Annotated in this window: 94 protein-coding genes and 1 pseudogene (2 of these 95 only partly in view); 44 read left to right on the plus strand and 51 right to left on the minus strand. The window is 71.5% G+C overall.

Translation table 11 applies throughout. The features are described 5' to 3' along the window. The 3 genes in view from AC0KTA_RS08460 to AC0KTA_RS08470 are tightly spaced (at most 60 nt apart) and all read right to left on the minus strand, a layout consistent with a single transcriptional unit that may run on beyond the window. On the minus strand, window positions 1-368 hold the beginning of the coding sequence (locus AC0KTA_RS08460; RefSeq protein WP_481054500.1) for an alpha/beta fold hydrolase. The gene continues 469 nt to the left of window position 1, outside the view; 368 of the gene's 837 nt are visible here — the first part of the coding sequence; it begins with the start codon at window positions 366-368; its stop codon lies beyond the left edge, outside the window. Between the two features lie 60 nt (window positions 369-428). After that, entirely contained in the window at window positions 429-827 is a 399-nt protein-coding gene (locus AC0KTA_RS08465; RefSeq protein WP_481054501.1) for a RidA family protein, read from the minus strand. After that, complete coding sequence (locus AC0KTA_RS08470; protein WP_481054502.1) at window positions 824-1,990, minus strand: acyl-CoA dehydrogenase family protein; 1,167 nt, start codon at window positions 1,988-1,990, stop codon at window positions 824-826. The genes AC0KTA_RS08465 and AC0KTA_RS08470 overlap by 4 nt, the downstream gene beginning before the upstream one ends. A gap of 126 nt (window positions 1,991-2,116) precedes the next feature. On the opposite strand from AC0KTA_RS08470, the gene AC0KTA_RS08475 reads away from it, so the two are divergent. The 6 genes from AC0KTA_RS08475 (at window position 2,117) to AC0KTA_RS08500 (ending at window position 16,498) form a co-directional block, all read left to right on the plus strand. Then, window positions 2,117-3,766 (plus strand): AMP-binding protein, encoded by a 1,650-nt coding sequence (locus tag AC0KTA_RS08475; protein ID WP_481054503.1) that lies wholly within the window; start codon window positions 2,117-2,119, stop codon window positions 3,764-3,766. Window positions 3,767-3,775: 9 nt separating this feature from the next. Further along, window positions 3,776-4,618, plus strand: a complete 843-nt coding sequence (locus AC0KTA_RS08480) for a PaaX family transcriptional regulator (RefSeq protein ID WP_481054504.1) — start codon at window positions 3,776-3,778, stop codon at window positions 4,616-4,618. A 176-nt stretch (window positions 4,619-4,794) separates the two neighbouring features. Next, window positions 4,795-9,093: a LamG-like jellyroll fold domain-containing protein gene (locus AC0KTA_RS08485; protein ID WP_481056356.1), complete on the plus strand. Its 4,299-nt coding sequence runs from the start codon at window positions 4,795-4,797 to the stop codon at window positions 9,091-9,093. 146 nt (window positions 9,094-9,239) lie between these two features. Next, window positions 9,240-15,725: an HYD1 signature containing ADP-ribosyltransferase family protein gene (locus AC0KTA_RS08490; RefSeq protein ID WP_481054505.1), complete on the plus strand. Its 6,486-nt coding sequence runs from the start codon at window positions 9,240-9,242 to the stop codon at window positions 15,723-15,725. A 2-nt stretch (window positions 15,726-15,727) separates the two neighbouring features. Continuing rightward, window positions 15,728-16,018, plus strand: a complete 291-nt coding sequence (locus tag AC0KTA_RS08495) for a DUF6881 domain-containing protein (RefSeq protein ID WP_481054506.1) — start codon at window positions 15,728-15,730, stop codon at window positions 16,016-16,018. Window positions 16,019-16,360: 342 nt separating this feature from the next. After that, window positions 16,361-16,498 carry a hypothetical protein gene (locus tag AC0KTA_RS08500; protein ID WP_481054507.1) on the plus strand — a complete coding sequence of 46 codons (138 nt, stop codon included), beginning with the start codon at window positions 16,361-16,363 and terminating at the stop codon, window positions 16,496-16,498. Window positions 16,499-16,688: 190 nt separating this feature from the next. On the opposite strand, the gene AC0KTA_RS08505 is transcribed toward AC0KTA_RS08500, so the two are convergent. After that, window positions 16,689-19,040, minus strand: coding sequence for a bifunctional salicylyl-CoA 5-hydroxylase/oxidoreductase (locus AC0KTA_RS08505; protein WP_481054508.1), 2,352 nt, complete (start codon window positions 19,038-19,040; stop codon window positions 16,689-16,691). Window positions 19,041-19,042: 2 nt separating this feature from the next. Next, on the minus strand, window positions 19,043-19,870 hold the full coding sequence (locus AC0KTA_RS08510; protein ID WP_481054509.1) for an enoyl-CoA hydratase family protein: 828 nt from the start codon (window positions 19,868-19,870) through the stop codon (window positions 19,043-19,045). Between the two features lie 388 nt (window positions 19,871-20,258). On the opposite strand from AC0KTA_RS08510, the gene AC0KTA_RS08515 reads away from it, so the two are divergent. Next, window positions 20,259-20,684, plus strand: a complete 426-nt coding sequence (locus AC0KTA_RS08515; RefSeq protein WP_481054510.1) for an ATP-binding protein — start codon at window positions 20,259-20,261, stop codon at window positions 20,682-20,684. 12 nt (window positions 20,685-20,696) lie between these two features. Here AC0KTA_RS08515 and argF read toward each other — a convergent pair whose 3' ends face one another. From argF to AC0KTA_RS08540, 5 genes are all read right to left on the minus strand, one after another. Beyond that, the gene (gene argF / locus AC0KTA_RS08520; RefSeq protein ID WP_481054511.1) at window positions 20,697-21,704 is read right to left on the minus strand and encodes an ornithine carbamoyltransferase; all 1,008 of its coding nucleotides are present in this window, start codon (window positions 21,702-21,704) and stop codon (window positions 20,697-20,699) included. A gap of 108 nt (window positions 21,705-21,812) precedes the next feature. Then, a complete protein-coding gene (locus tag AC0KTA_RS08525; protein ID WP_481054512.1) occupies window positions 21,813-23,039 on the minus strand; it encodes an arginine deiminase in 1,227 nt (408 codons plus the stop codon). A 124-nt stretch (window positions 23,040-23,163) separates the two neighbouring features. Further along, complete coding sequence (locus tag AC0KTA_RS08530; protein ID WP_481054513.1) at window positions 23,164-25,734, minus strand: polynucleotide kinase-phosphatase; 2,571 nt, start codon at window positions 25,732-25,734, stop codon at window positions 23,164-23,166. After that, window positions 25,731-27,215 (minus strand): 3' terminal RNA ribose 2'-O-methyltransferase Hen1, encoded by a 1,485-nt coding sequence (locus AC0KTA_RS08535; RefSeq protein ID WP_481054514.1) that lies wholly within the window; start codon window positions 27,213-27,215, stop codon window positions 25,731-25,733. The genes AC0KTA_RS08530 and AC0KTA_RS08535 overlap by 4 nt, the downstream gene beginning before the upstream one ends. 249 nt (window positions 27,216-27,464) lie before the next feature. Next, window positions 27,465-28,385 carry a GlxA family transcriptional regulator gene (locus AC0KTA_RS08540; protein ID WP_481054515.1) on the minus strand — a complete coding sequence of 307 codons (921 nt, stop codon included), beginning with the start codon at window positions 28,383-28,385 and terminating at the stop codon, window positions 27,465-27,467. Between the two features lie 88 nt (window positions 28,386-28,473). Here AC0KTA_RS08540 and AC0KTA_RS08545 point away from each other — a divergent pair, with 88 nt between their 5' ends. Beyond that, window positions 28,474-28,920 (plus strand): Rid family hydrolase, encoded by a 447-nt coding sequence (locus AC0KTA_RS08545; RefSeq protein ID WP_481054516.1) that lies wholly within the window; start codon window positions 28,474-28,476, stop codon window positions 28,918-28,920. 144 nt (window positions 28,921-29,064) lie between these two features. Then, window positions 29,065-29,367, plus strand: a complete 303-nt coding sequence (locus tag AC0KTA_RS08550; protein ID WP_481054517.1) for a hypothetical protein — start codon at window positions 29,065-29,067, stop codon at window positions 29,365-29,367. Window positions 29,368-29,480: 113 nt separating this feature from the next. Here the strand turns inward: AC0KTA_RS08550 and AC0KTA_RS08555 are convergent, their stop codons facing one another. Next, a complete protein-coding gene (locus AC0KTA_RS08555) occupies window positions 29,481-30,404 on the minus strand; it encodes an LLM class F420-dependent oxidoreductase (RefSeq protein WP_481054518.1) in 924 nt (307 codons plus the stop codon). Window positions 30,405-30,669: 265 nt separating this feature from the next. On the opposite strand from AC0KTA_RS08555, the gene AC0KTA_RS08560 reads away from it, so the two are divergent. Next, window positions 30,670-30,915, plus strand: coding sequence for a hypothetical protein (locus AC0KTA_RS08560; protein WP_481056744.1), 246 nt, complete (start codon window positions 30,670-30,672; stop codon window positions 30,913-30,915). Between the two features lie 256 nt (window positions 30,916-31,171). Here AC0KTA_RS08560 and AC0KTA_RS08565 read toward each other — a convergent pair whose 3' ends face one another. From AC0KTA_RS08565 to AC0KTA_RS08580, 4 genes are all read right to left on the minus strand, one after another. Continuing rightward, a complete protein-coding gene (locus AC0KTA_RS08565; RefSeq protein WP_481054519.1) occupies window positions 31,172-31,678 on the minus strand; it encodes a DUF6099 family protein in 507 nt (168 codons plus the stop codon). 280 nt (window positions 31,679-31,958) lie between these two features. Beyond that, a complete protein-coding gene (locus AC0KTA_RS08570; protein WP_481054520.1) occupies window positions 31,959-32,282 on the minus strand; it encodes a nucleotide pyrophosphohydrolase in 324 nt (107 codons plus the stop codon). A gap of 47 nt (window positions 32,283-32,329) precedes the next feature. After that, window positions 32,330-33,529 carry an AAA family ATPase gene (locus tag AC0KTA_RS08575; protein ID WP_481054521.1) on the minus strand — a complete coding sequence of 400 codons (1,200 nt, stop codon included), beginning with the start codon at window positions 33,527-33,529 and terminating at the stop codon, window positions 32,330-32,332. A 173-nt stretch (window positions 33,530-33,702) separates the two neighbouring features. Next, window positions 33,703-34,086 (minus strand): cell division protein SepF, encoded by a 384-nt coding sequence (locus AC0KTA_RS08580; RefSeq protein WP_016639357.1) that lies wholly within the window; start codon window positions 34,084-34,086, stop codon window positions 33,703-33,705. A gap of 196 nt (window positions 34,087-34,282) precedes the next feature. Here AC0KTA_RS08580 and AC0KTA_RS08585 point away from each other — a divergent pair, with 196 nt between their 5' ends. The 6 genes from AC0KTA_RS08585 (at window position 34,283) to AC0KTA_RS08610 (ending at window position 39,948) form a co-directional block, all read left to right on the plus strand. After that, on the plus strand, window positions 34,283-34,543 hold the full coding sequence (locus AC0KTA_RS08585) for a hypothetical protein (RefSeq protein WP_481054522.1): 261 nt from the start codon (window positions 34,283-34,285) through the stop codon (window positions 34,541-34,543). Next, window positions 34,543-36,861, plus strand: a complete 2,319-nt coding sequence (locus tag AC0KTA_RS08590) for a heavy metal translocating P-type ATPase (RefSeq protein WP_481054523.1) — start codon at window positions 34,543-34,545, stop codon at window positions 36,859-36,861. Before AC0KTA_RS08585 ends, AC0KTA_RS08590 begins: the two co-directional genes overlap by 1 nt. A gap of 46 nt (window positions 36,862-36,907) precedes the next feature. Continuing rightward, window positions 36,908-37,405, plus strand: a complete 498-nt coding sequence (locus AC0KTA_RS08595) for a copper chaperone PCu(A)C (protein ID WP_481054524.1) — start codon at window positions 36,908-36,910, stop codon at window positions 37,403-37,405. Window positions 37,406-37,566: 161 nt separating this feature from the next. Then, entirely contained in the window at window positions 37,567-38,205 is a 639-nt protein-coding gene (locus tag AC0KTA_RS08600; protein ID WP_481054525.1) for an ATP-binding cassette domain-containing protein, read from the plus strand. A 91-nt stretch (window positions 38,206-38,296) separates the two neighbouring features. Beyond that, a complete protein-coding gene (locus AC0KTA_RS08605; RefSeq protein ID WP_481054526.1) occupies window positions 38,297-39,169 on the plus strand; it encodes a metal ABC transporter permease in 873 nt (290 codons plus the stop codon). After that, the gene (locus AC0KTA_RS08610) at window positions 39,124-39,948 is read left to right on the plus strand and encodes a metal ABC transporter solute-binding protein, Zn/Mn family (protein ID WP_481054527.1); all 825 of its coding nucleotides are present in this window, start codon (window positions 39,124-39,126) and stop codon (window positions 39,946-39,948) included. Before AC0KTA_RS08605 ends, AC0KTA_RS08610 begins: the two co-directional genes overlap by 46 nt. 77 nt (window positions 39,949-40,025) lie before the next feature. Here the strand turns inward: AC0KTA_RS08610 and AC0KTA_RS08615 are convergent, their stop codons facing one another. After that, window positions 40,026-41,804, minus strand: coding sequence for a class I adenylate-forming enzyme family protein (locus AC0KTA_RS08615; RefSeq protein WP_481054528.1), 1,779 nt, complete (start codon window positions 41,802-41,804; stop codon window positions 40,026-40,028). Window positions 41,805-42,181: 377 nt separating this feature from the next. Further along, complete coding sequence (locus AC0KTA_RS08620) at window positions 42,182-44,044, minus strand: CoA transferase (protein ID WP_481054529.1); 1,863 nt, start codon at window positions 44,042-44,044, stop codon at window positions 42,182-42,184. 149 nt (window positions 44,045-44,193) lie between these two features. Between AC0KTA_RS08620 and AC0KTA_RS08625 the strand changes: the two genes are divergently transcribed. Continuing rightward, window positions 44,194-45,435, plus strand: a complete 1,242-nt coding sequence (locus AC0KTA_RS08625) for an acyl-CoA dehydrogenase family protein (protein ID WP_481054530.1) — start codon at window positions 44,194-44,196, stop codon at window positions 45,433-45,435. Window positions 45,436-45,439: 4 nt separating this feature from the next. On the opposite strand, the gene AC0KTA_RS08630 is transcribed toward AC0KTA_RS08625, so the two are convergent. Further along, entirely contained in the window at window positions 45,440-47,002 is a 1,563-nt protein-coding gene (locus AC0KTA_RS08630) for a hypothetical protein (RefSeq protein ID WP_481054531.1), read from the minus strand. Continuing rightward, window positions 46,999-48,135 carry an MFS transporter gene (locus AC0KTA_RS08635; RefSeq protein ID WP_481056357.1) on the minus strand — a complete coding sequence of 379 codons (1,137 nt, stop codon included), beginning with the start codon at window positions 48,133-48,135 and terminating at the stop codon, window positions 46,999-47,001. Before AC0KTA_RS08635 ends, AC0KTA_RS08630 begins: the two co-directional genes overlap by 4 nt. 466 nt (window positions 48,136-48,601) lie before the next feature. Between AC0KTA_RS08635 and AC0KTA_RS08640 the strand changes: the two genes are divergently transcribed. Together AC0KTA_RS08640 and AC0KTA_RS08645 are read left to right on the plus strand one after the other, a co-directional pair. Then, window positions 48,602-49,432, plus strand: a complete 831-nt coding sequence (locus AC0KTA_RS08640) for a hypothetical protein (RefSeq protein WP_481054532.1) — start codon at window positions 48,602-48,604, stop codon at window positions 49,430-49,432. Window positions 49,433-49,688: 256 nt separating this feature from the next. Next, window positions 49,689-50,345, plus strand: a complete 657-nt coding sequence (locus AC0KTA_RS08645) for a sigma-70 family RNA polymerase sigma factor (protein WP_481054533.1) — start codon at window positions 49,689-49,691, stop codon at window positions 50,343-50,345. 94 nt (window positions 50,346-50,439) lie between these two features. On the opposite strand, the gene AC0KTA_RS08650 is transcribed toward AC0KTA_RS08645, so the two are convergent. Continuing rightward, window positions 50,440-50,883 carry a MerR family transcriptional regulator gene (locus tag AC0KTA_RS08650; RefSeq protein ID WP_481054534.1) on the minus strand — a complete coding sequence of 148 codons (444 nt, stop codon included), beginning with the start codon at window positions 50,881-50,883 and terminating at the stop codon, window positions 50,440-50,442. 64 nt (window positions 50,884-50,947) lie between these two features. Here AC0KTA_RS08650 and AC0KTA_RS08655 point away from each other — a divergent pair, with 64 nt between their 5' ends. The 9 genes from AC0KTA_RS08655 (at window position 50,948) to AC0KTA_RS08695 (ending at window position 60,975) form a co-directional block, all read left to right on the plus strand. Then, the gene (locus AC0KTA_RS08655; RefSeq protein WP_481054535.1) at window positions 50,948-52,246 is read left to right on the plus strand and encodes an MFS transporter; all 1,299 of its coding nucleotides are present in this window, start codon (window positions 50,948-50,950) and stop codon (window positions 52,244-52,246) included. 178 nt (window positions 52,247-52,424) lie between these two features. Next, window positions 52,425-53,321: a JmjC domain-containing protein gene (locus AC0KTA_RS08660; RefSeq protein ID WP_481054536.1), complete on the plus strand. Its 897-nt coding sequence runs from the start codon at window positions 52,425-52,427 to the stop codon at window positions 53,319-53,321. Further along, the gene (locus AC0KTA_RS08665) at window positions 53,311-53,421 is read left to right on the plus strand and encodes a YM-216391 family RiPP peptide (protein WP_481054537.1); all 111 of its coding nucleotides are present in this window, start codon (window positions 53,311-53,313) and stop codon (window positions 53,419-53,421) included. Before AC0KTA_RS08660 ends, AC0KTA_RS08665 begins: the two co-directional genes overlap by 11 nt. A gap of 91 nt (window positions 53,422-53,512) precedes the next feature. Beyond that, a complete protein-coding gene (locus AC0KTA_RS08670) occupies window positions 53,513-54,961 on the plus strand; it encodes a YcaO-like family protein (RefSeq protein ID WP_481054538.1) in 1,449 nt (482 codons plus the stop codon). 46 nt (window positions 54,962-55,007) lie between these two features. Further along, entirely contained in the window at window positions 55,008-56,513 is a 1,506-nt protein-coding gene (locus tag AC0KTA_RS08675) for a cytochrome P450 (RefSeq protein ID WP_481054539.1), read from the plus strand. Continuing rightward, window positions 56,510-57,295, plus strand: a complete 786-nt coding sequence (locus tag AC0KTA_RS08680) for a DUF5944 family protein (protein WP_481054540.1) — start codon at window positions 56,510-56,512, stop codon at window positions 57,293-57,295. Before AC0KTA_RS08675 ends, AC0KTA_RS08680 begins: the two co-directional genes overlap by 4 nt. Further along, window positions 57,292-58,305 carry a hypothetical protein gene (locus tag AC0KTA_RS08685; protein ID WP_481054541.1) on the plus strand — a complete coding sequence of 338 codons (1,014 nt, stop codon included), beginning with the start codon at window positions 57,292-57,294 and terminating at the stop codon, window positions 58,303-58,305. The genes AC0KTA_RS08680 and AC0KTA_RS08685 overlap by 4 nt, the downstream gene beginning before the upstream one ends. A 7-nt stretch (window positions 58,306-58,312) precedes the next feature. Continuing rightward, window positions 58,313-59,503, plus strand: coding sequence for a hypothetical protein (locus AC0KTA_RS08690; RefSeq protein WP_481054542.1), 1,191 nt, complete (start codon window positions 58,313-58,315; stop codon window positions 59,501-59,503). Further along, complete coding sequence (locus tag AC0KTA_RS08695) at window positions 59,500-60,975, plus strand: SagB family peptide dehydrogenase (protein WP_481054543.1); 1,476 nt, start codon at window positions 59,500-59,502, stop codon at window positions 60,973-60,975. Before AC0KTA_RS08690 ends, AC0KTA_RS08695 begins: the two co-directional genes overlap by 4 nt. Here the strand turns inward: AC0KTA_RS08695 and AC0KTA_RS08700 are convergent. From AC0KTA_RS08700 to AC0KTA_RS08720, 5 genes are all read right to left on the minus strand, one after another. Further along, complete coding sequence (locus tag AC0KTA_RS08700) at window positions 60,966-61,334, minus strand: helix-turn-helix domain-containing protein (RefSeq protein WP_481056358.1); 369 nt, start codon at window positions 61,332-61,334, stop codon at window positions 60,966-60,968. The genes AC0KTA_RS08695 and AC0KTA_RS08700 overlap by 10 nt on opposite strands. 712 nt (window positions 61,335-62,046) lie before the next feature. Beyond that, on the minus strand, window positions 62,047-64,818 hold the full coding sequence (locus AC0KTA_RS08705) for a pPIWI_RE module domain-containing protein (protein ID WP_481054544.1): 2,772 nt from the start codon (window positions 64,816-64,818) through the stop codon (window positions 62,047-62,049). 32 nt (window positions 64,819-64,850) lie between these two features. Then, window positions 64,851-68,363, minus strand: coding sequence for a pPIWI_RE_Z domain-containing protein (locus AC0KTA_RS08710; RefSeq protein ID WP_481054545.1), 3,513 nt, complete (start codon window positions 68,361-68,363; stop codon window positions 64,851-64,853). After that, window positions 68,356-69,501 carry a pPIWI_RE_Y domain-containing protein gene (locus AC0KTA_RS08715; protein ID WP_481054546.1) on the minus strand — a complete coding sequence of 382 codons (1,146 nt, stop codon included), beginning with the start codon at window positions 69,499-69,501 and terminating at the stop codon, window positions 68,356-68,358. The genes AC0KTA_RS08710 and AC0KTA_RS08715 overlap by 8 nt, the downstream gene beginning before the upstream one ends. Continuing rightward, window positions 69,498-71,066, minus strand: coding sequence for a PD-(D/E)XK nuclease family protein (locus AC0KTA_RS08720; protein ID WP_481054547.1), 1,569 nt, complete (start codon window positions 71,064-71,066; stop codon window positions 69,498-69,500). Before AC0KTA_RS08720 ends, AC0KTA_RS08715 begins: the two co-directional genes overlap by 4 nt. Before the next feature lie 39 nt (window positions 71,067-71,105). On the opposite strand from AC0KTA_RS08720, the gene AC0KTA_RS08725 reads away from it, so the two are divergent. After that, window positions 71,106-72,008 carry a serine/threonine protein kinase gene (locus AC0KTA_RS08725; RefSeq protein ID WP_481054548.1) on the plus strand — a complete coding sequence of 301 codons (903 nt, stop codon included), beginning with the start codon at window positions 71,106-71,108 and terminating at the stop codon, window positions 72,006-72,008. 30 nt (window positions 72,009-72,038) lie between these two features. Here the strand turns inward: AC0KTA_RS08725 and AC0KTA_RS08730 are convergent, their stop codons facing one another. Next, window positions 72,039-74,789 carry an AfsR/SARP family transcriptional regulator gene (locus tag AC0KTA_RS08730; protein WP_481054549.1) on the minus strand — a complete coding sequence of 917 codons (2,751 nt, stop codon included), beginning with the start codon at window positions 74,787-74,789 and terminating at the stop codon, window positions 72,039-72,041. 245 nt (window positions 74,790-75,034) lie between these two features. Between AC0KTA_RS08730 and AC0KTA_RS08735 the strand changes: the two genes are divergently transcribed. The 3 genes from AC0KTA_RS08735 (at window position 75,035) to AC0KTA_RS08745 (ending at window position 76,518) form a co-directional block, all read left to right on the plus strand. Then, window positions 75,035-75,193 (plus strand): hypothetical protein, encoded by a 159-nt coding sequence (locus AC0KTA_RS08735; protein ID WP_481054550.1) that lies wholly within the window; start codon window positions 75,035-75,037, stop codon window positions 75,191-75,193. Between the two features lie 321 nt (window positions 75,194-75,514). Then, window positions 75,515-76,246, plus strand: coding sequence for a hypothetical protein (locus AC0KTA_RS08740; RefSeq protein WP_481054551.1), 732 nt, complete (start codon window positions 75,515-75,517; stop codon window positions 76,244-76,246). Beyond that, window positions 76,243-76,518, plus strand: coding sequence for a helix-turn-helix domain-containing protein (locus AC0KTA_RS08745; RefSeq protein ID WP_481054552.1), 276 nt, complete (start codon window positions 76,243-76,245; stop codon window positions 76,516-76,518). The genes AC0KTA_RS08740 and AC0KTA_RS08745 overlap by 4 nt, the downstream gene beginning before the upstream one ends. Before the next feature lie 500 nt (window positions 76,519-77,018). Here the strand turns inward: AC0KTA_RS08745 and AC0KTA_RS08750 are convergent, their stop codons facing one another. The 3 genes from AC0KTA_RS08750 to AC0KTA_RS08760 form a co-directional block, all read right to left on the minus strand. Beyond that, on the minus strand, window positions 77,019-78,350 hold the full coding sequence (locus AC0KTA_RS08750; RefSeq protein WP_481054553.1) for a class I SAM-dependent RNA methyltransferase: 1,332 nt from the start codon (window positions 78,348-78,350) through the stop codon (window positions 77,019-77,021). A 157-nt stretch (window positions 78,351-78,507) separates the two neighbouring features. Then, window positions 78,508-80,556 carry an APC family permease gene (locus tag AC0KTA_RS08755; RefSeq protein ID WP_481054554.1) on the minus strand — a complete coding sequence of 683 codons (2,049 nt, stop codon included), beginning with the start codon at window positions 80,554-80,556 and terminating at the stop codon, window positions 78,508-78,510. A 271-nt stretch (window positions 80,557-80,827) separates the two neighbouring features. Further along, window positions 80,828-83,095: an MMPL family transporter gene (locus AC0KTA_RS08760; protein WP_481054555.1), complete on the minus strand. Its 2,268-nt coding sequence runs from the start codon at window positions 83,093-83,095 to the stop codon at window positions 80,828-80,830. 225 nt (window positions 83,096-83,320) lie between these two features. Between AC0KTA_RS08760 and AC0KTA_RS08765 the strand changes: the two genes are divergently transcribed. The 5 genes from AC0KTA_RS08765 (at window position 83,321) to AC0KTA_RS08785 (ending at window position 86,201) form a co-directional block, all read left to right on the plus strand. Beyond that, window positions 83,321-83,677, plus strand: a complete 357-nt coding sequence (locus AC0KTA_RS08765) for an ArsR/SmtB family transcription factor (RefSeq protein WP_481054556.1) — start codon at window positions 83,321-83,323, stop codon at window positions 83,675-83,677. Continuing rightward, a complete protein-coding gene (locus AC0KTA_RS08770) occupies window positions 83,674-83,913 on the plus strand; it encodes a hypothetical protein (RefSeq protein WP_481054557.1) in 240 nt (79 codons plus the stop codon). The genes AC0KTA_RS08765 and AC0KTA_RS08770 overlap by 4 nt, the downstream gene beginning before the upstream one ends. A gap of 138 nt (window positions 83,914-84,051) precedes the next feature. Next, window positions 84,052-84,720, plus strand: a complete 669-nt coding sequence (locus AC0KTA_RS08775) for a potassium channel family protein (RefSeq protein ID WP_481054558.1) — start codon at window positions 84,052-84,054, stop codon at window positions 84,718-84,720. Next, entirely contained in the window at window positions 84,720-85,382 is a 663-nt protein-coding gene (locus tag AC0KTA_RS08780; protein WP_016645786.1) for a potassium channel family protein, read from the plus strand. The genes AC0KTA_RS08775 and AC0KTA_RS08780 overlap by 1 nt, the downstream gene beginning before the upstream one ends. 603 nt (window positions 85,383-85,985) lie before the next feature. Next, window positions 85,986-86,201, plus strand: a complete 216-nt coding sequence (locus AC0KTA_RS08785) for a hypothetical protein (RefSeq protein ID WP_481054559.1) — start codon at window positions 85,986-85,988, stop codon at window positions 86,199-86,201. Window positions 86,202-86,339: 138 nt separating this feature from the next. On the opposite strand, the pseudogene AC0KTA_RS08790 reads toward AC0KTA_RS08785, so the two are convergent. Continuing rightward, window positions 86,340-86,678, minus strand: a pseudogene (locus tag AC0KTA_RS08790) (phage minor capsid protein); the annotation flags it as partial. A gap of 414 nt (window positions 86,679-87,092) precedes the next feature. Here AC0KTA_RS08790 and AC0KTA_RS08795 point away from each other — a divergent pair. After that, the gene (locus tag AC0KTA_RS08795) at window positions 87,093-87,323 is read left to right on the plus strand and encodes a hypothetical protein (protein WP_481054560.1); all 231 of its coding nucleotides are present in this window, start codon (window positions 87,093-87,095) and stop codon (window positions 87,321-87,323) included. A 329-nt stretch (window positions 87,324-87,652) separates the two neighbouring features. On the opposite strand, the gene AC0KTA_RS08800 is transcribed toward AC0KTA_RS08795, so the two are convergent. The 11 genes from AC0KTA_RS08800 to AC0KTA_RS08850 form a co-directional block, all read right to left on the minus strand. Beyond that, window positions 87,653-88,390: a DUF3159 domain-containing protein gene (locus tag AC0KTA_RS08800; RefSeq protein WP_481054561.1), complete on the minus strand. Its 738-nt coding sequence runs from the start codon at window positions 88,388-88,390 to the stop codon at window positions 87,653-87,655. 3 nt (window positions 88,391-88,393) lie between these two features. Then, window positions 88,394-88,792: an OB-fold nucleic acid binding domain-containing protein gene (locus AC0KTA_RS08805; RefSeq protein ID WP_481054562.1), complete on the minus strand. Its 399-nt coding sequence runs from the start codon at window positions 88,790-88,792 to the stop codon at window positions 88,394-88,396. 104 nt (window positions 88,793-88,896) lie between these two features. After that, window positions 88,897-89,580 (minus strand): response regulator, encoded by a 684-nt coding sequence (locus tag AC0KTA_RS08810; RefSeq protein WP_164319589.1) that lies wholly within the window; start codon window positions 89,578-89,580, stop codon window positions 88,897-88,899. A gap of 74 nt (window positions 89,581-89,654) precedes the next feature. After that, window positions 89,655-92,201, minus strand: a complete 2,547-nt coding sequence (locus AC0KTA_RS08815) for an ATP-binding protein (RefSeq protein WP_481054563.1) — start codon at window positions 92,199-92,201, stop codon at window positions 89,655-89,657. A 316-nt stretch (window positions 92,202-92,517) separates the two neighbouring features. Further along, window positions 92,518-93,237, minus strand: a complete 720-nt coding sequence (locus AC0KTA_RS08820) for a potassium-transporting ATPase subunit C (RefSeq protein ID WP_481054564.1) — start codon at window positions 93,235-93,237, stop codon at window positions 92,518-92,520. Window positions 93,238-93,243: 6 nt separating this feature from the next. After that, window positions 93,244-95,388 (minus strand): potassium-transporting ATPase subunit KdpB, encoded by a 2,145-nt coding sequence (gene kdpB / locus AC0KTA_RS08825; protein ID WP_481054565.1) that lies wholly within the window; start codon window positions 95,386-95,388, stop codon window positions 93,244-93,246. Next, window positions 95,385-97,049 carry a potassium-transporting ATPase subunit KdpA gene (gene kdpA / locus AC0KTA_RS08830; protein ID WP_481054566.1) on the minus strand — a complete coding sequence of 555 codons (1,665 nt, stop codon included), beginning with the start codon at window positions 97,047-97,049 and terminating at the stop codon, window positions 95,385-95,387. Before kdpA ends, kdpB begins: the two co-directional genes overlap by 4 nt. Window positions 97,050-97,057: 8 nt before the next feature. After that, window positions 97,058-97,147 carry a K(+)-transporting ATPase subunit F gene (gene kdpF / locus AC0KTA_RS08835; protein WP_033264828.1) on the minus strand — a complete coding sequence of 30 codons (90 nt, stop codon included), beginning with the start codon at window positions 97,145-97,147 and terminating at the stop codon, window positions 97,058-97,060. Window positions 97,148-97,497: 350 nt separating this feature from the next. Beyond that, a complete protein-coding gene (locus AC0KTA_RS08840; protein WP_481054567.1) occupies window positions 97,498-98,265 on the minus strand; it encodes a DUF3710 domain-containing protein in 768 nt (255 codons plus the stop codon). Between the two features lies 1 nt (window position 98,266). Continuing rightward, the gene (gene dut, locus AC0KTA_RS08845) at window positions 98,267-98,797 is read right to left on the minus strand and encodes a dUTP diphosphatase (protein WP_481054568.1); all 531 of its coding nucleotides are present in this window, start codon (window positions 98,795-98,797) and stop codon (window positions 98,267-98,269) included. Further along, a complete protein-coding gene (locus AC0KTA_RS08850; protein WP_481054569.1) occupies window positions 98,794-99,378 on the minus strand; it encodes a PaaI family thioesterase in 585 nt (194 codons plus the stop codon). The genes dut and AC0KTA_RS08850 overlap by 4 nt, the downstream gene beginning before the upstream one ends. 58 nt (window positions 99,379-99,436) lie before the next feature. On the opposite strand from AC0KTA_RS08850, the gene AC0KTA_RS08855 reads away from it, so the two are divergent. Beyond that, on the plus strand, window positions 99,437-99,883 hold the full coding sequence (locus AC0KTA_RS08855) for a DUF3093 domain-containing protein (protein ID WP_481054570.1): 447 nt from the start codon (window positions 99,437-99,439) through the stop codon (window positions 99,881-99,883). Between the two features lie 186 nt (window positions 99,884-100,069). Here AC0KTA_RS08855 and AC0KTA_RS08860 read toward each other — a convergent pair whose 3' ends face one another. The 4 genes from AC0KTA_RS08860 to AC0KTA_RS08875 all read right to left on the minus strand — a co-directional run bounded on the left by AC0KTA_RS08860 (window position 100,070) and on the right by AC0KTA_RS08875 (window position 103,745). Further along, window positions 100,070-101,098 carry a hypothetical protein gene (locus AC0KTA_RS08860; RefSeq protein WP_481054571.1) on the minus strand — a complete coding sequence of 343 codons (1,029 nt, stop codon included), beginning with the start codon at window positions 101,096-101,098 and terminating at the stop codon, window positions 100,070-100,072. Window positions 101,099-101,110: 12 nt separating this feature from the next. Then, entirely contained in the window at window positions 101,111-101,407 is a 297-nt protein-coding gene (locus tag AC0KTA_RS08865; protein ID WP_003951337.1) for a DUF4193 domain-containing protein, read from the minus strand. Between the two features lie 393 nt (window positions 101,408-101,800). Further along, the gene (locus tag AC0KTA_RS08870; RefSeq protein WP_481054572.1) at window positions 101,801-103,087 is read right to left on the minus strand and encodes a sensor histidine kinase; all 1,287 of its coding nucleotides are present in this window, start codon (window positions 103,085-103,087) and stop codon (window positions 101,801-101,803) included. A 4-nt stretch (window positions 103,088-103,091) separates the two neighbouring features. Then, complete coding sequence (locus AC0KTA_RS08875) at window positions 103,092-103,745, minus strand: response regulator transcription factor (RefSeq protein ID WP_016639100.1); 654 nt, start codon at window positions 103,743-103,745, stop codon at window positions 103,092-103,094. Window positions 103,746-104,060: 315 nt separating this feature from the next. Between AC0KTA_RS08875 and AC0KTA_RS08880 the strand changes: the two genes are divergently transcribed. Continuing rightward, the gene (locus AC0KTA_RS08880) at window positions 104,061-104,234 is read left to right on the plus strand and encodes a hypothetical protein (RefSeq protein ID WP_481054573.1); all 174 of its coding nucleotides are present in this window, start codon (window positions 104,061-104,063) and stop codon (window positions 104,232-104,234) included. Between the two features lie 220 nt (window positions 104,235-104,454). On the opposite strand, the gene AC0KTA_RS08885 is transcribed toward AC0KTA_RS08880, so the two are convergent. Both AC0KTA_RS08885 and AC0KTA_RS08890 read right to left on the minus strand, forming a co-directional pair. Further along, window positions 104,455-105,270 (minus strand): inositol monophosphatase family protein, encoded by an 816-nt coding sequence (locus AC0KTA_RS08885; RefSeq protein WP_481054574.1) that lies wholly within the window; start codon window positions 105,268-105,270, stop codon window positions 104,455-104,457. Between the two features lie 31 nt (window positions 105,271-105,301). Further along, window positions 105,302-106,429, minus strand: coding sequence for a ferrochelatase (locus AC0KTA_RS08890; RefSeq protein ID WP_481054575.1), 1,128 nt, complete (start codon window positions 106,427-106,429; stop codon window positions 105,302-105,304). Window positions 106,430-106,644: 215 nt separating this feature from the next. On the opposite strand from AC0KTA_RS08890, the gene AC0KTA_RS08895 reads away from it, so the two are divergent. Continuing rightward, window positions 106,645-107,931, plus strand: a complete 1,287-nt coding sequence (locus AC0KTA_RS08895; protein ID WP_481054576.1) for an MFS transporter — start codon at window positions 106,645-106,647, stop codon at window positions 107,929-107,931. Further along, window positions 107,843-109,210, plus strand: coding sequence for a D-arabinono-1,4-lactone oxidase (locus tag AC0KTA_RS08900; RefSeq protein WP_481054577.1), 1,368 nt, complete (start codon window positions 107,843-107,845; stop codon window positions 109,208-109,210). The genes AC0KTA_RS08895 and AC0KTA_RS08900 overlap by 89 nt, the downstream gene beginning before the upstream one ends. A 72-nt stretch (window positions 109,211-109,282) precedes the next feature. Here AC0KTA_RS08900 and AC0KTA_RS08905 read toward each other — a convergent pair whose 3' ends face one another. Next, window positions 109,283-110,536 (minus strand): hypothetical protein, encoded by a 1,254-nt coding sequence (locus AC0KTA_RS08905; protein ID WP_481054578.1) that lies wholly within the window; start codon window positions 110,534-110,536, stop codon window positions 109,283-109,285. A gap of 498 nt (window positions 110,537-111,034) precedes the next feature. Between AC0KTA_RS08905 and sepH the strand changes: the two genes are divergently transcribed. Further along, on the plus strand, window positions 111,035-112,096 hold the full coding sequence (sepH, locus tag AC0KTA_RS08910) for a septation protein SepH (RefSeq protein ID WP_481054579.1): 1,062 nt from the start codon (window positions 111,035-111,037) through the stop codon (window positions 112,094-112,096). 206 nt (window positions 112,097-112,302) lie between these two features. On the opposite strand, the gene AC0KTA_RS08915 is transcribed toward sepH, so the two are convergent. Then, complete coding sequence (locus AC0KTA_RS08915) at window positions 112,303-113,157, minus strand: sulfurtransferase (protein WP_481054580.1); 855 nt, start codon at window positions 113,155-113,157, stop codon at window positions 112,303-112,305. A gap of 430 nt (window positions 113,158-113,587) precedes the next feature. Between AC0KTA_RS08915 and AC0KTA_RS08920 the strand changes: the two genes are divergently transcribed. Further along, window positions 113,588-114,400, plus strand: coding sequence for a VOC family protein (locus AC0KTA_RS08920; RefSeq protein ID WP_481054581.1), 813 nt, complete (start codon window positions 113,588-113,590; stop codon window positions 114,398-114,400). Window positions 114,401-114,462: 62 nt separating this feature from the next. Here the strand turns inward: AC0KTA_RS08920 and AC0KTA_RS08925 are convergent, their stop codons facing one another. Then, the gene (locus AC0KTA_RS08925) at window positions 114,463-115,122 is read right to left on the minus strand and encodes a thymidine kinase (protein WP_481054582.1); all 660 of its coding nucleotides are present in this window, start codon (window positions 115,120-115,122) and stop codon (window positions 114,463-114,465) included. A gap of 134 nt (window positions 115,123-115,256) precedes the next feature. Continuing rightward, on the minus strand, window positions 115,257-115,343 hold the end of the coding sequence (locus AC0KTA_RS08930) for an alkaline phosphatase family protein (protein ID WP_481054583.1). Its footprint extends 1,155 nt past the window's final position; only the last 87 of its 1,242 coding nucleotides appear in the window; its start codon lies beyond the right edge, outside the window; it ends in the stop codon at window positions 115,257-115,259.

Consider the following 115,343-nt stretch of genomic DNA (forward strand, 5'->3'; position numbering starts at 1 on the left):
AAGGCCTCGCAGCCCGCGATCACAAGCCGCCCCACGCGCTCGGGCCGCTCGGCGACGAGCTGCTGCAGGCGCCCGCCGTCGTTCTCCACGAACACCGCGTCGTCCCCCAGCTTCAGGACGTCCGCGAACTCCCCGATGAGCAGGGCCATCGTGCGCGGCGTGAGCACGGCGCCGGGCCGCAGCGGGACGCGGTGGCTGCCGTACGGGAGGGTGGGCACCAGGCAGCGGAAGCCGGCGCCGAGTTGGTCCACCACGTGCCGCCAGACCGTGCCGTCCTGCGCGGGCCCGTGCACGAACACCACGGGCACGCCGTCCCCTCCGGTGTCCTCGTACGCGACGGGTCCCACGCTGAGTTCGGTCTGCGGCATGAAGTTCGCTCCCGGATCGGCCTGCTGTCGGCTTGCGCTGACAGCGATGCTATGCCGCCGTCAGTCGAGGACCGCAACCCCGTCCAGCTCCACCAGGCACTCCTCGTCCCAGAGCCGCACGGCGCCGATCACCGCCATCGCGGGGTAGTCGCGGCCCGCCAACTCCTTCCAGATGCGGCCGAGTTCGCGGGCGTGGGCGCGGTAGTCGGCGACGTCGGTGGCGTAGACGGTGACGCGGGCGAGGTCCGCGGGAGTGCCGCCCGCGGCGCGCAGGGCCGCGAGGAGGTTGGTCAGCGCCTTCTCGAACTGCTCCGGCAGGGTGGCGCCGGTGACCTTGCCTTCGGTGTCCAGGGCGGTCTGGCCCGCGAGGAAGACGAGGCGGCTGCCGGTGGCGACGACGGCGTGGCTGAAGCCGGTGGGCGGGGAGAGGTCGGCGGGGTTCAGGCGGTCGAGGCTCATGCGGACTCCTTGGCGTACAACTCCTTGGCGATGACCGCCCGTTGGACCTCGCTCGCGCCTTCGTAGATGCGCGGCGCCCGCACCTCGCGGTACAGGTGCTCCAGGAGGTGGCCCCGCTGGAGCGCGCGGGCGCCGTGCAGTTGGACGGCGGTGTCGACGACGAACTGGGCGGTCTCCGTGGCGAACAGCTTCGCCATCGCGGCCCGCCCCGCGATGTCCGGCTCGCCCCGGTCGTACGCCGCGGCCGCCGCGTACACCAGCAGGCGCGCCGCCTCCGTGCGCGTCGCCATCTCGGCCACCTGGTGGGACACCGCCTGAAGGTCCTTCAGCTTGCCGCCGAACGCGTCCCGGTCCGCGGTGTGCGCGAGGGTGGCGTCCAGGGCCGCCTGGGCCATGCCGACGGCGAAGGCGCCGACGCTCGGGCGGAACCGGTTCAGGGTCGTCATGGCGACGCGGAAGCCGTGGTCCACGTCGCCGAGCACATCGGCGTCGGACACCCGCACCCCGTCGAAGGCGAGCGTGCCGATCGGGTGCGGGGACAGCATCGCGAGCGGGGCGCCGGTCAGGCCCGGGCGGTCGGCGGGGACCAGGAAGGCGGTCACGCCGCGGGCGCCCGCGTCCGGGGACGTACGGGCGAACACCGTGTAGAAGTCGGCCTCCGGCGCGTTCGAGATCCAGGACTTCTCGCCCGTCAGGCGCCAGCCGGCGGAACCGTCGGGCTCGGCGCGCAGGGCGAGGGCGGCCGCGTCCGATCCCGCGCCCGGCTCGGAGAGGGCGAAGGCGGCGATCGCCCGGCCCGCGCGCGTGGGCGGCAGCCAGTGCTCGCGCTGCTCCAGGGTGCCGTACGCGTGCACGGGGTGCGCGCCGAGCCCTTGCAGGGCGAGCGCGGTCTCGGCCTCCGTGCAGACGCGGGCGAGGGACTCGCGCATCAGGCACAGGTCGAGGGCGCCGGAGGTGAACAGGCCCTCCAGGAGGCCGAGTTCGCCGAGGGCCTCGGTGAGCGGGCGGTTGACGCGCCCCTCCTGGCCCTGCGCGTCGCGATCGACACCGTTCGCGTGGGCATGGGCGTGGGCGTCGACAAGTGGTCGCAGCCGCTCGGCGGCCAGCTCCCGCAGCCGGGCACACCGGGCGGTTTGTTCCGGATTGAGCGAGAATGCGGTCATCCCGGGCTTCTCCTCTCGCGCGCGGCCCCGGCAGGTTTATCGCGCACCGTTGACTGTCGTCACCATCACGATACGCTCGTCTGGCTGGCTCATCACTACGCCCGACCGGCAAGGGGGCGAAGCACCATGGAGCTCACAGGTCACGTCGACACCTTCGCGCGCGACCACCTTCCGCCCCGCGAGCAGTGGCCCGCGCTGGTGCGTGACCGGCCCGAGCTGCACTATCCGGACCGCCTCAACTGCGGCACCGAACTGCTCGACAGGTCGGCGGAGCGGTACGGCGCGGACCGCCCGGCGTTCCGCGCGGGTGACGGCACCGTCTGGACGTACGGCCGGCTCCAGAACCATGTCGACAGGATCGCGCACGTCCTGACCGACGAGCTCGGCGTGGTGCCCGGCAACCGCGTGCTGCTGCGCGGCGCCACCTCGCCGTGGCTCGCGGCCTGCTGGCTCGCGGTGATGAAGGCGGGCGCGGTCGCGGTGACCGTCCTGGCCCAGCAGCGCACCCAGGAGCTGGCCACGATCTGCGAGATCGCGCAGGTGTCGCACGCGCTGTGCGACGCCCGCGCGGTCGACGACCTGATCAAGGCCGGGGTGCCGGGCCTGCGCGTGACGACGTACGGCGGCGAGGGCCCCGACGACCTGCTGGCCCGCGTGACGGCCCGCCCTCCAGACGCGTACGAAGCCGTGGACACGGCCGCCGACGACGTCGCGCTGATCGCCTTCACCTCGGGCACGACGGGGCGTCCGAAGGGCTGCATGCACTTCCACCGGGACGTGCTCGCCATCGCCGACACCTTCGCCCGCCATGTCCTCAAGGCCCGCCCGGACGACGTGTTCGCGGGCAGTCCCCCGCTGGGCTTCACGTTCGGCCTGGGCGGCCTGGTGATCTTCCCGCTGCGCGTCGGGGCGTCGTCCGTGCTCCTCGAACAGGCGGGCCCGAAGCAGCTGCTCCCCGCGATCGCCGAGCACGGCGTGAGCGTGCTGTTCACGGCGCCGACGGCGTACCGGGCGATGCTGGACGCACTGGCGGACCCACCGGCAGCGCCCGCGCCGCCCTCTCCCTCGTACGACATCTCCACCCTCCGCCGCTGCGTCTCCGCGGGCGAGAACCTGCCCGCCGCGACCTGGCAGGCCTGGCACGAGCGCACGGGACTGCGCATCATCAACGGCATCGGCGCGACGGAACTCCTGCACATCTTCATCTCCGCCGCCGACGACGCGATCCGCCCCGGCACCACCGGGGTGCCCGTGCCCGGGTGGCACGCGCGCGTGGTCGACGACTCGGGCGCGCCCGTGCCGGACGGCGAGCCCGGGCTGCTCGCGGTGCGCGGCCCGGTCGGCTGCCGCTACCTCGCCGACCCCCGACAGCGGGAGTACGTCCGGCACGGCTGGAACGTCACGGGCGACACCTACATCCGCGACGCCGACGGCTACTTCCGGTACGTCGCCCGCGCGGACGACATGATCATTTCCGCCGGGTTCAACATCGCGGGCCCGGAGGTCGAGGAGGCACTGCTGCGCCATCCGGACGTGGTGGAGACGGCGGTCGTGGGCCGCCCGGACGAGCAGCGCGGGCAGGTCGTCGTGGCGTACGTGGTGCTGCGCGCGGGCGCGGCGGCGGACGCCGAGCGACTGCGCGCGTTCGTCAAGGCGGAGCTGGTGCCCTACAAGTGTCCGCGCGAGGTGGTGTTCCTGGAGGCGCTGCCCAGGACGGCAACCGGGAAGCTCCAGCGGTTCCGGCTGCGGGAGCCGGGTCCCGCGCCCGGGGCCTAGAGTGATCACGTGTCCGAGCAGCACACTCCAAGGTCCCTGATCGTCACGTTCTACGGCGCGTACGGACGGGCGACGCCCGGTCCTGTCGCCGTCGCCGAACTGGTCCGGCTCCTCGCGCCGGTGGGCGTCGACGCGCCGTCCGTGCGGTCGTCGGTGTCGCGGCTGAAGCGGCGCGGCCTGCTGCTGCCCGCGCGCACGGCGACGGGGGCCGCCGGGTACGCCCTCTCCCCCGACGCCCGCCAGCTCCTGGAGGACGGCGACCGGCGCATCTACGGGCCGTGGGCCGACCGCCGCGAGGCCGCGGGCGAGGGCGCGGGCGGCGCCGCGGGTGAGGCCGGCTGGGTACTCGCCGTCTTCTCCGTGCCGGAGGCCGAGCGCAGCAAGCGCCACGTGCTGCGCTCACGGCTCGCGGGCCTCGGCTTCGGCACGGCGGCCCCCGGCGTGTGGATCGCCCCCGCCCACCTCTACGAGGAGACCCGGCACACGCTCGCCCGACTGCACCTCACCACCTACGTCGACCTGTTCCGCGGCGAACACCTCGGCTTCACCCCGACGGCCGAGGCGGTGTCCCGCTGGTGGGACCTCTCCTCCCTCGCCAAGCAGCACGAGACGTTCCTCGACCGCCACGAGCCGGTCCTTCGGTCCTGGCAGTCCCGCCACGACACCCCACCCGAAGAGGCCTACCGCGACTACCTCCTGGCCCTGGACTCCTGGCGCCGCCTCCCCTACGCCGACCCCGGCCTGCCGCCGGCGCTGCTGCCGGAGGGGTGGCCCGGGGGGCGGGCGGCGGAGGTGTTCCGGGGGTTGGACGAACGGCTCAGGGAGGCGGGGGCCGAGTTCGTGACCGCTTGACCGTTATGAAGCCGTTTCACCCCCAGGGCAACCGTGATGAGCACAACAGCGACTGGGGGAGATTTGGCACTGAAGATCCAAATTGCCTGGTCGATCTTGCCGTTGTGGCTCCATAGAGTCCCGCTTTGGTTCTTTCTCTAAGGGAATCTTCATCTTTACGGCAGGTGGGGCGGGGTATGCGGATACGCGCGCGTTCGCGCGGTTTCATGGGAACGCTGGCGGCGTTGACGAGCACGGCGGTTCTGGTGGGTGTCGCACCCCCCGCAGAGGCGGGGGTGAACCCTCCGGGCACTGCGGCGAGAACGGCTGCGGAACACGGCACGACCGTGGGCGAAGCGAGCACGGACACCGCTCTGCAGGAGGCCCGCCGCACCGGCAAGCCGGTTGAAGTGACGTCGCGACGTGGCGAGTCGAGCGACGTCTATGCCACCCCGGACGGCAATCTGGAGGCTCGAGAGTACCTGCGTCCGGTACGTGCCCGGCTGGGCAAGGAATGGAAGCCGATCGACACCGAGCTGGTGAAGTCCGCCGACGGCAACGTGTCGGCGAAGGTGACGACGGTGGGGCTCGAGTTCTCCGGCGGCGGCAGCGAGACCCCGCTGGTGCGGATGACGAAGGCCGGCCGGGAGCTGGCGTTGTCCTGGCCCGGCAAACCGCCGTCACCGACGCTGGAAGGCGCCACCGCCACGTACTCCGAGGTGCTTCCGGATGTGGACCTGCGGATGGGGGCGCAGGAGGACGGCTTCACCCAGCTGCTTGTCGTCAAGTCTGCCGATGCCGCGGCCAGTTCGGAGCTCAAGCGGCTGCGGCTGAAGCTGGCGGCCGACGGCATGGACGTGAAGGAGACCGCTGAAGGCGGTGTCAAGGCGACCGATCACGGTGCCGAGGGAGCGGTGTTCGCGGCGCCGGCACCGATGATGTGGGACTCCAGCACCGGGTCCGGCGACAGCGCCGAAAACCCCCGAGGCGCGTCGTCACCGCGTACCCGAACAGCACCACTGGTCCGGCAGGAAACCGGCGGTGAGGAGCCCGCACCCGCCGAGTCCGGCAAGCTCGCACCCGTCGGCGTGGAAGTCCCCGATGGGGGCGAGGAGCTGGTACTGACCCCTGACGAAGAGATACTCAAGGGCAAGGACACGCAGTACCCGGTCTTCATCGACCCGCAGTGGTACTCGCCGCGGGCGTCCGCCTGGACGATGGCCTCGAAGTACTGGGCGGCGTCTCCGCAGTGGAAGTTCAACGGTGAGAAGACCGCAGGCCTGGGCTACTGCAACTGGTACTACTGCAAGCCGCACGACACCAAGCGGCTCTTCTACCGCATCCCCGTGTCGAAGTTCGCCGGCAAGTCGATCCTGTCGGCCGAGTTCGTGGTGAAGAACACCTGGTCGGCATCCTGCGCCGACCGGTCCGTGGAGTTGTGGCAGACCAAGGACATCTCCTCGTCGACGACATGGAACTCGCAGAACGCCTCCGGGTTCTGGAAGAAGAAGCTGGCGTCCAAGTCGTTCGCTCATGGCTTCGAGGGCTGTGCGGCCAAGGATGCCGAGTTCTCGGTCAAGTCGGCCGTTCAGTCCGCTGCCGGCAGCAAGGCGTCGACGATGACGTTCGGCCTGCGGGCCGGGAGTGAGTCGGATGCGTACGGCTGGAAGCGCTTCTCGGACAAGGCGTTCCTGCGGGTGAAGTACAACCGTCCGCCGACGCAGGTGAAGATGTCCCAGCTGACGATGGAGTACGGCGGGGTCTGCAAGAAACCGAGCGCCGAGGCGCGGGTGCGCACGCTGGGCAAGATCTACGCGTCCAACGTCACCGACCCCGACAGGGACAGCGTGTCGGTGCAGTTCCAAGCCAAGTGGGACGCGGGTGACGGCAAGGGGACGATCGCCCGCTGGAAGCCCGCGCGGACCTCGGCGAAGAAATCCGGCTCGGACTTCTCCCTCAGCCTGCCCAAGTCGATCCCGGCGAACAAGACCGTGCACTGGTATGTGCGGTCCTACGACGGCGCGCAGTACTCGCCGTGGTCGTATGCCGGGGACCCCACCGGCTGCTATTTCGTGTACGACACCAAGGCTCCCAAGGCTCCGGCGATCTCCTCGGGTGAGTATCCGGCTTCCGACCCCGAGAATCCGGATGACCCCTGGTTCGACGGGGTGGGCAAGTACGGTTCGTTCGCGCTGAAGGCCGCCGACAAGGACGTCACGTCCTACCGGTACGGCATCAATGGCGACCCCAGCTCCAAGAACAAGGTGTTCACGTCAGGCGGCGGCGCGAGGAGCGTGGATGTGCTGCCCGCCAAGCCGGGCCTGAACTTCGTCACCGCGCAGGCCTTCGACTCGGCGGGCAACGGCAGCGAGATTCGTACGTACCAGTACCGGGTCCGGGCCGGTCAACCCGAGTGCGCTACCTGGCAGTTGGACGAGCCGAAGGGGGAGAGGGAAGCCAAGGGGTCGACGCCGTCACGCACCGCGCGCCTGCACGGCGGTGTCACGTCGGGCGCATCGGGTGTGCGCGGATCAGCGCTGTCGTTCAACGGCACCGACGCCTATGCGTCGAGCGACCTTCCGGTGGTGGACACCAGCCGCGGATTCGCTGTCTCGGCCTGGGCAAAGCTCTCGAAGATGCCCGATGGCGCGGCGGTGATCGCGACGCAGCCGGGCAACCACAGCCCCGGCTTCGAGCTGTACTACACCAAGACGTACGACCGGTGGGCCTTCAACCAGTACAAGTCCGACACCAAGGACGCTGGCATCGCCCGGGTCATGGCGGACAAGCCCGGCGGCGTGAGCACGGACAAGTGGACACACCTGGTGGGCTCCTACGACTCCGTGCGTGACGTCCTGGAGCTGTACGTCAACGGCAAACGCGTCGGCCAGACGACGTACGCCGATCCGTGGGAGGCCCGTCGGGGGCTCCAGTTGGGGGCAGGCTCCTACAACGGTGCACCCGCGTCCTTCTTCCCGGGCGCGATCGACGAAGTGCAGTTCTTCGACAAGCCGCTCGCCCAGGACGAGGTCGACAAGCTGCGCGCACACGAGAGCGCGGGTGACCCGGGCCGTCCCGCGGTCGCGGTCTTCGACCTGGACGAGCCCGCCGACGCGAAGGAGATCGCCGGGCACGGCGGCGTCCTGCCCGCGATCTACCAGGGCGGCGTCGCCACCGGTGCGCGCGGCGTGGCCGGCAAGGCGGCCAGGTTCAACGGCAGCGACGGCTACGCCAGGATCGGCAAGAGCAGCGGCCCACACGTGAACACCTCCCGCAGCTTCACCGTCTCGGCCTGGGCCAAGCTCAGCAAGAAGCCGGGTGGCGCGGCGATCATTACTGCCCAGGCCGGCAAGAAGGCTCCCGGATTCGAGCTGTACTACTCCTCCGCCTACAACCGGTGGGCGGTCAACCAGTACTCCGCCGATGCCGCCGACGCCAAACCCATCCGCGCCACGCAACCCGAAGGGGACACCGCGCACGTCGGTGAATGGGCGCACCTGGTGGGCGTGCACGACACGGTCGCCAACACCCTGACTCTGTACGTCAACGGAGCCGAAGCCGGCACGACCAAGCTGGCCGGGGCGTTCTATGCCGACCAGTCCATGTACATCGGCGCCGGTTCCTACGACGGCCAGGTCAAGAACCACTTCCCCGGAACCATCGATGATGTGCGCCTGCTGGACCGGCCGGTCTCGGCCGACGAAGTCCGGCAGATGTTCAAGCAGCGTCCGCTGGTGAAGGGGCGCTGGAACTTCGAGAGTGTCACCGGTACGAGTCCGGCCACCACCCCGGACTCCTCCGACGAAGAGCGGCCGATGAACCTCTACGGCGGCGCCAAGGCGGGCGAGAGCATGGTCGACGCAGGTGGGCTGGAGCTGAACGGCACCAGCGGGTACGCGTCCACGAGCGGTGTGCCGGTGGATACCGGCGCCAGCTACACCGTGACCGCCTGGGCCAAGGCCGCCGCGCTGCCGAAGCGGGAGATCGCGCTGGTCAGCGCGGAAGGCAGTCGGCAGAGCGCGTTCACCGTGAGCTTCGTTCCCGACCCGAAGGACCCCGAGGGCCTGGGGCGTTGGGAGCTGGCGGTGCCGGACAAGGACGGCACCGACGCCTCGGTTGAGAGCGTCGCCAACACCGAGTTCATCGATGCGCGGGAGTGGAATCACCTGGCGGTCGTCTACGACGGATTCGCCAAGCAGGCCCGCCTGTACGTGAACGGGGCGCTGCAGGAGGTCGCCTGCGGCGATGCCGACGGCGACGGTGAGTCCGACGAATCCGGCTGCCAGGACCTCATCTCCTGGTCGGAGGACACGCTGGCCTTCAAGGCGACCAAGTCGCTGCAGGTGGGGCGCGCGAAGAACGACGGCACGTGGGGTGCGTACTTCCCCGGCGCCGTCGACGACGTGTGGACCTTCCAGGGGGCCCTGTCCGACGGCCAGATCGAATGGCTCGCCGGGCAGTGGTTCGACGTGCCGACCGACGTCCCCGCGGACTGACCGCACATCCGGGTGGGCCCTGGCGTGCCGGGGTCCACCCGATCTCCGCTCTTCATTTCAATTCAGCAGGCCACGCGGCAGTTCATGCTGCGCGGTGCAGTCCGTCATGCCGCCGAACGGCGGCCTAGCAGAGATCTGAAGCACACATGAATGGCATAGCAAGACCGCCCCGCGGCCTCGCGCTGCGGCGGAGGGTCGCCCTGGCCGTGTCCACCGTGATGGTGGGCACGCTGCTCCAGGCGGTGCTGGCACCAGAGGCGAGCGCCAATGGGCGGGGCCGGCCTGGGCTTCCGTCGGCGGAGAAGCCGATCGAGGGGCGCGACGGTGCGAAACTCCGGCCGCGCAAAATGTCCCAGGGGCCGAAGACTCCCACGCAACGGCCCAAGACGCAGTGGCCGAAGGCCGGATCGGCCGTGGTCACCGTCCCCGAAACGAAGCGCGAGGCCGCCGCGAGCCCGGTCAGGGCAATGGGGCTGCCGCTTGCCCTCGGAGCGCCGAAGGCGGCCCCGACCCGAGGCAAGGCCCGCACGACGAAGGCGTCTCCGACGCCGGCGGCGGGCGCGGTCGAGGCGCGGGTGCTGAGTCGCAGAGCCGCCGAGCAAGCAGGCGTCAAGGGCCCGCTGTTCACCCTGGAATCGGGAGACGAGCAGCGCGACAAGCCCGGGACGGTCCAGGCCAAGCTCGACTACTCCAGCTTCGCCCAGGCCTTCGGCGGCGGGTATGCCTCTCGCCTCACCCTCGTCGAACTCCCTGCCTGCGCCCTGGACACTCCTGCCAAGCAACGCTGCCGGACGGCACAGCCCGTGAAAACGGTCAATGACACCGAAAAGCAGACGCTGACGGCGGCCTCGGTGAAGGTCCGGGCGTCGGGTCCTACGGTCCTTGCCGCCGTGGCCGAGGACAAGAGCGAGAACAGCGACTACAAGGCGACTTCGCTGTCCCCATCAGCCACGTGGGACACCAACCTCAACACCGGCGACTTCAACTGGTCGTACGACATGCCGGTGCCCGAAGTGCCGGGCGGCCTGAAGCCCGAGGTGGGTCTTTCGTACTCCTCCAGCGGCATCGACGGCCAGACGGGCAGCACGAACAACCAGTCGTCCTGGGTCGGCGACGGCTTCGACCTGTGGTCCGGATTCATCGAGCGCCGATACAAGTCATGTGCCGACGACGGCGAGAAGAACGCCGACGGGAACAAGCCCGGCGACCAGTGCTGGGACTACGACAACGCGTTCCTCACATTCAACGGCAAGGGCGGTGAACTCGTCTCGACTGGCAAGAACGACGAGTTCAAGCTCAAGCAGGACGACGGCACCAGGATCGCGCGACTGGCCTCCACCAATCGCGGCAACGGCGACGACAACGGCGAGTACTGGCGCCTGACCGACCCCGAGGGCGTGCGCTACTACTTCGGCTATCACCGCCTGCCCGGGTGGAAGGCCGGCAAGCCGACCACCAACTCCACCTGGACCGTTCCGGTGTTCGGCAACAACAGCGGCGAGCCCTGTCACAAGGACTCCTTCGCCGAATCCTGGTGCCGGCAGGCCTGGCGCTGGAATCTCGACTACGTCGTCGACCCCCGCGGCAACGCGATGGCGTACTACTACGACCAGGAGAAGAACTCCTACGGCCGCAACCTCAAGGCCGAGGACGACACCTCCTACACGCGCGGCGGCTCGCTCGACCGGATCGAGTACGGCCTGAAGTCCTCCTCCATGTACGGCGGCAAGCCGCTGGCGAAGGTCGGCTTCACCACCGCCGAGCGCTGCATCGCGGACGGCAAGACGGACTGCAAGGACATCGAGAAGGACGCCTTCTACTGGTACGACACCCCGTGGGACCTGAACTGCAAGGCAGGCAGCAAGTGTGACAAGGGCCGCCTCGCCCCCTCCTTCTGGACGCGCAAGCGCCTGACCGGCGTCACCACCCAGATCCTTGACGGCGACACCTACAGCAAGGTCGACTCCTTCAAGCTCGCGCACCGCTGGGGCAAGGCGGACGTCGACTACCAGCTCCTGCTGGATTCCGTGGAGCGCACCGGCCACACCGCCGAGCCGGCCGTGACGCTGCCGAAGACCACCTTCGCCTACACCCAGCTGGAAAACCGCCTGGACAAGGTCGGCGACGGCTACGCGCCGTTCATCAAATCCCGGCTGTCCACGATCGCCGACGAGTCCGGCGGACAGGTCGACGTCAACTACTCGGCCCCGGTGTGCAAGTGGGACGCGCTTCCCACCCCGCAGACGAACACCACCCGCTGCTTCCCCCAGTACATCGGCGGGGACTCCGAGGACGACCCCGAGAAGCAGTGGTTCAACAAGTACGTCGTCACCTCCACGACCACCACGGACCGCACCGGTGGTGCGCCCGACGCAGTCACCCGGTACGACTACCTGGGCGATGCCGCCTGGCACTTCGACGATGACGACGGCCTGACGAAGAAGAAGTTCAAGACCTGGTCGCAGTGGCGGGGCTACGGCCACGTGCGCGTCAAGACCGGTGGCCAGGGCGGCGACGCGGCCCTGAAGACGCAGGCAGACACGTACTTCCTGCGCGGCATGGACGGCGACCGCAGGGATCCGTCCGGCGGCACCAAGTCCGTCAGCGTCCCCCTCGGCGACGGTGAGGGCGAGGCGATCACCGACCACGAGTCCGCGGCCGGCTTCCCGTACAAGACCGTCACCTACTCCGGTCCGGGCGGCAAGGTGCTGTCCAAGACGGTCGAGCGCCCCTGGCACCGCCAGACCGCGAAGAAGGTCCGCGACTGGGGCACGGTGACCGCCAACTTCACCGGCACCGCGCACACCAAGACCTGGACGTCACTGGACGACGGCGCGGGCAAGGGCTGGCGCACCACCTCCGCCTCGACGGAGTACGACACCGTCGCGGGACGCCCGGTTCAGGTCGACGACCGCGGTGACAGCAGCACGGCGTCCGACAACCAGTGCACCCGCACCACGTATGCCACCAACACCGACAAGAACCTCCTCACGCTGCCCGCGCGCCAAGAGACGGTGACGGGCCGGTGCACCGACACACCCGACCGCGCCAAGGCCGTGATCTCGGACGTGCGCACCGCCTACGACGGCGGCGCCTACGGGGAGGCTCCCACCAAGGGCGACGCGACCGCGACGGCCACGCTGAAGAAGCACGACGGCACCAAGGCCACCTACCTGGAGTCCGGCGCCACCTTCGACGGCTACGGCCGTCAGCTCACGGCCACCGACCTGACGGCCGACGTCACGGTCACCGGCAGCAGCGACCCGGTGCGCACCCTGCGCAAGGACGGCCGTACGACCACCACGGCCTACACACCGGCCACCGGCTTCCCCACCAAGGTCACAGAAACGTCGCCGCCGACGAAGGCCGCCGACCTCAACTCGGCGATGACCACCGTCACGGAACTGGAGCCGCTGCGCGGCCAGCCGAAGGCGAAGGTCGACACCAACGACAAGCGCACCGACTTCGCGTACGACGCGCTCGGCCGCTCGCACAAGGTGTGGCTGCCGGACCGCAGGACCACTCAGGTGCCCAGCTTCGAGTTCACCTACTTCGTGGATGAGCGCAAGCCGGTCGCGGTACGCACTCAGACGCTGAACAACAACGGCGGCCAGATCCCCTCGTTCACGCTCTACGACGGCTTCCTGCGTGAGCGGCAGACCCAGGCGGTCGGCCCCGACGGCGGCCGCCTGCTCACGGACGTCTTCTACGACGAACGCGGGCTCGCGGCCAAGACCTTCGCTCCCTACTACACCGAGGGGGCGCCCAACCGCAGCCTCTTCAAACCGGACAACGCCCTGAGCGTGGAGTCCCAGACGCGCACCGCCTACGACGGTCTTGGCCGCCCGGTCGAGGAATCACAGATCGCCGGAAACGGTGACGGCGGCAAGGTCCTGGCCACCACCAAGACCCGCTATGGCGGCGACCGCACCACGGTCATCCCGCCCGAGGGCGGCACCGCCACAACCACGCTGACCGACGCCCGTCAGCGCACCAGCGAGCTGCGCCAGCACCACAGCCGCAGCGCCGACGCGCCCTACGACACCACGAAGTACACGTACACCCCGCGCGGCGAGCTGGCCCACGTCACCGACCCGGCCGGCAACACCTGGGCTTACGAGTACGACCAGATGGGCCGCCAGACCAAGACGAGCGACCCCGACAAGGGGATCACCCGTACCTCGTACGACGACCGCGGGAAGCCGACCACCACCGAGGACGCCCGCGGCACGGTGCTGGCCAACGTGTACGACAACCTGGGCCGCCGCACCGAGCTCCGGGAGAAGAGCCCCACCGGGGACCTGCGCGCGAAGTGGATCTACGACACCGTCGCGGGCGCCAAGGGCCGGCTGGCCGAGTCCACCCGCTATGTGGACGGCGCCGCGTACACCAGCAAGGTCACCATGTTCGACCGGCTCTACCGGCCCATGAAGACCGCCCTGGTGATCCCGGAGAAGGAAGGCGCCCTGGCCGGCACATACCAGAGCGGCACCCGGTACCTGCCCTCCGGGCTGGTCGGCGGCGTGAGCTACTCGGCGGCGGGCTCCCTGCCCGGCGGCGGCTATTCGACCTCCTACGACAAGGAAACGCTGCGCCCCCAGTCTGTCCTGGGCGACGGTTTCAAGGCCGACACCAGCTACTCGCTGACGGGCAAGCCGCTCCAGTACACGCTGGGTGGCACCGACGGAAAGAAGACCTGGGCCACCAACACCTACGAGTGGGGCACCCAGCGCCTGGCCACCTCCCGCGTCGACCGCGAGGACCAGCCCGGCGTCGACCAGCACGACACCTACCGCTACGACCAGGCCGGCAACGTCCTGTCCGTCTCGGACGTCTCCCGCACCGGAACCGACACCCAGTGCTTCAACTACGACTACCTCCGCCGCCTCACCGAGGCCTGGACGCAGGGCGACAAGACCTGCGCCGGCACCCCGGCGGGTGACAAGGTCGGCGGCCCGGCCCCGTACTGGCACTCCTACACCTACGACAAGGTGGGCAACCGCCTCGACGAAACCCTCCACGACACCAGCGGTGCCGTCGGCGACAAGGCCATGGACACCAAGCGCAGCTACGAATACCCCAAGCCCGGCACCGCGCAGCCGCACACGCTGACTTCCGTCACCTCGCAACTGCCCGGCGGGACCACGACCAAGGACTCCTACGCCTACGACGCGACCGGAAACACCACCAGCCGGACGCTGCGCGGCACCACCCAGTCGCTGGAGTGGGACGCGGAAGGCCACCTGGCCAAGGTCACCGAGCCCGTCGAGGGAACGAAGAACAGGAAGGACGCGAAGAAGACCAAGGTCACCGAGTACCTCTACGACACCGAGGGCAACCGCCTCATAGCACGCACCCCCACGGAGACCACCCTCTACCTCGGTCACACCGAAGTCACCCTGCCCAAGGGCGCCACCAAGGCCAAGGCCACCCGCTACACGCCACTCGGCGGCGGCCACGAGGCCGTCGCCGAAGACGACGGCTCCGTCTCCTTCATCACCGCCGACCACCAGGGCACCGGCCGGCTCTCGGTCGCCGCAGCCGACCTGAAGCTCGCCCAGCGACGCACCCTGCCCTTCGGCGGGCCCCGCAGCGAGACTCCCAAGTCCTGGCCCGGCACCAAGACCTTCGTCGGCGGCACCGACGACACGGCCTCCACCGGCCTGACCCATCTCGGCGCCCGCGAGTACGACCCGGCGACAGGCCGCTTCATCTCCGTCGACCCGATCATGGACCTGACGGACCCACAACAGATAAACGGCTACGCCTACGGCAACAACAGTCCGGTCACCTTCAGCGACCCCACAGGTCTCAAAGCCTTCATGTGCAAGCGTGGTAAATCTTGCAATGGAGAGGCGTCCTTCAAGGAGTCGCACGCATCACCCAATTTCGCCACGGGGCAAACTTGGGCGCAGAAGTACCCGTGGGAATCCAAGCACTACGACTCCTACGACGAGACGGTCCGCCTCAAGTCCCCCGAGTCCAGCAGGTGTGACGGCGCTTGCGCCAAGGCGCTCGAGCAGCCGCAGCCTCTCGACGCAGTGTGCGGATCCACGACTGGTGGACGCAGTTGCACAGGCCCCGCACGTACCTTCAGGTTCACCTATCCAGATGGACCTCTCGTCGATGCAGTCAAGGCAGACTGGAGCGGAGCCTGGAGGAAGCTCAAGGGCAGTGATGCAGAACCCTGTCCGCCACGCGAGATGACGTGCCGAATACGGACTGGCACAGTCGAGGCAGGTGGCCTTGGTGGCATCGGGAAGGGGGTCCTCGCCAAAGAGGGTGCGGAAGCTTCCCTTCCAAAGACTCTGATTCATTACACCGATGAAGCAGGCATGAATGGCATCGTAGGGAGCAAGCAGTTGAATGCTTCAACTAAGGCGGCGAGCCCGAAGGATGCGCGCTACGGTGATGGGCAGTACCTGTCTGACATCGCTCCTGGCACCAAGACATGCGCACAGTTGTCGCGGTGCTTCCTCGGGCATCCATTCTCCGGACGACGATTCACTAATTACGTCGAAATCGACACCAGAGGCTTGAACCCCATCAAGGGGCGGGACAACGTCTACGTCATCCCCAACCAGGGGTCACTGGACCTGAACGGCCGAATAGTCAGCCACGGAAAGAACTGAGCATGCGATACCTCAAGGTGCTGTGGCACCACGACCTGCCTGATGAACCGATTGAGCTGTACAGCGAGATCGATGATGCGGGCTACGAAATCCGCAAGGTGGAGGTCTATCGAGATGGGCGTCGCGACTTCGCGGATCGCGAAGTATCTTCGGGTACGACCATGCTCGGCGAGGACGCACTTCCGGACCTGGAGGAGATTTCCGGTCAGGAGGAATTTTCCCCGTCGCTCATCGAAAGCGCAGAGTTTGAAAACGTGTGGCATCAAGCCGCAGGAGATCGCAGCACTCCCTGATCGCACGTCGTAGCGAGAGTGAGTAACGGCTTCGGAGACGGCGCCGGCGGCGAAGCCGATGTTGGCGATGCCGTACTGGCAGCTCCCGGATCCGAGTCCACCGCCGCGCAGTTGGGCCAGGCGTCGTCCCGAACCCGAAAGGGATATAAAAGACTGGATTCCCGACCAATGGCCCGAAGTAGGAGGGTAGGGAGATGGTCTTCTCCGTTTCATTCCATCCCACTGCACCCTCCGGCGCCACGAGTCCTGCCCCAGTGAGCCAAGAAGGGGACGATGTTTACGACACCCTGGTCACGGAGGCGTGCAGCGCCCTATCTGGTACCGGGGGGGAACAGCTTCCACATGAGTGGCTTCGGCAGCGATGAGTGGCCGCTCGATGTTGCCTATGACTTGTCCGCCTTCATGGAGCAACTTCCGTCGCTTCTGACGGGCGTGCGCGAGCGTCGCAAGATTGAAGGCGATCAACTCCGAGCTGTCTGAGGCCGCACCATTCGCGCGTTGGCTGGAGGGTGAGGCGTAGCCTCGCTGTCCGAGACCACAACTGCTGTGCCGCATGGAAGCAGCCGAATTGAAGCCCCGTCAGATGCGTTCTGGCGGGGCTTCAGCGCTGCCGGGAGAGAGCCACCGTGTGGCCTGGCGGCGTGGCTCGCACGATGTGTCGCGCTCCCTCTCAGGTCAACGACAGCCGCGGCTTCGCCGCGTCCGTGCGTCCCGTCTGCGGGCGCCGGCTCCCCGCCCGGTACTGGAGGGGCCACTCCACCCCCGGCCCCGCATACCCCTGCTCGGCCGCCGCGTGCAGCGTCCAGTGGGGGTCGTAGAGGTGGGGGCGGGCCAGGGCGCAGAGGTCGGTGCGGCCCGCCAGCAGCAGCGAATTGACGTCGTCCCACGACGAGATGGCGCCCACGGCTATGACGGGGACGCCGGTCTCGTTGCGGATGCGGTCGGCGAAGGGGGTCTGGTAGGAGCGGCCGTAGGCGGGGCGTTCGTCGGGGACCACCTGGCCGGTGGAGACGTCGATGGCGTCGGCGCCGTGGGCGGCGAACGCCTGGGCCACGGCGACGGCGTCCTCGGCGGTGGTCCCGCCCTCGGCCCAGTCGGTGGCGGAGATGCGGACGGTCATGGGGCGGGTGGCGGGCCACACCTCCCGTACGGCGTCGAAGACTTCGAGGGGGAAGCGGAGCCGGGCGGCGGGCGGGCCGCCGTACGCGTCGGTGCGGTGGTTGGTGAGCGGGGAGAGGAAGCTGGAGAGCAAGTAGCCGTGTGCGCAGTGCAGTTCGAGGAGGTCGAAGCCGCAGCGGGCGGCACGCCGGGCGGCGGCGACGAACTCCTCGCGGACGGCGGCGAGTCCGGCGGCGTCCAAGGCGTGCGGGGTCTGGCTCGCGGGGGCGTACGGGAGCGGGGACGGGGAGACGAGGGGCCAGTTGCCGGAGGGCAGGGGCTCGTCGATGCCGTCCCACATGAGTTTGGTGGAGCCCTTGCGGCCGGAGTGGCCGAGCTGGACGCCGAGCGCCGTGCCGGGGGCCTGGGTGTGGGCGAAGTCGACGACGCGGGTCCAGGCGTCGGCCTGCTCGTCGGTGTAGAGCCCGGCGCAGCCCGGCGTGATGCGGCCGCGTTCGCTCACGCACACCATCTCGGTCATGATGAGGCCCGCCCCGCCGAGCGCCCGCGCGCCCAGGTGGACGAGGTGGAAGTCGCCGGGCACGCCGTCCACGGCGGAGTACATGTCCATGGGGGACACGACGACACGGTTGCGCAGCTCGAGGTCGCCCAGGCGGAACGGCGTGAACATCGGCGGCGTACCGGGCGGGCAGCCGAAGTCCCGCTCCACGGCCTCCGTGAAGTGGGCGTCGCGCAGCCGCAGGTTGTCGTGCGTGACGCGGCGGCTGCGGGTGAGCAGGTTGAACGCGAACTGCCGGGGCGGCTGGTCGAGGTACATCGGCAGTTCCTCGAACCACTGCAGGCTGGCCCGCGCGGCGCGCTGCGTGGACTCCACGACGGGGCGCCGCTCGGTCTCGTACGCGGCGAGGGCGGCGGGGATGTCCGGCTGCTCCTGGAGGTTCGCGGCGAGCGCGAGGGCGTCCTCGACGGCGAGCTTGGTGCCGGAGCCGATGGAGAAGTGCGCGGTGTGGGCGGCGTCGCCGAGCAGGACGGTATTGCCGTCTGACCAGTGCTCGTTGACGACCGTGCGGAAGGTGAGCCACGAGGAGTTGTTGCCGTGCAGGGGGCGGCCGCCGAGCGTGTCCGCGAAGAGCTTGGCGCAGCGCTCGACGGACTCGGGGATCTCGGCGTCCGCGAACCCGGCCGCCCGCCACACCTCTTCGCGCATCTCGACGATGACGGTGGACGCGCCGGGGTCGGCCCCAGGCCCCGTCGCCGTCGCCGCCCGGTACGGGTAGCCGTGCAGCTGCATCACGCCGTGCTCGGTCTCGGCGATCTCGAAGCGGAAGGCGTCGAAGGCGAAGTCGGCGGCGAGCCAGATGTAGCGGCAGCGGTGGGTGGTGAGGGTGGGGCGGAAGATGTCGGCGCGCGCCTCGCGGGTGAGGCTGTGCACGCCGTCCGCGGCGATCACCAGGTCGTACGCGGCGGCCAGTTCGGCGGCGGGCGGCGCCTCCGTACGGAAGCGGAGGTCGACGCTGAGGCCGCGGCACCGCTCGTGCAGCACCGCGAGCAGGCGTTTGCGGCTCAGGGCGGCGAAGCCGTGGCCGCCGGAGGTGTGCCGGGTGCCGCGGTGCACGATGTCGATGTCGTCCCAGCGGACGAACTCCGCCTGCAGCGCCGCGTACACGGCGGGGTCGGCGTGCTCGATGCCGCCGAGGGTCTCGTCGGAGAGGACCACGCCGAAGCCGAAGGTGTCGTCGGGGGCGTTGCGCTCCCAGACGGTGACCTCACGGCCCGGGTCGAGCCGCTTCAGCAGCGCCGCGGCGTACAGCCCGCCGGGGCCGCCGCCGACGACGGCGATCCGGTGCGCCCCGCCCGGCCGCTCGACGCCCGCCTGTCCGGCCCCCGACTGTGTCCCCCGCATCGTCACCGCCCCCGCCACTTCGGCGGGCGCTTGGCGGTGAACGCGGCGTGGAACTCCGCGTAGTCCTCGCCGTTCATCAGCAGCGCCTGCGTCGCCGCGTCCATCTCGACGGCCGCCGCGAGCGGCATGTCCAGCTCGGCGGTGAGCAGCGCCTTCGTCTGGGCGTACGCGAGGGCCGGGCCCTGGGCCAGGCGGCGGGCCAGGGCCTCGGCGGCCTCGGGGGCCTTGCCCTCGTCCGTGAGCTCGCTGAGCAGGCCGATCCGCTCGGCCTCGGGCGCGCGCACCGGCTCGCCCAGCATCAGCAGCCGCGTGGCGTGGCCGAGCCCGACGACGCGCGGCAGCAGATACGCCGCGCCCATGTCACCGCCCGAGAGCCCCACCTTCGTGAACAGGAACGCGAACCGCGCCGACGGGTCCGCGACCCGGAAGTCCGCCGCCAGGGCGAGCACCGCGCCCGCGCCCGCGGCCACGCCGTGCAACGCGGCCACCACCGGGAACGGACACTCGCGCAGGGCCCGCACCACCTGGCCGGTCATGCGGTTGAAGTCGAGGAGCTGCGCCGTGTCCATGGCGAGCGTCGCGCCGATGATCTCGTCCACATCGCCGCCGGAGCAGAAGCCGCGCCCCTCGCCGCCGAGCACGAGCGCCCGCACAGACCGCTCCCGGGACAGCTCGGCGAGCAGGTCGCGCAGGTCGGCGTAGGCGCCGAAGGTGAGCGCGTTCAGTTTCTCTGGGCGGGCCAGCGTGACGGTGGCGACGCCGTCGTCGACGCTGAGGCGCAGGTGCCGCCACTCGGGGGTGCGGGCGGTGGAGCCGGTGAAGGGACTCATGACGTGCGGCCTCCTCGGGCGGGGGCGGCGGGGCCTCGCGGGCCTCGTGGGGCACAGACCGTGCGGCGGGGCGGAGAGGCGCCGGCTTCCGTCGGCGTCCGTCGCTTTCCGTCAGCGTCCGTCGCTTCCGTCGGCTCGGCCCGGCTCCTCGCTCCTCCTCGAAATTATCACTCATCCATGACCGTCGTCACGAGTACGCGATACGCCTACGTCACGGGGGCCACCCGGCCGTACACTCCAGTGGCATACGTCCCGGAATTTCCCAGCATGGGTCGCCAAACCGCCCGACGGACGGCTCTGTCGGCACTCCGCTTAGGATTCGTACGGTTGAAAGCAGGACCGCACAGGGACCACCTGCTCGCCGAACGGACCCACCTTGCCGCCGACCTTGCCCGAACCTCACTCTCCCGCCTCGTGGCGCATCGCGCTGCCGCACACCGTGGCAGCCGTGCCCATCGCGCGCGCCCTGGTCCGCACGGCGCTCACCGACATCGGCTCCACCGCGGACACCGACACCGCGGAGCTGCTCACGGCCGAGCTGGTGGCCAACGCCGTCGAGCACACGGCGGGGCACGACCCGATAGAGCTGGTCATAGAGCTGCTGCCGACGCTCTGCCAGGTCGAGGTGCGCGACTCGAGCCCCGTCCCGCCGTTCGACCTGACCGCCCCGGCGGCGGACGACGAGCCCGACCCCTGGCAGGAGCACGGGCGCGGCCTGCTCCTCATCCGCACGCTCAGCTCGGCCTGCGGCCACCGCCCCACCGACACCGGCAAGGCGGTCTGGTTCACGCTCTCGGCGCCGGCCGAGCGCTGAGAGCCCCGCGGCTCAGGCGAGTGTCGCCACGAGGACGGCCTTGATCGTGTGCATCCGGTTCTCCGCCTCGTCGAAGACGACGGAGTGCGCCGACTCGAAGACCTCGTCGGTGACCTCCAGCGAGGTCAGCCCGTGGCGCTCGCACACCTCGCGGCCGACCTCCGTGCCCAGGTCGTGGAAGGCCGGCAGGCAGTGCAGGAACTTGATGTCGGCGTTGCCGGTGGCGCGCAGGACGTCCATCGTCACCGCGTACGGAGCGAGGGCCGTGACGCGCTCGTCCCAGACCTCGGCGGGCTCCCCCATCGACACCCAGACGTCGGTGGCGACGAAGTCGGCGCCCGCGACGCCCTCGGCGACGTCCTCGGTGAGGGTGATCCGCGCCCCGCTCGTCTCGGCGAGCGCCCGCGCGCGGGCCACGACCGCCTCGGCGGGCCAATACGCGCGGGGCGCCACGATGCGCACGTCCATGCCGAGCAGCGCGCCCGTGACCAGGTAGGAGTTGCCCATGTTGAGGCGGGCGTCGCCGAGGTAGGCGAACGCGATCCGCTCCAGCGGCTTGGCGCAGTGCTCGGTCATCGTGAGGACGTCGGCGAGCATCTGCGTGGGGTGCCAGTCGTCGGTCAGGCCGTTGTACACGGGCACGCCCGCGTGGGCGGCCAGTGTCTCGACGGTCTCCTGCGCGTCCCCGCGGAACTGGATCGCGTCGAACATCCGGCCGAGGACGCGGGCGGTGTCCCGTGCCGATTCCTTCTTGCCGATGTGCGAGCCCGAGGGGTCGATGTACGTCGTGGTGGCGCCCTGGTCGGCGGCGGCGACCTCGAAGGCGCAGCGGGTGCGGGTCGACGCCTTCTCGAAGATCAGCGCGATGTTCCTGCCGGTCAGGCGGCGGGTCTCGGTCCCGGCCCGCTTGTCCGCCTTCAGGTCCGCGGCCAGGGCGAGCAGACCGCGGAACTCGTCGGCGGTGAAGTCCAGCTCCTTGAGGAAGTGGCGGCCGGTGAGGTCGGTCGTGAGTGTCGCCATGGGGCGCTCCTGGGGGTAATGCGTCAAGGCGGGGCAGGGAACCCTTGAAAGTCTATACGACCTCTCACATTTATATGCAGGCCCCCCGTGCCCTCGTCCCCGGACCCTCTAAGCGATCAGATCCCGCTCCACGGGACAGCTCATGCACCGCGGGCCGCCCCGGCCCCGGCCCAGCTCGCTGCCGGGGATCTCTATCACCTCGATGCCCTGCTTGCGCAGATAGGTGTTGGTGGTCGCGTTCCGCTCGTACGCCACGACCACGCCCGGCTCGACCGCGAGCACGTTGCAGCCGTCGTCCCACTGCTCGCGCTCGGCGGCGTGCACGTCCTGGGTGGCCGTGAGGACCCGGATGCCGCCGAGGCCGAGGGCCGCGGCGATGGCGCGGTGCATGTGCTCCGGCGGGTGGTCGGTGACCTTCAACTCGCGCTCGTCGACGCCCGGTTCGATGGTGTACGAGCGGAGCATGCCGAGGCCGGCGTACTGCGTGAACGTATCGCCGTCGACCATCGTCATGACCGTGTCCAGGTGCATGAAGGCGCGGCGCTTGGGCATGTCGAGCGCCACGATCGAGGTCGCAGAACCGGCGGCGAACAGCTTGTGCGCGAGCATCTCGACGGCCTGCGGAGTGGTGCGCTCGCTCATGCCGATCAGCACCGCGCCGTTGCCGATGACCAGGACGTCGCCGCCCTCGATGGTGGAGGGGTAGTCGGTCTGGCCCTGCGACCAGAGGTGGAAGCCCTGGCCGTGGAAGAGCGGGTGGTGCTGGTAGATCGCCTCGAAGTGGACGGTCTCGCGCTGCCGGGCCGGCCAGCGCATCGCGTTGATGGACACGCCGTCGTAGATCCAGGCGGACGTGTCGCGCGTGAAGAGGTGGTTGGGCAGCGGGCCGAGCAGGAAGTCGTCCATGTCCATGCAGTGGAAGCGCACGGACGTCGGCTCCGGATGCCGGTCCAGATACTCCCGCTTCGTCATGCCGCCGATCAGCGCGTCGGCGAGCTCCGCCGACGGCAGCGGATCGAAGGAGGCACGCAGGTGGTCGGTGGCGAGCGGGCCGTACTCCTTCTCGTCGAAGACGCGGTCCAGGACGAGCAGCCGGGCCGCCGGCACGTCCAGCGCCTCGGCGAGCAGATCACCGAAGAGGTGGACCGTCACCCCGCGGTCGCGCAGCACGTCGGCGAAGCCGTCGTGCTCCTGTCTTGCCCGCCGCACCCAGAGGACGTCGTCGAAGAGCAACGCGTCCTTGTTGGTGGGCGTGAGCCGCTTCAGCTCCAGATCGGGGCGGTGCAGGATGACGCGGCGCAGCCGCCCGGCCTCGGAGTCGACATTGAATCCCATGTCTCCATCCTCACCCCACGGGGGCCGCGTCACGCGCCCAACGATGCGTTTTGAGCGCCCCGCCAGGCGGTTCCGGGCGTCCCGCCAGGCAGGACAGGGACGCCCGGAACACGCCGTACGCGCCTCAAAGACGCGGATCCACCGGTTCCGACTCCAGCGCGAGCACCGCGAACACCGCCTCGTGGACCCGCCACAGCGGCTCGCCGTCCGCGAGCCGGTCGAGCGCCTCCAGGCCGAGCGCGTACTCACGGATGGCGAGCGAGCGCTTGTGGCCGAGGAAGCGGCCGCGCAGCTTGTCCAGGTTCTCCGGGCGGGTGTACTCCGGGCCGTAGATGATCCGCAGGTACTCGCGGCCGCGGCACTTGATGCCGGGCTGCACCAGGCGCCCCTTGCCGTCGCGCACCAGGGCCTCGACCGGCTTGACGACCATGCCCTCGCCGCCGCGGCCGGTCATCTCCAGCCACCAGTCGACGCCCGCGCGCACCGACTCCTCGTCGCCGGTGTCGACGTACAGGCGTCGCGTGGTGCGCAGCAGGCCGGTGGTGTCGTGTTCCACCATGCGGTCGATCAGGGCCAGTTGCCGGTCGTGCGGCAGCGCGGCGAGGCTTCTGCCCTGGACGGCGAGGAGCTGGAACGGCGCGAGGTGCACACCGTCCAGGCCGTCCGTCGGCCAGCAGTAGCGGCGGTAGGCGTCGGTGAACGCGGCGGCGTCGGCGGCGCGTTCGCGCTGCTTGCCGAGCAGGCCGTCGACGTCGATGCCGCGGGCGGCGGCCGCCTCCAGGGCGTTCAGGGCGCCCGGGAAGACCGCGCCGGACGCGGCGCCCACGGCGGCGTACTGCGTGCGCAGCAGCCCCGACGCCTTCAGGGACCAGGGCAGCAGCTCGGCGTCGAGCAGCAGCCAGTCGGTGGCCAGCTCCTCCCACAGCCCGGCCGCGTCGGCGGCGTCCCGCACCCGGCCGAGCACCTGCTCGGTGCGGCCGTGGTCGTCGAGAAAGGGGCGGCCGGTACGGGTGTAGAGCGCGCCCGTCGGCCCGTTCACGCCGAACCGCTCGCGCGCCACGTCCGCGTTCCGGCACACCAGGGCCACCGCACGCGACCCCATGTGCTTCTCCTCGCACACGACGCGTGCGACGCCGTCGGCCGCGTACTGCTCGAAGGCCTCCAGCGGGTGCTCCAAGTAGCCCTCGCGCCGCGAGGTGGCGGTGGGCGCCATCGTCGGCGGCAGGTACGGCAGCAGGCGCGGGTCGCCCGCGAAGCGGCTCATCACTTCGAGCGCGGCGGCCGCGTTCTCCTCGCGGACCGTCACGCGCCCGGCGTGCCGGGTCTCCACCACGCGGCGGCCGTGCACGTCACCGAGGTCGAGCGGCCGGCCGTCGTGCCCGCCGGGCGCCTCCGTGCGCAGCGGCTTCGCCGCTTCGTACCAGACGCGCTCCGCCGGTACGTCGACGAGCTCGCGCTCCGGCCAGCGCAGCGCGGTGAGCTTCCCGCCGAAGACCGCGCCGGTGTCCAGGCAGATGGTGTTGTTCAGCCAGGTCGCCGTCGGGACCGGGGTGTGGCCGTAGACCACGGCGGCCTTGCCGCGGTAGTCCTCCGCCCACGGGTAGCGCACGGGCAGGCCGAACTCGTCGGTCTCGCCGGTGGTGTCGCCGTACAGCGCGTGCGAGCGCACCCGGCCCGAGGTGCGGCCGTGGTACTTCTCGGGCAGGCCCGCGTGGCACACGACGAGCCGGCCGCCGTCGAGGACGTAGTGGCTGACGAGCCCGTCCACGAACTCCCGCACCCGCTCCCGGAAGTCCGGGTCCCGGGCGTCCTCCGCCTCGAACTGCGCGACGGTCTCGGCCAGGCCGTGGGTGAGCTGGACGCCGCGGCCCTTGAGGTGGCGGCCGAGCTTGTTCTCGTGGTTGCCCGGTACGCACAGGGCGGTGCCGTCGGCGACCATGCTCATGACGCGGCGGAGCACGCCGGGGCTGTCCGGGCCGCGGTCGACGAGGTCGCCGACGAACACGGCGGTGCGGCCCTCGGGGTGCGCGCCGTCGACGTATCCGAGCTTGCCGAGCAGGGTCTCCAGCTCGCTGGCGCAGCCGTGGATGTCGCCGATGATGTCGAAGGGGCCGGTGAGGTGGGTGAGGTCGTTGAAGCGCTTCTCGGTGACGACGCGCGCGCTCTCGATCTCCTCGACGCCCCGCAGGACGTGCACCTTGCGGAACCCTTCGCGCTCCAGGTGCTTGAGCGAGCGCCGCAGTTCGCGCTGGTGGCGCTGGATGACGCGGCGCGGCATCCCGGCCCGGTCGGCGCGCGCGGCGTTCCGCTCGGCGCAGACCTCCTCGGGCACGTCGAGGACGATGGCGATGGGCAGCACGTCGTGCCGCCGCGCCAGCTCGATGAGCTGCTTGCGGCTGTCGGACTGCACGCTGGTCGCGTCGACGACGGTGCGGCGGCCCGCGGCGAGGCGCTTGCCCGCGATGTAGTGCAGCACGTCGAAGGCGTCGCGGCTCGCGCCCTGGTCGTTCTCGTCGTCGGCGACGAGGCCGCGGCAGAAGTCGCTGGACAGCACTTCGGTGGGCTTGAAGTGGCGCCGCGCGAAAGTGGACTTGCCCGCTCCGGAGGCGCCGACGAGGACGACGAGGGAGAGGTCTGTGACGGCGAGGGAGCGGCCGGTGGTGGTGCTGCCGGTGCCGGTGGTGTTGTCGGTCATGCGGCCTTCGCCTCCTTGGTGCTCCGGTCGGTCTGGGTCTGGGTGAACACCGCCATCTGTGTCGGCGGCCCCACCTCGGGGTCGTCGGGTCCCACGGGCACGAACTCGACGCTGTACCCGTGCTGCCGGGCGACCCCGTCGGCCCAGGCCCGGAACTCCGCGCGGTTCCACTCGAAGCGGTGGTCGCCGTGCCGGACGTGTCCGGCCGGGAGCGATTCCCAGCGGACGTTGTACTCGACGTTCGGCGTGGTCACGAGCACGGTGCGGGGGCGCGCCGAGCCGAACACCGCGTACTCGAGCGCGGGCAGCCGCTCCGGGTCGACGTGCTCGACGACCTCGCTGAGCACCGCGGCGTCGTACCCTTTGAGCCGCTTGTCGGTGTACGCGAGCGAGCCCTGGAAGAGCGACACGCGCTCCGCCTGGCGCTCGCCCATGCGCTCCAGCTTCAGCCGGCGCGCGGCGACGGTGAGCGCGCGCATCGACACGTCGACACCCACGATCTCCGTGTACCGCGTGTCCTTGAGCAGCGCCTGCACCAACTGGCCCTGGCCGCAGCCCAGATCGAGCACGCGGGCGGCACCCGCCGCGCCGAGGGCGGCGAGGATCGCCTCGCGGCGCTGCACGGCGAGCGAGACCGGCTTGCTGTCCTGCTCCTCCTCGGGACCGTCGTCGGCCACGGCGTTGTCGATGTCCTCGACCGCCGTGTCGTCGGCGTCCGCGAGCCGTACCAGTTCGAGCCGCTCCATGGCCTCGCGCGTCAGCGACCAGCGCCGCGCCAGATAGCGGCTGGTGATCAGCTTCTGCTCGGGGTGGTCCGCGAGCCAGCCCGCACCGGCCCGCAGCAGCTTGTCGACCTCGTCGGCCGAGACCCAGTAGTGCTTGGCGTCGTCGAGCACCGGAAGCAGCACATACAGGTGCCGCAGCGCCTCGCCGAGGGTCAGCCTGCCGTCCGGTACGTCGAGTACGAGGCGTACGTACCGCGAGTCGCCCCACTCCGGGAAGCGCTCGTCGAGCGGCACCGGCTCGGCCGTGACCGTCCAGCCCAGCGGCTCGAACAGCGCCCGCACCAGGTCGGGGCCGCCGCGGGCGGGCAGCGCGGGCACCTCGACGCGCAGCGGCAGCGGCTGCCCCGCGCGCTCGGGCAGGGCCTTGCAGACGCCGCGCAGCGCGCTGGAGAACACCCCGCTCAGGGCGACGGCGAGCAGCGAGGACGCGGCGTACGGCCGGTCGTTCACGTACTGCGCGAGGGCCGCGTCCGGGGCGCCGCCGCGGCCCTTGCCCCGCCGCACCAGCGCCACGGGGTCCACTTCGAGCAGCAGCGCGGCCGTGCAGCGCGCGTCGGTCGCCTCCGGGTAGAAGACGTGCGCCTGCCCGTAGGACGTGGAGAACGCCTGCGCCTTGCCGGGATGCTTGTGCAGCAGGAACCCGAGGTCGGTCGCGGGGCGCTCTGGGGTGCCGGTGGTGGTGATCGTCAGGAACACTGGGTATGCCTCGAAACGCAATCTGGGCTGCGGATACTTCCAGGGCGGTCCATCGCGGTGCACAGCGCGTGCACAGGCGCCGGAGGTGGCGGACCGCGCCGAGGGCGGAGCACGCACCAGCCTTGGCGGCTCCCGGCCCTTTCTCAACCCCCGTATCTGTCGCGTGCGCCGCGGCGCGGCCCTCTCGCCGCGCAACGCCTTCTCCCCCGGCGCACCTGCACAAACGTACAGCGAACGGGCCGGAAGGGCTCAAGATTTTCCGCCCGGCCCGGGCGCCGGGCGGAAGGACGTGCGGTAGGCGGTGGGGGTCACGCCCACCTCTCTGCGGAAGAGCGTCCGGAAATTCGCGGCCGTGCCGAACCCCGTCTCTCCCGCGATTCTCTCGACGGACCAGTCGGAGGTCTCGAGGAGCCGGCGCGCGCGAAGAATCCGCTGCGCGGCGACCCACCGCATGGGCGGCATTCCCGTCTCCCGCGCGAAGCGCCGGTTGAAGGTTCTGCGGGACAGCAGGCTGTGGTCCGCCATCCGCTGCACGGTGATCGACGACCCGAGGTTGTCGATCACCCATTCCCGCGTGGCCCGCAGGCTGTCGCGAGCGGGCGCGGGCACCTCCACGTACTGCGGCTCGTTCGCACCGCGGGCGGAATGGAAGACGACGTCCTTCGCCACACGGTCCGCGACGGTGGTCCCGAAATCGGTCTGGACGACATGGAGACACGCGTCGATTCCCGCGCCGCCGCCCGCAGACGTGAGAATGGCTCCGTCTTCGACGAACAGTCGATTCTCGACGACGTCGACTTCGGGATACATGTCCCGGAGTCGATCGGTGTGGCGCCAATGCGCCGTGGCCGCCTTCCCTTTCATCAATCCGGCGTCCGCGAGCGCGAAGACGCCCGTGCAGATGGCGACGAAACGGGTTCCCCGGTCCGCGGCGCGGCGCAGCGCCTTGAGATATTCCTCCGGAACGGGAAGATGCGGATCCTCGTAACCCGGAACCACGACGATATCGGCGCTCTCGACGTCGGCCGGGCCGAGATCGTGTTTCCCCCACACCACGACGCGATATCCGGGATGCCGGCCGAACACATGCTCCGCGATGCTGATGTCCAGCGCATACGCACCCGGCACCGCAAGGATCGCCACCACCGTCTCGCCGCCCTTGGATCCCACTGGCGCCCCCTCGCTCTGGCACGATCCTTGCCGCACGTGGCACGGCCGCATCTGGTCCGCCTCCGTCCTGGCCCCCTACCGTCGTTGCATGAGCAACGCACAGCAGAAGGCGGAAATCCGCACAGAAAGCTTCGGAGTCCCGTGGGAATCAGGTTACGGGTACGTTCAAGCCGTCAAGCACGGCAATTCCATCCATCTCTCCGGCCAGGTGGCACACGACGGCACCGAAATCGTCGCCCCCGCTCCGGTCGATGAGGCCGGACTGGTCACCGATTTCGGCAACACGGGCGAGCAGTTGCGGCAGTGCTATGCCAACGCGGCGGAACTGCTCCGGCGTTTCGGTGCTTCTCTGGACGACGTCGTCGAAGAGGTCATCTACGCCGTCGATGTCGACGCGGCCGACGCCGCGGCGGGACCGGTGCGCAAGGAGGCCTACGGCCGGCCGGACCCACAGGTGGCAAGCACCATGATCGGCACTCCTCGACTGGCCTTCCGCGAACTGCTGGTCGAGGTCCGGCTCACCGCCCGGGGCTGACGCCGCCGTCCCTCGCATCTGATGCCTGCCCCCCCCGGGCCCGGCTCGGCCCAACCCGTCCCTGCCCTAGAATGATCATGAACACGCCTCGCCGTGTTCGCGACCGTATCGTTCGCCCGACAGGGCATCCCGGGGGAGAGTTCCTTGAAGCTCACCATGTTGCGCCGTGCCGCAACCACATCCGTCGCCGCCGCATTCCTCGTCGGCGGCCTCGCCACCGCCACCCCTGCGTCCGCCGCCGGCAACTACAGCTGCGGCAACTGGAAGCAGAAGGTCAACTGGTGGAGCGCGACCTGCACCGTGAAGAGCGGTCAGGCCCGTGCCGTCACCGACTGCAGCAACGGCAAGACCATCTACGGCGCGTGGGTGGGCCGCGGCACGTGGCGGTTCGGGGGCGAGTGCGGCAAGTACTTCATCGTCGCCCAGGACACCCAGGGCCGCGGCTAGCGGCACCGCGTGCGAGGGCCCGCCGATGCGTCGGCGGGCCCTCGCGCCGTGCGGTCACGGAAGTGCCGTGCCGCTACGAAGGCGTCCGTGCCGCCGCTGAAGCGCCCGTGTCGCTACGGAAGTTGCGACTGCACCTGTGCCGAGATCAGTTCCAGGTGGTCCAGGTCGGCCAGGTCCAGGCACTGGAGGTAGACGCGGCTCGCGCCGATCTCCGCGTACCGGCCGATCTTGTCGACGACCTCGGCGGGGGAACCCGCGAGGCCGTTGGCCTTCAGCTCGTCCACCTCACGGCCGATGGCCGCCGCGCGGCGGGCCACCTCGGCGTCGTCCTTGCCGACGCAGGCCACCAGCGCGCTGGAGTACACCAGGTCGTCGGGCTTGCGGCCGGCCTGCTCGGCGGCGGCCCGCACCCGGCCGAACTGCCGCTCGCTGTCCTCCACCGACGCGAACGGGATGTTGAACTCGTCCGCGAACTGCGCCGCCAGGCGCGGTGTCCGCGTCGCGCCGTGGCCGCCGATCAGCACCGGCACCTTGGCCTGCGCCGGCTTGGGCAGCGCGGGCGAGTCGGTGAGCTGGTAGTACGCGCCGTCGTAGGAGAACGTGCGGCCCGGCTCCGTCGCCCACAGGCCGGTGACGATCGCGAGCTGCTCCTCCAGGCGCGCGAACTTCTCCTTCGGGAACGGGATGCCGTACGCCTTGTGCTCCTCCTCGAACCAGCCCGCGCCCAGGCCCAGTTCGACCCGGCCGCCCGACATCTGGTCGACCTGCGCCACCTGGATGGCGAGCACGCCCGGCAGCCGGAACGTGCCGGCCGTCATCAGCGTGCCGAGCCGGATCCGCTTCGTCTCCCGGGCGAGGCCCGCCAGCGTGATCCAGGCGTCCGTGGGTCCCGGCAGGCCGTCGACCGATCCCATGCGCAGATAGTGGTCGGAACGGAAGAAGGCGTCGAAGCCCAGGTCCTCGGTGGCCTTGGCGACCGTGAGCAGCGTGTCGTAAGTGGCCCCCTGCTGGGGCTCGGTGAAGATGCGTAGATCCATGCCTCCATCCTGCACGCTCGAACGCGCGTCAACCTTCCCGGTCCCGCCGGTCCGCCGTCGCCCCGGTCGGGTGAAATCCGTCAACCCGGCGGCCGGGGCGGGCCCGCCCCAGTGACTGTGCCGCTCGGGTGATCGTTGGCTCGGCGGAGCCGGACCGCCCGGCACCCGCGCCGGCGGCCGCTGCCGGGGCGTCCCTTGCACCAACTGCCTTGCCCGGCCGGGGCGCGTCCCCCGGTCCGGCGGGGCGCGGGCCGAGGAGGCCGTCATGTCCCAGGAAGCCGTGCCCGAGCAGGCGCACGACCCGTTCGCGTCGGATCAGCACCGCGACGAGGTCGTGCCCGAGCAGGCTCGCGCGCACGCACCGGCCGAGCAGCCGGGCCCGCCCAAGGGTCTGCTGCAGCAGATGGAGGAGCTGATGGCCGCGCTCAACGCGGATCTGACCCAACTGGACGCCGACCTCCAGCAGTCCACCGCCCGCCCGCCCACAAGCGAAGAGCCGGACCGCGCCTGACGGCACGAACCCGGCGCGTCACCGGGCCGCCGCCCCCGCCGCCGAGGCCCGCCCCCGGCGCCGGGGGCGCCGCCCGACACGACGCCCCCGCCCCGGCCGTCGAGGCCCGCCCGGCGGCCGGGGGAGCCATCTGACGCCGCACCCCGGCGCCCCGTCGGCCTGGGGCTGTGCCCACCCGTGCCGCCCCTGGCGGCCCAGCTGCCCACAGCGGGAGCACGGTTGCACACTCAACGCCCCCCGGCAGTCCCCGGCCCCCTCAGCAAGAGGGCGACCTCCCCTCCGCAACACAGTCCCCCCTCCCCCCGTCCAAGGCGCCCCTGCCAGAACGTGCCGCCAGTCTGCGGAGCATTTCCAGGACGCGGTCTCTGGACTCGTCGGCGGCGTCGATGGCCTCCATGCACTGCCAGTACATCCCCTCGCCGTCGGCGCCCATGGCCACCGTGACCAGGGCTATGCCCACTTCGCCCAGGAGGGCGCCGAGGCCGAGCAGGGTGTCGTGGGCGTCGCCTATCTCGGTGAGGGCCGCCGCGCGTATCTCCTCCGTCGCGGACTGCGGGGGGCTCAGGACGGCGCAGCCCCGGCCGCTCAGCTCGCTCAGGCCCAGCGCCTCGCCCCGTAACTCCGGTGGGCCCGTGACCGCGAGACGGCTGCCGATCGCCTGCGCCAGCGCCTGGGACTGCCACACCTCCGCCACGATGGCCGCGGGCTCCTGACTCCGCGCCAGGGCGCACCTGCTCGCCTCGATGAGCCGCATCGCATCCATGCGCCGTCCCCATTCATCCCGCACCCACACACGGCACGTTCACCCGAACTCCCTTGTCCACTACCCACAGTGAGCGCCTTCAGGACGAAAAGCCAGAGGAAGCCTGAAATCTGTGGACAAAAATTCGCCAGTGGACAATGCATCCACTCCGGAGAGTGACGACGAGGTGTCTTTGGGGGGCTTTCGGCATGTCCAACGGGCGGTTACGCCCGCGGACTTACGGGGCGGGTGGGCCGTGCGCCGGTTCCGCGCCGCCCGAGCCGGGCCGACGCGGCGCGCACTACGGCGCCGGAAAGCGGTGCTCGTTCCTGTCGATCTTCGCCGCGAGGGCCTCGAGCGGGTCGATGCCGAGCACTTCGCAGAACTGCAGCAGATAGGCGAGGACATCGGCGACCTCGTCCGTGACGCGGTGCGCGGAGTCCGCGTCGTCCATCACCCGCGCCGACTCCTCCGGCGTCAGCCACTGGAAGATCTCCACGAGTTCGGAGGCCTCCACGCTGAGCGCGGCGGCGAGGTTCTTGGGCGTGTGGAAGGGCTCCCAGTGCCGCGCGGCCGCGAACTCGGCCAGCCTGCGCTGCAGTCCCGCTACGTCATGATCTGTCACGGCCCCAGTCAACTACATCCCGTCAGCGGCACACCGGCCACATCCCATCAGCGGCACACCGGCGCCTCCCGCGTACCACCCGGCCTGCCCAGGTCCACCACCGTCACGCCGTCCGCCGTCGCGGCCCACGTCGCGTCGGCCACGGCGCCGATCAGGCGCAGGTGCCCGCGCGCGCACATGCGTGCCGCGAGATCCGCGAGCGCCCGCTTCTGGCGGTGGTCGAGGCAGCGGTCGAAGCCGTCGGCGAGGACCGTGAGGCTCTGGTAGGCCTCCGGGACCTCCGCCACCGGGTCGACTTCAAGGACCCGCGGCCCGGTGAGCAGCACCAGGGCGAGCGCGAGATAGCGCAGCTCGCCGTCGCCGAGGCGGCCGACGCTGGTGCGCACCCCGTCGCCGCGGTCGAGCAGTGCGCGCACGGCGCCGTCCCGCGTCTCCTCGGCGAGCACGTCGGCGACCGGCCCGGAGCAGCCGGCGCGCAGCGCGGTCACGAGCTGGGAGTGGCGGTTGCCGCACTCGGCGCGGGTGCGCCACAGCACCTCGGCGAGGTTGTCGCAGCCGCCGAGGAGGCGGCCCGCGCCGACCAGGCCGGGTGGCACCGGCTCGCGCATGCGCCCGGGCCGCGGGTCGCAGGCGAACACCGACCGCAGGGCGACGACGACCTGTTCGGCGGCGGCGAGCACCAGGCGCTGCCCGTCGGTCTTGCCCGCGACGCGCAGCGGAAGCAGCGCCGTGCCGAGCCGGTCGTCGGGCAGCGGCGCGCGGGTCACGGGCGCGGCGCCCGCGGTGTGCCAGGAGGCCTGCACGGCGCGCCGCCCGGGGTCGCGAAGCGCGGTCTCCAGCAGGGTGAGACCGTCGCGCGTCAACCGCTCGCCCGCGATGCGCAGTTCCGGCTCGGCCTGTACGGCGACGTCGAGCCGGACGGGCCCGGCGGGGCCGTCGACCGTGCAGCCGATGCGGAAGCCGCGGCGCGCCTGCCCGTCGGCCCGCGCGCGCTCGGGCACGCAGCGGGTCGGCTGCGGGAACACGTCGATCAGCTCGGCTCCCGCGCCGAGCAGCGCCAGCGCCTCGTACGCCCGCAGCGCGCTCGTCTTGCCGCTGCCGCTCGGGCCCGCGAAGAGGGTGAGCGGGCCGAGCGGGAAGGCGGCACCACGATGCCCCGCGAAGGCGGAAAGGCGCAGTTCGGTGACGCGCGGCTTGGCCCGGGACAGCGGATTCTGCGCGAGCGTCCGGCGGGAGTGCACAGTCATGACCGGAAGCTATGGGTCAGTGGATCAGCCGAACCGTTTTGCCCCGGCGACCTTCGCACGATCGGGGGACGGCGGATCAATGCGCGGCGCGGGGCGGGGAGTTGGGATACGACCCGTCCGACGGGCCGGGCCGGTCTCTCAGGGCACGCATGCCCCAGGGCACGACGGAGGCACTAGATGCCCGTCGCCGCCTCCACCAGGCCCTGGACCTCCGTGTCCGGCGGCGAGAGCAGGAAGACGTTCTTCTCCACGCGGTGCATCCCGCAGCCGAGGCCGAAGACCACGCCGCTGCTGAAGTCCAGGACCCGCTTGGCGACTTCGGTCTCGGCGCCGGACAGGTCGAGCAGGACCGGGGTCTGCGACATCAGGTTCTCGGCGACCTCGCGGGCGTCCGCGAAGATGTTCACGCGCGTCACGACGAACCGCCGCCGCGCCTCCGTCTCGGCGTCGGGCAGCGCGCGGTGCCCGGGCCAGGACGGCCATTCGTTGCGGCCGCGCAGCGGCACGACCTGGGCGAGCCCTTCCCACTGTTCGTCGGTGGCTTCGTGGCTGGTCACAGAGCAACCCCGTCCTGGCTCGTCCTCAACTTCTGCACCGGGCAATTCTTGCGCAACTCACCCGATCGGCCCAACCACGACACGGCCGGATGGGATGTCTCACACCCGCCGGGAACTCCCCGGCCGCCGCGCGCGACCACCTGACCGGTGCCGGGTGTCCGCTGCCCGCGCCGCCGGATCAGTCACGGGAGCGTCGATGCCAGACGAGCGTTCATCCCTTTCGGGTACGCCGAGTTCTTCGCGTACGCAGAGAAGTACGGGCGGGGCGTGGCGGCCGCCGCCCGCGCTGCTCGGTTTCCTCGTGCTCCTCGTCGTCGTCTTCGCCGTCGCCTACCAAGTCGGCTCGTCCGTGGGGCCCGTGGCGCCGGGGATGCGGTCCTCGACTCCGGACTCGGACTCGGGCACGGGTGGCGGCTCGGGGGGCGGTTCGCACGGAGGCCACGGGGGTCACGGCTAGTGGGCGACCAATCCACCGACCTGATCGTCGGCGGCATGACCTGCGCGGCCTGTGTGAACCGGGTCGAGAAGAAACTGGGCAGGCTGGACGGCGTCACCGCGACGGTGAACCTCGCCACCGGGCGGGCCCGGGTGCGCCACCCTGTGGGCACCGCGGCGGACGAGCTCGTCGCCGTCGTCGTACGAGCCGGATACACCGCCGAACTGCCCCCGCCGCCGGATCCAGAACCCGCGGCAGAAGCAGAGCCCGCAGCGGAAACGGCGGGCGGCGACGAGAGCGCCCGCGCCGAGCGTCGGCGGCTGCTGGTCACCGCGCTGCTCTCGCTGCCCGTGCTCGTCCTGTCGATGGTGCCCGCCTGGCAGTTCCGCAACTGGCAGTGGCTCTGCTTCGTGCTGACGGCGCCGGTGGCGGTGTGGGGCGCGTGGCCCTTCCACCGGCGGGCGCTCGCCGGGCTGCGGCACGCCGCCGCGACCATGGACACGCTGGTGTCGCTCGGGGTGGCCGCCTCCTTCTCCTGGTCGGCGTACGCGCTGTTCCTCGGCGGGGCGGGCGAGCCCGGGATGCGGATGCCGTTCGAGGTGCTGCCGTCGGCGGGCGGCGGCGCGCACCACGTGTATCTGGAAGCGGCGGTCGGCGTGCCGCTGTCCGTGCTCGCGGGGCGCTTCCTGGAGTCGCGGGCGCGGCACGGCACCGGTGCGGCGCTGCGGTCGCTCGCCTCCCTCGCCGTCAAGGATGTCGCGGTACGGGACGCGGGCGGCGGCGAGCGGCGGGTGCCGGCGGGGCAGTTGCGGGTGGGGCAGGAGTTCATGGTGCGGCCCGGGGAGCGGGTGGCGACCGACGGTGTGGTGGTGTCCGGGAACTCCGCGCTCGATCTGTCGCTGGTGACCGGCGAGAGCGAGCCCGTGGAGGCGGGCCCCGGCCAGGAGGTCGTCGGCGGTTCCGTCAACGCGAGCGGGCTCCTTGTGGTGCGTGCGACGGCGGTCGGCGCCGACACCCAACTCGCCCGCATCACAAGGATGGTGACGGATGCCCAGGCGGGGAAGGCGCGCGCCCAGCGGCTCGCGGACGCCGCGGCCGGTGTGTTCGTCCCCGTGGTCCTGACGCTCGCCGTCACCGTCCTCGGGTTCTGGCTGGGCGCCGGGGCCGACCCTGAGGGCGCGGTAACGGCGGCCGTGGCGGTCCTGGTCGTCGCCTGCCCGTGCGCCCTCGGGCTCGCCACGCCCACCGCGCTGCTCGCCGCCACCGGCCGCGGCGCCCAGCTCGGCGTACTCGTCGGCGGACCGCGCGCCCTGGAGACGCTGCGGCACGTCGACACGGTCGTCCTCGACAAGACCGGCACGCTGACGACGGGCCACATGACCGTCACCGAAGTGACCGCCGCACCAGGCGGACTCGGCCGCGAGGCGGCGCTGCGGCTCGCCGGGGCGGTGGAGCGGGGCTCGGAGCATCCGCTGGGACGCGCCATCTCCTCGTACGCCCAAAAGGAGCTCCCGGAGAAGGGGTTGCCGCGGGTCACGGAGTTCCGCGCGACGCCGGGGCAGGGGGTGCGGGGTGTGGTCGAGGGGCGCGAGGTGGAGGTGTGCTCGCCGGGCGCGGAGCCGCCCGCGCTGCCCGACGCGCTCGCCCGCGCGCTCGCCGACGCCGAGGCGGCCGCGCGGACCGTCGTCCTCGTGCGGGTCGACGGCGCCGTCGAGGCGGTCGTGGCCGTGGGGGACGTGCTGCGGGCCGGGAGCTATCGCGCCGTCGACCGGCTGCGGCGGCTCGGCGTGGAGCCGGTCCTCGCCACCGGGGACCGGCCCGCGGTCGCCCGCGCGGTGGCCGCCGAGCTGGGGATCGGCGAGGTGTACGCGGGCTGCACCCCCGAGGACAAGGCCGAGTTGGTCGGGCGGCTGCGGGGCGAGGGGCGCCGGGTCGCGGTGCTCGGCGACGGCGTGAACGACGCGGCGGCGCTCGCCCGCGCCGACCTGGGCATCGCCATGGGCTGCGGCAGCGACGCGGCGATCGGGGCGGCTGACGTGACGCTGGTCGCCGGGGACATCGGCGCGGCCGCCGTCGCCGTACGCCTCGCCCGCCGCACCCTGGCCACCATCCGCGCCAACCTGGTCTGGGCGTTCGGCTACAACGCCCTCGCCGTGCCGCTCGCCGCCGTCGGCCGCCTCGGCCCGATGACGGCGGCGGTCGCGATGTCCTTGAGTTCGCTGCTGGTGGTCGGGAACAGCCTGCGGCTGCGTACGTGGGAGCCCGTGCCGCGGAGTGCGGCGCGGGGTCGGGGTGCGGCGCGGGCTCGCGGTGCGCGAGGGGGGTCCTTCGGTGCGTAGTCGTGAGGTGAACGAGGTAGGTGGCGGGACCACTCTGCACGCGCGCGTGCGTGGCGCCGCTCTGCACGCGCGCGTGCGTGCCGCTTTGCCCGGTGTGCTGGCGCCCGTCCTCGCCTGCGCGCTGGCGCTGTGCGGGCTTTCGGCCTGGGTCGCCGCGGGGGCCGCGGGCGGGCCCGCGCGGATAGCCGTCGGGGACGGGCGGGTGTTCCTCGCGTACGGCGGCAAGGCGGAGACCGCGGCGTTCTTCCGCATCACCAACAGCGGGGAGTCCGGCGACGAGTTGCTGTCCGTCGGCTCGCCCGCCGCCGACGACGTCATGCTCAGCCGGACCGTGGAGCGGCCCGGGAACGTCGAGTCGATGCGGATGGTGGACTCGGCGGCCGTGCCCGCACGGTCCGTGGTGCGGATGACGCCCGAGGGCCTGGACGTGATGCTGCGGCCCACACGGCCGCTGCGGCTCGGCGACGAGGTGCCCTTCGTGCTGCGCTTCCGGCACGCCGGTGAGGTGGCGGTGCGGGCGGAGGTGGTCAGGCCGGGGAGCTGAGCCGCGTCCGCGTGGCGCGGGGATGGGATCCGTCGCGTGCGTACGGATACGTCGCGTGCGTACGGATCCGTTGTCCGCGTACGGGAACTTCCCGCGCCGTCCGTCCGACTACTGCCGCACAAGGCAGAGGCCGGGAGGCCGGGAAGGGGCGCGGGCTGCGGATGGGTGGTCTGGACGTACACATGCGGGGCGTGACCTGCGGGCACGGGCGCGTGGTCGCCGTCGACGGGGTGGACCTGGAGGTCGCCGCGGGCGAACGTGTGGCGCTGACCGGCACGAACGGTTCCGGCAAGTCCACGCTGCTGCGGGCCGTCCTCGGGCTGCACCGGCACACGGTGGGCACCATCCTCGTCGGCGGCCGCGGCACCGCGTCCGCGGCGGACCGGGCCTGGCGGCGGCGCGCCTGCGCGTGGGTGCCGCAGAAGCCGGCGGCCGGCCGGTTCCCGCTGCTCGCGGGCGAGTTGCTGGACTCCGGGGGCGCGCCCGGGCAGGCGGCGGAGGCGGCCCGCGCGCTGGGCGTGGGCGCGCTGCGGCACCAGCCGCTGGACACGCTGTCCGGGGGCCAGTTGCAGCGGATGTACCTGGCCCGTGCCATCGGCTGCGTGGCCGCCGGGGCCGGGGTGCTGCTCGCCGACGAACCCACTGCCGCGCTCGACTTCGCGGGGCAGGAGGAGGCTGCCGCGGCGCTCATGGCTCTGCCGGTCACGTTGGTGGTCGTCACCCATGACCGTGCCCTTGCCGAACGCTGCGACCGCGTGCTGGACATGGCTGCGGGGCGGCTGCGGGAGGTGGCGCGGTGAGGCCCTGCCGGGGCCTCCTGGCTCCCGCGAGAATTCAGCCCCTCCGGCGTTTGAGGAGCGGGGTCCGGGGCGGAGCCCCGGGGGTGCGGCGATGACCCTTCTCGCCACCGCCGACCTCGGCCTCATGCTCCAGCTCGTCCCCGTGCAGCGCGCCGGGTTCGCGCTGCTGCTCGCGGCCGTGGGCCTGCCGATCGTCGGGGTCGTGATCGTGGGGCTCGACATCATGCCGGTGCGGTTCGCGATGATGCATGTCGCGCTGCTCGGCATCGCGGTGGGCCTGCTCACCGGCCTGGACCCGATGCTGTGCGCCCTGGTGGCGTGCGCGCTCGCGGGGGCCGGGGTCGCGCCGCTGGCCGGGACACCGGCCGGGCTCTCCGGGGCGATGGGGCTCCTGATGAGCATGGCCATCGCGGCGGCCCTGCTCGTGCTCTCCGTCTCCGGGGTCAACGCTTCCGGCGCGTTCGCGCTGTTGTGGGGGTCGATCCTGTCCGTCGGAAGCGCGGACCTCGTCGTGGTCGGGGTGCTCGCCGCCGTCGTCCCGGCGCTGTTCTGGTGGCGGCGCCGCGACCTCGCGCTGCTCCTGTACGACCGTGAACTCGCCGAGTGCTCGGGCGTACGCGTCGGCCCGCTCACGGTCGTCCTGCTCGTCCTGGTCGCCGTCGCCGTGGCCGGCGCGATCAAGCTGACCGGGGCGCTGCTCGTGGACGCGCTCACCCTGCTGCCCGCGCTCGCCGCGCGCCGCATCGGCAAGCGGCTCACCACCATCGCGCTGTGGGCCGTGGCCATCGGCGTCGCCGTCAACGTCACGGGCTTCCTCATCGCCCTCTGGCTGGACTGGCCGCCCGGCCCGGTCCTCGTCCTGACCGCGGGGGCCGTCGTCCTCGCCGTCCATCTCATCCCCGAACGGAGCGTCACCTCATGTCCACCTCCCGCATCCGCCGCCGCGCCCCCCTCGTCGCGCTGAGCGCCGCGCTCGCCCTGACGGCCGCCGGCTGCGGTGACGACGCCGCTTCCGGCGGTTCCGGCAACGGCTCCGGCAATGGCTCCGGCGGCAAGAAGGGCGGGCCCGTCGTCGTCGCGACCACCACGTGGGAGGGCGCGTTCGCCAAGGCCGCGGGCGCCGAGGACGTCACCGTCCTGGTCCCGCCGTCCACGCACCACGCCCCCGACTACGACCCCAAGCCGTCCGACCTCGCGGCCGTCGCGAAGGCCGACTTCGTGCTGTACGCGCCGTTCGAGCCGTACGCCGACAAGATCAAGGACGCGGCGGGCTCCGACGCCGAACTGGTGAAGGTGAACCTCGACAACGACGCCGGGAAGGTGCGCGGCGAAGTGGCCCGGCTGGGTGGCCTGTTCGGCACCAAGGCCGCGGCCGCGCGCTGGACCAAGACCTTCGACCGCGAGTACGCCCGGCTCGCCAAGGACCTCAAGGCGTCCTGGCCCGGCGGCAAAAGCCCGGCCGTCGTCAGCCAGGTGTTCACCACGTGGTCGGCGCGCATGGCCGGAGCGCGGACCGTCGGAACGTACGGACCGGAGGCCGTGACCGCCTCCCAGCTCGCCGGGCTTTCCGCGAAGAAGCCCGCGTTCGTCCTGGACAACGCGCACATGTCCACCGGGAAGGTGCTGCCCGACTCCGGCGCCGAGCAGGTGGAGATCGTCAACTATCCGGGGAAGGACCTGGAACTGCTGCCGGTGTACCGGGAGGCGGCGGCGCAGTTGAAGAAGGCGATGAAGGGGGCCTGAGGCCGCAGGGGGCTGAAGGCTTCCCCGGGCCCCGACGCAGGCCCAAGCAGGCCCACGTCGGCCCGGGGAGGCTTCGGTCAGGCGCGTGCCGCCCGCTCCCGCAGGCCCGCGCGGTCCGGCTTGCCCGCCGGGGTCAGCGGCAACTCCGCGACGAGCAGCAGCCGTTCGGGGTGCTTGGCGCGGTCGAGGCCGCGTGCGGTGAGGTGCCGGGCCAGGTCGTCCAGGGTGGGCGCGGCGGAGTCGGCCGCGCGGGAGGCCGGCACGACGCAGGCCGCGAGCCGCTCCCCCATCACGGGGTCCGGTACGCCGACGCACACCACGTCGCGTACCAGCGGATGGGCGTTCAGCTCCCGTTCGACCTCCGCGGGGCTGATGTTGGCGCCGCCGCGGATCACCACGTCCTTGAGGCGGCCGACGACGTGCAGGACGCCGTCCTCGTCGAGGCGCCCCAGATCGCCGGTGCGGACCCAGCCGTCGGGGGTGCGGTAGCGGGCGTCCAGTTCGGGGGCGCCGACGTAGCAGAGCGGGGTCATCGGACCGCGCGCGACGATCTCGCCGACGGTGCCGTCCGGCACGGGCGCGTGGGTGGTGGGGTCGGCCACGCGGATGTCCGCGACGCGGGGGTCGGGGCGGCCCGCGACGATGCCGTGGCTGTCGGCGCCCTCCGGGTCCGGCCGATTGGCAAGGCCCGTATGGCAGTTGACGCCGTCCGCCGAACCGTAGAGGTTCACGACGGGGCAGCCGAAGGCGTGGCGCGCCTCGGCGGCGGTGGTGGCGTCGAGGGGCGAGCCGCCGAGGACGAGAGCGGCCGGCGCGGGCAGCTTCCCCGCGCCTCCCCGGTCCAGTCCCCGGCCCGGTCCCCCGTCCTGTTCCTGCTCCTGTTCCTGTTCCTGTTCCTGCTCCAGGCGGTCGAGGATCATCCGGGCCATGGTGGGGACGCCGAGGACGTGGGTGGGTTCGTGCTCCCGGATCGCGGCGATCGCGGCCTCAGGCGTGAAGTGGTCGAGGAGGACGAGGGTGCCGCCGTGCCGGGCGAGGGTGACGGCCGTGCCGTTGGACCCGAAGGCGGACGCGAGCGGCACGAGGAAGAGGCAGCGCGGCGGGGTCGCCGGGTCCGGCATGAGCGAGGCGAAGAAGTTGCCGCGGCCGCCGGCCAGGGCGTTGTGGGAGTACGCGACCATCTTCGGCTCGGCCTCGGAGCCGGAGGACACGAGGATGCGGGCGGGGCCGTCGGGGTCGGGGCGCGCGGCGACGAACTCCGAGGGGTCGCTGCGGCGCAGCAACTCCCCGAAGGGGACGGCGCCTTCGGGGGCGGGCCCTGGGCCCACGGCTATGACGTGCCGGAGGGACGGCGTCGTCGCGGCGGGTCCGGTCGCGGTCGACGACGCCGTTGCCGCCACCGAGTTCGCTGAGGCCACCGACGCCGCCGTGAGCGTCGCCGCGGGGCGGGCGCCGCGGTGTTCCGTGGCGGCGATGACGGCCACGGCTTCCGCGCGGCGCAGCAGGCTCGTGGCCTCGGCGGCGCCCCGGCCCACGGGGAAGGGCAGGGCGACCGCGCCGATCGCGGCGAGCGCGAGGTCGGCGATCACGGCGTTCCGGCTGTTGGGCAGTTGTACGCCGACGACGTCGCCGGCCCCGATGCCGAGCTGTCTGAGCCCGACGGCCAGACATCGGACCTTGCGGTCGAGGGCCGTGTAGCAGAGCGCGCCCTTGGCGTCGATGACGGCGGTGCGGTGCAGATCGCTGATCTGCCGCGCCCGGAACAGGCTGTAGAGGTCGAGATCGGGACAGGTCCCGTCGACCGCCCAGGAGCGGCGGAGGGAGGTGGGGAGCAGGTCGTTCAGGGGGAGGGGCATGAGGGCTCCTGAAGGTGATGGGGGTGAGAGGGGGGCGAGGGGCCGAAGACGAGCCCGGAGGGCTGCCGAATCCCGGGCGCCGCGGCGTGCGGTGCGGGCGCCGGAGGATGGGCTCGGGCGGGTGCCCGGAAACCGAGAGGCCGGGAGACCGGAGTTCCGGAGACCGGGGTTCCGGAGGCCGGGACCGGTGGCCCGAGGCCCGGAACCCGAAGGCCCGGAACCCGCGGGCCGGGCCCGAAGATCCGGACCCCGAACATTCAGCAGGCCCAGGGCCCCGCCCTGCCGTGGGCTCCAGGCGTACCGCGGGGACCGGGCGTACCGAGAAGGCCGGTCGGCCAGGGCGTCGGGTGCGCCCGGTCAACGTGCGGTGGCGGGGCTCACGTGAAGGTCCATGGGTTCGGGACCATGGGCGCGCCGTGGGTGTCCCGGCCGATCGTGGTGGCGAACCGTGGGTCGGTGTGCAGGGAGGCCAGGTCCGTGGTGACCGGAGTCGCCGTCAGGCCGTGGGAGCGGAGCAGGGTGAGCGCCTCCGGTGTGGGCAGCGCGCTCAGGTCGTACGCCGCCGCGGCGGCCGCGCACGTGTCGGTCGGGGCGAGCCAGCCGTCGGCGGTGCGCAGGGGGCGGCGGAAACCGGCGGGCGGCCGGGGTTCGGCGCCCCGGGCGGCGCGGCGCAGGGCGGGGGCGACGAGGGTGTCGGCGGCGCCGAGGAGGGAGGAGTCCACGCGCACGCCGAGGCCACCGTCGCGCTCGCGCAGGAGCAGTCCGGCGAGGACGGCTTCCGCGCCGAGGAGGCCGCCGAGCACGTCGAGGAGGGTCATCAGGGACGGCGCGGGCGCCTCGTCGGCCGGGCGTACCGCCGCGCCGACGGCCGTGCGGGCCTGGACCATGAAGTCCGTGCCCATGGGGGCGTCGTCGAGCCGGTCGGCCCAGCCGCTCGTGTACGCGTACACGAGGCCGGGGTTGACGGCGGCGAGGTCGGCGGCGTCCAGGCCGAGCCCGGCCGCCTTGCCGGGGGCCCAGTTGTGCAGGAACACGTCCGCGTCGGCGACGAGTTCGCGCACGCGGCGGCGCCCGGAGGGCGACTTGATGTCCGCCTCGACGGCGCGCTTACCGCGGTTCAGGGCCAGCCAGCGGGCCGAGACCCCGCCGCAGGCGGGCGGCATGCCGCGCAGCGGGTCGCCGCCCGGCGGCTCGACGCGGACGACGTCGGCGCCGAGGAGGCGCAGCAGGTGGGCGGCCAGCGGGGCCTGGATGCGGCGGCCCGCCTCCACGACGGTGAGCCCGGCCAACGGGAGTGCGGGGGTGGGGAGTCGGCGCACCCGCTCCCCCGCCGGGGCGGCCGGGCCGAGCCGGGCCAGGGACCAGGGGGCCGCGCCGTCGTACTCGGCGGCGCGGCCGGCGAGGGTCCGCAGGGCGCACACCTCGGCGCCGGACTCGGCGGCGGCCTCCTGGACACGTGCCCACCGGTGACCGCGGGCCGTGGCGTGCAGGGCGTCGGGGAAGGGGGCGCAGGCGGTGGCGTACCGGAACTGGAAGGGGCGCCAGCCGCCGCGTATCGCCTCGGCCGGGGCGTCGAGGGCGCGCCAGAACGCGGCCCAGGCACCGGGGTCGAGGGTCTCCAGTTCGAAGAGGATGCCGTCGGCGGAGGTGAACGGCGGCCCGCCCGGGGCGAGTTCGGCGGCCTCGCCCTCGTCGGCGCCGGTCGCGGCGAAGTACTGGGACACGGCGAGCAGCCCCGCGCGCGCCGCACTCGTCCGCACGCGGCCCGCCGCGCACGCCTCGCCGCCGCGCGCCCGGGCGAGGAGCTGGGCCAGCAGGCCCTGGACGGCAAGGACGCCCGCGGCGGTGGCGGCGTAGTCGGCACCGAGCCCGCTGGGTGCGCCGTCACGGCGCCCGTGTACGGCCATGATGCCGGTGGCGGCTTGGACGGTGGGTTCGTCGTGGAGGACGGCGGGTTCGTCGTGGAAGACGGCGGCCTCCTCTTCTACCGGCCCCTCCCCCACCACATCCGCCCAGAGCACGTCGGCCGTCACCAGGCCGAACCCGGCCCCGGAGAGGGCGACGCGGGCGCCGGCGGTGTCGTCGCCGGTCGGCGTCCCGTGGATCTCGGCGCCCAGCAGGCGCAGATGTCCGGCGGCGACCCGCGTCAGCTCGGGCGGTCCGCCGATGTCGCAGCGGAGCGCCTCCAGGGGCCGGGCGGTGGCGGCAGTCTGTGCGGTGGTGAGGGGTGGTGACGTCATGTCGGTCGTGTCTCCTCTCCCGGCGCGGGGCGGGGCCCCGCCGGGGTCGTTCCGAACGCGGGAACCCGAGGCCGTCGGCAGCCGACCAGTTCCCTGGAGAGACAGTCGGGCGCCCGGGCCCGCGGGTTCCCGGTGAACTGGAGGAAGCGATGGCGGAGCTGACCGAGCGGCACAGGGAGAGGGCGCGACCGGGGAGTGCGGTGACGGCGCCGTCGGGGAGGGTGGCGCCGTCGGGCGACGGCGCGGGCCAGGTGCCCGCGGACCTCCCCGGCCGGGTCGCCGCCTTCGTGGCCGAGCACGTCGTGCCCCACGAGGACCTGCTGGACGCGGGCGGCCCGCGGGCCGACGCCGTACTGCGGGACGTGCAGGAGCGGGCGCGGCGGGAGGGACTGTGGGCGCTGCCGCTCCCCGCCGAACTGGGCGGACAGGGGCTCGACCTGGAGCGGTACGCGGCGTTCGCCGAGGCCGAGGGCGCCAGCGACCACGGGCCCGCCGCCCTCGGCTCCGCGCCCCTGCTCGACGTACTGATGCTGCGCCGGCACGGCACCGCGCGCGTCCGCGAGGCGTACCTCACCGGCCTCGTCGCGGGCGACCTCCGCACCTGTTACGCCATGACCGAACCCGACGTACCCGGCACCGATCCCTTCCTGACCGCCACCCGCGCCACCCGTGAACCGGACGGGAGTTGGCGGCTCACCGGCCGCAAGTGGTTCACCTCGGGCGCGGGCGGCGCCGACCTCGTCACCGTGCTCGCCCGCACCGACGGCGCGCCGCCCGACCGCGACGGCCTGTCCCTCTTCCTGGTGCCCACCGACTCGCCCGGCTTCCGCCTCGTACGCGAACTGCCCGTCCTGGGCGCGGGCGGGCAGTGGGAGATCGCGTTCGACGGCGTGCGCGTGCCCGCCGACCATCTCGTCGGCGCACGCGGTGCCGCCCTCGCCGTCGCCGGGGAACGGCTGCAGCTCGGCCGTACGCTGCGCTGTCTGCGCTGGCTCGGGCAGGCCCAGCGGGCCTTCGACCTGATGGCCGCCCGCGCCGTCACCCGCACGGGCTCGCGCGGCCCGCTCTCCGCCCACCAGCTCGTCCAGCGCCACGTCTTCGAGTCGCTGCTCGCGCTGCGTACGACGCGTCCGCTGGTGCACGAGGCGGTGGCGCGGCTCACCGCGGGCGAGGACGCGCACGTCGAGGTGGGCCTCGCCAAGGTCGCGGCCGCGCGCACGCTCCAGCAGGTCGTGGACGCGGCGATTCAGGTCCACGGCGCGGCCGGGCTCGGCCCGGACACACCACTGCCCGCGCTCCTGCGCACCGGGCGCGCGGCGCGGATCCTCGACGGGCCGGACGAGTCGCACATCACGTCGGTGGCGCGGCGGGTGCTGCGCGGGTACGCGTAGCGGGTCATACGTCGCGGAGGTCCACGGCGCCCGTCAGGGCGGCGAGGCCGAGGGCCAGGAAGAAGTCGCCCCAGATCAGTTCGTGTTGGACGGCTGTTCCGGCCGGGGCGTCGTGGCAGCCGTCGAGGAGCATGCCGGCGGGGCGGGTGGGGGTGGTGCAGGTTCCGGTTGCGGTGCCGCTCAGGTGCGCGCTGATCAGGCGGCGCAGGATCGCCTCCGCGCGGCGGGCGCAGGCCTCGGCGCCGGGCAGGGCGGCGAGTTTGAGCAGGGCGACGGCGGTGATGGCGGCGGCGGAGGTGTCCAGGGGGCCGTCGGGGCGGTCTTCGTCGGCGGATGGGATCAGGGGTGGTGCGGTGTCGGTGGCGTACGGGGCCGAATGCCCGCCGTCGGCGTACGGGACCGGCGCCTCGTCCTCCGCGGGCCGCCGCCCGGTGAGCGGCGCTCCCAGGCGTGTGGCCACCGTTCGCAGGTGGTCGGGGTGTCCGACGGCGCCGTCGGGTCGTACGAGCGCGTCCGCGACGGCGAGCAGGAGCCAGGCACGGCCACGGCTCCAGCCGGGCGCCGGTTCGGCGAGCGGGCGCCAGCCGGTGCCGGGGGCGTACTCCCAGGCGGGGGCGAGGCGGGGCGCGGCCCCGGCGCACAGTTCCAGGTGACGGCGCAGGTGCGACGCCGCCGCCTCCCTGCCGTACGGGCCCGCCGAGGCGAGCAGCGGCACCAGCCCCGGCACCGCGTCCGCACGAGCGAGCAGCCGGGAACCGCCGAACGCCGAACCCCAGGGGACCAGGCCGAGTTCGGGGTCGAACGCGGCTAGGCAGGCACGGGCGGCGTGGGCGCGGAGGGGGGTGGCGGGTGCCGGGTCGGGGGCGAGGGGGGAGCCGAGGGCGGGCGCAGTGCCAGGGGCGGGCGCCGAGCCGGAGGCAAGCGCGGAGCCGGGGACGACTGCCGAGCCGGAGGCAAGCACCGAGCCAGGGGCGACCACCGAGCCGGAGGCAAGCACCGAGCCAGGGACGGACGCCGCGCCGGAGGCAGCCGCGGAGCCGGAGGCAGGCGCGGAGCCGGGGACGAGCACCGAGCCAGGGGCAGCCGCCGAGCCGGAAGCGGGCGAGGCCCCGGAGGCGAGCACCGCGCCGGAGGCGACCACCGAGCCGGAGGCAAGCGCCGAGCCGGGGACGGACGCCGCGCCGGAGGCAGCCGCGGAGCCGGAGGCGGACGCCGCGTCGGAGGCGGGCGTGGTGTCGAGGGTGAGCGCCGTGCCGTACCAGAGGATCAGGCCGCGCGTCGCGGTGTCCGCATCGGCCCAGTCGGCCAGTCGCGCGGTGCACGCCTCGGCCGCCGCGCGGTCCGCCGCCTCGCCCGTGTGCCGCGCGCGCAGCCACAGCAGTCCCGCCCAGAAGCCGCCCGTCCAGGACCCGCGTCGCGTCGTCGTCCACGTCCCGGTGCCGGGGTCGGCGGACAGCGGGAAACGGGCGCCGACCTCGTCCAGGGTCACGGCAACTCTCCCCAGTACGGCCTCCAGGGCGGGCCCGGCCCAGTCGCCCGCAGGGCTGGGTACGTACACGTCCGTCACCCCTCCCCCTCCCCACCGCCCGCTCCCCCGCGCCGCTCCCGTACCGCCCACATCAGTGCCACCCCGCAGGCCGCCGCGAACTCCGTCGCCACCAGCGCCCAGCCCCACCCGTAGCGGTCCGCCGCCGCGAGGAGGCCGAAGAGCGGCGGGCCGAGGGCGAAGCCCGCGAAGAAGCCCGCCGCGACGAGGGCCGAGTCCTGGCCCGCGCGGCCCGGCGCGGCACGCTGCATGACCAGGACCATGGAGACCGCGTTGGCCGACACCGCGAACACGCCCACGGCCACCGCGGCCACCCACACCAGCGGGCCCACCACCGCCGCCCCGGCCAGCAGCGCCGCCGCGCCGACCGCACCCGCCGCGAGCCACCCCGGCAGCCACTCCGCGCGCCCGGGCCGCGCCGCCCTGGACCAGGCCACCCGGCCCACCACCCCGGCCACGCCAAGAACGGCCACCAGCGCGCCCGCCGCTCCAGGCCCCATGTCGAGGCGCCGCACCCCGTACAGCGCCAAGTAGGTGTTGACGGACGCGATGCCGCAGCCGAGCAGCAGCGAGAACACCGCGAGCCAGGCAATGGCGCCGCGCGGCACCAGCGAGGCGCGCGGCGCGGCGGTCCGCGCGGGCGGGTCCGCGGGCAGCGCCCGCAGCGCCCACACCGCCGTCACGACGGCGGCGCCCGCCGCCGTCCACACCGCGCCGCGCCAGCCGAGCCACCCGGCGAGCGCCGCGAGGGGCAGGCCCGCGGCGAACGCGCCCAGTTGGACCCCGGACTGCTTCATGCCCGTCACCGCGCCCCGTCGCGCGGGTGCCACGGCGGCCAGGATCGCCTTGTTCGTCGCCGGGTTGGCGAGGGCCTGCGGCAGCCCGCCCAGGGCGACGGCCGCCAGCAGGAAGCCCGCCCCGGGGGCCGCGCCGATCAGCGCGAGCGCCGCGGCCGAGAGGAGGAGCAGTGCGGCCAGGGCGCGGCGCGGGCCCACCCGGTCGACGATCCGGCCGCCCGCGGGCGACAGGACGGCGGCCGTACCGAACCCGATCGTCGTCGTCAGGCCGAGCACCGTGGGTGAGAAGTCCAACTCGTCCACGAGGCGCGGGCCGAGCGCGCCGATGAGGAAGAGCTGGAGCATGGAGAAGGCCATCGCGCAGGTGAGGAGGGCGGTGGGGACGGGGCGCGGCACGACCTTGGGCTCGGGCAGTTCGGGGGGTTCGGGTGCTTTGGGCGGATTGCGCGCTTCCGGCACTCCAGGAGCTTCCGAGGCTTCCGGCGCTCCCGGCGCTCCCGGCGCTTCCGGCGCTTCCGGCGCTTCCAGCGCTTCCAGCGCTTCCAGCACTCCTGGTGCCTCCGGCGCTCCCGGCAACTGCGGAGTACGTTCCGTGGGTTCACCTCCCGCGGGCGTACGCCCCACCGACCCGCGCCCCGCGTCCTCAGTTCCCACTCGGCCACTCCCTGGCAAGTTCCCCACGCCCTACACGACGTACGAGTCGGATCCGCCCCCGCCCGAGTTCCCGGCCCGCGCCGTGACCCGGGCCACACCACCTGGCCCCCGCGGAACATTCCGGACCCGCCCGTCGGCGCCGCGAGGCGGATGCAAAGATGAGGCCGCCATGACTGGGGGCCGAAGCTGTCGCGCGGTACGGGCTGCGGTGTTCGCAGCCGCCTGTGTGCTGCTCGCGGCCACCGGCCACGCCCTCATGTCGTCAGCCCCGCTGCCCTGGTGGGCGCTGCCCGGCTCGGGCGCCGCCGCCTTCGCGGGTGCCTGGCTCCTCGCCGACCGCGAGCGCGGCGTCCTCACGGTCACCGCCGCGTGCGTCGTGGCCCAGACAGCCCTGCACGCCTGGTTCTCGTTCGCGCAGGCCGCGGCCCACGCGTCGACGGGCGGGGGCGCCTCGCTCGCCCAGCAGTGGGCCCGCCATCTGCTGTGCGGGGCGGGCGGTTCGGCACCGATGCCGGAAGCGGACGCGGTGCGCGCCGTGACCGACGCGGGCCTCGCCGACCGCCTGAACGGGCCGCCGCCCGGGCACACCCATCACTCGATGGGCATGCAGGAGCACGTCACAGGCACAGGCACAGGCACCCATGACATGACTGGCGCGGCCGACATGAGCGGCGTGCATGGCACGGGCGGCATGGACGGCATGCACTCCGGGCACGACATGGGCGGCATGTCGCCGCTCGGCATGCTCGCGGCGCACCTGCTGGCCGCGCTCCTGTGCGGGCTGTGGCTCGCGTACGGCGAACGTGCCGCGTTCCGCGTGGGCCGGGCCGTCGCGGGCTGGATCGTCGCGCCGCTGCGGCTCGCGCTGCGGCTGCCGCCGCCCCCGCACCGGCCGCGGCTGCGCCCGCGCCGCGACTTCGGTGCCCGCAACGCGCGGCGCCTGCTTCTCGTACACGCCATCACGTCCAGGGGTCCGCCCCTCGGGATCGCTGTCATCTGACAGCAGGTTCTCCCCGACCCGCCACGGCCACGCACCACGCATGGCACGGCCCGCTGCGGCCCGGTACGGCGCCACCCGGCCCGCGCCCGCGTCGCGGCGCGCCCCGTAGCCATAGCCGTAGCCGTAGCCGTACCGAGCACGTCGGGCAGCGGCCCGCACCGTGTCTCGCACGCCACCGGGTCCACGACACCCATCACCGGCCCCGCCACGCGCGCGGCCGGATCCCGAACTCCGGATTCCAGAAGGACATCAGGCGATGACTCCTGCCCTGACGACACCCCCTGCCCAAAAACCGACCCCCCAGCCACCCGTGGCAACCACGAGCCCCACCGCGACCTCGACGCCCACCACCCGCCGCACCCGCCGCACCGACGCCGCCGACGAACCCGTCACACGGCTCGCCCTCGCCGCCCGTGACGGCGACCCCGAGGCCGTCGAGCGGTTCGTGCGCGCCCTGCACCGGGACGTCCTGCGGTACGTCGCGCACCTCAGCGCGGACCCGCAGGCCGCCGACGACCTCGCGCAGGACACATTCCTGCGGGCGCTCGGCAGCCTGCACCGTTTCGAGGGGCGCTCGTCGGCGCGTACCTGGCTGCTGTCGATCGCGCGGCGCACCGTCGTGGACAGCCTGCGGCACGCGGCGGCGCGGCCCCGCCTCTCGGACCGCGACGACTGGCAGGCCGCCGCCGAACAGGCCCAGCCACGCGGCCTGCCGGGCTTCGACGACGGCATCGCGCTGGCCGAACTGCTGGACGCCATACCGGCCGAACGACGCGAGGCATTCGTCCTGACCCAGCTCCTCCAGCAGCCCTACGCGGAGGCGGCGGCCGCGATCGGCTGCCCCGTCGGCACCGTCCGCTCACGGGTGGCACGGGCCCGCGCCACCCTGATCGAGGCACTCGCCGCCGCCTGAACCGGCACACCCTGAAAGACCGGACCCAGCCGGAACCCAGAAGGGGGTCGCCACTGCACCCACGGCGGCGACCCCCTCCGCCGCGGAGCAAGGGTCAGGCCGTGCCGGTACCGCCCGTGCCCGCAGCCGTGGGCGCAGGCGCCGCGCACGGAATCCGCACGTCCGCGGCGGTCACCGTCTCCCCCACGGCGGCGGCCTCGACGTACGCGCGGATCGCGTCCCGATTGCGTACGAGCGCGTCGATCCGCTGCTGGATCTCGGCGAGTTCGCGGGCGAGGTTGGCGGCCAGAGTGGGGTGGACCATCGGGCGCATGGCCTCGCCCGTGCCGACGAAGCAGGGGACGAACTCGCGGATGGCCTGGGTCGAGAGGCCCGCCTTGAGGAGGTCGCGGATCTGCGTCACGCGCTCCTCCGAGCCGTCCGGATAGCTGCGGTAGCCGTTGGGCTCCCGCCGCGGGTGGAGGAGGTCCTGCTGCTCGTAGTAGCGCAGCAGCCGCGTGCTCACACCCGTACGGCGGGAGAGCTCTCCGATCTTCACGTGGCACACCTCATGGCCAGTCGGCTTGACCTTGACATCGATGGCAGACTTTAGCGTCCTGATCATGACTGATACGACCAAGGGTGCGCCGCCTTCCGGCAGGGCGACGGCCAGTCTGATCACCCTGTTCGCCGGGGCCTTCCTGACCATCACCACCGAGACGCTCCCGATGGGGCTGCTGCCGCAGATGAGCGAGAGCATGGACGTCTCCCGGTCGATGATCGGTCAACTGGTCTCGCTCTACGCCCTCGTCACCCTGGCCGTGACGCTGCCGCTGACCGCCTGGACCTCGCACTGGCCGCGCCGCCACCTGTTCGTGGCGATCATGGCGGTGTTCGCGGCGAGCAATCTGCTGCTGGCCTGCGCGCCCAACTACGCCGTGGCGGTGGCGGCCCGCCTCGTCGCGGCCGCCGTGCACGGCGTGCTGTGGTCGATGATGGCCGCGTACGCCACTCGCCTGGTGCCCCCGCACAGGACGGGCCGTGCGGTGGCCGCGGTCTTCGCGGGCAACTCGGCCGCGCTGACCCTGGGCGTACCGCTGGGCACCGCGATCGGCAACGCCCTGGGCTGGCGGATCTCGTTCCTCGCCATGGGCGTCGTCTCGGTGCTCGTGGTCGTGGCGGCGGCGACGCTGCTGCCACAGATGGAGGGCGTCAAGTCCGGCAGGGTCGGCGTCGGCACGGCGTTCCGGACCCCGGGCATCAAGGCCATCGTCCTGACCACCACCCTGATCATGCTGGCGCACTTCGTCTTCTACACCTACATCGCGCCCTACCTGGAGAACCGCGGCATCCCCGAGAACGGCGTCAGCGGCGTCCTGTTCGCCTTCGGCGTCGCGGGCATCGCCGGCGTGTGGGCGGCCGGGGTCCTGGTCGACAAGCGGCCGCGCGGGGCGATATTGGGGGCCACCGGCCTGGTGACGCTGTCGATGGCCGGCCTGGCCGCGGTCGACGGAGCCCCCGCCCTGACAGTGGCCCTGACCATCACCCTCGGCCTCGGCTACGCGGCCCTGCCCACCCTCCTGCAGTCCGCGGCCCTGAAGGCCGCACCCGCCACCCGGACCGCCGCGTCGGCCCTGTTCATCCTCGCCTTCAACCTCGGCATCTTCGCCGGGTCGGGGGGCGGCGGACAGATCCTGTCGCTCCTGGGCATCGACTGGCTGCCCGCCATCGCCGCCGCCCTGGCCGCGGGGGCCACCCTCACCGTCATGCTCAGCCGCAGGCACGGCTTTCCCGCCCGCCGGAGCCCTCTTTCTCGTACGCATTCGTCCGTCTCCCGCATTTCAAGTGGCTGTGCAGAAACAGACAACTGCTGCGCACGCTCCGTCAAAGACCTCCCGCCGCACCGTACGGCACGCTCCTGAGCAGATACCGGAGAAGCAGATACCGGAGAAGCTGTCAGAACGGCGGAGAAGCGTGGGGACGACGGAGCTGACGCACCAGGAAGAGATACTTTCGGCCCTCTTTCCCGGGGCCGGTGCCACGGAAGTCAGGAGGGCGGTGCGGGAGGGGCTTCGGCTCGCGGACAATGGTGAACCGTCAATGTTTGACGGACTTCGGGACTCCGCCGTCTTCGCCCGCGACGCCCGCGCTCTCGTGCGCGGCCATCCGCACGGCGTACGGCTGCATCTGACCCGCTCGCCGGGCCGGTACCGGGCCGACATCGTCGTCGACGGCCGGCAGGGAGGCGCCTTCTTCGACGACGGCGTGTCGGTGAACCTGGAGGAGTTCGACCGGGTGTGCCCGGCGGCCGACGCCCTGCTCGACGCGCTGGCCCGCGCCCTGGGCGTACCGCGGCGGTTCTGCGGCTGCTCCGCCTTCGTCTCGCCTCCGGGCAGTGGCCTGCCCCTGCACTTCGACGACAAGGACGTCGTGATCGTGCAGGTCACCGGGGTCAAGCGGTGGCGTCTCGGCGCCAACACCGGGGTGCGCTATCCGACGGCCAACTACGCGGCGGGCGGCCCCGTGTCCACCGAGTTGGCGCGCTACTACCGCCCTGAAGCGCCGGGCGCCGGAGCGCCCGAGCGGTGCGACACCGTCGATCTGGGGCCGGGGGACAGCCTGTTGCTGCCGCGCGGCCACTGGCACGGAACCGAGGCGCACCAGGAGGCGGCATCCGTCTCGCTCTCCTTCGGTATCGCAGCTCCGTCGTGGTCCGCGGTCTTCCTGGAGCGGCTCAGGACGCGGCTCCTCACCGTCGACCACTGGCGGGCCCCGGCCGTCCGGCTGGACGGCGACGGCGGGCGCTTTCTGCCCGCCGATCTCATCCGGCACATGGACGGGGCGATCTCGGAACTGCTGTCCGGCGCATTCAGCCGGGCACTTTCCGAGGAAATTCCCCAAGGCCGGACGACGTGTCCGGCTGACGCAAAGTCACCGGCTCCGACGAGGGGCCGGGGAATGGGAGAAGAAAATGTCGGAGAACATCATGACCGCTGAGATCGAGGAAGTCGACATCGAGGTCGGATTCATCGTCGGATCCTCCTGCTGCTCCCTCGAGGTGGAAGAGGACGACCTGGACGTCGCCGCCGACGAGTGAGGCGGAGCGGGCGCTGCCGTACGAACGGCATGCCCCGTAAGTCCTGAGCAATAGCGCAGCACCACGCCGCACCCATGACAAGGAGTCCTTCATGACGGGGAGTTCGTCGCCGGAAGCCGTACAGCGGGACCCCCGCCAGGAGACTCCGCCGGGAGCGGCCCGCGCCTCGGGCCGCGCGACCAGGTCGCCGCTGCCCGAGGCGCACCCTCTGCTCGACCGGATCATCCGCCAGGAGCAGGTGTTCGCGGCGGTCCCCCGGGTCCGCCGCAGGCCGGGGGACCCGGCTGTGTACAGCCACACCTGTCTGCCGGGGCCTGCGGTGGCGGAGCTGGGGCGCTTCGGCCGGTACACGAAGTGCGCGGGCGCCGGGTTCCGGCCCGCCGACAGCTGGATCGCCGCGGCCGCCGAGGGGCTTGAGCGCTACTACGCCATCAAGTACAGCAGGACCGCGCCCTGCCGTAGGGGCAGTTGGGCCGACGATCCCGGCGAGCGCGTCCATCCGGGCGCGTGGACGCCGTTCGCGGCCGAGCAGTTCACCGAACCGGGCTTCCCCTTCCAGCCGTTGACCGACGGCAGCGAACTGCGGTGGTACCCGGGCGAGGACCTGCACACCGGGGACGGCGTCTGGCTGCCCGGGCCGGCCGTCTGTTTCCCCTACCTCAGGTCCAGGGCGGAGCCCGGGATGCTGCCGGCTGTCACCACCGGTCTCGCCTTCGGGTTCGGGACACGGAACGCCACCCGTTCCGCCCTGTGGGAAGTGATCGAACGCGACGCCCTGGTGCTCGCCTGGCACTGGCAGTTGCCCGTGCGCAGGATCGACGCGGGCGCCGGGCTCTGCCGTCAACTGGCCGACGCCGCCGAACTCGACGACCGCTACACCGTCGACGCCTTCGACATCACCTCCGACCTCGGCATTCCCGTCTGCCTGGTGATCCTGCGGGTGCGGGACGCGGCCGGGCCGCTCCTCGCCGTCGGCTCCGCCTGCCGCGGCAGCCTGGACGCCGCCCTGCGCAAGGCCTTCCTCGAAGCGCTCCAAGGCGTGCCGTACGTCCGGCACTTGTGCGCGACCCAGGCGGACTGGGTCTTCGGCGGAGACTTCGCCGAGGTGCGCTCCTTCGAGCACGGCGCCGCCTTCTACTCGCTGTTCCCCGATCAGCTGGACGCCTGCCTCACGGCTCGCCCGGAGTTCCTGAACGTGCGGGGCGACTCGGTCACCGTGGCGGAACGCCAAGACACGACGCCGGGCCTCGACGCAGCGGTGGACCTCGACGCAACGCAGGGCCTCGATACCGTGCCGCTGGACCTCGACGCGACCCTCGCGGCGCTGCTCCGGCGCGGCCACCGGGCGTACGCGGTCGACATGAGCGCCGACGTGCTGCGCGCCGCCGACTGTGCCGTCCGGCGGGTCGTCGTGCCCGGCCTGTACAGCCTCGAAGGCGCGCATCGCTTCCGCAACCTGGCCCCCGCGCGCGCCAGGGCCGTCGGGGCGCTCACCGGCGACGTGCCCGACCCGCACCCGTTCCCCCATCCGTTGCCCTGACCCGCGGCCGCGAGGAGGTGCCCCGATGACGCGAGGAGGTTGCCCGGTGAGCTGGAGGGCCATACCCCTGGTGAGCCCCGAGGCGGGCGAAGTCCCGGTCCCGGGCGGGCACTTGGAGGAGTTGCGCCGGCAGCCGCTGGACCTGCTGCGCCGCTCGGCCGAGGAGAGCGCGCACCGGCTGGCCCGGCTGGACACCGGTCCGGGCGCCTGCCTCGTCGTGAGCGACCCGGACGCCGTGGACATCGTACTCACGGATCACGACGCCGCGTTCTTCAAGCCGAAGATGGAGCGGTGGAAGCAGGTCCTCGGCGAGAACGTACTGACCAGCGAAGGGCCCACCTGGGCCCGGTCGCGGCGCAGAAGCATGCGGATCACGGGGGCCCGGTACGTGCGGCGCGCCGCGCGCGTCGTCGCCGAGGTCACGGACGAGCGGCTGCGGAACTGGGCGGGCACCAGCACGGCGGATACACACGGCACCGCCGGCGCCGCCGGCGCCGCCAGCACCCCCGACACCGGCGTGGACTCCGACACCCCCGACACCAGCGTCGACTCCCGCACCCCCGACGCCAGCGTCAACTCCCGCACCCTCGACATCCACGAGGAGATGCGCACCCTGACCCTCGCCGCGGTCCTGCGGCACCTGTGCGGCACCGACGACGGCTTCGACCTGCGCGCCTTCGGACATCATCTGCGGACGGTGATGGAGTGCATCCACGCCCTGGAGTCCGCACCGGCCGACGCGGAGCCGAGCGCGCGCACCGAGCGTGCCTTCGCCCACGCCGCCGGGGAGTTGCGCGCCGCGGTGCTCCGTCTGGTGGCCGCGCACGCGGGCGGTGACGACCTCATCGGGCTGCTCACGGCGCCGCCCGACACCACGCCGGGGGACGGACGCGCCGCGGAGCCGCTGACCCCCGACCAGGTCTGCGACGAGGTCCTGGCGCACCTCATCGCCGGGCACGAGTCGACGGCCACCGCGCTGGCCTGGTCACTGCTGCTGCTCAGCCGCGACGCGGACGTCACCCGCCGCGTGCGTATCGAGATCGAGGCGACAGTCGGCGGCCGGGCCCCGGGCCCGGGCGACCTGGCCGGGATGCCCCTGCTCCAGGCGGTGTTCACGGAAGCGCTGCGGCTGCGTCCCCCGGCGTGGACGATCATGCGGGCCACGGGGCGGGCCTGTGAACTCTCCGGTGTACGACTGCCCGCGGGAGCCGTGCTGCTCGCCTCGCCGGGCGCCATCCAGCGCTCCGCGCGGTGGTTCCCGCGGCCCGACGAGTTCCTCCCGGACCGGTGGCTCGACGGCGCCGCGGCCGGGGCGCCCAGGTACGCGTACTTCCCCTTCGGCGGCGGCCGCCGGTCCTGCCCCGGCCGGTCGCTGGCGCAGGTCACCGCGGGTGTCGTCCTCACTCGGGTGCTCCAGGGTTTCCGGCTCGAACCCGTCGGCGGCCCGCCCACGGCCGACGTCGGCATCATTCTGCGCCCCAGCCCCGGAACAAGGCTGCGGGTGGTCCCCCTGCGACCGGAATCCGCCGGGCAACGAGAGGAGTCACCATGAGGCAGGCGACGACCAGGCTGGTCGCGGGACTGATGCGCAAGGAGGAGTTCGCCGGGCGGTCGCTCGAGCAGGCCATGGCGCGCTACGTCATCAGCCCCACGCTGGCTTCCCGCACGGCGGCCGTGCACTGCAGTCACTCGGGGCGCCTCGCGTCGCCCGGAGTGGTGGAACTGCGGTGCACCACCCGCCTCGAGGGCCTGACCAAGCCTTTCGCGGTCAAGCACACCTACAGCTTCCCGCTCCTGAACGAGGTGCGGGAGTCGGGCCTGGTGCTCCGCCCGGAGGCGCCCGGCGGAACGACCGAAACCCTCGTCGCGCTGAAGGACGGCGCCAAGAGCTACGTGAACGTCGCCGTGCACGACGACGAGGGCTACATGCTGTACTCCTCGGTGCTGACCTACAACCGGCGCGGCGAAGTGCGGCCGTACGTACCGGTGTTCCCCGACAAGTTCACCTCGCCACTGTCCCTGGGGCAGGCCGACCTGGGCGAGGCGGTCGACGAGCAGGGCCGCCGTGTGCTGCGTCTTGTCCTCGGGCTCGAGAAGCTGACCGGCCCGACCGTCGTGAAGGTCGGCTACAACACCGTGGGCATTCAGGAGGTGCGCCGGTTCGAAGCGGCGCCCGCCGCGCCGGTCGTCGTCTCCGACCTGCCGCTGGAGGACAACCCCGAGCTGCTGCCGGGCGAGTGGGTGATCGGAGCCACCGACGGCGAGGACCGCATGCTCGTCAACGGCATCGTCCGCGTGTCCGACCTGGGCGCCTCCAATGGGGCCTCGTCATGACGTTGCGCGATCCCGCTGCCGACCGTCTGCCCGGGGCGAGGGACCTGGCGGCCGCCTCGGCGGCGCTGCGTTCGCTGCGTTCGCTGCGGCACCCTCGTGTCGTCGGCCGGACCGACGACGGCCCGCTCCCGCTCCTGCCGTTGGCGGACGAGGCGTGGTTCTACGAGATGCTGCTCGTGCGCTTCGCCGCGCTGTGCCCCGACGACACGCGGGGGTGGCGGGACCGGCTCGACGTACTCCTGGACGAGGCCTGCGCGCTGCCGGCGGACGCCTTACGGGACGTCGGGGACGCGGTCGCACAGGGGGCCGACGCCGGGGGTGCCGACGCGGGGGGTGCCGACGGAGAGGGGGCCGACGCCGAGAGCGCCGACCTCCTGGGTGCCGCCATGCTCGCCCACCTGCTCCGCGTCCGACGTCCGGGCGAGGCCGTCGCCGAGGGGTTCGTCGGCCACACCCTGGAGGCTTGCGCGCGCTCGCTGCCCGCCGCGGACCGCCTGCCGCCGCTGTACGCCCTGTGCCTGGCCCACAACCTCGACGAGCTGGGCGAACACGCCATGGCGCGCGCCCTGCCGGTGCCGGTCACCGACGACGAGGCGGCGGCGGGACTCACCGGCCCCGAACGGCTGCTGACCCAGGCGTACTTCCACACCCACGCGGTGCTGTTCGCGTTCGGCACCTTCCACCGGACCGCGGTGGATCCCCGGCCGCTGCGGCGGAATCTGGACTTCCTGCGGACGCACGCGCCGACGTTCGAGCGGTACGGGTGGGCGGATCTGTGCGCCGAGTCGGCGCTGTGCCTGTCGCTGTGCGGAGCGCGGGACGAGGACTTCCACCGGCTCGTCGCGACGCTGCGCCGTCTGCAACGTCCCGAGGGCGACTGGAACCATCCGCGGATCGACGCACGCCAGGCCCGGCACAGCACCATGCTGGCGGCTCTCGCCCTGCTGGAATCGGCGCGCGTGGCCGCCGCCGCGGCACCGGATGCCGTGGCGACGGCGGAGCGTGGGTGACGGCGCGATGGACCTCACGCGCGCCGGCGCGGCGGAGCTGCGCGGCCTGGAGCGGACGACCCTGACCCTGCACACCCCGCGCCATCCCGATTGGCGCCCCGTCTTCCCGCTGGCCCACCTTGCCGAGCACTTGCTGGGGCGACAACTCGGCCGCCTGCCCGGGCTCAGCGTCCTCACCGGTCACCTGCGCAAAGACGTGATCACCGTACGGTTCCTGCTGTCCCCGGCCGGGCGGACCGGTCTCGACGTGGACCGGCTCGTCGAACTGGCCGACACCTCACCGGCCGACTTCGCCCAGGAGCAGCGGGTGCTCGCCGTCGAGGACGCGATCCTGCCGGAGCCCCTGCGCAGCGCGGGGCGGCTCCCGGCGTCGCTCGAACGGTTCCGGGAGGAGTGGCGGCGTACGCAGCCGCGGCCGACGCTGATCCGGCAGCCCTTCGTGTCGTCGCGCCTCTCGGAACTCCTGGACCCCGCGACTCCCCCGCCCTCGCCACCCGACCGCTCCGTGGCCGGGGCCACGCGCGACGGAGGGACGGACGAGCACCAGGAGTACGCCGAGGCGCTCGCGGCGGTACGCCGCAGGACCGGCGGGCAGGAGCCCGAACTGTTCCTGTGCGGCGGCCCGTTGGACCAGTACTGGAGCGCGCTGTCGGTGCTGCTCGCCGGACTGTCCGCGTACCGCTCCGCGCTGTTCCGTCAGCTGCGGGAGGGGCCGCGGCCGGTGTACAGCCTGAAGCTGTTCGACTTTCCCTGGCGGAGCCGTCGCTACGTCGCCTGTGTCACGCAGCCGGCCGTGGGCCCCGCCGCCTTCCGCGCGGACATCGGGCCCCGCGCCGCCGCGATCGTACGGAATCTTGGCCCCGCCGAACTGCGCACCGTGCTGGCCGAGGGGCGCCTCGCCGTCCTCGACGAGTTCGTCTCCGTACTGGATCATCCGCCCCGGCGGGCGTGGGTGCCGCTCCTGTCGCGGCTCAACGGGTTCAGCGCGCGGCCCGCCGATCTCGCCCGGCCGGTGCTCGACTGCACGGTCGACGATCTCGCGCGCTGCCGTGACGCGTTCCTGGTCGCGTACACGCGACAGCTCCACCGCGACGCCACGGCGGACAACGACAAGGCAGCCAAAGAGAAGAAGACGAACAAAGAGAAGAAGACGAACGAAGAGAAGAAGACGAACGGAGAGAAGGAGGAAGCCGCATGACCAGGGCCGCGTTCGCCCTCGTCGGTTTCGACCCACGGCGCTCGGCCGTGCCGAAGGGTTCGCGGCCCGAGTACTTCGCCGGCGCTCGCTGCCCGGTCGAGCCGACCGTGGGGGCTCTGCGTGACCGACTCGCCGACCTCGCGGCGGCCGGCCGGACCGCCTGTGTCGTCGCCGTGCTGGACGCGGACGACACGCTGGAAGCGGTGCGGCTGCGCGGCGCGCTGAACGAGGCCGTGCTCACCTCGGGATCCCTGCTGGTTCCCTGCGTCGTCACCGACCCCTGGACGGCATACGTCGGTCCCTGGATGAGGCCGCCCTCGACGCCCTGCCTCGGCTGCTTCGCCCCGGACCTGCTCCCCGCCGCCGACGGCTTCCGGCTCGACGGGGTGCGTCACCCCCCGGCAGTTCCGGGGCGCGGCGCGCGCGTGCGGGCCGCGGCCTCGGACGACGGTCCGGCCAAGCCCGACGAACTGGCGGCGCTGGCCCTGAGCGAGGCCTTCGGGACGCTGCGGCACGGCCTGGCGGGAAGCCCCGACCGGTCGATGTGGGGGCGCGTGCTGAGTCTGCGCGTGCGCGCGAACGGCAGGGCCGTCAGGGAGTCGTGGCGCGTCCCGAGGGATCCGGACTGCCGATGGTGCGGCACTCCGGTCCCCGCCGGGGCGCCGCCCCTGCCCCGGCTGTCCCGGATTCTGCACGAGAACAGCAAGTTGCACGAACACTTCAGGGAGCGGGACGCGATCAACAGCGCGTACGCGACCGAGCCCGCCCCGCCCCCCTGCGACAGCGCAACCGCCTCCGCCGGCCGGGCCACAGAAGTGCCCGGCACGGCGCACCCCCTGCCGGACGTCCGCGCGGACCGCTCCCTGGCCCTGGAGGAGGCGATCACCCGGCGCCGGTCGCGCCGCCGCTTCGGTCCCCGGGTCCTGACCGTGGACGAGCTGTCCGCCCTGCTGCACTACTCCTCGGGCGTCACCGGCTGGGCCGCCACCACCGACGGCGGCAGTGTCCCGCTGCGGGCCGCTCCGTCGGGCGGGGCGCTGTACCCCGTGGACGTGTACGCGTACGCGCGCCGGGTCTCGGGAATTCCGCGCGGGCTGTACCGCTACGACCCGCTCGCGCACGCCCTCGTCGGCACGGGCCGCCCGGCCGACGCCGGGGAGGCGCTGTCGGCGCACTCGGCCCACGGGAGCGTGCTCGACGACGCGGCCGTCGTCGTACTCCTCGCCGCCTCGTTCCGACGGGTCCAGGCGAAGTATCTGGAGCGCGGGTACCGGATCGCGCTCATGGAGGCCGGGCACATCGCGCAGAACCTCCAACTCGTCGCGGCGGCCCGGCAGTTGCGCACCTGCGGGGTGACCGGCTTCGTCGACGACGTCGTCAACGGCGTTCTCGGTGTGGCGCCCAGAGGGGAGTCCCAGGCCCTGTATCTGCTCGCCGTGGGCGGGGCGCCGGCGACCGGAGCTCAGTCCTGAACGAGCCTCCGCCTGCGGTATTCGCGCGGCGACATGCCGTACGCGGTCCGGAAGGCCCGACTGAAGTGGGCCGCGTCCGAGAAGCCCCACATGGCCGCGATCGCGCCGATGGACCGGGCCCGCAGCCGCAGGTCCGCCAGATCACGCCGGCAGCGCTCCAGGCGGCAGTATCTGATCCAGGCCGCGACGGCCATGCCGTGGGTGTCGAACACCTGGTACAGGTAGCGCACGGAGATGTGGTGGGCCTCGGCGATCGACGTCGGTGACAACGCCGGGTCGGCCAGGTGACGTTGGATGAAGGCGTCGATGCGCCGCCGCAGCAGGCAACGCCGCGAGTGTGCCGTCACTGTCACGGGCATCAACGTGAACTGCCCGCCCCGAGCGAGCGCGAAGCCCTCCTCGCCTTCCCGGGGTTGCTCCAGTTTGATCAACAGACGCGAGAACACAACCGGCGCCCCTCGTATCCCCCACACCTCTCACGTAAGTCCGATGACGGCATCGCCGCCCCTCCCTTCACCCGTCGCCGCCACCGCGACGGCGCCCTCCTAGCATTGTGCGGCTCCCCGCACCTTCTGTGGGAAATCCCTGCAATTGACCTGAACCAAACAGTTCCGGCAGACCGGAAGGATCTCCACCTCAAGGAGCAAATGTTCCGTCGACGGGACAGGCCCACGGCACGCGGGGCCACTCCCGCGACTGCCTTCTCTCCCACACCATCAACGCCCCGCCGACCGCAGTCGATCGCGACGTACTGGAAGCCGAACGGCAGCCGGCCGGCATCCGCGCCCGAGCCAGAACGGGCGTCCCTAATGCACACCAGTCGAAACCGCAGGTCAGCGGCCCTTCTCAGCAGGCTCAAGAATCGCCACACGAGGGACCAATGAGTCTCGCCCGCGAGCCTGTCCCTCTATGTTGGCGATCAGTCCGCACCCCTCGAGTGGAGCGCCATTGGTGAAGTACTCAGTGTGTGCGCCGCAGGCCAATTTGCTCCGCGAGGTCGCGGCGGCATCCGATGCTGTGCGCGTCTTTCCGCGTCGTTCGTTGGGACGCCCCATGCAGGCGGCGCCTCGCTCATGGAGCGGATGACGTGCTCCCCTCCTCCTTCGTTCCGGCCACCGGAAGCACGTACTCACCGGCGAGACGCGCCAGGTGCAGCGGAAGGGGCCGGGCAAGCGGCGGGTAGTCGTCGTGGTAGCGCAGCTGGTGCGTGAGCGTCGCCCACTCCGCCGGCCGGTCAGGCAGGCCCCCGTCACGCCCCGAGTCCGCCAGCGCCTTCTCCGACAGGCAGCCGAGCACGGTGATCTCCAGCTGCCCGGGGTTCCAGGCGGTCTTCCCGGGTGCTGTCCTGCCCTGTGCCGTGGGCGCCAGCTTCATGAGTCCCTTCGGCAGTTTCGCCACCGTGTGCGGCTTCGAGGCCGTACTCGCGAAGACACGGCTCTCCGTCTCCGCCGTCCCCCACACGCCCTCGGCGAAGCCGACTCTGCCCTTTGCGTCGTGGGCGTACCACTCCGCCACTTCCTCCCGTCCGTTGGTATCCCGTACGAGCACCACCCGCAGGTCGTCGCCGTAGAGCGTGTGGCGCTGGGCGGGTTCGGTGCCGAAGCCAAGCATGTCGCGGTCCAGTTCGCCGTTGCGCAGGCCGGGCCAGCACTGGCGCAGATTGCCGGCGTCCGCCAGCAGGAGCGTCGGGCGGTCGCGGAGCTGGAAGAGCAGCGCGCGAATCTGCCGCTCAGTCTCCTGCTGCCTGCGCTGCTCCACACCCGGGCGGGCAGCGGGCCGGAGCCCTCCCCGGGAGGTCGCGCCATTGCCAGGGCCTTCCGTATCCGCCCCCTCCCCCGCCACGGGTTCCACTGCCTGGGAGAGCAGCAGCAACAGCTTCGGGTACGGCACCCATTCGGCGCGCTGGGCGTCCCACCCCTCGATGACGCCCGGTCCGTCCCCGGGGCGGACCCGCACCGCGACCAGTCGGCGGACGGGGCACCGGGTGGGCCCCTTCCTGGTGTGGCGTACGAGCCAGAGCGCCACGTACTGAAGGTCGCCGGGAACTCCGGCTCCTACCCGGTGGGCGGGCGGGCTGATCGCGCCGAGCTGCCGGAAGGCGTCCAGCCAGGTCCACTTGGCCCGGTGCTCCAGGCCGCTGTCGGTGCTGTCGGTGCTGTCGGGCAGGTTGACGAACTGGCTCAGCCAGCCCTGCCGCGCCCAGGCGATGCGCAGCGCGTGCTTGGGGTCGGAGTCCGGCACGGCGGCGAAGCGCTCCTTATCGGCGATCTCCGTGATCACGACTCCGGTCCCCTCGGGCCGCAGGACCACCCGGTCGGCCACGAGTCGGCAGCGCTCTTCGATGGCTTCGGCCAGCCGGACGGCCCTGGGACGCCTGCGTTTGCGGGAAATCGGCATGGCGTCGGCCAGGGGCCCCGCGGGCCGGGCTCGTACCCGGATCTCGATCCCCTCGCCCCGCCACCGCCAGGTGTCGTCGTCGGCCGGCACCACTCTCTCCCCGGGAGGGAAGCCGATGAGCTTCGGCAGTTCCGCGAGCAGTGCCGCACGGGTTTCCGGGGACTGCCAGAAGACGTCGATCTCCAGGGGACGGCCGTTCAGTGCGCGTGCCAGCGCCGCCCGCCGCTGCAAGGCCAACTGCGCGTCCCGGACGCCCGGACCACGTCCGACACCCGAACGAGGCAGCAGTGAGGGGCTGTTACTCCGGGTGACCCGCGTGAGGTCGGGGACCCGGGTCAGCATGGGGCGCAACCCTTCCTCGACCCAGGCGTCCAGATCCGCCCGCTCCTGTGGCATCAGCCCGGGTCCGACCTCGTGCGGGCCGATCGAAGGGTGGTAGACGATGCCGGCGGCCACGTCCCCGGACCCGTTGATCCAGCGTTCCGGATGGGTGAAGAGCTCAGCAGGCTCAGGGTAGTTGCGTACGATGTCCAGTTCGGGCACGAGGGGCGCGGGGCTGTGGTGGCGCCAGGCCAGTTCCTTCAGCCGCCGGTCGTAGCCGAGGGTATTCGCCATCAACCGGTAGCCCCGGTCCGGCCCTTCCGGCCACGGCAGCGGGGCGTCGAGCAGGACCGTCGTGCCGCCGAGCTGGTGAGGGCGTACGTCAAGCCGGGTGGTCCACCGGCGTACCTGAGTGGACACATGGACGCGAAACTGTGGGGCGAAGGGCACGGTGTGGACGGTGATGTTGAGGCAGGCCGAGTAGTACCAGGCCTGCCCTCGCCGCTCGTACCGCTGGGGCGGCCAGGAGACAAGTCGCGCACCGTTGCCCGAACTCTCGACGCGGAAGTGGAGTATGGTGCCCCCGGTGCGGAACGTCCTGGCGGCCAGTCGGAAGGCGACCCACTCAGGCAGCAGACTGTAGAGCCGTGCGGCGGGTTCGGCTGTTCCGCCCGCCGAGATCACGGTCTCGGCGAGGTCGACCGACTCAGCCTCCCAATGTGGCAGCTGAACGGCCTCGGCCGGGTCGTCGGAGCGGAACCTCTCCTCCAGGTCGGCGCCTTCGGTGTCGTCCTCCTCCCGGTACGTGCCCGCCGCCCAGGTGCCGATCACCGGGGCCAGCACCTCAGGCGGAACGGCTTCCCGCGCGTAGAGCCACGGCAGACGGCCGTCCGTTCCGGCGTTGCGGCCGGTCGCGATGACACCGGGGGCCATCGCCTGGAGCAGGGAGTTGAGCCTGCGTACGGGGAGCCGGTCAGGGCGGACGGAGTCCTTGTCGGCCTCGGCGTGCATCCTGGTGAGCTCGGTATGCAGCTCCTCGCCGAGCCGCAGCACCCTCATCTCCTCCCGCCACGATTCATGGAGCGGGTCGGGTTCGTAGGCCGCGACGCGAATGGTGTGATACACGAAATTGCCTCCTGGAAGCTGGAGTTCGGCGTCTATGGGTGGTCCGGGGCGGGAGCAGGGGCGAGCAAGCGCGTGAGCATGCGCCGGAGCGGCTCGTACAGGGCGCGGGCGATGAACTGCTCCTCCGCGCTCTTCGTGTCGCCGTTGAAGTACGGGTCCAGCACGTCGAGCACGCTGTGCAGCAGGCTGGACGCGGGGGTGTCGGTTCGCGGTGGTACGGCCCCGCGGTTCGGGGCGAAGGCCGCGTCGACGAAGACCACCCGTGCCGGTACGCCGCCGCGCACCAGCCGCCCGATCACCTGCCACATCAGGACGAGCATGTCCCAAGTGACCTGCTCCCGCGCCTCGTCGCCGAGGTGGCTCCACGCCATCGAGCGGGCGAGCACCTGGTACCAACGCGAACGGGCGAGGCGGCGGACCTCGTCGGCAAAATCCTCAACGGTGGCCTGTCCCCGTGCCCAGGTGTCGAAGTCACCGCCGGTGACGGCGCGGACGATCCAGTCGTTGACGGCATGGACGGCCAGGGACAGGTCCTCGGGGTGCGGGTTGGGCCGCGCCAGGAAGTAGACCGTGCCGATGGCCGCCTCGTCGTCGTCGTTGAGGATGTTGTGGCCCCGCTCCACGGCCAGCAGGGGCGCCACGAGGATGTTCGCGTCGAGGTCCTTCAGGTGCTCGACGTCGCCCCGGCGCAGTGACCGGGCACGGTAGGCGGACGGCGCCTCGTTCTCCGGAGCGATCTCCTCGTCGTCCGAGACCAGGCACAGCACGCTGTCCCGCCAGCGGGAGTTGAGGTTGTGCAGGGTGTCGGCCACGATGCGCGCCTCGGCGTAGCTGCCGACCAGCAGGAGGATCTGGTCGCGCTTCCCTGGACGAAGGGAAAGTAACTCACGCTCCAGCGGACCTCCTTCGGGAGCGTCGTACTCCCCCGCGCCGAGACAGGTGGCAATACGGCGCAGCTTCTCGGGACGGTCGTCCGGGTGGGTTCCCGACAGGCGCAGCTTCTCGTCGCCGTCGTCGATGAACTCGAAGCGCATCAGGCTCTCGTCCGCGATACGTTCGGTCACCTCGGTCGGCGGCTCGATGATCACACCGACCGGGACACAGACGTGGTAGCGGCTGGACGCCCCCGCCCAGCTGCTGCCAGACATGAGCAGCAGATGGGCGCCGGGCCTGCCCTCGACGGAGGCGAGGTGGGGCATGGCGCGCAGCAGCTCACGTCCGACGCCGCTGCAGCGGAAGAAGGTCAGCTCGCCGCTACGGACTCCGCCCTCGTCCTCGCCCGGGACCCGGAACTGGAAGCCGAGCACGTTGCCCATCGGGGCCTCGGGCACCATCGGGCCGTAGTCGAGCGGCCGACGATACATCGTGTTGTAGCCCAGGCTGAGGGCGGCCTCGACCCGGGGCCACATGGCGTTGATCATGGCGAGCCGGGGTTCTAGGGCGCTGAGCAGCAGCGTGAACTCGAAACGTTCGGCGAGCTTCTGCCGCCACTGCTCGGGGGTCTGGGGCGGTGGCTTGAGCTTCCGGCGGCGCCCGCGCTTCGTCTGCCGTTCCTCCTCCTCGCGCTGCCACTCGTCGTACTCCTCCTTGTACTTCTGCTTCCGGGCGGCCATGTACTGCGGGTCGATGTGGAAGACCTCGTCCATGACCTCGGTCAGGTGGCGGCGGGTGTTCTCCGGATTGCCGGTGTGGAGCAGTTCGTTGAGGAGGGCGGTCAGCCTGCTGAAGTCCTCCTCCGTCCTGCGGCGGCGGTCGCCGAAGGGGTCGTCGCGGAAGGCGTCGAGAAGCTTGCCGAGGGCCTGTCTGAGGGCGTGGTTCTGGGGTTCCGGCCCGCTGCCGTCGAGGAGTTCGTAGCGTTCGTCGAGCAGTCCGAGCTGGAGCGTCCAGGCGCTGAAGTAGCCCGTCCGCACCCAGTTGCGCAGCTCGTACCCGGCGACGAGCATCGCGTACAGCCGGTCGGTGGCCGATCCGGCGGTGTTGAGGGCGGCGGCGAAGGTCTCCACGTCCCGTTCGGAGAGCTGGGTGCGCCCGCTCGCCGCGAGTTCCCGGATCTTGTGCCGGCTCAGCTGGTCGATGAGACCCTTGTCCTCGTCGCTGGCGAGGACGACGGCGGGTGCGAAGGTCTGGTCGAGCTTCATCTGCACACGGTCGGCCTCGTCGATGATCACGAGGTCGCTGCGGCGGCAGGCGAGTTCGAGGTAGCGGATACGCTCGCCGTTCTGGGGGCGGGGCGGTGAGGCGTCGATCAGTCCGGCCGGAGTGGCCACCCAGATCAGGGCGCCGACCAGGGTGCGGGCTCCGTGGTGCCGGGGGCAGGCGGACCAGTACGGGCAGCTCGTCGCCCTCTTCTGCCATACGGAGGCACGTCCGCCGCCCTTGTCGCGCCGTGGATCCGACGGTGGCCGGAGCCGGGAGCAGGGTGCCTCGCCGAAGGCGAGCGGCTCGGTGGACGAAGTGGCGTCCTGCCGCCTGACGTTGAGCACGCAGGAGGTCCCGAGGTAGGAGAAGGCGGGGTCGTCGTGGGCGAGCAGCCGGTGCTCGCCCCGGCCCGCCAGCCGGCGGTGCAGCCGCTGGGCGTGCCGCTCCCGGCCGGAGGAGCCGAGCACAGGTGCGGCGGCGCCGTCGGTGTACAGACTGTAGAGCTGGACGAGCTTCAGCACCTCCGCGACGTCGGTGACCACGATGGTGGTGCGCTTGCCGAGCTTGGCGAGATGGACGGCGACGATGTCGCGCAGCGTGCTCTTGCCCGTGCCGACGATGCCAAGCAGGTGCTGGATCCCGTCGACCGTGAACGTGAAGTCCTCGTCCTTGCCGGCCTTGTGGAACGTGCCGTTCTTCTTGGTGGACAGGTCGAAGGCCCGCAGCCGCTCCAGCCAGCGCGGCGGCCTTCCCTCGCCGACGCGGGCGTGCGTGGCGTCCATCTCCGCCGCGGTGCGCTCCAGACTCTTCCTGGTGAAGACCAGCGGCTCTCCGCCACCGGCCGGTTCCAGGTCCATGTCGTGGGCGACGAGGGGGGTGCGGGGTACGGCCGGCAGGTCGACGACGGCCAGGGTGCGGCTGACAGGGAAGGCGTGCGGTCCCTGGCCCGCGACCGGCATGCGTTGGCCCGCGAGCGGCGGGGCGACACGCAGCAGTTGCTCGTAGACGGCGAAGCGGTCGCTGGCGACGGAGAGTTCGCGGCGGTTGGCGGGCGACTCGGTGTCCGGTACGTCGTAGCCGCGCACCCTGGGGTCGAACAGCTGGTAGCTCTCCAGCGCCTCGCGCCAGGTACGGCCCCTGCGCAGTGTCCACAGCGAGTACCGGGCAACACGCAACGTCCGCCCGGTGTCCGGTGGCAGCGGCGCTCCGTATGCCTCGGCGAACCCGTATCCGCTGAACAGTACCCAGGCGCTGCCCGCTGGGCTGCCCGGCATCAGCTTCTGCTGGAGGTACAGGCCGAGTTCCACCTGGCACAGCGCTTCCAGGGCGGGCTTGGGAACGGACGCCCCCAGGAACGCCTGGAGTGCGCGGAGTACGTCGGTCAGCGGCGGGGTGATGCTACGCATTCTCCTTCTCCTCTCTCCTTGCCCGTCCCAGGTCCGGCACGAGGTCCACGGGTGTGGTGAGCACCAGCCGGTCTCGCAGGAGCGCGGGAAGGGCGTCGGTGAAGGCCTCCCGGTAGCCGTCCCGCCCGGCGAGCGCGTCAGGGACCACGACGAAGGTGCGGTCCGCGAGAGGTGCGCTGTCAGTGAGATGTGCAGCAAGGAGGGCCGGCTGCAGGCGGTCGTGCACCTGGATGTCCACGACTCCGGGACCGGTGTCCCTCAGCCGGTAGGCGGACAGAGGCCCCGACAGGGCCTCGTGGTCGATCCCGGCACGATCCAGCGCCTCCAGGGCGGCCTCTTCAGTCCGGTGCGGCAGTGCGAGGAACGTCCGCAGCGAACGCCGCAGGATCCACGCCTGTTCCGGCTCGCGGATCAGTTCCAGAGGGCAGTCGCGCGGGCATTCCTCCCCTTCGCACCAGATGTCCGCGTCGGTGGCGGACGACCCGGGTACGGGCACGGCCCCGTCCCGGGGCAGCGCGGGGAGCCCGCACGAGGGGCAGCGCAAGAAGTCGCCGTCGACGAGCAGGGATTCGGGCAGCGGCCTGTAGAGGTCCTTGACGCGGCTCCACACGGCCTTGCTCCAGCCGGGCCCGAAGCGGTCCTGCTGGTGGACCACCGGGTGGCGGGCCAGGAACCTCCGGCACTGCCGGTAGCGCTCGCCCGTTCCGCACCGCGCTTCCAGGTCGCCCAGAAGCGCCCGGGCGTGTGCCGCAACGCCCCCGTTCGGCCCATGCGAGGCGACTTCGAGGCACGACCGGGTCGGCATCCGGCCAACTGGGTGCACCAGCGTCGCGCCCGGGGTGACCAGGGAGACGGGAACCGCAAAGAGCGGATCGCCCGCCGGCCTGGTCCGGCACCACTCCCACAGCTCCGGAAGGCTCCTCGGCGGTGTCTCCCCGACGTCTAGGCAGTGCATCACCGTGTGGTCCAGCACACGCTGGGCGAGGACGGGATAGGGCAGGGCGAACGAGCGGAGTCCCTGGACCTCGGCGAGGGCCGCCACCATGCGGGCGAGCTCGCGGAAGAGTTCGCTGCCCACGCCCTCGGACTCCTCCCCGGAGTCCGGCCAGTCGGCCCGGCGGGCCGCCCCCGCCCTCATGCCGCGGCCTCGGTGGCGGGCGACGCTGAGCACCAGCGGGCCACTTCGCACCGCTCGCAGGAGCGTCCGGGCACGGCCGCGTAGCGGTCGTCCCCGTGCCAGTCGGCCACCATCGCCCGCAGGACTCCCTCCGCCACGGTCCGGTTGGCTGAGGCGAAGGGGTCGATGATCTCCAGGTCGGCACCGCTGGGGCGCAGCACCTCCAGCTCGACCCGGGCACGGGACGGAGCGCCGCCCAGGTCACCGCGGGCGATCAGCATGACCGCCAGGGCCAGTTGGGGGTAGAGCTCCAGCAGGGGGCGGTTGGACCGCCGGTCGGTGGCGGAGGTCTTGGTCTCACGCCATACCCATGAGTCGGCGTCCCGGTAGAGCAGGTCGGGTGCGGCGATCACCACCACGTCGGCGGCGGTGTCGTGTCGCACCACCCGGGGTTCGGTCCGCACGTCCGTCCCGTCCCCGACGCACCGCAGCGGACAGACCGCGGCGTGCCGCCGTAACAGGAGTACGCCGAGCGTGCGTTCGTGGTCGGGCAGGTCAAATCCGTCCGGCACCCACTCCTCGGGGACCTCGACCGTGCACGGTCGTGGCGATCCGTGACCGTGCCGGTCGGCGAGGTAAGCGTGCAGGGCCCGGCCGCGCTCGGCCGTCACCTCACGCTCGACGGAGTCCGCCGTGGGCAGGTGCAGCCGGCGCATGTGGTCGCGCGCCGGGCAGGCCCGGTAGTTGCGTCCGTTGGTCACCGACCAGGTGCGGCGGGGCCGGTCCGGTGCCTCGATGCCCAGCAGTCCGGGCGCCGCACGCAGGGCCGGGCAGACCGACAGGTAGGCGCATCCGCCGCAGGCGGAACCGGGGCGGTATTCCCGTCCGTCCAGTACGCCGGCCAGGGCGTCGGGGCCGTGCTCGCGGTACCGGGCGAGCGCCTGCGCCCGGCTGCCGGCGAAGAGCTCCCGCGTACGGCCGTCGAACAGCGCGAACTCCACGATCCGTACGTGCTCCGGCGGCGGCCCGGGGGTGCCCTCGGCCAGCACCAGGGCGACGGCGGCGGTGAACCCGTCGGGCGGCAGGTCCCGGTTCAGGCGGTGCACGGGGAGACGGAGTTCACGGTAGGCGCCGTCGGCGGAGGCCAGGCAGCGGCCCCACACGGTGAAGCGGTACTCCTGGGCGTTCCGCGGGTCAGGGCCGGACAGCCGGTAGCGGTACGTCCACGGCTCGGGGACCTCGTTCAGAGTGCGTTCCGGGTCGGCGGGGAAGGCCGCTTCGTACGCCTTCACACCATGGTCCGACCAGGTCCTCAGGCCGTCGTGCAAGGGCGCGGTACGTGTCCGGGGCGGGCTGCCGGAGGGCCGGAAGCGGGCGTCGCAGGCGGCCATGAAGGGGCCGAGAGCAAAGTGCTCCAACCGCTCACGACGGCGCGGTACTGGGTCGGCGGTGTGGTGGTAGCCGCGAGTCTTGAGGGCGTCAGCGGCGGGGCACCGGAATTCTAGTCCCTTGAACATTCCAGCGGATACCGTGATGACTTCGGAGGTGCGGGTCACCCCGTCGGGGGGCAGCCATGGCTGTGACATTTCCTGCTCCATTTCTGAACTGGGGAAAGACGGGTGGCCATGAGGGAGATCGAGGAGATCGGCGATGTGGAGAAGCGCTACGAAGTGCTGGACATGGTCGGTGACGGCGGCCAGGGCGACCTTTTCCTCGGCCGCGACCGCAGGAGCGGGGAGAGGGTGGCGCTGAAGCTCCAGAAGGCCCGGGACCTCGGCCCCGAGAGCGTTTTCCGCTCGGCCGGAAGGAACCTTCTCGAAGAGGGTTCCCGAATGATGATGCTGACGGGAATTAAGGCGATTCCTGAAATCATCGCCACCGGGGCGCACCGCGGGCGCCGATGCCTGGTCATGGAATTCGTCGAGGGACGCCAACTGCAGAACGCCCTGTTGGCCGCCCGGCCCGTCAGGCATCCCGGGACCGTTGCGTCCGTCATCGGCCAGCTGTGTGAAATTCTGTGGGAAGTTCACAAGCGGAATCTGGTGCACTGCGATCTCAAACCCGAGAATGTCATCGTGCAACCGGACGGCCGTCTCCGTCTCATCGACATGGGCCACGCCATCATGGCGGGCAAGCCAACGCTCTATGAGCGCGGTACGCGTGGCTGGGCCTCCCCCGAGCAGTCCGACGCATGCCCCTCAGGTCTGACGCAGCGGGCGGACATCTTCGGGCTCGGCTGCATTCTGCTGGAGATGACCGTGATGCGTCTGCCCTACGGCGGATTGGAGGAGCGGGCGGAACCGGGCAGTCCTGTACTGCCAGCCGACCTACTCGCCAAACTCCCCCCGGAGTTCGCCTTCCTCGCGCTGTGGATGGTCCGGTGGGAGGCGGAGAAGCGCCCGGCGGATGTCCGTGAGGTGTTCGACAGGCTCCGGCAGCACCTGCCCCGGCTGGGCTCACGGCGACCGTCCAAGCGGCTGCACCCTGACCCGACCGAGTACTACCGCACGCATCTGCCCCGACTGTGACGGTGACCCGACTGTCGCCGGCGAGGCGGATCACCTCAATCCTTCCAGCAGCTCTCGGATCTCACGCGGATCTGCGCCGCCCATCAGCTCGCGTAGCACGATGACTCTCTCCAGCTCCAATACCGCCTTTTCGGTCTTTCCGGCGGACACCAGGACCTCCACGAAGAGCCGCCGCGCCTTGTCCTCGTTGGGCCAGTTCTCCTGTTCGCGGTAAATGTCGCAGGCCCGCTGGTACAGGACGATGGCCTCGTCCCGCTCGGAGCGGGCCAGGTGCACCTTGGCCAGGGTGAACAACACGTCGGCCAGGCCGCTGCGCTCCCCTGTGCGCTCCACCGCACATAGGGCGTCGGCGCATCGGCGGAGCGCCTGCTCGTGCTCACCCCGGTCGTGGTGAAGCGCGCCGAGGGCATTCAAGGCGGCCGCCTCTCCGACCGGGTCGGACACCTCCCGGCACAACTTCAGCGCCCGGCGCAGCGTTTCCTCCGCTCTCGTCCGGTCGCCCTGCTTGCGTAGGGTGATCCCGAGCCGGTGCAACGACCGGGCCAGACTCAGCCGGCCTTGCTCGGTGTCGTCCTCCTCGCTGAGCCGGACGGCCCGGCGCAAGTGACCCACGGCCGCGTCGTACCTGCCGAGCCGCCACTGTGTCCCTGCCAGCATCCGATGGACCATGGCGCAGTCCACCGGAGCGGCGGCGGATTCCGCTGCGTCCACGGCGTACCCGAGGTTCCTCAACGCGTCGTCGAGGAGGTGGCGGCGCCACTGATAAGTGACCAGCGCCAGCGGCAGCAGCCATTCGTACCGTTTGATGCCCTGGCAGATGGCTAATCGGATGCCTCGCTGGACGGTTGCATACTCCTCGTCCAGGAACGCCATCGCCTGCCCCGGTTCCGCGGGATCGGTGACCGTGACCCTGTCAGGCTCGCCGATGGGCAGGGTGCGCTCGTGGTCGAGCACCCGGTCGCAGGCGCGGACGTTGTGCAGTTGGTGTTCCAGCACTTGCCGTACGGTCGCCCGCTCAATGTTCGCCGTCTCTCCGTCCGGCCCTGGCTGCATGTGCTGGCGGGCAAAAGCCCGCACGAGGTCGTGCAATCCGTAGCGGTCCCCCTGGTGCTCCACCAGGTTCGCCGCCACTAGCTCCACCAGGGCCCGGTCGGTGCGCGCCGCTTCGCCCGCCGCCCTCCCGAGGTCCATCACCGCCTCCCAGGAGGCGCTGGGTCCGGGGTGAACGGCGAGCTGCCACAGCAGAAGCTGGCCCTCCTCGCCGAGCACGCGCACGGAGCAGTTCAGCGCGACACGGACCGACAGTTCGTGTTCCGGCAGGTGCAGGGTGTCCAGCTTCGCCCGTTCCTCCTCCATCTCCCGCACGAGGGCGAGGATGGTACGTAGCGGACGCGCACCGCCTTCCAGGAGCCGGGCCACCACGGCGAGGGCCAGCGGCAGTCGGCCGCAGAGACGGACCAGATCACTGAAGCCCTGAGCGCACTTCGCCCGATCCTCGGCTGCCACGTTCTCCTGGAGTACCTCCAGAGCGTCCGCCTCTTGCAGCGGCTCCATCTTGCGAAACAGCACCTTTCTGTCGGACTGGAGGCGCAAGAGGTCGTTGCGGCTGGTGATTATCACGGCGCAGGTGCCGTCTCCGGGAAGCAGCGGCAGCACCTGCTTGGCATTGAGCGCATCGTCGAGGACCATGAGTATGGAGCGGTGGGCCAGTGCCGACCGCAACGCATTGCTCTTGCTCTCCGGTCCGGTCACCGTGGTGTAGGGCGGTAGCGCGGCCAGGAACCCGTTCAGGACCTCGTCCGGTTCAGCGGGCCGCACGTCTCCGTCGGCGAACCCGTTCAGTCCGGCATAGAGCACACCGTCGGGGAACCGCTCCCGCAGCCCACGGGCGAGGTGGTGGGCCACCGTGCTCTTCCCGACACCCGCCATGCCACTGATGAGGACCAACGCCAGGTTGCCGGCGTCCTGTTCCACGCACACGGCCTCGACGAGGCCGCGGATCAGTTCGTCCTGCCCGACCGGCCTGCGTCTGCTGCCGGGCAATTGGTCCGGTAAGGGCGGCAGGAGCGTCCCGGCCGACCGGTGTGCAACTCCCCGGACCTGGTCGATGGCGCTCTGCAAGTCGGCGTCCGGCTTTCCGTTGCGCTTCGTCCACTCCTCGATGAGCCGTTCACGCCGATGCTCCGGCAGGTCGTCGTGGGCAAGCAGGTAGAACCCTAAGACCTGGGGCAGTTCCGGTGTGCGCTCGAACCATTTCTCCGTCTCCTCGCGGAGCCATTTCTCCTCCCTGGACCTGTAGGCAGCGTCCAGCCGGGCGCATACGGCGGCCATCAACTCGGCCCGCAGTTCCTCCCGGCGCAGCTGGAAGCCCCTCTCCGTCGGTCCGCGCAGGGGTTCGCCGCCGTCCCACCCCTGCAGGGCCGCCCCGAGTTGCTCGAACCGCTCCGGAGGGCTCAGCTCCCTGGCTCTCGCCACCCGGTCGCGGAAGCGGAGCAGGTCGACGCTGTCCTCCGGCAGGCGGAGCGTGCAGTAGCCCGACTTGCCGCCATGGGGCACGACCACCGGCCCCAATTGCTTCCGTAGGTCGGAAATGGCACGGTTCACCAGGTCGCTAGCGTTCTCGTGGCCGCCCCAGAGGACTTTGGCGATCTCCTTCCTGGTGCACCGGTAACCCGGTGATGTCACCAGAAGTGCGAACAGTGCGGCCGGCTTTGAACCTCCGAAGACCCTTCCGCCACCGTCCCCTTCGGCTTCGACTGGGCCCAGTACGTGCCCCTCCATCGCCCTCCCCTTCTCCGCAGCGGAAGCAGTGGTCCGGCCCTTTGGCGGCGCCCCCTTCATCTGTGCGCTGCGGTGCACCGCTTCACACGCGCTCGCTCCTTCACGCCCCCGGGTCTCCGTTATCCCTCAGTTTCCGCTCTGCGGCCTCCTCCCGTCCCCGGCACGATGACACCAGCCGCTCGCAGAAGCGCGAGACGGCGTCGCGCAGTCGTCCATCGACCCAATAGGGAGGAACCACAAGCCCTATGAACAACCGTCAGCGAAACCGTCGAGCGAGCCGCCTGCGCCAGTCCCCCGACTGGCCGCCGACCCGCCGGCGGCGGGCGGGCAGCCAGACCGAGGGCACCACGCCGGCGACCCCGCACACCGAGGCGCCGGACGCCTCGCCCTCCGAGACCGCCTGAACCCCACAGCCGGGTGGGTGCCCGTCCCGGGCGGGCACCCCCCTCGGCCCCACCCCTCCGAACTCCGCCGATCGGCGAGCTCGCGGCCTTTCCGCACCTGCCACACGCTCGTGGTCGAAGGCAGCGATTCCCGGTCCACAAGACCAACGCTGCATACGTACGCATCAAGTTGGGGCGCCTGGGGCTTCTTCCCGTTCTCCCCGCATCTGGGGCGATGTGACCACCTCACAGGACTTCAGCCCGTCCAGCACCCTCAGCACCCTCAGCCTATAGAGAGGATATTTCCTGATGTATCTGCCATATAGCAGTACGTTCGCTTCAGTGAGGCGGCACTTCGACGACCCCCGGGTCGGCGACGCGGTCCTCGTGACCGTTCCCACGGACACCGAGGGGGCGGAGCCGGTCCGGCTGACCGCTGCCGAGACGCACGAGGCCCTCTACGGGCCGGGCTCCGACCCGCAGTTCGCCGCTGCGGTCTGGATGGAGGTACTCAGCACCGCGCTGAGTGACCTCACTCCACACGGTATCGGGAGGCTCCTGGTGATCTGGCTGGCCCTGCCCCGGCTGACCGGGACGGTCCACCGCGTCTGCACGCGCCTGCGTGCCGATCGGTCGGACGTGGAGGCCGAGATGGTCCTGGCCCTCCTGGAGGAGCTGGCGGCCCCGGACGCCGCGAGCCGCCTATACGACTCCTCCTTGATCCACGCAGCGCGCACCAGGGCGTGGCGCTTCGCCCGCGAGGGCCTGCGGGAGACCCCCTCCTCCCAGGTCGAGCGCATCGCCCAAGATCGCGCGCTCACCGCGTCCGACGGGGAGGCGGACGCTCCGGCTGAGGAGGGCCTGGACGTGCGGGTCGACCGTCCGGACGGCCCGGACGGGCTGTGCGCCCCGCTGCGCTTCCGGGTGCGCCCGGAGCATCTGCGCAAGGGCGCCTTCGCCGACACCGACGGTGGGACGTGGGACCGTTCGACGCACCACGGCCCCCGGAAGAAGCGCCGGTCCGGGCGCCGCGTGGGCACCCGGCCAGTCCGCCCTGCGGGGAGGCGAGCATGAAGGACCCGGCAGAGGGGCGACTCAGTTTCACCGAGCTGTTCGACCTGCCCGTCGCAGTGGACCTGCGGACAGCGGCCCGAGCGCTCGGGATCGGCTCGACGACCGCGTACCGGCTGATCCGCGAGGACGAGTTCCCCTGCCCCGTCCTCCGCGTCGGAGGGAGGTACAGGATTTCGACCAAAGAGCTGATGCGCGCCCTAGGGATCGAGGACCGTCCGCTGTACAGCGTGGACCTGGAACTGGGCGCGGACGGCCCGCACGCCGGCTTCTGACAAGGAATGAAGAGGGTCTCGTGTCCCCCACCACCGTGCGGCCCCGTGGCATCAGCCACGAGGCCGCACGGCCCTGCTTCTCCACACCCCACCCGGTCCGTCACCCCGTGGTGCCCTGAGGAGAAACCTCAGCGCCGGTTGTGGCACAGGGTTCGAGTTCCGCACGCGGAGGAAGACCTCCGTATGCCCACCGGGGATCGAAGGCAAGGCTGTCGTAGCTCCAGTCTCGGAGACGCGCGACGAGTCGAGAACGAGGACTCCAGAGCATGAGCAGCAGGCCGACAGGCATGACACATCGTCAGAAGCAGCGTCGGATGAGCGTCGAAACGACTTCTCTCTCCCTCGCGCGATGATCGGGCCCACGAACCCTGCATCCGGCATGACCTCCACAGATCCGCAGGTCAGAGGCTCGCATCCGTCACACGACAGGCTCCACGCTATGCACGCCGGGAAACAAGTCGATCACATGCCACACCTGTGCAGCCTACGAAAACCGCAGGTCAGGCACCCTTGGCGGCAGGCTCAAGCACCGCCACACACTCCACATGATGAGTCATAGGGAACAAATCAAACGCCCGAAGCATCCGCACCCGGTACCCGCCCTCCCGGAAATACCCCAAGTCCCGTGCCAGCGCCGCCGGGTCGCAGGCCACGTACGCGATGCGGCGCGCGCCCAGGTCCGTCAGGAGGCGCACCGTCGACTTGCCCGCGCCCGCGCGGGGCGGGTCCAGGACGATGAGGTCGGCCTCGGTGATGCCGGTGCGTGGGAGGACCGACTCGACCTTGCCCTGTTCGATGCGGACGCGGTCGAACGCGGCGAGGTTGTGGCGGGCGTCCTCCACGGCCCGCTTGCCGGACTCGATGCCGAGGACGGCGCCCTCCTCACCGATCCGGTCCGCGATCGCTCCCGCGAACAGGCCGACCCCGCAGTAGAGATCGAGGGCGGTCTCGCCCTTGCGCGGCAGCAGGCCCTGCATGACCGCCGTCACCAGCGTGTCCGCCGCCTTCGGATGCACCTGCCAGAAGCCGCCGTTGCCGACGCGGTACGTACGGCCGTCGGCCCGTTCGCGCACGAAGGGGCGGCCGTGGACGCGGTGCACGCCGCCGTCCTTCTCCTCCACGCGGAGGACGGAGACCGGCTTGTCGAGTTCGACCAGGGGCAGGCGCGCCCCGGGACGGGGAGTCAGGATCACCTGGCGGTCCTGCGAACCCGTCGCCGCGATCGCCTCCACCGACTCCATGCCCGACCAGTCGCGCCGCTCGATGCCCAGCTCGGTGACGCCCTCCGCCGCGATCATGCAGTGGTCGATCGGCTCCACCTCGTGCGAGCGGTGGCGGCGCAGGCCCGCCCTGCCGGAGTCCGGGTCCACCGCGTACTGCACGCGGGTCCGCCACGCCGGCACCTCACCGGCGGGCAGCTTGTCGCCCTCCGCCGGCATCACCGTGCCGTCCCAGCCGGCCTCCTCGGGCGTGAGCCCGGCCAGCCGCTTCAGCTGCTCGGCGATCACCTCGCCCTTGAGGCGGCGCTGCGCCCCCGGCTTCGCGTGCTGCCAGTCGCAGCCGCCGCAGCGGCCCGGTCCGGCGTACGGGCACGGGGCCTCGACGCGGTCCTTGGACGCGTCGAGAACCGTCACCGCGTCGGCACGCAGGAAGCGCGAGGCCTCGTCGCCCTCGGTCACCCGCGCCACGACCCGCTCGCCGGGCAGCGCGTGCCGTACGAAGAGGACCTGTCCCTCCTCCGTGCGGGCGACGCAGTGGCCGCCGTGCGCGACCGGTCCGACCTCGACCTCGTACTCCTGGCCCACCAGCGAGTTCTTCGGTTCAGCCTGCATGGCGGGGTGACTCCACAACGTAAGGGGAAAAACGGGGGTCGGCGGCCGGGAGAGCGAGAGCCGCCGGACGCCAGCCGACCAGTCTACGTGCGCGGCGCCCACTCGGCCGCCAGAGCCCGTCGGGGACGGCACCACACGCGCCGCGCCCACCCCGGCGTCACCCCTTCTTGCTGCTCTCCTTCGCCCTCTTCTCCACCGGCCCCCGCCGCACCGACCCCGGCGCGTTCCACTCCTGGCGCCTGCGCGCCCGCCGCTTCGCGGCCTCGGAGGACTCGAGCTGGTAGGGGACGGACGTGACCATCACGCCCGGGGTGAACAACAGCCTCCCCTTCAACCGCAGCGCGCTCTGGTTGTGCAGCAGGTGCTCGTACCAGTGGCCCACCACGTACTCGGGGATGATCACGCTGACCGCGTCGCGCGGGCTCTCCCGGCGCAGCGACTTGACGTACTCGATGACCGGGCGCGTGACCTCGCGGTAGGGCGAGTCGAGGACCTTCAGCGGCACGCCGATGTTGCGCCGCTCCCACTCGTCGCGCAGGGCCTTGGTCTCGGCCGCGTCGACGTTGACGCTCAGCGCCTCCAGGGTGTCCGTGCGCATCAGCTTGGCGTACGCGAGCGCCCGCAGCGTCGGCTTGTGGATCTTGGAGACCAGGACGATGGAGTGCACGCGGGAGGGGCGGACGCTGTCGTCGGACGGGCCCTCGGGCGCCGCGATCTCCTCGGAGACCCGGTCGTAGTGGCGGCGGATCGCGCTCATCGTCGCGTAGAAGATGACCATGCCGAGCAGGGCCACCCACGCGCCGTGCGTGAACTTCGTGACGAGTACGACGATGAGGACCAGGCCGGTGAAGAAGGCGCCGAAGGTGTTGATCGCGCGGGAGCGGACCATGTGGCGCCGCTTCGCCGGGTCGCGCTCCGTGGCCAGGTGGCGGTTCCAGTGCCGGACCATGCCGATCTGGCTGAGCGTGAAGGAGACGAAGACGCCGACGATGTAGAGCTGGATCAGGCGGGTCGAGTCCGCGCCGTAGATCCAGACGAGCAGCGCCGCGGCACCCGCGAGGAGCACGATGCCGTTGGAGAACGCGAGGCGGTCGCCGCGCGTGTGCAGCTGGCGCGGCAGGTAGCGGTCCTGCGCGAGGATCGAGCCGAGCAGCGGGAAGCCGTTGTACGCGGTGTTGGCGGCGAGGAAGAGGACCAGCGCGGTGGCCGCGGCGAGCAGGATGAAGAAGAAGCTGCCGTCGCCGAAGACCGCCTCGGCGACCTGGGAGATCACCGGGTTCTGGACGTAGTCGGCGCCGAGCGCGGCGCCGTTGTCCAGGAGATCCTTCGCCGGGTTCTCGGCCATGTGGACGTTGGTCGCGAGGGCGAGGCCGATGATGCCGCAGAACATGGTGACGGCGAGCAGGCCCATCATCGCGAGCGTCGTCGCGGCGTTCTTGGACTTCGGCTTGCGGAAGGCCGGGACGCCGTTGCTGATCGCCTCGACGCCGGTGAGCGCGGCACAGCCGGAGGAGAAGGCGCGCAGCAGCAGGAAGACCAGCGCGAAACCCGCGATGCCCTCGTGCTCGGCCTTGATCTCGTAGTCCGCGGTCGGGGCCTTCATGGTGTCGTCGAGGACGAAGCCCCGGAAGGCGCCCCACGCGATCATGATGAAGACGCCGGCCACGAAGACGTACGTCGGAATCGCGAAGAGCTTGCCGGACTCCTTCACGCCGCGCAGGTTCATCAGCGTCAGGAGCAGGATGACCGCGACCGCGCACAGCACCTTGTGCTCGACGACGAACGGGACGGCGGAGCCCAGGTTCTCGATGCCCGAGGAGATCGACACGGCCACGGTCAGGACGTAGTCGACGAGCAGCGCGCTCGCGACGGTCAGACCGGCCTTGGGCCCGAGGTTGGTGTTGGCGACCTCGTAGTCGCCGCCGCCGCTCGGGTACGCGCGCACGTTCTGGCGGTAGGACGCGACGACGGTGAACATCAGCACGACGACCGCGACCGCGATCCAGGGGCTGAAGTGGTACGCCGACACGCCCGCGATGGACAGGACGAGCAGCACCTCGCCGGGGGCGTACGCGACGGAGGACAGCGGGTCGGACGCGAACACGGGGAGGGCGATGCGCTTCGGCAGGAGCGTTTCTCCGAGCCGGTCGCTGCGCAGTGCGCGCCCGATGAGGATGCGTTTGGGCACGTCGGTCAGTTTGGACACGCAGAGGATCGTAAGCGTTGCATCAAGATGCCGCCCACCCAGCACCCCCAAGTGCCACGGGATACCAGCCATGGGGGACGGCGGGTGTTCGGCGGGCGACAGCGGGTGGCCGGATGCGCGCACGGCCGCGTCGCCGACGGGGCGACGGCGGGTGGCCGGGCGGGAGGCGACAGCGGGCAGGCGGGCAACGGCCGCGGGCCGGGCGGGCAACGGCAGCGGGTGGCCCGGGGCCTAGGCCCCGGGCCACCCGTTCACTCATCGGCTGACCAGCTCAGCGCCCCGCGCCCAGCGTCTCCCCGGCCCGGGCCCCGGCGTCGACGTCGGCTGCGGCGCCCGTCCCCACCGCGCCCCCGCGAGCGATCCGCTCCTCCGCCCGCCGCACCGCCTTGGACGGCCACCACGTCGCCCGGCCGAGCAGCAGCAGCGCCGCCGGCAGGATCATGACGCGGATCACGAAGGCGTCGAGCAGGACGGCCACCGCGAGGACGAAGCCCATCTGCTTCATCTCCAGGATGTGCAGCATCACGAAGCTCGCGAAGACGGTGACCATGACGATCGCCGCGCTCGTGACGACCTTGGCGGACGCCGCGATCCCGTCGATCACGGCCTGCCGCGTGGGCACCCCGTTCAGCGCGGCCTCGCGGATCCGGCTGACGACGAACACCTGGTAGTCCATCGAGAGCCCGAAGAGGATCACGAAGAGGAACAGCGGCACGCGCGAGGAGATGCCGTGCAGGGAGACGAAGGACAGCAGGTCCTCGGCCCACTGGCCCTGGAAGACGAGCACGAGCAGCCCCAGCGCGGAGGCGGCCGACAGCAGGTTGAGGCCGATGCCGAGCAGTCCGAGGACGACCGAGCGGAACGCGTACACCGTCATCGCGAACGTCATCAGGAGCAGCAGCCCGAGCACCAGCGGCAGCTTCTCGCTCTGGTGCTGCACGTAGTCCACGCCGCGCGGCACGTCACCGCTGACCCCCGTCTCGACGCCGTCGAGCCTGCCGACGGTGGCGGGCAGATAGTCGTCGCGGATGTGGTCGAGGGCGTCGACGGCCTCGTCGGAGTACGTGGCGTGGCGGGAGCCGAGCTCCAGGGTGCTGACGCGGCCGTCGTCGGAGGTCTTGATCACCGGCCGGTCGTGGCGGGCGAGCAGCGGGTCGGCCGCGGCCCTGCGGTCGAGTGCGCGCAGCGCGCCCACGACCCGGTCCTGCTCCCCGGGCTCGGAGCTCGCCACGACCTGGTAGCGGATGCGCAGGTCGGGGAAGGCGGCAAGCATCCGGTCGTAGTCCTGCATGGCGGGGATCTCGCGGGAGAAGCTGTCCCGGGCGGGGTCCTTGAGCTTGATGGTGGCGGCGGGCAGCGCGAGGCCCAGCATGACGAGGACCGACACGCACAGGGTGGCCACGGGGTGCTTGCGGGCGGGCGTGAGCAGCGCGTTCCACACCCGGCCCGGCGGCTTCTCGACGTCGGCCTGCACGGTCTTGCCCTGCGCCCGGCGCTTCTCGGCCCGCCGCTCCGCGCGCCGGCCGAGCTTGACGAGCATCGCGGGAAGCACGGTGACCGAGCTGACCACGGCGACGGCCACGACGAGGATGGTGCCGGTGGCCAGTGAGTCGAAGATGACGTCCCCGGCCAGGTAGAGCGCGGCGGTGGAGACGATCACGGCGAGGCCGGAGATCACGATCGCGCGGCCCGCCGTCGCGGCGGCGGCCTCCACCAGCGCCTCCGAGGAGAGCCTGCCGCCCGCGCGGGCCCGCTCCTCCCGCTCACGCTTGAGGTAGAAGAGCGTGTAGTCGACGCCGACGGCCATGCCGATGAGCAGGATCATGTTCATCCCGACGCCGGTGTCGGGCAGCAGGTGCGAGGCGAGCATCGCCAGGCCCATGGTGGCCATGATCGAGGTGACGGCGAGCAGCAGCGGCACGCCGACCATCAGGACCGAGCCGAACACCAGGGCCAGCGTGATCAGCGTGACCGGCAGCGTGATCATCTCGGAGAACGCGAGGTCCTTGCCGCGCTGGTCGTTGACGCCCTTGCTCACGGACGCGGCGCCGGTCTCCTCCACCCGGATGTCCGGGTGGGCCTTCTGCACCTTCTCGGTCTCGGCCCGGAGCGGGACGACGTTCTTCTTGCCCTCCTGCTCCGGGCCCTTGAGAGTCACCGGAACGCGGACGACCCTGCCGTCCTTGGAGCGGACCGGCGCCTCCACCTCGGCCACCTCGGGCAGCGCCTTCATGCGCCGGGTGACGTCCGCGACGGCCGCGTCGGCGGCGCGTTCGTCGAGGCGCCGCCCCGGCTCGGCGCTGATCAGGATCTGCTCCAGCGGCTTGATCTGCAGGTCGCCCTCGGCGGCCAGGGCCTCCGCGCGCCCGGCCTCGCCGACGCGGAAGTCCTCCGACGCCGCCTGATTCATCCCGGCCGTGATGCCCGCCCCCAGGCACAGCACCACGAACACGAACCAGCCGGCGATCGCCCGCCCCGGGTGCAGCGCGCTCCACCGCGCCACCCGCACCGTCATCGACCGCCTCGTGCCGCGCCTCATGTCCGGCCCTCTCGCTGCCACAGCGACCCTCCTACCTTCATGTGTAAGTTGAGACTGACAGGTGAAGGTCGAAGGCGTCAACTGTCAGGTGTCGAAGCGGGGAAGAGGAGAGTCCGGTGGGAGGAAGGGGAGATCCGGTGGACACAGGGTTTGACAGTGGTTCAAGCCATGCGTAAGCCTTGGCTGACAGGTTTCGGGACGGCGCGAAGGCGGGCCATGCAGGCCATGAACAGCGAGGAGCTGCTGGCCTTCCTGGCGGCCGTCGGTCACGCGCAGCGCCTGCGGATCATCAAGGAGCTGGCCACCGGGACCTTGTACGTCAGTGAACTCGCCCGGCGCCTCGGCGTCTCCCGGCCCTTGCTCTACATGCATCTGGAACGCCTGGAGAAGGCCGGCCTGGTGATCGGCCGACTCGAGCTCTCCGACGACGGCAAGGCCCTCAAGTACTTCGAACTCGCGCCCTTTGACGTGCAGTTGAACGTCGATACGATTCTCACGGCTGCCCGCCTCGACAGGGCGGACGCCCAGCGGGACGGGTCGGGCGAAGCCGGAAAGCACTCACCAAAGGGGACGCCCCAATGAGCGACGCGATCATCCCGATCGCTTTCTTCCTGATCCTTGCCGGCGCAATCGTCGCGGTGGCCAGATTCCAGACGCAGCGCAGCCGCGAGCGCGATCGGGAGTACGCGGAGGCGATGGAGGGTTACCGCAAGGCGCTGGACTCGACCACGGCCCAGCAGGAAGCCATCCGCACCCAGCTCACCGAGCTGAACATCCGCGTCCAGTCGATGGAGAGCATGCTCCGTGCCGTCGAGTGAACGCAGCGGCGACCTCTGACCATGGCGGCGCAGCCGTTAACGTGGACTCGAGCAATGACGGGCAGCAGCCGAGGGCGAGAGTCATGAGTAGGGCATTTACGCAGGTCACGAGGGCCATGAGGAGCGCGGGGTAACGACGTGCACATCGTCATCATGGGCTGCGGGAGAGTCGGTTCGGCTCTCGCGCAGACCCTGGAACAACAGGGGCACACGGTCGCCGTCGTCGACCAGGACCCCACCGCATTCCGCCGTCTGGGCTCCGGGTTCGGCGGCCGCCGCGTGACCGGCGTCGGCTTCGACCAGGACACCCTGCGCGAGGCCGGCATCGAGGACGCCGGCGCCTTCGCCGCCGTCTCCAGCGGCGACAACTCGAACATCATCGCCGCCCGCGTGGCCCGCGAGATGTTCGGGATCGAGAACGTCGCGGCCCGTATCTACGACCCGCGCCGCGCCGAGGTCTACCAGCGCCTGGGCATCCCCACGGTCGCCACGGTCCGCTGGACCGCCGACCAGATGCTGCGCAGGCTGCTCCCCTCCGGGGCCGAGCCGCTGTGGCGCGACCCCACCGGCGGCGTGCAGCTCGCCGAGGTGCACGCGTCGGCCTCCTGGATCGGCCAGAAGATCAGCCGCCTGCAGGAGGAGACGGGCGTGCGCGTCGCGTTCCTCACCCGGCTCGGCGAGGCGGTCCTGCCGACGTCGCAGACGGTGCTCCAGGAAGGCGATCTGGTGCACGTGATGATGCGCACCGACGAGGTCGAGAAGGTCGAGGCGGCCTTCGCCGAAGGCCCCGAGGAGGGCGGTCACTGATGAGGGTCGCCATTGCCGGAGCGGGCGCGGTGGGCCGTTCCATCGCCGGTGAGCTCCTGGAGAACGGCCACGAGGTCCTTCTCGTCGACAAGGCGCCGACGGCCATCTCCGTCGAGCGCGTCCCGCAGGCCGAGTGGCTGCTCGCCGACGCCTGCGAGATCACGTCCCTGGACGAGGCGGCGCTCCAGCGCTGCAACGTGGTCATCGCGGCCACCGGAGACGACAAGGTCAACCTCGTCGTCTCCCTCCTCGCGAAGACCGAGTACGGCGTCCCGCGGGTCGTCGCCCGCGTCAACAACCCCAAGAACGAGTGGCTCTTCAACGAGTCCTGGGGCGTCGACGTCGCCGTGTCCACGCCGCGCCTGATGTCCGCACTCGTCGAGGAGGCGGTGAGCGTCGGCGACCTGGTCCGGCTGCTGCGCTTCAGCCACGGCGACGCGAACCTCGTCGAGCTGACACTGCCCCCGGAGTCCACCCTCGCGGGCACCCGCGTCGGCGACGTCCAGTGGCCCGAGGACACCTCACTGGTCACCATCATCCGCGGCACACGCGTCCTCGCACCGACGCCGGACGACTCGCTCGAAGCGGGGGACGAACTGCTCTTCGTGGCCGCGCAGGCGCGGGAGGAGCAGCTGGAGGACTTGCTGTCCGCACGTAACTAGCCGTGGGCTTTACGCAGGTGGGGGCGCCCGGAACTTCCGGGCGCCCCCACCTGCGTGACCGAGAAAGTTCTTCTCGTGCCTGGGATGGTCACGATTCGCAGTGAGGCGCATTGGCACTATGCGCCGGTAACCCTTCTCCTGGAACCCGACACCGAAAAGCTGCCGCCTCTTGATGATCAATGGGAACGGCTTGATTCGGTCGAGTATCGACCGGTGTATCGCGGCAAGCTGCAGGTCGAGGGAGGGGCACCGCCAGCGACGGAGTGGAACCGCCATCAGCCTCAGCATGATCTCGCGCTCATCATTCATCGCGCTCTCCAGGTACTTCGCGCGGCGCCCCCGGGACCGGGCGGTGGAAGTCGAGCCGCTCATGCTGGATGACGGCATCCCTGTACCAGCACAATCGGCACACCTCCGAGTCGAGGAACCGTGAGGCGCGACCGAGCCGGGCAGCGATGTCCGCCGGGGCCGTCTTGTCCGGTGTACGCCTCGTGCTGCGCCTGCGTCGCGTAGACCCTGGCCGAAAGGGGGTGGGGCATCGGTCATCTCTCCCTTTTCGGGTTTCTCCGACGCCGTGCGGCAGCCGAGAAGTAGGGTCCGCGCATGGCAGATGCGGTGGATGCTGACGAACTTCTGCGACGTATCCGGACTGCACGCGAATGGGCTGCGCTTGAGGAACAGCACCTGGACGCGGCAGCGAGGGCGGCGATCGATGAAACTGAGGCACTGGGGCTGACCATCAGGTCCCGTGCATTCGAAGCCGTGCGCCTGGTACTGGACGAGATCATCCAGCCCGGTACTCACGAGAACAGCAGCTGACGAGCGCTTCCGGCCTGCTCGCGCTGCCGCTTCCGGGCGAGGCCCTGGCGTCCGTGAGGTCACGGATGCGGGCCTGACAGTCGCGAACGCGGGCGTTCGCCCGGCGGCGCGCAGGTCGTCCATGGCCGCTGCGCTACGGCGCTCCAGGCTTGCACCTGCCGCTCCATCCAGGTAGCGCTGACGCTGGGTGTCCTCGTACGTGGCACCCTGCGGGTGCGGGGGGGGCGCCTGCGGGCGCGTCGTCACGCCGGGCAGGCACGCGCTGAGGCTGTGGCGACAGTTCGGGTGGAACAGGCCCGCCACCCTCGCCTCGACGAGGCTTCCGGCGACGTGCACGACGACCGTCCGCGTGGCAGCAAGGAGCCGCGTCGGCTGGATCGCGTGCGGGCCCCGCACTGCGCGTGGGCCCGACTCCGGCCCCAGGGTGAGGACTTCGCCCTCCCGCTGCTCGCAGAGCGGGCGGGTGTCCTGCGCCATCGACGCGGCCAGCCGGTCCACGGCGGGTGCACCGGGCAGCGTCGCGCGTGCCGTCACCTCCCGGCCGATGCCGAGCGCGCCCAACTCGGCGACGGCCACTTGGCGGCCGCGGGGGTACGCCTCGACGAGGGCGCGGCGTACGGCGCCCTCACTTCACGAGCGAGACCTTCCGTCACCGCAGGCGAAACGGGCATTTCACCCCCTCTGACCTGCTGCAATCCGGCGAGCCTCGGTGCCCCACCATTCGGCGTAAGGCGGGGCGCGTGGGTTTGCCTGAGAGAACTCTCGGGTGCACCCTTGAAATCCCGGATCACTCAAATGGCCCTGAGCCGCAGCCAGTTGACATGGCTGCGGCCCCCTGCTCGCAACAGGAGGCCGCGGGGTGGTCGTCCCGTCAGAGAGGACCGTTTTCCCATGAACCAGCGTAATCCTGAGGACGCTTCGAGCCCACCTGAGGGCGTCCGTACGGAGCAGCGTTCCTTTCGGCGGCTCATTGTGGGTGCCGTTGTTGCCACGGCGGTCGTGCTCAGCGTGATGGTCCTGTCCGGCGAGTTGGGGCCGGAGCAGGCATCGGCGATCGCGGCCGTCGCGGCCGCGTGCGTGGCTGTCGTGGCGGCAATCCTGGCGCCCCGCAGCCACCGGTAGAGCCCGCCGGACCTAGAGTTCGTCGGGCTCGGACACGCTGTCCTGGAACTCGACCTTCGGCGGGGTCAGGTCCAAGCCCCGTACGCCGAACAGCGGTCCGGCCTCCACGGCGAGCTGCGCGGCACTCGCCCTGGCGATCGCGAGGTCGTAGTAGAGGCTCTTGCGTGAGTGCGTGATGTCGGAGCGCCGCTCACGGACCTTGATCTCCGTCGCGGTGACGGCCTGGCCCTCGCCGTGATCGCCGAACGTGGACGCGGAGTACCCGGCCTGACGTGCACCCTCCGCAGCCAGAGAAACGCAGGTCCCCCGCCCTCAATCGCCGGACCAGCTCAATTCGTCCCGCCCGCAGCCGCCCTCCGTTCGGCCTCCGCCTTCTCCTCCGCCTCCATCTCCGCGAAGACGTCGATCGGCGGCGGGGCCTTGGCCAGGAAGACCCAGGTGAAGTACACCGCGAGGACCATCGGCGGCAGCTTGAGGGCGATCAGGACCCAGCCGAGCTGCTCGGTGTCCGCCCACCAGTACAGGGGGAAGAGGATGGCGTACTTGGCGAGGAAGATCAGGCCCCAGGCCAGGGACGCCTTCGTGTACGCCTTTTTGCGGCCGGGGTTGCGGGTGCGCCAGGAGAGGTTCTCGCGGAACACCGGGCCGAGGAGCAGGCCGAGCAGCGGATAGCCCACGAGCGCGGAGAGGAAGAAGGCCGCGCCGAGGCCGGTGCCGTAGATCATGCCGGGCAGGTAGAAGTCCTTGGCGTTGCCCGTGAACATCGCGAAGGCCACGCCGAACGCGACGCCGAAGACGCCGCTGAAGGCGTGCTTCACGGTGTCCCGGCGGACCAGGCGGACCACGACCAGGACCACCGCGACGGCCAGGGCCGCGATCGCCGACAGGTGCAGGTCCTTGTTGATCGTGTAGATCAGCACGAACAGCAGGCCGGGCACCATCGTCTCGACCGTGCCCCGGATGCCGCCGAAGGCGTCGAAGAGCGCGGCCTGCGTCAGAGCCTTGGTGTCCGTGCCGTGGGGGTGCTCCCCCACGGTCTGGTCGGTCGGCTTGTCGACTGACGTCACCGGCTACTCCCGTCCGAGCGGTCTGAGTTCGTACTTGGGGTTGAAGAGCACTCTGCGGCCTCGGTCTATGGAGATCCGGCCCGACGCGATCAGGCGGCGCCCCGGCTCGATGCCCACGATGGAGCGCCTGCCGAGCCATACGACGTCGAGCGCGGCGGAGCCGTCGAACAGCTCCGCCTCCAGGGCCGGGACACCGGCACGTGGCCGCAGGGTGACCGTGCGCAACGTACCAGTAACCGTGACTATCTGGCGGTCGTGGCAGTCGCCGATGCGCGTACACCCGGCCGTCTCGGCGTCCTCGCGCAGCTCCTGCGACTCCAGGTCCTGCTGGGAGGACGACAGCCGGTCGAGCATGCGCCGGAAGCGGCCGGCCGGCTTGCCGGATCCAGGAACAGCACTCATACCCGAAGCGTACCGGTGGGCACCGACACCCCCACAATGGCTGAGCTCACCTGTGCATATGCCCGCTCGCCACCGCTCGAACCGGCCCCCCGGCCGCTGCCTGACTACCGCTCGAAGCGATACCCCATCCCCGGCTCCGTGATGAAGTGCCGCGGATGCGCCGGATCCGCCTCCAGCTTGCGGCGCAGCTGTGCCATGTAGACGCGCAGGTAGTTCGTCTCGGTGCCGTAGGAGGGGCCCCACACCTCCTGCAGGAGCTGCTTCTGGCTGACGAGACGGCCCGCGTTGCGCACCAGGACCTCCAGGAGATGCCACTCCGTGGGGGTCAGGCGTACGTCGCGGCCGTTGCGGTTGACCTTCTTCGCGGCCAGGTCGACCGTGAAGTCCTCGGTGTCCACCATCACGTCGTCCTCGCCGGCCCCGGTGGGCTCCGCGCGGCGCACGGCGGCGCGCAGCCGGGCGAGGAGTTCGTCCATGCCGAAGGGCTTGGTCACATAGTCGTCGGCGCCGGCGTCCAGGGCCTCGACCTTCTCGTCCGAGCTGTGCCGGGCCGAGAGGACCAGGATGGGCACGCGCGTCCAGCCGCGCAGCCCCTTGATCACCTCCACGCCGTCCATGTCGGGCAGACCGAGGTCGAGCACGATCACGTCGGGGTGGCGGGCGGCGGCGAGCTGGAGGGCGGTGGCGCCGTCCGGTGCCGCGTCCACGTCGTACTTGCGCGCCTTCAGATTGATCACGAGGGCGCGTACGATCTGCGGCTCGTCGTCGACCACGAGCACCCGGGTCATTCCTACCTGCCTTTCGGGCTTGTCAGCGCCGCTCATGCGGCTTTCCGTGCCACGTGCGCGGCCGGTGGTGGCGGTCACGAGGTCATCTGGGCGGAGAGGTCGGGCACGACGGGCCGCCGGCCGCCCGCCGCCTTCAGGGTGAGCACCATCGTGAGGCCGCCACCGGGTGTGTCCTCCGCGGTGAGGGTTCCTCCCATGGATTCCACGAAGCCGCGGGCGACGGCCAGGCCGAGGCCGACGCCGCTTCCGCGTGGAGCGTCACCGTAGCGCTGGAACGGCTCGAAGATGCGGTCCTTGGCGTCATCCGGGACGCCCGGCCCCCGGTCGACCACCCTCAGTTCAACGCGGTCGCCGAGTGCACTGGCCGAAACGAAGACGGGTTCATCCTCGGGCGCGTACTTGACGGCGTTCTCCACGATGTTGGCGACGGCGCGCTCCAGGAGGCCCTTGTCGACGGCGACCATCGGCAGGGCCTCCGGGATGTCGAGGTCCACGCTGCCGTCGGGGACGCCGCCGAGCGCCATCGGCACCACCTCGTCGAGGTCGATCTCGCGGATCAGCGGGGTGACCGTGCCGGTCTGCAGGCGTGACATGTCCAGCAGGTTGCCCACCAGGTGGTCGAGGCGGTCGGCGCCGGCCTCGATGCCTTCGAGGAGCTCCGCCTGGTCCTCCTCGGACCACTCCACGTCCTCCGAGCGCAGCGAGGACACGGCGGCCTTGATGCCGGCGAGCGGGGTGCGCAGGTCGTGGCTGACGGCGGCCAGCAGGGCGGTGCGGATGCGGTTGCCCTCGGCGAGGGTGCGGGCCTCCGCCGCCTGGGACTGCAGCCGCTGGCGGTCCAGGACCACGGCGGCCTGCGCGGCGAACGCGGCGAGCACACGGCGGTCCTCGGCGGGCAGCACGCGGCCGGTCAAGGCGAGCGCCATGTGGTCGCCGACCGGCACGTCCACGTCGGCATCCTCGGGGCGGCCGACGTGCGCGCGGTGGCCGACGCTGCCCGCGCAGGTCCACGGCGTCACGTCGCTCTCGCGTTCCAGCAGGGCCACGGCCTCCATGGCGAAGGTCTCGCGGACCGTCTCCAGGAGGGACTCCAGGCTGTTCTCGCCGCGCAGGACGCTGCCCGCGAGGTGCGAGAGGATCTCCGACTCGGCGCGCAGCCGCGCGGCCTGGTGGGTCCGGCGGGCGGCCAGGTCCACGACGGAGGCGACGGACACCGCGACGGACACGAAGACCGCGATCGCCACGATGTTCCTGTTGTCGGAGATCGTCCACAGGTGCACCGGCGGCGTGAAGTAGTAGTTGAGCAGCAGCGAGCCGAACGCCGCGGACGCGAGCGCAGGCAGCATGCCGCCGAGCAGGGCCGCCGCCACGGTCAGCGTCAGGAACAGCAGCATGTCGTTCGCGAGACCGAGGTCCGCGTCGATGTGCGTGAGCAGCAGCGTGAGCAGCGCGGGGCCGCCGACACCGACCAGCCAGCCCCAGATGATCCGGGAGCGGCCGAGCCGCGCGCCGCGCGCCACCGGCAGTCCGCGCCCCTTGGCGACCTCACTGTGCGTGACGATGTGGACGTCGAGGTCGGGCCCGGACTCGCGGGCGACGGTCGCGCCGACGCCGGGTCCGAAGATGTACTGCCAGGCCTTGCGGCGCGAGGAGCCGAGGACGATCTGGGTGGCGTTGACGCCCCGCGCGAATTCGAGCAGGGCCGCCGGAATGTCGTCGCCTATGACGTGATGGAAGGTTCCGCCAAGATCCTCTACGAGGGTGCGCTGGACGGCGAGTTCCTTCGGCGAGGCCGCGGTGAGGCCGTCGCTGCGGGCGATGTAGACGGCGAGGATCTCGCTGCCGGAGCCCTTGGCGGCCATGCGGGCGGCGCGGCGGATGAGGGTGCGGCCCTCGGGGCCGCCGGTGAGGCCGACGACGATGCGTTCGCGGGCCTGCCAGGTGGAGCGGATGTTGTGCTCGCCCCGGTACTGCTGAAGATATTCGTCGACCCGGTCGGCCACCCACAGCAGCGCCAGCTCGCGCAGTGCCGTGAGGTTGCCGGGGCGGAAGTAGTTCGACAGGGCCGCGTCGACCTTGTCGGCCTTGTAGACGTTGCCGTGCGCCATCCGGCGGCGCAGCGCCTGCGGCGACATGTCGACCAGCTCGATCTGGTCCGCGCGGCGCACCACCTCGTCCGGCACCGTCTCGCGCTGCCGGACGCCGGTTATGGACTCGACCACGTCGCCCAGCGACTCGAGGTGCTGGATGTTGACGGTGGATATGACGTCGATGCCCGCTTCGAGCAGTTCCTCGACGTCCTGCCAGCGCTTGGCGTTGCGCGAGCCGGGCACGTTGGTGTGCGCCAGCTCGTCGACGAGCGCGACGGCGGGGGCGCGGCGCAGGACGGCGTCGACGTCCATCTCCGTGAACAGCGAGCCGCGGTATTCGAGCTCCTTGCGGGCGACCTGCTCCAGGCCGTGCAGCATCACTTCCGTGCGGGGGCGGTTGTGGTGCTCCACGAAGGCCACGACGCAGTCGGTGCCACGCTCGATACGACGGTGCGACTCGGCGAGCATGGCGTATGTCTTGCCGACGCCCGGTGCCGCACCGAGGTAGATCCGAAGCTTGCCGCGTGCCATGGCCCCATTGTCTTCCTGAAACTGCTGTGTACGCAGCGTCGACCTTACGGCCAATATTTACGGCAAAACGGATGAGCCCGACCTTCCTGGAGCTCCTTGACGCAACCCTGATGCCTTCCCTTGCGTCCCCTTGCGTCCCGCGTGGGGCACGACACACGATTTTCGGCCGGGCGGCAGAGCGGGTATTTCGGCCGGGTCGGCGCGGCCGGGATTTCGGCCCGGGCATGAAGCCCGCTCTGCCGACCCGGCCGAAAAAGGCCCGCGGTGATCCGGGGAACGGATCACCGCGGGCCGTGAGGCAGTCGGGAGAGGAAGGTCAGCCCTTCTCCGCCACCAGGTGCTTCAGCGCGATGTTGAGCTTGAGGACGTTCACCCGGGGCTCCCCCATGAAGCCGAGGATGCGGCCGTCGGTGTGGTCGTCGACCAGCTTCTCCACCTGCTTGACGTCCAGGCCGTTCTTCTCCGCGATGCGGTGGACCTGGAGGTCGGCGTACTTCGGGGAGATGTGCGGGTCGAGGCCCGAGCCCGAGGACGTCACGGCCTCCGCCGGGATGTCCGAGGGCCTGACCTTGTGGTCCGCCGTCGAGTTGTCCTTGATGACGGCGTCCCGCGCGGCCCTGACCTGGGCACACAGGCCTTCCTCGGCCTTGGGGTCGCAGACCTCCGTGTCGCCCTTCTTCATGGAGCCGGAGTCGCCCGCGAGGTTGGTCGCGCCCGAGAGGATCAGCTTGTACTGCGTGTTCACGCTGTTCGTGCCGAGCCCGTTGGACGGCCGGGGCTGGAACCACTTCAGGTCCGGCTCCGGGGTCTCCTGGCCCTTCTTCAGCGGCAGGTCGTACCGCTGCCCGATGAGCTCGGAGCCGACGACCTTGCCGCCGTCCTTGATCTCGGAGCCGTTGGCCTTGTTGTTGAACAGGGCCTGGGCGACACCGGTCACGGCGAGCGGGTAGATCACGCCGCAGATCACGGTGAGTACGAGCAGGGCCCGCAGTCCGGCCCCGAGCAACCTGGCGGTGTTTCCTACGGAGTTGTTCATTTCAGGTCACCCAATACCGGGGATCAGGGAGATGAGCAGGTCGATGATCTTGATGCCGATGAACGGGGCGACGAGCCCGCCCAGGCCGTAGATCCCGATGTTGCGCCGCAGCATCCGGTCCGCGCTCATCGGCCGGTACTGCACGCCCTTCAGGGCAAGCGGCACCAGGGCCACGATGATCAGGGCGTTGAAGATGACGGCCGACAGGATCGCCGACTTGGGGCTGGACAGGTCCATGATGTTGAGCTTGTCCAGGCCCGGGTAGACCACCGCGAACATCGCCGGGATGATCGCGAAGTACTTCGCGACGTCGTTGGCGATCGAGAAGGTCGTCAGGGCGCCACGGGTGATCAGCAACTGTTTGCCGATCTCCACGATCTCGATGAGCTTGGTCGGGTTGGAGTCCAGGTCCACCATGTTCCCGGCCTCCTTGGCGGCCGAGGTGCCGGTGTTCATGGCCACGCCGACGTCGGCCTGCGCGAGCGCGGGGGCGTCGTTGGTGCCGTCACCCGTCATCGCGACGAGCTTGCCGCCGGCCTGCTCGCGCTTGATGAGCGCCATCTTGTCCTCGGGCGTGGCCTCCGCGAGGAAGTCGTCCACGCCCGCCTCGTCGGCGATCGCCTTGGCCGTCAGCGGGTTGTCACCCGTGATCATGACGGTCTTGATGCCCATGCGGCGCAGCTCGTCGAACCGCTCCCGCATGCCCTCCTTGACGACGTCCTTGAGGTGGATGACGCCCAGGACGCGGGCGCCGTCGGTGTCCTCCAGGGCGACGAGCAGCGGCGTGCCGCCCGCCTGCGAGATCTTGTCGGTGAGCTCCTGGGCCTCGGGCGTGACGGTGCCGCCGCGCTCCTCGACCCAGGCGACGACCGAACCGGTCGCGCCCTTGCGCACCTTGCGGCCGTCCACGTCCACACCCGACATGCGGGTCTGGGCAGTGAAGGCGACCCACTCGGCGCCGGTCAGCTCGCCCTGGTGGCGCTCGCGCAGGCCGTACTTCTCCTTGGCGAGGACGACGATCGAGCGGCCCTCGGGCGTCTCGTCGGCCAGCGAGGACAGCTGGGCGGCGTCCGCCACCTCGGCCTCGGTGGTGCCGCGCACCGGCACGAACTCGGCGGCCTGGCGGTTGCCGAGCGTGATGGTGCCGGTCTTGTCGAGCAGCAGCGTCGAGACGTCACCGGCGGCTTCCACCGCACGGCCGGACATCGCGAGGACGTTGCGCTGCACCAGGCGGTCCATGCCCGCGATGCCGATCGCGGAGAGCAGCGCGCCGATGGTCGTCGGGATCAGACAGACCAGCAGGGCGGCCAGTACGATCATGGACTGCTCGGCGCCCGCGTACACCGCGAACGGCTGCAGCGTGACGACCGCGAGCAGGAAGACGATGGTCAGCGAGGCGAGCAGGATGTTCAGCGCGATCTCGTTGGGCGTCTTCTGCCGGGCCGCGCCCTCGACCAGGTTGATCATCCGGTCGATGAAGGTCTCGCCGGGCTTCGTCGTGATCTTGATGACGACGCGGTCGGAGAGGACCTTCGTACCGCCGGTGACGGCCGAGCGGTCGCCGCCGGACTCACGGATGACCGGCGCGGACTCACCGGTGATCGCCGACTCGTCGACGCTCGCGACCCCCTCGACGACGTCGCCGTCGCCCGGGATCACGTCGCCCGCCTCGCAGACGACCAGGTCACCGATCTTGAGTTCGGTGCCGGGCACCTGCTCCTCGGTCCTGCCGTCGGCGGAGAGCCGGCGCGCGACCGTGTCCGTCTTGGCCTTGCGCAGCGTGTCGGCCTGGGCCTTGCCGCGGCCCTCGGCCACCGCCTCCGCGAGGTTCGCGAAGATGGTGGTCAGCCACAGCCACGCGGCGATCGCCCAGCCGAACCAGTCGCCCGGGTCCTTGACGGCCAGCACGGTGGTGAGCACCGAGCCGATCAGGACCACGAACATCACGGGGGACTTGATCATCACCCGCGGGTCGAGCTTCCTGATGGCGTCCGGGAACGACTTCAGCAGCTGCTTGGGGTCGAACAGACCGCCGCCGACCTTGCCGTCCTCGGGCTTGTGCCCGGTGGGCACATCCTGGTGCGGCGCACGCGTGGGAGTAGCGGTGGACATGGAGCCGGGCTCCTCTTGCTTCCTGGTGTCGGTGGTCATGACGCGAGACCCTCTGCGAGGGGCCCGAGCGCGAGCGCCGGGAAGTACGTCAGACCGGTAATGATCATGATGGTGCCGACCAGCAGGCCCGTGAACAGCGGCTTCTCGGTACGGAGGGTGCCCGCCGTGGCCGGGATCGGCTTCTGCTCGGCCAGCGAACCGGCGAGCGCGAGGACGAACACCATCGGCAGGAACCGGCCGAGCAGCATCGCGAGACCGATCGTGGTGTTGAACCACTGCGTGTCCGCGTTCAGACCCGCGAAGGCCGAGCCGTTGTTGTTGGCGCCGGAGGTGAAGGCGTAGAGGATCTCGGAGAATCCGTGGGCGCCGCTGTTGGTCATCGAGTTCTTCGGCGTGTCCATCGCCATCGAGGCGCCGGTGAAGCCGAGGACGAGCGCGGGCGTGACGAGGATGTAGCAGGCCGCGAGCTTGATCTCACGGGTGCCGATCTTCTTGCCCAGGTACTCCGGCGTACGGCCGACCATGAGACCCGCGATGAACACCGCGATGATCGCCATGATGAGCATGCCGTAGAGACCGGAACCGACACCACCGGGCGCGATCTCGCCGAGCTGCATGCCCAGGAGGTTGATGCCGCCGCCGAAGCCGGTGTTGGAGGAGTGGAAGGAGTTCACCGCGCCGGTCGAGGTGAGCGTGGTGGACACCGAGAAGATCGCGGAGCCGCCGATGCCGAAGCGGGTCTCCTTGCCCTCCATGGCGCCGCCGGCCAGGTCGAACGCCGGGCCGCCGTGGTGGAACTCGGTCCACATCATCAACGCAATGAAGCCGAGCCAGATCGTCGCCATCGTGGCGAGGATCGCGTAGCCCTGCTTGACCGAGCCGACCATCTTGCCGAACGTCCGCGTCAGGGCGAACGGGATCACCAGGATCAGGAAGATCTCAAAAAGGTTCGAGATCGGATTCGGGTTCTCGAAGGGGTGGGCGGAGTTGGCGTTGAAGTAACCGCCACCGTTCGTGCCCAGCTCCTTGATGACTTCCTGGGAGGCGACCGCGCCGCCGTTCCACTGCTGCTCGCCGCCCATGAACTGACCGACCCCGTGGATGCCGGAGAAGTTCTGGATCGCGCCACAGGCGACAAGCACGATCGCGCCGATGACCGAGAGCGGGATCAGAATGCGTACGACACCACGCACCAGGTCGGCCCAGAAGTTGCCGAGTTCACCGGTGCGCGAGCGCGCGAAGCCGCGCACCAGCGCCACGGCGACGGCGATGCCGACGGCGGCCGAGACGAAGTTCTGCACCGCGAGGCCGCCGGTCTGCACGACGTGGCCCATGGCCTGCTCGCCGGAGTACGACTGCCAGTTGGTGTTGGCGGTGAACGAGGCGGCGGTGTTGAACGCCTGGTCCGGGTCGATGGCCTTGAAGCCGAGCGAGCCCGGCAGCGAGCCCTGCAGCCGCTGCAGCAGGTACAGGAACAGCACGCCGACCGCGGAGAACGCGAGGACGCCGCGCAGATAGGCGGGCCAGCGCATCTCGGTGTTGGGGTTGGCACCAATGCCCTTGTAGATCCACTTCTCGACGCGCAGATGCTTGTCGGAGGAGTAGACCTTGGCCATGTAGTCGCCGAGCGGACGGTATGCGAGGGCCAGCGCGGCGATGAGCGCGAGCAGCTGGAGCACACCAGCGAGGACGGGACTCATTTCTTGACTCAGAACCTCTCCGGGAACACAAGGGCGAGGACGAGATAGCCCAGCAGGGCGACGGCCACGACGAGGCCGACGATGTTTTCGGCGGTCACAGCTTCGCCACCCCCTTGGCGACGAGTGCCACCAACGCGAAGACCGCGATCGTGGTGACGACGAAGGCCACGTCGGCCATCGTGTGCTCCTAGATGAGATTCGGAATTACTGACGTGTTGAGGAAACCGCTTCGCCGGCGGGTTTCGATCGCCGTTGACGCCTCCCATACGGGCTTTGGCGCCGCGTTGACGACTCTCTTACGCGCCCCGTTTCAACCTGGGAAAACACGGATGGGCCGCACCCCCCATAAGGGAGTGCGGCCCATCGGCCTGCAACTTATTCGCCCGGCTCGGCCCATCGATCGGGCGCCTCTCGGGCGGCCCGGCCGGACCCGGCCGCGGCCGGAATGTCAGCGCACTTCGGTGATTTCCGGCCCGCGCGCGAGCTGGCCCATGCTACCGGAGAACCGGGAGGTCTCCTGGTCCTCCTGCTGGACGCCCTCGGGCACCATCTGGGCGTCGTCGGGCAGCTTCAGCACGATCGGGTCGCGCGGAGCCATCGGGCCCTCGCCGCGGACCACGACCGTGTCCCGGAAGATCTGCTCGAGCAGGCCAGCCGCCTGCGGCTGCACGGCCCCCTGGCCGGAGATCACGCCGCGCAGGAACCACCGCGGACCGTCCACGCCCACGAACCTGACCACCTGGAAGCCACCTGTGCCGTCCGGAAGCTGCACCGGCACCTGCGCCCGCAGCTCCCAGCCGAGCGGGCCCTCGACCTCGTCGATGACACCGCCCTGCTGCGTGATGCCGGAGGCGATCTCCTCGCGGACCTCGCCCCAGATGCCCTCGCGCTTGGGGGCGGCGAAGCCCTGGAGCTGGATGGCGCTGTCCTGGAGCACGACGGTGGCCGCGACGATCGCGTCGCCGGCGACCTCGACCCGCAGCTCCATGCCCTCCACGCCCGGCACGAAGAGGCCGCCCAGGTCCACCCGGCCCTCGCCGGGATCGCCCGGCACCTCGGAGACATCCCAGGGACCATCGGGGCGCGGCTCCGGCTCCAGCCTCACCCGCTGCGGCTCGGCCTCTTCGCCGTCCTCGTTCCCGGTGCCGTCGACGACCTGCTCGGCCTCGCCCGCCGCGTCCTCGGCGGCACTGCTCTTCTTGCGACGTCCGAACACGTCACTGTCCTTCCCGGTCGGATACGACCGACGCGTATCGATTCCCACCCGTTTGTTGACCCGCGCTGACGCCCACGGCGGCATGGCCTCCGGTGGACCCGAATCCCCCCTCGGCCCGCACCGAGCCGGGAAGCTCCGCCACCTCCTGGAAGCGCACCTTCTCGACCTGTTGGACAACCAGTTGGGCAATCCGGTCGAAGCGCTCGAACCGCACGCTCTCGCGCGGGTCGAGATTCACCACGATCACCTTGATCTCCCCACGGTACCCGGCATCAATCGTCCCCGGGGCATTCACCATGGCGACACCGCAGCGGGCGGCGAGGCCCGACCGGGGGTGCACGAAGGCCGCGTACCCCTCGGGCAGCGCGATGGAAACCCCGGTCGGCAGCACCGCCCGTTCACCGGGCGCGAGCTCGCAGGCTTCGGTCGTCCGCACATCGGCACCGGCATCGCCGGGTTGCGCGTACGTCGGCAGCGGTACGTCGGGGTCGACGCGCCGGATCAGCACGTCCAGAGGGGCAGGGTGGGTCACGGGTTCACCTCGAAGGCGCGGGCGCGCCGGATCTGGTCCGGGTCGTTCATGGCCGCACGGATCTCCTGCGGGCGGCCGTTGTCGATGAAGTGGTCCACCTTGACCTCGATGAAGAGGGCGTCGGCACGCACGGCGACGGGACCGTCGGGTCCGCCGATGCGCCCGGTGGCGGTGGAGTAGATCTTCCGGCCGGCCACGGCGGTCACCTCGGCCTCCAGGAAGAGGACGGTGCCGACCGGAACCGGCCGCGCGAAGTCCGTCTCGAGCCGGCCGGTCACCGCGATCACCCGCAGCAGCCAGTTCAGGGAGCCGAGCGTCTCGTCCAGCGCGCTGGCCAGCACGCCGCCGTGGGCGAGGCCCGGAGCGCCCTGGTGCGCCTCGCGCACGGTGAACTCGGCGGTGATGGCGACGCCTTCGCCGGCCCGCGCCTCCAGGTGCAGCCCGTGGGTCTGTCCCGCCCCGCATCCGAAGCAGTGTTCGTAGTGCGCGCCGATGAGCTCGCCGGGCGCGGGCGCGTCCGGGTGGCGGACGGGCGGTATGGCGTCCGCCGGAGGCGTCAGAGCTGCTGATGTACCACTCACAGGCGCAGACCTTACCTCCGCGTCAGCGGCCGTCGCGCACCATGCCAAGCTTGGGTTCATGCAGCCTTACGAAGAACGCCTGACCGCGCCCCGTTCGTGGTGGCTCGTCTCGGTCCTCGTCGGCGTCGCGGCGGGCCTGACGATGCTCCCGTTCGGCACGCTGCCGTTCCTGGGCGGCCTGGTCGGCGGGACGGCGTTCGCGGCGGTCCTCACCAGCGCGTACGGCTCGGTGCGGATCCGCGTCGTGGCGGGCTCCCTGGTCGCCGGCGACGCGAAGATCCCGGTGACGGCCCTGGGCGAGGCCGAGCCCCTGGACGAGACCGAGGCCCGCGCCTGGCGCACCCACAAGGCGGACCCGCGCGCGTTCATGGTGCTGCGCAGCTACATCCCGACGGCCCTGCGGGTGGAGGTCACGGATCCCGAGGACCCCACTCCGTACGTGTACGTGTCGACCCGGAACCCCGAGGCCCTTGCGGCGGCGCTGAACGCGGTGCGCGCGGCGTAGCTCCCCCGAGGCCCTCGGCGGGCGTAACGCCCTGCGTCCCTCGGCGGCAGAGCCGCGATCGCGTCCCTCGACGGCGGAGCCGAGATCATTTCCCGCCGCAACGGCGCTCGGCCCCAACGCCGCAGCCCGGCGGTGCCAAACCGACCAGAGTTGCCTCATGGCCGGCCCTCGCCGCAGGCGAAGAACCTAGCCCCCGAGCTCCTTGGGCTGCCGCTGCCCCAGATGCAGCGGGTCGACGGGCGCCTCCAGCGGAGGCAGGCCGACGAGCGCATCCCACGGCACCTGAGCCCGACGCAAGTCGCCCCGCACCCGCTCGGCGAGCTTCTTGGTGTCCCGGCGGTTCATCACGGCGCCGACGGCCGCGCCCACCATGAAGGGCAGCAGGTTCGGCAGATTCCGCACCATGCGCTTCATGATCTGCTGCCGCAGTTCCCGTTTCATCTGGCTGCCGAGGGCCGCGTTGATCGACGCGGGCTTGACCACGTCGATACCGCGCTCGTCGGTCCAGGCGCGCAGATAGGCCGTGCTGCGCTCCTTGAGGTTGCCCTCGGGCCGTCGCCCGTAGACCTCGTGCAGCTCGGCGATCAGCTTCAGCTCTATGGCCGCGACGCCGGTGATCTCGGCGGCGAGCTCGGCGGGCATCGCGGGCGGCACGGGCAGCATCGCCGCCGCGCCGACTCCGGCGCCCACCGTGGAGGACGCGTTGGCCGCGCCCGCGATGAGCTTGTCCGCGAGCTGCTCGGGGCCGAGGCCCGGGAACTGCTTGCGGAGGGTCGCCAGATCGCGGACGGGCACCCGCGGTGCGTTCTCGATGATTCTGTCGGCGAGATAGCCGATACCCGCCTTGGCGCCGCGCCCACCGCGGCGCGCCCCGTTCTTCAATCCGTTCGTGACGGCGGTGAACCGACGGCCCCTGGTCGAGGGGCCCTGGTCTTCCGCCGCCGTGCCGTCCCCGTACCGCAGGGCGTCCGCCGCTTCGAGAGCGGACGTCTGAGGCACGGCAGGTGCGGAACCGTGCACCAGCGCGGGGACCGCCGCGAACGCCGCCTCGGCGGCCTTGTGCGCCCCCGCGGCGCCGTCGCCCCGCTCTGCCGCGCCGGCCGACTCGAGCGAGGCCTCAGGGCCCCGCTCGTCGTCCGACGCGCGCTCGGGCACGTCAGCGTCCGCTTCCTGGTCCTGGAAGCGGTGCTTCCTGGGCGGGGTCGAGCCTGTCACGGCCGACCCTGCTCAGTCGCAGTCGCGGCAGATGGGCTGGCCGTTCTTCTCCCTGGCCAGCTGGCTGCGGTGGTGCACCAGGAAGCAGCTCATGCAGGTGAACTCGTCCTGCTGCTTGGGGAGCACGCGCACGGCGAGCTCCTCGTTGGACAGGTCGGCGCCGGGGAGCTCGAGGCCCTCGGCGGCCTCGAACTCGTCGACGTCGACGGTCGAGGTCGACTTGTCGTTCCGCCTCGCCTTGAGTTCCTCGATGCTGTCCTCGTTGAGGTCGTCATCGGTCTTGCGTGGGGTGTCGTAGTCCGTTGCCATGTCGCTCTCCCCCTCTGGGTGTCTGCGGTGTCTCAGCGCACGTAACGCGTGAGAGGCCGGACTTGTGCCCGACCTGAGGCGGAGATTTTGCCTCACATCAAGGTCTGTTACTCAATCGACACCCAACCGCACCCCTGAAGAGGTGATCGGTTTGGATGGCGATCGGGACCGTACACGGTCCGAATGTCGCACTTCACGGGCGCCACCCCGTGTACTTCCCGTGATCAAGACCCCCGAAAACCCGGATTTTCCCGGCTTTCCGGCGACTTCGATGGTCACGGAGAGTAGATGGCCGAAAAATCGCCTCTGTGATCGATCACACAGGAATCTTCGGAGAACAGGTCCCGAAAATTCCGCGCAAAGCGAACATCCTGGCGCTTCCGCGGCAGCATCTCAGATCGGCAGGGTGACTCGCATCACGAGCCCACCCCCCTCGCGCGGCTCCGCGATGATACGGCCCCCGTGGGCGCGCGCCACCGACCGGGCGATGGACAGGCCGAGTCCCACACCCTTGTCGCTGCCGGTGCGCTCCGTGCGGAGCCTGCGGAAGGGCTCGAAGAGGTTGTCGATCTCGTACGCGGGCACGACGGGTCCGGTGTTGGTCACCACGAGGACGGCCTGGCCGTGCTGGGCCTCCGTGGTGACCTCGACCCAGCCGCCCTCCCGTCTCCCGCCACCGCCCTTGTTCTGAAGGGCTTCGCCCTGCCCCTCTTCACTCTTCACGTTGTAGCGAACCGCGTTCTGCACCAGGTTCAGCGCGATGCGCTCCAGGAGGACGCCGTTGCCCTGGACGACCACCAGGCCCCGCTCGCCGCGGATCTCGACGCCCTTCTCCTCGGCCTCCGCCCGCGCCTGGTCCACCGCGCGGTTGGCGACCTCGGCGAGGTCGACGGGCTTGCGCTCGACGAGCTGGTTGTCGCTGCGGGCGAGCAGCAGCAGGCCCTCCACGAGCTGCTCGCTGCGCTCGTTGGTGGCGAGCAGCGTCTTGCCGAGCTGCTGCAGCTCCACGGGGGCGCCGGGGTCGGACAGGTGCACTTCGAGGAGCGTGCGGTTGATCGCGAGCGGGGTGCGCAGTTCGTGCGAGGCGTTGCCGACAAAGCGCTGCTGGGCGGTGAAGGCGCGCTCCAGGCGGTCCAGCATCTCGTCGAAGGTGTCCGACAGCTCCTTCAACTCGTCGTCGGGGCCGTCCAGTTCGATGCGGCGGCTCAGGTCCGTGCCGGCCACCCTGCGGGCCGTGCGCGTGATGCGGCCGAGCGGGGACAGGACGCGGCCCGCCATCGCGTACCCGAAGGCGAAGGCGATGACGGCGAGGCCGAGCAGGGCCAGCAGGGAGCGGCTGAGCAGGTTGTCCAGGGCGTGCTGGCGCTGCTGGCTCACGCAGTCGTTGATCGCCTGGTTGAACTCGTTCGGCGAGGCCGACTGGGGCAGGTTGCAGGACTCGCTGGTCACCTTGCCGGAGACGATCTTGAAGGGCAGTTCGTTGCCCACGTTCAGCGCCTGTGCGGCCAGCAGATAGATGATCGAGAGCAGCAGGATGCCCGCGATCAGGAACATGCCGCCGTACAGCAGCGTGAGCCTTATGCGGATGGTGGGGCGCAGCCACGGGAAGGGCGCCTCGACCTTCCTCGGGTCCCACGTCGGCTTCGGGGGCGCCGTGGGGGGCGCCGGCGTCGCGGCCACCGGATCAGATCCGATAGCCGGAGCCCGGCACGGTCACGATGACGGCGGGCTCGCCGAGCTTGCGGCGCAGGGTCATGACGGTCACGCGGACGACGTTCGTGAACGGGTCCGTGTTCTCGTCCCAGGCCTTCTCCAGGAGCTGCTCGGCGGAGACCACCGCGCCCTCGCTGCGCAGCAGCACCTCCAGGACCGCGAACTCCTTGGGCGCGAGCTGGATCTCCTTGCCGTCCCGGAACACCTCGCGGCGGTTCGGGTCGAGCTTGATGCCGGCGCGCTCCAGGACGGGCGGCAGCGGCACGCTGGTGCGCCGCCCGAGGGCGCGCACGCGGGCCGTGAGCTCGCTGAACGCGAACGGCTTGGGGAGATAGTCGTCCGCGCCGATCTCCAGGCCCTCGACGCGGTCGCTGACGTCGCCGGACGCGGTGAGCATCAGGACGCGGGTCGGCATGCCGAGCTCGACGATCTTGCGGCAGACGTCGTCGCCGTGGACGACGGGCAGGTCGCGGTCCAGGACGACCACGTCGTAGTCGTTCACCCCGATACGCTCCAGGGCAGCCGCGCCGTCGTACACGACGTCGACGGCCATGGCCTCCCGGCGCAGTCCGGTGGCCACCGCATCGGCGAGCAGTTGCTCGTCCTCGACGACGAGTACGCGCACGTCGTTTGTCCTTCCTCTGTGCCCCGCGCGCGGTCGCGGCAGGGCAGATCTTTACGTGGAGTGAGACCTCCATCCTGCCCCTTTCGGCCATAAACCGGCTGTAAGGCGGTCCGGGCCCCGGGAATGCGGGATTTTCTCGTCCGGTTGAGGTTTCCGTGGAAGAGGGTGCGGGGAGGACGGCCTTACACCCGCGATCACGCTTCGTATGTGGCACGCCACGACCTGCTTCACGCAGCGGGCGTCGGACGTGATCGCCCCTTCTCCACGGCACACCCCCGTGCCATCGACCCACGACCCAGCCGAGGGGGCGCAACCATGGACGCATTCACCGCAGGTCTCCTGCAGCGCATAAAGGCCACGGAGTCCGACCTCACGCGGGCCCGCGAGACAGGTGACGACTTCCTTGCCGAGGTCGAACTGGCCGAGCTGGAAGACCTTCACCGCCTGGCGGCCGAGCACGGCGTGGAGGTCGCAGCCCCGACCTCCTGACATCCCCTGACCAGGACGTCTCCAGCGTCCGGTCCGGTCTGGACAGATCTGCGGATCTGGACACAGCAGGGCCCCGGTACCTCGCCAGGAGGTGCCGGGGCTCTGTCGTGTGCGGACCCTGTGCAGGCCCTGTGTGCGGGCGCGGAGCCCGTCGTGTGCGGGCGGGGAGCCCGTCGTGTGCGGGCGCGGAGCCCGTCGTGTGCGGGCGCGGCGCTCCCGGTCAGTCGTGCCAGGCGCCGAGGTCGTCGAGGAGCGTCTGGAGCGGCTCGAAGAGGCCGGGCGGGCCCGCCACCGTCAGCTCGCCCGAGAGGGGCTCTCCGGGGCGGCCGCCGGTGCGGGCGCCCGCCTCCCGGGCGACGAGGTCGCCGGCCGCGAAGTCCCAGGGATTCAGGCCTCGTTCGTAGTACGCGTCCAGGCGGCCCGCCGCCACGTCGCACAGGTCGATGGCCGCGGAGCCGCCGCGCCGGATGTCCCGCACGCGCGGCAGCAGGTGCCGGGCGATCTCGGCCTGGTGGGCCCGCCGCTCGGCGACGTACCCGAAGCCGGTGCCGATGAGCGCCTGCTCGAACGGCGGCGCCGGGCGGACCCGGGCGGGCCGGTCGCCGACGTACGCGCCCTGGCCGAGGACCGCGCGGAAGGTCTCGCCGCGCACGGGCGCGTGCACGACGCCGACGAGGGTCTCGCCGTCCTTGCGGGCGGCGATCGACACCGCCCAGTCCGGGCGGCCGTACAGGTAGTTCACGGTGCCGTCGATGGGGTCGATGACCCACTGGACGCCGCTGGTGCCCTCGGAGCTCGCGCCCTCCTCGCCGAGCACGCCGTCGCCGGGCCTGCGGTCGGCGAAGAAGTCCGCGATCAGCTTCTCGGAGGCGATGTCCATCTCGGTGACGACGTCGACGGCGCTGCTCTTGGTCGCGGCGACGCCGAGGTCGGCCGGGCGGCCGTCGCGCAGCAGCTCACCGGCGCGGCTCGCGGCTTCCAGGGCGACAGCGAGCAGTTCGGCCTTGAGCCGGTCCTGCAGGGCGGGGTCGGTCACGGTGCTCCTCGGTGCGGGCGGGGGCCGCGCGCTAGACGTACGGGCTGTCGGCGCCCGCGGCCGCGGGCTTCGGGGTGCGGGCCGGGCAGCAGCCCACCGGGCACAGGTCGTGGCTCGGGCCGAGCGCGCCCAGGGCGCACGGCGTCACCGCGCGCCCGCTCTCGGCGGCGGCGCGCTCCACGGCGAGCTCGCGGACCGCGGCGGCGAACCGCGGGTCGGCGCCGACGGTGGCCGAACGGCGCACGGGCAGACCCAGCTCCGCCGCCTTCGCCGTGGCCTCGGTGTCGAGGTCGTACAGCACCTCCATGTGGTCCGAGACGAAGCCGATCGGGACCATGACGACGGCCGGGGCACCGGCCGCGTGCCGCTCCTCCAGGTGGTCGCAGATGTCGGGCTCCAGCCAGGGGATGTGCGGGGCGCCGCTGCGCGATTGGTAGACGAGCTGCCAGGGGTGGTCGGCGCCGGTCTCCTCGCGCACCGCGTCGGCGACGAGGCGGGCCACGTCCAGGTGCTGCTTCACATAGGCGCCGCCGTCGCCGTGGTCCTCGACCCGGCCGGAGGTGTCGGCCGCGGCGGTGGGGATGGAGTGCGTCGTGAAGGCCAGGTGGGCGCCGTCACGCACTTCTTCGGGGAGGTCGGCCAGGGACTTCAGGACGCCGTCGATCACGGGGCGCACGAAGCCGGGGTGGTTGAAGTAGTGCCGCAGCTTGTCCACGCGCGGCAGTTCGAGGCCCTCCTCGCGGAGCGTGGCGAGGGCGCCCGCGAGGTCTTCGCGGTACTGCCTGCAGCCCGAGTACGACGCGTACGCGCTGGTGGCGAGGACGAGGACGCGGCGGCGGCCGTCCCGGACAAGATCGCGCAGGGTGTCCGTCAGATACGGCGTCCAGTTGCGATTGCCCCAGTACACCGGCAGGTCCAGGCCGTGCTCCGCGAAGTCCTTGCGCAGGGCGTCCAGGAGGGTGCGGTTCTGGTCGTTGATGGGGCTCACGCCGCCGAAGAGGAAGTAGTGCTGCCCCACCTCCTTCAGGCGCTCCTTGGGGATGCCGCGGCCACGCGTCACGTTCTCCAGGAACGGGACGACGTCGTCCGGTCCTTCGGGGCCGCCGAACGAGAGCAGCAGCAGGGCGTCGTACGGAGTGGGATCCAGCGCTTCGGACATGTCTTTGATCCTGCCACCCGCCACTGACAGCGGGGAAACCGCCTTCCGCCGACTGCCGCCCGCCGGCTGGCTGTCGGCTGCCGTGCAACCGCCGTACGGCCGCACGAAAAACACCAGTGCGCTTCGGTCCCTCTGGCCCGTAAGCTGTATCGGCCATCTTCACGCCTTACCGGAGCCCGCTGGCCGAGCGCTCCGGCGCCCCCGCGGAGTCCCACGTGCCGAGCCCCTACCGCGCCATATTCGCCGCCCCAGGCTCCAAGGGGTTCTCCGTCGCGGGCTTCCTCGGGCGGATGCCGCTGTCGATGATGGGCATCGGCATCGTGACGATGGTCTCCCAGCTCACCGGGCGGTACGGCCTCGCCGGCGCGCTGTCGGCCACCGTCGCGTTGTCCGCCGCGGCGATCGGCCCGCAGATCTCCCGGCTCGTGGACCGGCACGGGCAGCGGCGGGTGCTCCGGCCCGCGACGCTGGTGTCCCTGGTCGCGGTGACGGGGCTGCTGCTCGCCGCGAAGTTCGAGGCGCCGGACTGGACGCTGTTCGTCTGCGCCGCGTTCGTCGGCTGCGTACCGAGCGTGGGCTCGATGGTCCGCGCCCGCTGGGCGGCCCTCTACCGCGACACTCGGCAGCTGCACACGGCGTACTCCTTCGAGTCCGTCGTGGACGAGATCTGCTTCATCTTCGGACCGATCATCTCGATCGGCCTGTCCACGGTGTGGTTCCCCGAAGCCGGGCCTCTCCTTGCGGGCTGTTTTCTCGCCGTGGGCGTCTTCTGGCTGACTTCGCAGCGTGCCACCGAGCCGGTGCCGCATCCGCGCGAACACCACACCGGGGGCTCGGCGTTGCGGTCCGGCGGACTGCAGGTGCTCGTCGCCACGTTCGTCGCGACCGGCGCGATCTTCGGCGCCGTCGACGTCGTCACGGTGGCCTTCGCCGAGGAAGAGGGCCACAAGGGCGCCGCGAGCCTGGTGCTCGCCGTCTACGCGCTCGGCTCGTGCGCGGCGGGGGTCGGCTTCGGGCTGCTGCACTTCAAGGGGGCGCCCGCCCGCCGCTGGCTGCTGGGGGTCTGCGCGATGGCCGTGAGTATGATCCCGCTTCAACTGGTCGGGAACCTTCCGTTTCTGGCCGCGGCGCTCTTCGTCGCGGGCCTGTCCATCGCGCCGACGATGATCACGACGATGGCCCTCGTCGAACAGCACGTACCACGCGCGAAGCTCACCGAGGGCATGACCTGGACCAGCACGGGACTCGCCGTCGGTGTGGCGCTCGGCTCCTCGGCGGCCGGCTGGGTCATCGACGCCTGGGGGCCGCGCGCGGGGTACGCGGTCCCGGGGGTGTCCGGGGCCGTCGCGGTGATGGTGGGATTCCTGGGGTATCGCCGGCTGCAGCGGCCGGTTCCGCGACGGGGAGGAACCCATGAGCACGGGAACGGGCAGGGGAACGGGAGCGGGGACGCCGGCGGGAACGCGAGCGAGCGGCGGGAAGAGGCCGGCGACCTGGCGTAACTGGGCCGGCACGGTCGCCGTGCGCCCCGCGCGCGAGGCCACGCCCGCCTCGGTGGACGAACTCGCCGCCGCCGTCCGCCGCGCCAAGGAGGACGGCCTGACCGTCAAGCCCGTCGGCGCCGGTCACTCCTTCACGGCGGCCGCCGCGACCGACGGCCTCCTGGTGCGGCCCGACCTCCTCACCGGTATCCGGAAGATCGACCGCGCGGCCGGCGCCGTGACCGTGGAGGCGGGCACTCCGCTCAAGCGTCTGAACGCCGCCCTCGCCCGCGAGGGCCTGTCGCTGACGAACATGGGCGACATCATGGAGCAGACGGTCTCCGGAGCCGTCAGCACCGGGACGCACGGCACGGGCCGCGACTCGGCGTCGATCGCCGCGCAGATCACGGCACTTGAGCTGGTCACCGCCGACGGCCGCGTCGTGACCTGCTCCAAGGACGAGCATCCCGACGTCTTCGCCGCCGCCCGGATCGGGCTCGGCGCACTCGGCGTCATCAGCGCGGTCACGTTCTCCGTAGAGCCCATTTTCTTCCTCAGGGCCCGCGAGGAACCGATGACCTTCGACCAGGTCACCGCCGAGTTCGACCAGCTCGTCACCGAGAACGAACACTTCGAGTTCTACTGGTTCCCGCACACCGGCAACTGCAACACCAAGCGCAACAACCGCAGCGTCGGCCCCGCCGCTCCCCCGAGCGCGATCAGCGCCTTCGTAGAGGACGAACTCCTCTCCAACGGCCTCTTCCAGGTGGTCAATTCGCTCGGCCGGGCCGTGCCCGCCACCATCCCCGCCATCGCGAAGATCTCCAGCAAGGCCCTGTCCGCCCGCACCTACACGGACATCCCCTACAAGGTCTTCACCAGCCCGCGCCGGGTGCGCTTCGTGGAGATGGAGTACGCCGTCCCGCGCGAGGCCCTGGTCGAGACGCTGCGCGAACTGAAGTCGATGATCGAGCGGTCACCGCTGCGCGTCAGCTTCCCCGTGGAGGTCCGCACGGCGCCCGCGGACGACATCACGCTCTCGACGGCCTCGGGCCGCGAGAGCGCGTACATCGCCGTCCACCTGTACAAGGGCACGCCGTTCCGCAGGTACTTCAGCGCCGCGGAGCAGATCTTCACCGCCCACGAAGGGCGGCCCCATTGGGGCAAGCTCCACACCCGCGACGCCGCGTACCTGGCCAAGGCCTATCCGCGCTTCGCCGAGTTCACCGCCCTGCGGGACCGGCTCGACCCGGACCGCCTGTTCGGCAACCCCTATCTGCGGCGGGTGCTCGGCGCCTGACACCGCGCGGACGCCGGATATCGCTGCTCTGGGGCACCGCTCCGGACCATTGGTCCGGGTCACTGCTACAGGTCACTGCTCCGGCGTCTGCTGCTGCTCCTGGACGTTCCCGTTGCCCGTACCGCTGCCGCCGCCGTTCGACGGGGTCGGCGTGGGAGTCGGGGTCGGTGTCGGCGTGGGGGTCGGGTCGGTCTTCGATCCGTCGTCGCCCGAGTCGCCGCCGTCGCCCTTGTCGGTGCCGCTGCCGGAGTCTCCGCCCTCCTCCTTGCCGGAGTCCTTCCCGGAGCCGGTGCCCGAGCCGGTGTCGTCGCCTGGCGAGGGCTTGCCCGACGGGTCGTTGGACGTACCGCCGTCCTGCTGCGAACCGTCGTCCGTGCCGGAGGTGCCGTCGTCCGACGGCTGGTCGGAGTCGTCGGCGGGCGGCTGGTCGTGCGACGTGGACGAGGAGTTGCTGCCCCTGAAGACGTCGACGACCGACGTGCCCTTGTCGTCACCGCTGAAGCTCTTGCCGCTCACCAGCTCGTACGTGGTGATGCCGGCGAGGGAGACCCCGAAGACCAGCGCCGCGGCGACCAACGGCCGCTTCCAGCTCCGCACGCGCGTGCGGTGGGTGGTGCCTTCGGAGAACTCGTCCGAGGGAAACGGGGGTTCGGCGGGGGCCACTGGGGCGCCGATTGCCGCGGGTCCGGCCTGGCCCAGGACGCGGGTCTCCTGGTCGCCCGTCCCATGGTCGCGCGGCAGGAACTGCGTGGCGTCGACGGACCCGAGCATCCGGGTCTGGTCGGGGTCGGTACCCACTGCCGGGAGCGCCGTGGTCGGGTCGGCCGGGTCGACCGTCGGCAGCGCCCTGGTCTGGTCGGCCGTCGGCAACGCGGTCGTGGGGTCGGCGTCCATGGCCGTCCTCCCCCACGTCGTCGTGACCGGGCCCGTCCCCGTGGCGTGCCCGGCGGCGGACCGCGCATCCGGGTACGCCCCCGTGCCGCCGGAGTACGCCGTCGACCTGAACGTCCCCGGCACAGGCGTCGCTTGTGTCGCCGGGACCTGCTGGCCCTTCGGTTTGGCCTGCACGGCCACGTCGCGTATCTGCTCGCCGGTACGCGAGAAGAAGTGCTGGAAGACCGTGCCGCCGCAGGTGGCGATGCCGCTCACCACACCGGCGCCGAGGATCGTTCCGTAGACACCGAAGGAGGACGCGAGCTTCGCGGCCACGACGGCGGCCACGGCGCTCCCCGCCACCTGCGGCACACTCAGATCGAACCGCTTCTTCTCCGGCTCACCCTCCGTCGCATCCTTCGACTCCTCGCCGGTTTCCGGCTTTTCACGCATCTGCGGACCTTGCCTGCCTTTCTCGACTTCACGCATGACTTACGCGTTCACGTATGAGCTACGCGAGGTACGTGAGAAAGGGACGTATGTCCGAAGCGAATAGTTCCGGTTCTGGCTCTTTCGTGAAGGACGCCACTCCTGAGCAGGGATCTTGCGTCACCGGCTGACGCCAACTCCCTTCACCCGTGAGAAGTTCGGCGGCGCGCCGGTCCACCCGGGTGGCCCGAATGGAGTAGTGTTGCGAGCCCTGGGTCCGGTCTCCAGCCAGGGTGCCCGGGACCAGCCAGGACCGCCGGGAGGGGCCCGCTGCACAGGGTGACGAGATTGGTCACTTAGCGTTGCGAATAGGTAACCGTGCCATAACGGCGTTCCAGGGCCCATGCCCGACACGCCGGGCAACTCGGCAAGGTTGTGGCAGGCTGCACCCGGGCAGGCCACACTCGACTAGCGGAAGCAGCGACGCACGTGACGTCGGCAGGCACCACCCGGGAGGTCCCCATGCCCGAACTGCGTGTCGTGGCCGTCAGCAACGACGGCACACGGCTGGTGCTGAAGGCTGCGGACAGCACGGAGTACACGCTTCCGATCGACGAACGGCTGCGCGCCGCCGTGCGCGGCGACCGGCCGCGGCTCGGACAGATCGAGATCGAGGTGGAGAGCCACCTCCGCCCCCGTGACATCCAGGCACGTATACGCGCTGGTGCCAGTGCGGAAGAGGTCGCCTCGCTCGCCGGCATCCCCGTCGACCGGGTCCGCCGCTTCGAGGGCCCCGTGCTCGCCGAGCGCGCCTTCATGGCCGAGCGGGCCCGGAAGACCCCCGTGCGCCGCCCCGGCGAGAACACCGGACCCCAGCTGGGCGAGGCCGTCCAGGAGCGGCTGCTGCTGCGCGGCGCCGACAAGGAGACGGTCCAGTGGGACTCCTGGCGCCGCGACGACGGCACCTGGGAAGTCCTGCTCGTCTACAGCGTCGCGACCGAACCGCACTCCGCGAGCTGGACGTACGACCCGCCGCGGCGGCTCGTCCAGGCCGTCGACGACGAGGCCCGTGCCCTGATCGGCGAGACCGACGACATCGCGGCGCCCGAGCCCAGCTTCCCGTTCGTGCCGCGCATCGCACGGCTCCCCCGGGACCGGCCGCTCGACCGCGCCCCGGAGCGCCCCGGCGCCCCGGCGTCGGAGCCCGAGCAGGAGCCCGCGGCGCCCGCCGCCGTCGCCGAGCAGGAACGCGACTCGCTCACCAGCCTCCTGGAGGCCGTCCCGAGCTTCCGCGGCGACATGGTCGTCCCGGAACGCCCCGCCACGACACCCGCCGAACTGCCGTCCGCACAGGAGGAGCCCGAGCAGGAGCCGGAGGCCGAGGAACCCCCGGCGACCGCCGCCTCGGCAGGCTCCGCCTACGCGGACGTCCTGATGCCGCGCGCCGTGGCCAGCCACCGCGACCGCCTCGTCGGCTCCACCGACCGCCAGGCCGAGGCCGACGGGGTCCGCCCCGGCCGCCGCGCGGCCGTCCCGAGCTGGGACGAGATCGTGTTCGGCACCCGGCGCAAGAAGCAGGAGTAGGCGCCCGGCAAGCGAAACAAGCGCCCGGCGCACTCCATCGGGCGAGGCGAGAATCTGGTGAAGGGCCTGTACGCGGAATGCGTACAGGCCCTTCACTCGTCGCCCACAACAGCCCAGTGGGACCGCAGTCCACGCCCGAGGGCGCTACTGCGACTCCACCCGTGACCGAGGGGGCACTACTGCGGCTCCGCCCGTGACCGAGCGCGCTACTGCGGCTCCGCCCCCGTGGCCACCGGTCGCGCCGGATCCGACGACCACTCCGACCACGACCCGACGTACAGCGCCGCCGGAATCCCCGCCACCGCGAGCGCCAGGACCTCGTGGGCGGCGGAGACCCCCGAGCCGCAGTACACGCCGACCTGCGAAGTGCCGGACGCCCCGAGGGACTTGAAGCGGGCCGCCAGCTCCTCGGCGGGCCGGAAGCGGCCGTCGTCGGCGACGTTCTCCGTGGTGGGCGCCGAGACCGCGCCCGGGATGTGACCGCCGACGCGGTCGATCGGCTCGACGTCGCCCCGGTAGCGCTCGGCGGCGCGCGCGTCCAGGAGCAGGCCCGAGCGGGCCAGGGCCGCCGCGCCGTCCGCGTCAAGGAGATCCGCGGCACCCGGCACGGGCACGAAGGTCCCCTCGGCCGCCGCGGTCACCTCGCCGGACTCCAGCTCCCCCGTCCACGCGGCGAGCCCACCGTCGAGGACCCGCACCGCCGGGTGGCCCGTCCAGCGCAGCAGCCACCAGGCGCGCGCGGCCGCCCAGCCCTGCCCGCCGTCGTACACGACGACCGGCCGGTCGGCACAGACCCCGGCCGCCCGCATGACCGCGCCGAAGTGGTCGACATCCGGAAGCGGATGCCGCCCCGCGGCGCCCGCGGGTCCCGCGAGATCGGCGTCGAGGTCGACGAACACGGCTCCCGGCAGGTGCCCTGCTGCGTAGGCGGCCCGGCCGTCGAAGGGCGGCTCGCCGGCCGCCTTGGCCACGCTCAGCTGCCAGCGGACGTCGAGCAGCACTGGCGGATTCTCGCCCGCCAGCTCGCTCGCGAGTTCGGATGCGGAGATGATGGCATTCATGGCCACCATCCTTGCGTACGGGGTGGCCGCCGCGCCCCGCTCCGGATAGCCTGCTCGGCCGGACCCGCCCGGACACGCGGCGTACGGAAACGGGCACGCCGCGTACCGCAGATGGACACAACCCGGCAATCGCGTGTTAACGGATGAGAAATGGCAAACCGGGCATCCTCCGCGAGGATGCCCGCGAGCTCGGCGCGGCCGGGGAGCGCCGGGCGACGGGTGGTGCGAGCATCTGCACGGACGGGCATACGCGCGGCGAAGGTACGCGCGTTCGGACGAGGAACCGAAGCGGAATCGAAGCGGAGTGGCAACGGCTGGGCGACGACGGATGACAGCTGACAGACAACGGATGCCGCATCTCGGACTCTGTCGGTCGTAGTACGTCATCGCCGGGCTGTCGAAGTCACGAGGGCCCGAGGAGAGAGTGACGATGACCGAGGCACGGTGGCCGGACGACCGGCGCGCCCAGAGCGCGCGGCGCACACCCGGCACGCCCTGCTGGGTGAGCCTGATGGCGCACGACCTGGCCGCGACCCAGGAGTTCTACACAGCGCTGTTCGGCTGGACGTATCAGCCCGGGCCCCAGCAGCTCGGCCCCTACGCGCGGGCCCTGCTCGACGGTTGCGAGGTGGCGGGAATCGGACAGCTGCCGAGCGACCGCCACCTTCCCATCGCCTGGACCCCCTACCTGGCGTCGGACGACGCCGACGAGACGGCCGAGACGGTGCGGCACTGCGGCGGCACGGTCGGGGTGGGGCCGCTGGACGCGGGCGAGGCCGGGCGGATGGCGATCGCGTCGGACCCGGCGGGCGCGGTGTTCGGCATCTGGCAGGCCGCGGCGCATCTGGGCGCGGCGGTCGAGGGCGTGCCGGGCACGCCGACCTGGAACGAGTTGCTGACGCGGGAGACGGCGGAGGTCGCGAAGTTCTACCAGACGCTGTTCGGCTACACCGAAAAGAAGGCCGCCGACAGCAACGTGGACTGCCTCACCCTGTCCCTGGAGGGCCGCCCGGTGGCGTCGCTGCACGGCGTCGGCCAGGCGCTGCCGCGCGACCGGGGCGCGCACTGGATGACGTACTTCGAGGCCGCCGACGTGGACGCGGCGGTGGAGCGGGTGTTCGAGCTGGGGGGCCATGTCGTCGAGCCGGCACGGGCCGGTGCGCACGGGCGGGTCGCGACGGTGGCCGACCCGGAGGGCGCGGTGTTCACGCTGATCCGCTCGGAGCGGCCCTGCGGGAAGTGACCGCGGCGCCCGGCCACAAGGGCCCCGGGCCCCGAAGAGGCCCGGTGGAAGCGGCCGGGTGGCTAGGAGCGCTCCAAGGTGTCGACCGGCAGGACGTCGGGAGACAGCGCGCCCGCGTGCGCGGAGGCCGCCGTCATGCGGCGCCGGTGATGGCGGCGGCACAGCACCTCGTAACCCACTTCGTCGGGCGCCTGGTTGACGTCGCCGACAACGACCTGGGCACCCTCGACGACCATCTCGCCGCCGATGGTGCGGGCGTTGTGCGTGGCGCGGGCGCCGCACCAGCACAGGGCCTCGACCTGGAGGACCTCGACGCGGTCGGCGAGTTCGACCAGGCGCTGCGAGCCGGGGAACAGCTTGGAGCGGAAGTCGGTGGTGATGCCGAACGCGAAGACGTCCAGGCCCAGGTCGTCGACGACGCGGGCCAGTTGGTCGATCTGCTCGGGGGCGAGGAACTGGGCCTCGTCGGCGATCACGTAGTCGGCGCGGGAGCCGCGCGAGAGGTGGTCGACGAGGTAGGCGTACATGTCGAGGTCGTCGGCGACCTCGATGGCCTCGGTGACCAGGCCGAGCCGTGAGGAGAGCTTCCCCGCGCCCGCGCGGTCGTTGCGCGCGAAGATCATGCCCTGCAGGCCGCGCGCCGAGCGGTTGTGCTCGATCTGCAGCGCGAGGGTGCTCTTCCCGCAGTCCATCGTTCCGGAGAAGAACACCAGCTCAGGCATGGGAGGTTGAGCGCCTTTCGGTCGGGGAGCGGAGTCGTACGAGAGGTACGCGGCGGCGTACGGGGCGGGGTGCCGTCGGTGACGTCGACGTCGGGCAGCGCCGACGTACGCGTCAAGGAGCACCCAAGAAGCAGCTAGGAGCGTACTTCCAGGAGCGGCACGAGTTGTTCGGCGGGGGTCATGGAGCCGTGGTTGCCGACCATCAGGGACTCCTTGGGCTC

The sequence above is a fragment of the Streptomyces sp. Y309 genome (assembly GCF_056712025.1).

Excerpts from the sequence above, each read along its gene's own strand:
- AC0KTA_RS08465 (WP_481054501.1), bottom strand. The coding sequence starts at position 827 with ATGAGCCTCGACCGCCTGAACCCCGCCGACCTCTCCCCGCCCACCGGC.
- AC0KTA_RS08470 (WP_481054502.1), bottom strand. The coding sequence starts at position 1,990 with ATGACCGCATTCTCGCTCAATCCGGAACAAACCGCCCGGTGTGCCCGG.
- AC0KTA_RS08475 (WP_481054503.1), top strand. The coding sequence starts at position 2,117 with ATGGAGCTCACAGGTCACGTCGACACCTTCGCGCGCGACCACCTTCCG.
- AC0KTA_RS08485 (WP_481056356.1), top strand. The coding sequence starts at position 4,795 with ATGCGGATACGCGCGCGTTCGCGCGGTTTCATGGGAACGCTGGCGGCG.
- AC0KTA_RS08490 (WP_481054505.1), top strand. The coding sequence starts at position 9,240 with ATGAATGGCATAGCAAGACCGCCCCGCGGCCTCGCGCTGCGGCGGAGG.
- AC0KTA_RS08495 (WP_481054506.1), top strand. The coding sequence starts at position 15,728 with ATGCGATACCTCAAGGTGCTGTGGCACCACGACCTGCCTGATGAACCG.
- AC0KTA_RS08500 (WP_481054507.1), top strand. The coding sequence starts at position 16,361 with ATGAGTGGCTTCGGCAGCGATGAGTGGCCGCTCGATGTTGCCTATGAC.
- AC0KTA_RS08505 (WP_481054508.1), bottom strand. The coding sequence starts at position 19,040 with ATGCGGGGGACACAGTCGGGGGCCGGACAGGCGGGCGTCGAGCGGCCG.
- AC0KTA_RS08510 (WP_481054509.1), bottom strand. The coding sequence starts at position 19,870 with ATGAGTCCCTTCACCGGCTCCACCGCCCGCACCCCCGAGTGGCGGCAC.
- argF (WP_481054511.1), bottom strand. The coding sequence starts at position 21,704 with ATGGCGACACTCACGACCGACCTCACCGGCCGCCACTTCCTCAAGGAG.
- AC0KTA_RS08525 (WP_481054512.1), bottom strand. The coding sequence starts at position 23,039 with ATGGGATTCAATGTCGACTCCGAGGCCGGGCGGCTGCGCCGCGTCATC.
- AC0KTA_RS08530 (WP_481054513.1), bottom strand. The coding sequence starts at position 25,734 with ATGACCGACAACACCACCGGCACCGGCAGCACCACCACCGGCCGCTCC.
- AC0KTA_RS08545 (WP_481054516.1), top strand. The coding sequence starts at position 28,474 with ATGAGCAACGCACAGCAGAAGGCGGAAATCCGCACAGAAAGCTTCGGA.
- AC0KTA_RS08555 (WP_481054518.1), bottom strand. The coding sequence starts at position 30,404 with ATGGATCTACGCATCTTCACCGAGCCCCAGCAGGGGGCCACTTACGAC.
- AC0KTA_RS08560 (WP_481056744.1), top strand. The coding sequence starts at position 30,670 with ATGTCCCAGGAAGCCGTGCCCGAGCAGGCGCACGACCCGTTCGCGTCG.
- AC0KTA_RS08565 (WP_481054519.1), bottom strand. The coding sequence starts at position 31,678 with ATGGATGCGATGCGGCTCATCGAGGCGAGCAGGTGCGCCCTGGCGCGG.
- AC0KTA_RS08575 (WP_481054521.1), bottom strand. The coding sequence starts at position 33,529 with ATGACTGTGCACTCCCGCCGGACGCTCGCGCAGAATCCGCTGTCCCGG.
- AC0KTA_RS08585 (WP_481054522.1), top strand. The coding sequence starts at position 34,283 with ATGCCAGACGAGCGTTCATCCCTTTCGGGTACGCCGAGTTCTTCGCGT.
- AC0KTA_RS08600 (WP_481054525.1), top strand. The coding sequence starts at position 37,567 with ATGGGTGGTCTGGACGTACACATGCGGGGCGTGACCTGCGGGCACGGG.
- AC0KTA_RS08605 (WP_481054526.1), top strand. The coding sequence starts at position 38,297 with ATGACCCTTCTCGCCACCGCCGACCTCGGCCTCATGCTCCAGCTCGTC.
- AC0KTA_RS08610 (WP_481054527.1), top strand. The coding sequence starts at position 39,124 with ATGTCCACCTCCCGCATCCGCCGCCGCGCCCCCCTCGTCGCGCTGAGC.
- AC0KTA_RS08615 (WP_481054528.1), bottom strand. The coding sequence starts at position 41,804 with ATGCCCCTCCCCCTGAACGACCTGCTCCCCACCTCCCTCCGCCGCTCC.
- AC0KTA_RS08620 (WP_481054529.1), bottom strand. The coding sequence starts at position 44,044 with ATGACGTCACCACCCCTCACCACCGCACAGACTGCCGCCACCGCCCGG.
- AC0KTA_RS08625 (WP_481054530.1), top strand. The coding sequence starts at position 44,194 with ATGGCGGAGCTGACCGAGCGGCACAGGGAGAGGGCGCGACCGGGGAGT.
- AC0KTA_RS08635 (WP_481056357.1), bottom strand. The coding sequence starts at position 48,135 with ATGGCCTTCTCCATGCTCCAGCTCTTCCTCATCGGCGCGCTCGGCCCG.
- AC0KTA_RS08640 (WP_481054532.1), top strand. The coding sequence starts at position 48,602 with ATGACTGGGGGCCGAAGCTGTCGCGCGGTACGGGCTGCGGTGTTCGCA.
- AC0KTA_RS08645 (WP_481054533.1), top strand. The coding sequence starts at position 49,689 with ATGACTCCTGCCCTGACGACACCCCCTGCCCAAAAACCGACCCCCCAG.
- AC0KTA_RS08655 (WP_481054535.1), top strand. The coding sequence starts at position 50,948 with ATGACTGATACGACCAAGGGTGCGCCGCCTTCCGGCAGGGCGACGGCC.
- AC0KTA_RS08660 (WP_481054536.1), top strand. The coding sequence starts at position 52,425 with ATGTTTGACGGACTTCGGGACTCCGCCGTCTTCGCCCGCGACGCCCGC.
- AC0KTA_RS08665 (WP_481054537.1), top strand. The coding sequence starts at position 53,311 with ATGACCGCTGAGATCGAGGAAGTCGACATCGAGGTCGGATTCATCGTC.
- AC0KTA_RS08670 (WP_481054538.1), top strand. The coding sequence starts at position 53,513 with ATGACGGGGAGTTCGTCGCCGGAAGCCGTACAGCGGGACCCCCGCCAG.
- AC0KTA_RS08680 (WP_481054540.1), top strand. The coding sequence starts at position 56,510 with ATGAGGCAGGCGACGACCAGGCTGGTCGCGGGACTGATGCGCAAGGAG.
- AC0KTA_RS08685 (WP_481054541.1), top strand. The coding sequence starts at position 57,292 with ATGACGTTGCGCGATCCCGCTGCCGACCGTCTGCCCGGGGCGAGGGAC.
- AC0KTA_RS08690 (WP_481054542.1), top strand. The coding sequence starts at position 58,313 with ATGGACCTCACGCGCGCCGGCGCGGCGGAGCTGCGCGGCCTGGAGCGG.
- AC0KTA_RS08695 (WP_481054543.1), top strand. The coding sequence starts at position 59,500 with ATGACCAGGGCCGCGTTCGCCCTCGTCGGTTTCGACCCACGGCGCTCG.
- AC0KTA_RS08700 (WP_481056358.1), bottom strand. The coding sequence starts at position 61,334 with ATGCCCGTGACAGTGACGGCACACTCGCGGCGTTGCCTGCTGCGGCGG.
- AC0KTA_RS08710 (WP_481054545.1), bottom strand. The coding sequence starts at position 68,363 with ATGCGTAGCATCACCCCGCCGCTGACCGACGTACTCCGCGCACTCCAG.
- AC0KTA_RS08715 (WP_481054546.1), bottom strand. The coding sequence starts at position 69,501 with ATGAGGGCGGGGGCGGCCCGCCGGGCCGACTGGCCGGACTCCGGGGAG.
- AC0KTA_RS08720 (WP_481054547.1), bottom strand. The coding sequence starts at position 71,066 with ATGTCACAGCCATGGCTGCCCCCCGACGGGGTGACCCGCACCTCCGAA.
- AC0KTA_RS08725 (WP_481054548.1), top strand. The coding sequence starts at position 71,106 with ATGAGGGAGATCGAGGAGATCGGCGATGTGGAGAAGCGCTACGAAGTG.
- AC0KTA_RS08730 (WP_481054549.1), bottom strand. The coding sequence starts at position 74,789 with ATGGAGGGGCACGTACTGGGCCCAGTCGAAGCCGAAGGGGACGGTGGC.
- AC0KTA_RS08735 (WP_481054550.1), top strand. The coding sequence starts at position 75,035 with ATGAACAACCGTCAGCGAAACCGTCGAGCGAGCCGCCTGCGCCAGTCC.
- AC0KTA_RS08745 (WP_481054552.1), top strand. The coding sequence starts at position 76,243 with ATGAAGGACCCGGCAGAGGGGCGACTCAGTTTCACCGAGCTGTTCGAC.
- AC0KTA_RS08750 (WP_481054553.1), bottom strand. The coding sequence starts at position 78,350 with ATGCAGGCTGAACCGAAGAACTCGCTGGTGGGCCAGGAGTACGAGGTC.
- AC0KTA_RS08760 (WP_481054555.1), bottom strand. The coding sequence starts at position 83,095 with ATGAGGCGCGGCACGAGGCGGTCGATGACGGTGCGGGTGGCGCGGTGG.
- AC0KTA_RS08765 (WP_481054556.1), top strand. The coding sequence starts at position 83,321 with ATGAACAGCGAGGAGCTGCTGGCCTTCCTGGCGGCCGTCGGTCACGCG.
- AC0KTA_RS08770 (WP_481054557.1), top strand. The coding sequence starts at position 83,674 with ATGAGCGACGCGATCATCCCGATCGCTTTCTTCCTGATCCTTGCCGGC.
- AC0KTA_RS08780 (WP_016645786.1), top strand. The coding sequence starts at position 84,720 with ATGAGGGTCGCCATTGCCGGAGCGGGCGCGGTGGGCCGTTCCATCGCC.
- AC0KTA_RS08785 (WP_481054559.1), top strand. The coding sequence starts at position 85,986 with ATGGCAGATGCGGTGGATGCTGACGAACTTCTGCGACGTATCCGGACT.
- AC0KTA_RS08795 (WP_481054560.1), top strand. The coding sequence starts at position 87,093 with ATGAACCAGCGTAATCCTGAGGACGCTTCGAGCCCACCTGAGGGCGTC.
- AC0KTA_RS08805 (WP_481054562.1), bottom strand. The coding sequence starts at position 88,792 with ATGAGTGCTGTTCCTGGATCCGGCAAGCCGGCCGGCCGCTTCCGGCGC.
- AC0KTA_RS08810 (WP_164319589.1), bottom strand. The coding sequence starts at position 89,580 with ATGACCCGGGTGCTCGTGGTCGACGACGAGCCGCAGATCGTACGCGCC.
- AC0KTA_RS08815 (WP_481054563.1), bottom strand. The coding sequence starts at position 92,201 with ATGGCACGCGGCAAGCTTCGGATCTACCTCGGTGCGGCACCGGGCGTC.
- AC0KTA_RS08820 (WP_481054564.1), bottom strand. The coding sequence starts at position 93,237 with ATGAACAACTCCGTAGGAAACACCGCCAGGTTGCTCGGGGCCGGACTG.
- kdpB (WP_481054565.1), bottom strand. The coding sequence starts at position 95,388 with ATGACCACCGACACCAGGAAGCAAGAGGAGCCCGGCTCCATGTCCACC.
- kdpA (WP_481054566.1), bottom strand. The coding sequence starts at position 97,049 with ATGAGTCCCGTCCTCGCTGGTGTGCTCCAGCTGCTCGCGCTCATCGCC.
- AC0KTA_RS08855 (WP_481054570.1), top strand. The coding sequence starts at position 99,437 with ATGCAGCCTTACGAAGAACGCCTGACCGCGCCCCGTTCGTGGTGGCTC.
- AC0KTA_RS08865 (WP_003951337.1), bottom strand. The coding sequence starts at position 101,407 with ATGGCAACGGACTACGACACCCCACGCAAGACCGATGACGACCTCAAC.
- AC0KTA_RS08880 (WP_481054573.1), top strand. The coding sequence starts at position 104,061 with ATGGACGCATTCACCGCAGGTCTCCTGCAGCGCATAAAGGCCACGGAG.
- AC0KTA_RS08890 (WP_481054575.1), bottom strand. The coding sequence starts at position 106,429 with ATGTCCGAAGCGCTGGATCCCACTCCGTACGACGCCCTGCTGCTGCTC.
- AC0KTA_RS08900 (WP_481054577.1), top strand. The coding sequence starts at position 107,843 with ATGAGCACGGGAACGGGCAGGGGAACGGGAGCGGGGACGCCGGCGGGA.
- AC0KTA_RS08905 (WP_481054578.1), bottom strand. The coding sequence starts at position 110,536 with ATGCGTGAAAAGCCGGAAACCGGCGAGGAGTCGAAGGATGCGACGGAG.
- sepH (WP_481054579.1), top strand. The coding sequence starts at position 111,035 with ATGCCCGAACTGCGTGTCGTGGCCGTCAGCAACGACGGCACACGGCTG.
- AC0KTA_RS08915 (WP_481054580.1), bottom strand. The coding sequence starts at position 113,157 with ATGAATGCCATCATCTCCGCATCCGAACTCGCGAGCGAGCTGGCGGGC.
- AC0KTA_RS08920 (WP_481054581.1), top strand. The coding sequence starts at position 113,588 with ATGACCGAGGCACGGTGGCCGGACGACCGGCGCGCCCAGAGCGCGCGG.
- AC0KTA_RS08925 (WP_481054582.1), bottom strand. The coding sequence starts at position 115,122 with ATGCCTGAGCTGGTGTTCTTCTCCGGAACGATGGACTGCGGGAAGAGC.